This window comes from Streptomyces violens, assembly GCF_000717745.1.
Taxonomy (GTDB): Bacteria; Actinomycetota; Actinomycetes; order Streptomycetales; family Streptomycetaceae; genus Streptomyces; species Streptomyces violens.
Window position 1 is genome coordinate 57,495 of record NZ_JOBH01000007.1, and the last position, 114,565, is coordinate 172,059.

Consider the following 114,565-nt stretch of genomic DNA (forward strand, 5'->3'; position numbering starts at 1 on the left):
CGTGCGGGTCGGGCCCTCGAAGGTGATCTCGTGGTCGGTCCAGGTCTTGATCGGGTACGCCTGGAGGTACTTGGCGGGCAGGCTGTCCGTCCAGATCAGCCGGTAGAAGGCGGGCCAGTCGGTCTTGCCGACCCAGCCCTCGAAGTTGCCGGTGCGCGGAATGCCCAGCAGGGTCGGCCACTTGTCGGCGAAGACGTCCTTGTGGTGGTTCCGGACGAAGCGGATCAACCGGGAGTTGATGCCCCGGGAGGTGTCCGGGCCGTAGTCGACCTCGGTCGCCCAGTGGGACCACAGCGCGGAGCGCTCCAGGCCGTGCCCCCATTCCGTCGTCACCAGCCAGCCCTGGTCGCGCAGCTGGCGCTGGAGCCGGTCCGAGTTCCAGCCGGACTCGCGGAAGACGTCGATGTAGAGCATGTTCAGGGCCGGGTCGGTCTCGTCGCGGAGCTGCTGGAAGCGGGCGGCGATGTCGCCGGAGACCAGGTCGCGGCGGGCGTCGATGCGGTAGGACTGGTCGAGCCAGTCCCACTGCTCGTTGTTCTTGTCGACGAGTGTTTCTGAGAAGGCGTGGGCGACGGGGTAGGACTCGGTGGCGTTGACGTGGACGGCGAAGTCGCTGTTCCACTTCTTTCCGGAGCGGACCAGGGTGTTGAGGTCTTCGAGGCCGCCCGCGCGGGTGTTGTAGTTGCCGCCGTAGTCGGGGTGGGCGGAGTCGTGGCCCTCGGACTGGTAGCCCTTGAGGAGGGTGAACTGCCGCAGCCCGTCCGTCGCGAGGGAGATCCGCTTGACGTTGTCGAGGGTGGCGAGGAACGGATTGGTGGCCTGGCTGGCGAAGTTGAAGGGGATGTGCGGGACGACGCGCAGATGCTGTTCGTCGGCGCCGAGCGGCTTCACCATGATGTCGCGCAGCGCGATGGCGGCGTCCTGCCAGTCGACGCGGCCGTCGCCGTTGCGGTCGCGGGTGAGGATCACGGTGGCGTACGGCAGCGGTTCGGTGGCGTCGACGGGGGCGGTGGCCGCGCGGTGGGTCCACTGGCCGCACGCGAGCCGGGCTTCGGTGTAACCGTCGCGCCGTACGGTCTGCCGCCAGAGCCGGCCGTTCTCCCAGGTGGTGGCGCCGGACGGCTTGTCGTACACCGTGTTGGTCTCCAGCGCGGCGGCCAGCTTGTCGGTGGCGACCACGGCGTACGCGCAGCCCAGGGGCGCGGCGTCGGCGGGGGTGTCCGCGGTGACCTGGACGAGGGTGTCGCCGCTCTTGGCCTTGTCCAGCTCGATCCGGGCCGCGAGGAGCGTCGCGCCGGGCTGGTCGCTGCGGACGCTGAGCAGCGCGAGCGCGGGGATCTGCAGGGTGCCGACGCGCAGCGCGGCGGTGTCGGCGATCCTCGTGACGCGCCAGTGGACCTGCCACCCCTCGACCGCGATCTCCACGCCGATCTCGGTGCCGCCGTCGAAGGCGAGGGTGTACGAGATGCGGTCGGCGGACGGCCGCGCGGTCACCTTCGGGGTCCGTGCGGTGCCGTCGATGACGATCTCGGTGACCGGCTCCGTCTGGCCGTGCAGTACGGCGCCGGTGCCGGTGTCGGTGTATGCGAGGACGCGTGGGAAGGCGGTGTCCACGCGGACCCGGAGCTGCTCGGAGCGGAGCACGGCCTCGCCCGCCCGGGGTGCCGCGTGCGCGGGCGCGGCGCCGAGGGGCAGCGCGGTGCCGAGCGCGGCGAGGGCGGTGCCCGCGACGACGGTTCTGCGGCTGGGCCTGCGCCCGTCACCTGTCGGTTCGTTCACGCGCACTGTCCTCCTTCGCACCGGTACTGGCTGTCGCCGGACAGCGTGCTGCGCGTGCGACGGGTGCGCCCATGGACAAAGGAGGGACAGGTGTTGGACTAACGGGCGGTGCCACCCACCCATGACCACGAGGCGGTGCCTCCACACACGGCAAAGGGACGGTGCCGCCGCACTCGGCACCGCCCCGGCCCGTCGGCGTCCTCAGCCGGCGAGCTCGCCCGCGCTCTTCTTGATGTCCGCGGCGAAGGCGCTCACCTCGGTGTACACGCCGGGCTTGCCCGGCCGCGCGCAGCCCTCGCCCCAGCTCACGATGCCGACCTGGAGCCACTCGCCGGCGTCGTCCTTGCGGAACATCGGGCCGCCCGAGTCACCCTGGCAGGTGTCCACGCCGCCGGTGTCCAGCAGGCCGGCGCAGAGCTCCTCGCCGGGAGTCAGATCGGCGCCGTACGCCTTCTCGCAGGTGGCGTCGTCGATGAACGGCACCTCGGCCTTGAGCAGGTAGCGCTGCTGCTGGCCGCCCTCCTTGTCGGCGCCCCACCCGGCTATCGTGAAGTCGCCGCTGTTGAGCTTGTCGTCCTCGGCGATCTTCAGGGTGGGGAGGTTCTCGATCGGCTTGGCGAGCTTGATCAGCGCCCAGTCCTTGCCCTTGCCGTCGTAGCCCGGAGCCTGCAGGACCTCGGTGGACTTCACCTTCACGGCGGCGGAGTCCTGGAGGTCCACGACGCCGGCGGTGGCCGTGATCGAGGTGTTCGGGCCGCTGCCGTCCACGCAGTGGGCGGCGGTCAGCACGATGTCCTTGGCGTACAGCGCGCCGCCGCAGCCCATCGACAGCCGCACCATGAACGGGAATTCGCCCTGCTGGGCACGGGTGCCGCCGACGACCGTCGGGCGGTCGCCGCCGTCCCGGGCGGGGGTCGCGGCGCCGGCCGTGCCGGGCTGGAGGCTGACGGCGGCGAGGGCCACGGCTGCGACGGCGGTCGCTCTCTTGATGTGCTTCAGGTAGCTCAACGGGCTTCCTTTCGTGGGGGGTTGCACGTCAATGACGAGCTCATGCCAACACCGGACCCGGTGTCCACCGCCGCGTGGGACAAGAACCGGCAAAAGAACCGGTGGCAAAAACGGCAGCGCACGAAAAGGCGTCCGGACCCGGTGGGGGCGAGCCCGTAAAGCGCCCTGTGATTATGTGGAACGCGCGACAAGTGTGACAAGAGTGTCCAGCCGCTCAATTCCCTTGCGGCTGTGGGCAGTACGTCCCGTACCGTCCGGTCCGTCCCGCCCGTACAGTGGTCGGGTGGCAGTGGGAGGCACCCGTCCCGGCAGCGAGGTCGTGCACGGCTATCCGCATCTGGAGACGGTCCGGGCGGCCGTGACCGCGCTGTACAAACGGATGTCGTACGACACCGTGCGCACCTTCGCGACCGCCGTGCCGCCCGTCGACGCGGCGTTCGGCGACGAGGAGGACCTGCACCTGGGCGTGCAGCGGGTGGCCCGGGCGATGGTGGCGCATCTGCGGCTGCCGGACGCCCGCATGATCGTCTCCTTCCGCGGGATGCGGCACGCGGCGCACGTCGAACTGACCGCGGGGCCCGAGTACTTCATCGAGCTCAACGACCGCTTCCGCAACCACCGCCGGGACATCGCCGCCGCCCTGGCGCACGAGGTGATGCACATCTACCTGCACCGCCTCGGCCTGTCCTTCCCCGGCACGCACGCCAACGAGATCCTCACCGACACCGCGACCGCCTACCTCGGCGCGGGCTGGCTGCTGCTGGACGCCTACCGCGAGCACGGCACGTCCTCGCAGAAGCTGGGGTACCTCACGCCCGAGGAGTTCGGCTACGTCCTCGCCAAGCGGGCACTGTTCTTCGGCGAGGACCCGGCGCCGTGGTTCACCAGCCCGCAGGCGTACGACGCCTATCGCGCGGGGCGGCTGCGGGCGCTGCACGACATCCGGCAGCCACCGCTGGCCGCCGCGGGCCGGGCCGACCGGTGGCGGTACGCGAAGGACCGGCGCGCCGCGCGTGTGCCGCGCCGCTCCCCCGGCCCGCCGCCGGACGCCGGCTACGCCTTCGACGGCCCGGGCCCGCTCCGCGTCTCCTTCCCGTGCCCGGTCTGCCACCAGCGCATCCGGCTCCCGGTGCGCGGCCCGCTCCGGGCCCGCTGCGCGCTGTGCCGCACGGAGCTGGAGTGCGACACGTAAGGGCCGGTGTGCAACGGCTACAGCCAGTCGGTCTCGGGCGTGGCCGCCGCCAGCACCGCCGTCGCGTCCTCGGTGATCGGGTCGCCGTGCGGTACGCACACCACCTCGACCCGCTCCAGCGCGGCCAGCCGCCGGAACGAGGCGATGGCCTGCTCCCGGTCGACGTTGAACGGGCCGAGCACCGCCCGGCCCTCCCCGGTACCGATGATGTCCCCCGTGAAGAGCACTTGGGACTCCGGCAGGTGCAGGGCGACGCCGCCGGGGGTGTGGCCGTGCGTGGCGAGCACGTGCACCGGCTCTCCCCAGCCCTCCAGCGCATCGCCGTCGTGCAGTTCGGTGTCCACCGCGACGGGGCGCGGCGCCGGTATCCCGGCTTCCGCGAAGCCCGCCATGTTGCGCTCGAACAGGGGCTTCTCGGCGGCGGTCAGGACCGGTGGCGGCTCGGGTGCCTCGCCGCGGATGACCGGGGCGTCGGGCGCGCCCGCCAGGACGGTGGCGCCGGTGGCCGCCGCGAGGTCGGCGGCCGAGCCGGTGTGGTCGAGGTGCGAGTGGGTCAGCACGATCTGCCGGACGTCCTCGGGGCGCCCGCCGAGCGCGGCCAGCGCCGCCAGGACGGCCGGCGCGGAGCCCGGTAGGCCGGTGTCCACCAGGGCGTACCCGGCACGCGCCGGCCGGCCGCCGGGCGGCAGCCGTACGACGTACACATGGCCCACGGGGAAGGGCAGTTGCCATATCGCGGAGGTGAGCTGTCGGGGTCTCATGCGGCGAACCTACGGCGCCGGGCCGCCGGGGGCCGGTCCTTCCGCTGTGGGCTGAGCACCGGCCGCGGCGCGGGCGGCCCGCCCGTGCCGGTGGGCCTTCGAGCGCGCTCCAGCGCCTAGGCTCGGCCGTATGAGCCCTTCCATCGCGACGAACAAGAAGGTCGAACTCCCCGAACTGCTGGAGTTCGTCCGGCCCCGGCACCGCGCCATCCTGCTGACCCGCCGGTCCGACGGTACCCCGCAGGGCTCGCCGCTGACCTGCGGCGTGGACGACTCGGGCCGGATCGTGATCTCGACGTACCCGGAGCGCGCCAAGGTGCGCAACGCCCGCCGCGCGCCGTCCGTCAGCGTGATCGTCCTCTCCGACGAGTGGAACGGCCCGTGGGTGCAGGTCGACGGCGAGGCCGAGGTCATCGACGCGCCGGACTCGGTCGAGCCGCTGGTGGAGTACTTCCGCAACATCTCCGGCGAGCACCCGGACTGGGACGAGTACCGCGCGGCCATGATCAAGCAGGGCAAGTCCATCATCCGCATCACCCCCCGCCGCTGGGGCCCGATCGCCACGGGCGGCTTCCCGGCCCGGCTGGTGGAGGACGAGGGCTGAGGTCAGGCCTTCGGCGGGTAGAGCTTGAACGTGGTGGTGTCGATGGCAAAGGAGAACGGCTCGGGGAGCTCGATGGGCTCGCCGAATTCCGAGGTCGTCACGGTCCGGTAGCCATGGGCCTGGGGCTGCGAGTGCAGTGAACACATGCCGATGTTCGGATCGATCACCAAGTACAGCGGGATCTTGCTCGTGCCGTACCAGAAACGCTTCTTGATGTAGTCGACGTCCTTGTCGCTGGAGACGATCTCGACGACGAGCTCGACCCGGTCCGCGGGAAAGGGGTTCTTGTTGTCGGACATCGCATCGAGCGTGGTGACGGTGAGATCCGCCTTGGGCTCAAAGGAAGAGTTGGGAGAGATCAGAGCCTGGTCCGGGAGGGCCTCCCACCCTTGCAGCATGAACTGCACGGTGAGCTTCCCGACGATCAGGTTGTGGAACGGAGCCGCCGATGCCTGTATAACGATCTTTCCATCAATGAGCTCGATCTTGAGCTGATCGAGCTCGGGGAGATCTTCCAGAAAGCGCAGGAGGGCGTGCGGATCCTCGATGGGTGACATGGCCCCGGCAGTCTCGTGATGCGTCAGTGTCATCGCGGCGCCACCTTTCGGGCACAGCGTACGGAGCACGGCAGTCTCCGGTCCCACGATAGGCAATCACCTCCACGATCGAGTGAAGCGCGCCCAGGGCTCCGCCCCAAAACACAAGCGCGGCGCCTGCCCTCCGGTCGGGGAAGGGGCAGGCGCCGCATCTGTTCCGTACGCCGTTGTACGGGACACTCAGGGCCGTACGGCCGGCACGCCGATCACACGGCCAGTGCGCGGTCCGTCGGCTTGATCGGGGCGGGCAGCGAGGACGCGCCGGTCAGGAAGCGGTCCACGCCCTTGGCCGCGGAGCGGCCCTCGGCGATGGCCCAGACGATGAGGGACTGGCCGCGGCCCGCGTCACCGGCGACGTACACGCCGGGGACGTTGGTGGCGAACTCGGCGTCGCGGGCGATGTTGCCGCGCTCGTCCAGCTCCAGGCCGAACTGCTCGACGAGGCCGTTCTCCTTGTCGGTGCCGGTGAAGCCCATGGCGAGGGTGACGAGCTGAGCGGGGATCTTCCGCTCGGTGCCGGGCTTCTGCTCGAGCTTGCCGTCCTTGAACTCCACCTCGACCAGGTGCAGCCACTGGACGTTGCCGTCCTCGTCGCCCTCGAAGTGGGTGGTGTTGACGGAGTAGATCCGCTCACCGCCCTCCTCGTGCGCGGAGGTGACCTTGTAGAGCATCGGGAACGTCGGCCAGGGCTGGTTCTCGTTCCGCTCCTCGCCCGGCTTGGGCATGATCTCCAGCTGGGTCACGGAGGCCGCGCCCTGACGGTGGGCCGTGCCGACGCAGTCGGCGCCGGTGTCACCGCCGCCGATGACCACGACGTGCTTGCCCTCGGCGGAGATCGGGGACGTGGTGAGGTCGCCCTCCTGGACCTTGTTCGCGAGCGGGAGGTACTCCATCGCGAAGTGGATGCCCTTGAGGTCGCGGCCGGGCACCGGCAGGTCGCGGGAGGTCGTCGAGCCCGCGGCGATCACGACGGCGTCGTAGCGACGGCGCAGCTTCGCCGCGTCGATGTCACGGCCGATCTCCGTCTCGGTGCGGAACTTGGTGCCCTCCGCGCGCATCTGCTCGATGCGGCGGTTGATGTGCCGCTTCTCCATCTTGAACTCGGGGATGCCGTAGCGGAGGAGACCACCGATACGGTCCGCGCGCTCGTAGACGGCGACGGTGTGACCCGCGCGGGTCAGCTGCTGGGCCGCGGCGAGACCCGCCGGGCCCGAGCCGATGACGGCGACGGTCTTGCCGGACAGGCGCTCGGGCGGCTGCGGGGTGACGTCCCCGTTGTCCCACGCCTTGTCGATGATGGAGACCTCGACGTTCTTGATGGTCACCGGCGGCTGGTTGATGCCCAGCACACAGGCGGCCTCGCACGGCGCGGGGCAGAGGCGACCGGTGAACTCCGGGAAGTTGTTGGTCGCGTGCAGCCGCTCGCTGGCGGCCTCCCAGTCGTTGCGGTACGCGTAGTCGTTCCACTCGGGGATGAGGTTCCCCAGCGGACAGCCGTTGTGGCAGAACGGGATGCCGCAGTCCATGCAGCGCGACGCCTGCTTGCTGATGATCGGCAGCAGGGAGCCGGGCCGGTAGACCTCGTTCCAGTCCTTGACGCGCTCCTCGACGGGACGGGTCTCGGCGACCTCGCGGTCGTGGTTCAGGAAGCCCTTGGGGTCAGCCATTGGTCGCCGCCTCCATCATCTTCTCGTGGGTCGCGGACTCGGAGAGTCCGGCCTGCTCAGCGGCGTCCTTGGCGGCGAGCACTGCCTTGTACGTGGGCGGGATGACCTTGCTGAAGCGCGCGGCCGCGGCATCCCAGTCGGCGAGGAGCTTCTCGGCCACGGTGGAGCCGGTCTCCTCCTGGTGGCGACGCACCACGTCGTGCAGCCACTGCTTGTCGGTCTCGTCCAGCGTGTCGTGCACCGCGGAGACGAGCTCCTTGTTGACGTTGGCCTTGTCCAGGTCGATGACGTAGGCGAAACCGCCGGACATGCCGGCCGCGAAGTTGCGGCCCGTCTCGCCGAGCACAACCGCGTTGCCGCCGGTCATGTACTCGCAGCCGTGGTCGCCCACGCCCTCGGAGACCACCGTGGCGCCGGAGTTGCGGACGCAGAAGCGCTCGCCGACCCGGCCGCGGAGGTAGAGCTCGCCGCCGGTGGCGCCGTAGGCGAGGGTGTTGCCCGCGATGGTGGAGTACTCGGCCAGGTGGTCCGCGCCGCGGTCCGGGCGGACGATGACGCGGCCGCCGGAGAGGCCCTTGCCGACGTAGTCGTTGGCGTCGCCCTCCAGGCGGAGGGTGACACCCTTCGGCAGGAACGCGCCGAAGGACTGGCCGGCCGAGCCGGTGAAGGTGATGTCGATGGTGTCGTCGGGCAGACCCGCGCCACCGAACTTCTTCGTCACCTCGTGGCCCAGCATGGTGCCGACCGTGCGGTTGATGTTGCGGATGGCGACCTGCGCCCGTACGGGCTGGGCCTCCTCCGCGGTGTCCGCGGCGAGCGCGTCGGCCGCCAGCTTGATGAGCTGGTTGTCCAGCGCCTTCTCCAGGCCGTGGTCCTGCACGGTGATCTGGTGGCGGACGGCGCCCTCGGGCAGCTCGGGCACGTGCAGCAGCGGGGCCAGGTCCAGGCCCTGCGCCTTCCAGTGCGTCACGGCCTGGGTGGTGTCCAGCAGCTCGGCGTGGCCGACGGCCTCCTCCAGCGTGCGGAAGCCCAGCTCGGCGAGGAGCTCACGGACCTCCTCGGCGATGAACTGGAAGAAGTTGACGATGTACTCGGCCTTGCCGCTGAACCGCTCGCGCAGCGTCGGGTTCTGCGTGGCGATGCCGACCGGGCAGGTGTCCAGGTGGCAGACGCGCATCATGACGCAGCCGGAGACCACCAGCGGGGCGGTCGCGAAGCCGTACTCCTCGGCGCCCAGCAGGGCGGCGATGACCACGTCGCGGCCGGTCTTCAGCTGGCCGTCGGTCTGCACGACGATGCGGTCGCGCAGGCCGTTGAGCAGCAGCGTCTGCTGGGTCTCGGCGAGGCCGAGCTCCCAGGGACCACCGGCGTGCTTCAGCGAGGTGAGCGGCGAGGCGCCCGTACCGCCGTCGTGGCCGGAGATCAGGACCACGTCCGCGTGCGCCTTGGAGACACCCGCGGCGACCGTGCCGACGCCGACCTCGGAGACCAGCTTCACGTGGATGCGGGCCTGCGGGTTGGCGTTCTTGAGGTCGTGGATCAGCTGAGCCAGGTCCTCGATGGAGTAGATGTCGTGGTGCGGCGGCGGGGAGATCAGGCCCACACCCGGCGTCGAGTGACGCGTCTTGGCGACCCACGGGTAGACCTTGTGGCCGGGCAGCTGACCGCCCTCACCGGGCTTGGCGCCCTGGGCCATCTTGATCTGGATGTCGTCGGAGTTGACGAGGTACTCGCTGGTCACACCGAAGCGGCCGGACGCGACCTGCTTGATGGAGGAGCGGCGCGCCGGGTCGTACAGGCGCTCCGGGTCCTCGCCGCCCTCACCGGTGTTGGACTTGCCGCCCAGCTGGTTCATGGCGATGGCGAGGGTCTCGTGCGCCTCCTGGGAGATGGAGCCGTACGACATGGCGCCGGTGGAGAACCGCTTGACGATCTCGCTGACCGGCTCGACCTCCTCGATCGGGATCGAGGGGCGGTCCGACTTGAAGCCGAACAGGCCGCGCAGCGTCATCAGGCGCTCGGACTGCTCGTTGACCCGCTCGGTGTACTTCTTGAAGATGTCGTACCGGCCCGAGCGCGCGGAGTGCTGCAGGCGGAAGACGGTCTCCGGGTCGAACAGGTGCGGCTCGCCCTCACGGCGCCACTGGTACTCGCCGCCGATGTCCAGCGCGCGGTGCGTGGCGGCGATGCCGGAGGCCGGGTACGCCTTGGCGTGCCGGGCCGCGACCTCCTTGGCGACGACGTCCAGGCCCGCGCCGCCGATCTTGGTGGCGGTGCCGTGGAAGTACTTGTCGACGAACGCCTCGTCCAGGCCGACGGCCTCGAATACCTGCGCGCCGCGGTAGGAGGCGACGGTGGAGATGCCCATCTTGGACATGACCTTCAGGACACCCTTGCCGAGCGCCTTGATCAGGTTCTTGATGGCGGTCTCGGCCTCGACGCCGGGCAGGAAGGTGCCGGCGCGGACCAGGTCCTCGACGGACTCCATGGCCAGGTACGGGTTGACCGCGGCGGCGCCGTAGCCGATCAGCAGCGCGACGTGGTGCACCTCGCGGACGTCACCGGCCTCGACGAGCAGACCCACCTGGGTGCGCTGCTTCGTACGGATGAGGTGGTGGTGGACGGCCGAGGTGAGCAGCAGCGAGGGGATCGGCGCGTGCTCGGCGTCGGAGTGCCGGTCGGACAGCACGATCAGGCGCGCGCCGTCCTCGATGGCGGCCTCGGCCTCGGCGCAGATCTCGTCGATCCGGGCCGCGAGAGACTCCCCGCCGCCGTGCACGCGGTACAGGCCGGAGAGGGTGACGGCCGTCATCCCCGGCATGTCGCCGTCGGCGTTGATGTGGATGAGCTTGGCCAGCTCATCGTTGTCGATCACCGGGAAGGGCAGGGTGACGCTGCGGCAGGAGGCCGCGGTCGGCTCCAGCAGGTTGCCCTGCGGGCCCAGCGAGGAGATCAGCGAGGTGACGAGCTCCTCGCGGATGGCGTCCAGCGGCGGGTTGGTGACCTGCGCGAAGAGCTGGGTGAAGTAGTCGAAGAGCAGCCGGGGACGCTCGGAGAGCGCGGCGATCGGCGAGTCCGTGCCCATCGAACCGATGGGCTCGGCACCGGCCTTGGCCATCGGCGCGAGGAGGACGCGCAGCTCCTCCTCGGTGTAGCCGAAGGTCTGCTGGCGGCGGGTGACCGAGGCGTGGGTGTGCACGATGTGCTCGCGCTCGGGGAGGTCCTCGAGCTCGATCTCGCCGGCCTCCAGCCACTCCGCGTACGGGTGCTCGGCGGCGAGGGCGCCCTTGATCTCGTCGTCCTCGACGATGCGGTGCTCGGCGGTGTCCACGAGGAACATCCGGCCGGGCTGCAGGCGGCCCTTGCGGACGACCTTGGCGGGGTCGATGTCCAGGACGCCGACCTCGGAGGAGAGCACGACGAGGCCGTCGTCGGTGACCCAGTAACGCCCGGGGCGCAGGCCGTTGCGGTCCAGGACCGCGCCGACCTGGGTGCCGTCGGTGAAGGTGACGCAGGCCGGGCCGTCCCAGGGCTCCATCATCGTGGAGTGGTACTGGTAGAAGGCGCGCCGGGCCGGGTCCATGGAGGGGCTGTTCTCCCACGCCTCCGGGACCATCATCAGCACGGAGTGCGGCAGCGAGCGGCCGCCGAGGTGGAGCAGCTCCAGGACCTCGTCGAAGGACGCGGAGTCGGAGGCGTCCGGCGTACAGACGGGGAAGAGACGGTCCAGCGTCTCGGTCGCGTCACCGAAGAGCTTGCTGGAGAGCTGGGACTCGCGGGCGCGCATCCAGTTGCGGTTGCCCTTGACCGTGTTGATCTCGCCGTTGTGCGCGACGAAGCGGTACGGGTGGGCCAGCGGCCAGCTCGGGAAGGTGTTGGTGGAGAAACGCGAGTGGACCAGCGCGATGGCGGTGGCGAAGCGGCGGTCGGACAGGTCCGGGAAGAACGGCTCCAGCTGCCCGGTGGTCAGCATGCCCTTGTACACGATCGTGCGCGCGGACAGCGACGGGAAGTACACGCCGGCCTCGCGCTCGGCGCGCTTGCGCAGCGCGAACGCCTTGCGGTCCAGCGCCAGTCCGGTGTTCTCACCGTCGGCGACGAACAGCTGGGAGAAGGCGGGCATGGTGGCGCGGGCGCCGTTGCCGAGGAGCTGCGGGGCAACGGGGACGACGCGCCAGCCGAGGACGTTCAGGCCCTCTTCGGACGCGATCGTCTCGATCTTCGAGACGGCGGCGGCCGCGTCCTCGGCGTCCGCGGGGAGGAAGGCGATGCCCGCGGCGTAGGCGCCGGCCTCGGGCAGCTCGAAGGTGACGTTTTCACGGAGGAACGCGTCGGGGATCTGGAGCAGGATGCCCGCACCGTCGCCGGAGTCGGGCTCGGAGCCGGTGGCGCCGCGGTGTTCGAGGTTCCGCAGGACGGTCAGCGCCTGTTCGACCAGTGCGTGGCTCGCCTCGCCGGTGAGGGTCGCGACGAAGCCGACGCCGCAGGCGTCGTGCTCGTTACGCGGGTCGTACATCCCCTGCTGGGCGGGGCGCCCGTCCATGGGCGACCAGGCGGCGCTGGTAGCGCTGCCGGTGGTCGCGGAGTGCGTGGACGCGGAACGCATCGGCTCTCCCAACGTCGTCGTGGCATGTGCAGTGCCGAGGGACGACGTTGGCCCTCCGCGAAATTTTGCGTGCAGGTTACAGGATGACCCCGATCTCGTGAATCGGATAGGGGCTTCCAGCATGCGGACACCGCGCAGTGCGGTGGATCAAGAACGCGACGGGACAGATCATCGTCCGACAGCGCGGGTCACCGGTAAGCGACGTTGCCTCCGGCGCCAGAGCCTTATGCCCGCTGTACCAAAACTGAAACCGCGAAGTAACAGGGTAATTATGCGTCTGCACGCATAGGGCGTCACCCTACGGCGGTTCCGAACAGTGCGCCCAGGACGTACGTCACACCTGCGGCGGCACCGCCGAGGGCCAGCTGGCGCAGTCCGCTGTACCACCAGGACCGCGCCGTCACCCGGGCGACAACCGCGCCGCACGCGAAAAGTCCCAGCAGCGCGAGCAGCACGGCGGGCCACAGCGCGGAGGCGCCCAGCAGGTACGGCAGGACCGGCAGCAGCGCGCCCAGCGCGAAGGAGCCGAAGGAGGACGCGGCGGCGACCAGCGGCGAGGGCAGGTCGGACGGGTCCACGCCGAGCTCCTCGCGGGCGTGGATCTCCAGCGCCTGCTCCGGGTCCTTGGAGAGCTGCGCGGCCACCTCACGGGCGAGCCCCGGCTCCACGCCGCGCGACTCGTACAGCGCGGCCAGCTCCGCCTGCTCGTCCTTGGGGTGTTTACGCAGCTCACGGCGCTCGATGTCCAGCTCGGCCTGGACCAGCTCGCGCTGCGAGGCAACCGAGGTGTACTCGCCTGCGGCCATCGAGAAGGCGCCCGCGGCCAGCCCGGCCAGGCCCGTGATGACGATCGTCTGCTGCGACACCGAGCCGCCGGCCACACCCGTCATCAGGGCGAGGTTCGACACCAGCCCGTCCATGGCGCCGAAGACCGCCGGCCGCAGCCAGCCGCCGTTCACGTCACGGTGCGTGTGGTTGTCACGGTGGGCGACATGCGTCGGAGCCGACGCGTCCATGACATCAATGACGGACATAGGGACCTCTCCCTCCCTCGCGAGGTGTGGGCCGATGAGCGGCACTTCCCCCTGCAACACCCTCGAAGTTAGGCGCCTCACACCCCTTCGCGCTAGCAAGGAAGGCCGTACTTACCGCGCTGACCTGCGGCTTTACCGAAGCCCCAGCCGTGAGATCTGGATCACGCCACCTCTTCCGCGACCCGCCGGATACGGCCATCACGACATCGCTCCGATCCGGCGTGATGTCCCCCCATTCGCGGCAAACCGGCCCTACCATCCCTCAGACGCGTACGCATCCGGACCGGCCGGCGGAAGGGCACGCACATGAGCACACCGCACGCTCCCTCGCCCGTCCCGGTCACCCCGGGTGACCGCCCCGCCGATCTGCGGGACCGGGGCCGCGGCGCGCTGCTGGGCCTCGCCGTGGGGGACGCGCTCGGCGCCCCCGCGGAGAACATGAAGCCCTCGCAGATCCGCCGCCGCTGGGGCCGCATCGAAGGCTTCGTCGCCGACGACCCGGCCGGCACCGACGACACCGAATACGCCATCTTCTCCGGCCTGCTGCTGGCCGAACACGGCTCGGCGCTCACCGTGACCCACGTCGAGGCCGCCTGGCACCAGTGGATCGCCGACCTGGACGAGGGCCCCTTCCGCGGCGCCGGGTTCAGCGAGCGCGGCACCCTGGAGAACCTCCGCCGGGGGCTCGCCGCACCGATTTCCGCCCAGCACCGGCATGCCTGGAGCGACGGACTGGCGATGCGGGCCGCGCCCTTCGGCGTACACGCGGCGGGCCGGCCCGCCGAGGCCGCCCGGCTGGTCGCGGTGGACGGCACGGTCAGCCACGACGGCGAGGGCATCTACGGCGGACAGGCCGTCGCCGCCGGGGTCGCGGCCGCGATGGTCGCCGGGACCACCGACGCGGTCATCGCCGCCGCGCTCTCCGTCGTCCCCGAGGACTCCTGGACGGCGCGCTCGCTGCGCCGCGCGGTCGCCGCCGCCCAGCGCTCCCGGCTGGACCCCGGCATCACCCGCCTCGGCACCGAACGCGCCGTACGGTCCGCCGTCGTCATCGGCGGCTATCCCTGGACCGACCTGGCGCCCGAAGCGGTCGGGCTGGCCTTCGGCGCGTTCGCCGCCGCGGCCGGCGACTTCCCCGCCTCGGTCCTCACTGCCGTCAACATGGGCCGCGACGCCGACACCACAGCGGCGGTCGCCGGCGCCCTGGCCGGCGCGCTGGGCGGCGTGGGCGCCGTACCCGGCGCATGGGCCCGCGTCATCACCCCGGTACGCGGCAGCTGCCTCCCCTCCATGGCGGGCTACCACGTCCTGGACATCGCGGACCTGCTGACACCCGCGGGCCGGGAGACGTCATGACCACCTCCGGCCCGGGCGGCGGCGCTGCCGGAGATGCCCCTGGCCCGCCGCGGGCGACTGCCGCACCGTCGGGGCCGCTCGCGCAGTTCCCCGCGCCCCTGATCGCCGCCACCGCCTCCCCCATCCCCGCTGCGGGCGGTTGTGCCGCCGAACGCGAGGGGGTACCTCCCTGCTCCGCAGGAGCTCGGGGGAGGGCGGGCGCAGCGGCACCCCAGTCGGCGGGCAGCCGTACGTCCCACCCGCACCCCCCACCCACCGGCACCCGAATCGAGGGCCTGCTCCTAGGACTCGCCGCAGGCGACGCCGCCGGCTGGCCGGCGAGCCGGCACCGTGCAGCCCGCATGCCCGAATGGACCCGCCGCCTCACCCGTGAGCTCGACACCTTCGCCGAGCAGAACGCCACCACCACGCTCCCCGTCCCGATCGCCCTCAACCAGCCCCCCGAACCGCTCCGCCTCGGCCCCTCCGACGACGCCGAATGGGCCGCCTTCACCGCCGGCTCCGTGCTCACCGCGGCCGGCGCGTTCCTCTCCGACCTGGGCCGGGACCGCCGGATGCGGGCCGCCCTCGACCTCGCCTGGAACGCGCTGGCCTGCGAGGTCGCGGCCGCCGCCGACCGCGCCCCGGAGGTCGAGTCGGCCGTACTGCCCCTGCGCGCCCGGATCTCCGTACGCGCCGGCCTCGGCAACCTCGCCGCCGGGCTCCGCCCGCCCGCCACCGGCCACGACAACCCGCACTTCTTCGACGACGCGGCCTGCGTACGCGCCGCCGTACTGGCCGTCGTCCACCCTGGCGACCCGGAAGCCGCCGCCGGGCTCGCCGAGTTCGACGCCCGGTACACCCAGGACGGCGACGGCGTGCACGGCGCCCGCGCGATGGCCGCCGCGGTCGCCGCCGCACTCGGCGGCGCGCCCGTCGCCGCCTGCGTCGAAGCCGCCCTCGCCCAGCTTCCCGAGGGCACCGAGATCCGCCGCAACGCCCTGCACGCCGTGCGGCTGGCCGAGGCCACCGCCGACGGCCACCCCGGCGCCGCCTTCGCCCTCGTCCCCACCCTGGAACACGAGATCGTCGACCACGTCTACAGCTACGGCATCGCCGCCGCCGAGACCGTGCCGGTCGCCCTCGCGCTGGCTCTCGCGGGCGGCGGCCGGACCGCCGAGGCGGTGCCCGCCGCCGCCTGCCTCTCCCGCGTCGCCGACTCCGCGCCCGCCCTGGCCGGCGCGCTGACCGGCGCCCTCGGGGGCGCCGCCGCGCTGCCCGCCGCCTGGCGCGACACCTGCCGCACGCTCTCCGGCTGCGCACTCCCCCGGCTGGCCGGCACCGACCTGGTCGAACTGGCCGAACAGCTCGCCGGCACCGAACTGACCACCCCTCAGACGCCGTTGACCACCCCGCAGACACCCCTGATCACTCCACAGACGCCCCTGATCACCCCGCAGACACCTCTGGCGAAAGGGCCGGCCGAGCCATGACCGACACCGCGGCACCACCCACCACCACGGCGATTCCCACTGGCCCTTCCCTCGCCGACCGAACGGCCGGCGCCCTCGCCGGGGCCGCGGTCGGCGACGCGCTCGGCGGGCCCGTCGAGGGCTGGAGCCCGGAGCAGATCCGGGAGCGGCACGGCGGCCCGGTCCGCGGCATCGTCGGCCCCTGGTACGAGGACTGGCGCACCGCCCGCCCCCTCGCGCCGTACCACAAGGGCGACGGCCACGTCACCGACGACACCCTCATGACGCACGCGCTGATCAGGGTGTACGAGCAGGTCCGCGACCACCTCGACGCGTACTCCGTGGCCGAGCACCTGGTCCCCGACCTGATGACCCACCCCCGCTGGATCCCCGAGCTGGAGGCCGAGGCGCTGCCCCTGCAGCGCGTCTTCCTCGCCGAGAAGTGGCTCGTCACCCGCCTCCACTACGGGCACGCCGACCCCCGCGAGGCCGGCGTCGGCAACATCGTCAACTGCGGTGCCGCGATGTACATGGCACCGGTCGGCCTGGTCAACGCCGGTGACCCGCGCGGCGCTTACGCCGAGGCGCTGGACGTCGCGGGCGCGCACCAGTCCTCGTACGGGCGGGAGGCGGCCGGCGTCCTCGCCGCGGCGGTGGCCGCGGCCTGCACGCCCGGCGCCACGCCCGCCTCCGTGGTCGAGGCGGCCCTCGCCCTCGCCAAGGACGGCACCCGCACGGCCATCGAGGCGGTATGCGAAGTGGCAGTGAAGTACGAGGAGTTCGAGCCCGCGTTGCCGCAACTGCGGGGCGCGGTCTCCCCGTTCGACACCGTGGGGCCCGAATACCGTCGCCCCTCCCTCGGCGCCCGGCGGCCCTCCCGGCTGCACTCCATCGAGGAACTCCCCGTCGCCCTCGGCCTGTTGCTGGTCGGCAACGGCGACTACCGCGAGACGGTACTCGGCGCCGTCAACTACGGCCGCGACTGCGACTCCATCGCCACCATGAGCGGCGCCCTGGTCGGCGCGCTCGGCCACCCCGTGCCCACCGAGTGGACCACGGCCGTCTCCGAAGCGAGCCGACTGGACCTCCGGGCCCCGGCTGCCGCGCTGACCACCGTGGCCCGCGAGATCCACCACCGCGATCTGGCGCGCCGCCGTACCCACGAGGCCGCTTTCGCCGCCCTCACGGAGCTCCGATGACATATCCGCCGGCGCCGCTGCGAGTGACCTGGGTCCAGCCGGAGGACCTGCTCGGCCACGAGCTGCGGCAGGCCGCCGAGGACGGCCGCGACGCCACCGTGATCCGCCGCCGCTGGCACACCGCGGGCGGCGCCGACGCGCCGGAACGGGCCGGCGCCTCCACCGCTCCGGCGTCCCCCCGGCTCCGGGCCCTCGCCACCGCCCTCCTGGACGACCTGGCCGCACTGCCCTCCCCGCTGGCCGCCGACGAGCCCACGGACCTGGCGGCCATCCGGGCCGCGGCGCCCGGGCCCACGCCCGTACCCACCGTCCCCGGCCTCCTCCCCCGCCTCGAAGCCGCCTGGCTGGGCCGCGCCGCCGGCTGTCTGCTCGGCAAGCCGGTCGAGAAGCTGCCGCTGGCGGGCATCCGCGAGATCGCCCGGTCGACCGCGAACTGGCCGCTGCACACCTGGTTCACCGAGGCCGGGCTGGACCCCGCGACCGCCGCCCGGTACCCGTGGAACCGCCGCAGCCGCGCCACCTCGCTCGCCGAGAACATCGACGGCATGCCCGAGGACGACGACCTGAACCACCCCGTCCTCGGCCTGCTCCTCCTCCGGCGCCACGGCCATGCCTTCACCACCGCCGACCTCGCCCGGCTGTGGCTGGAGGAGCTCCCGGCCGGCCGGACGTTCACCGCCGAGCGCGTCGCGTACCGCAACCTCCTCGACGGCATCGAACCGCCGGACACCGCCCGCTTCCGCAACCCCTTCCGCGAGTGGATCGGCGCCCTGATCAGGGCCGACATCCACGGCTGGACGCACCCGGGCGACCCGGCCGGGGCCGCCGAGGCCGCCTGGCGCGACGCGGTACTGAGCCACACCGCCAACGGCGTGTACGGGGCGATGTTCGTCGCCGCCGCGCTGGCCGCGGCCGCGAGCGGCACGGCCGACGTGCACCAGTGCCTTGCGGCCGGGCTCGCCGTCGTCCCGCCCCGCGCCCGGCTGGCCCGGGCCGTGCGCTTCGGCATCGCGGTGGCCCGGGAGGCGCCCGACCGTACGCCGGCCGGCTTCGAGACCGTGGTGGACCGGCTGCACGCCTCGTACGGACGGCACCACTGGGTGCACGTCCTGCCCAACGCCGCCCTGCTCGCCGCCGCCCTCACCCACGCCGACGGGGACTTCACCGGCTCGGTCTGCCGCGCCGTCTCCGGCGGCTGGGACACGGACTCCAACGGCGCGACGGCCGGCTCCCTGACCGGCCTGCTGGCCGGTTCCCCGGCAGCGCTCCCCACCCGCTGGACGGCCCCGCTGGCCAACCGCCTGGCCACCGGCATCGGCGGCCTGGACGGCATCGGCTTCGACGAGCTGGCCCGCGAGACGGCAGTCTTGGCGGTCACCGGGGAGGCACAGGCGGTGAGCCCGGTGGCGGCTCAGCAGTGACCACGTACGACAGCGGGCCGTGGTCCCCAGGAGGAGCCACGGCCCGCAGCCGACACGTGCGTCAGGATTTCTTCTTCCCGGCTCCGGCGGGCTTGTCCCCCGGCGCCTGCGGCTCGTCCGCAGTCTTGCCGGCCGGGGAGTCCTCGGCGTCCTCCGGGTCGGCGTCCTCCGGGTCGGTGTCCTCCGGGTCGGCCGCCGCGGGCTCCACCACAGCCTCCCGGCCAGGGGATCGCTTCGCCGAGATCACCATGTACACCAGCGCCAGGACCAGGACGATCAGCGCCGTCCACACGTTCAGCCGCAGGCCCAGGATGTGGTGCGCCTCGTCGACCCGCATGTACTCGATCCACGCCCGGCCCGCGCAGTACGAGGCGACGTACAGCGCGAACGCCCGGCCGTGGCCCAGCTCGAACCGCCGGTCCGCCCAGATGACCAGGATCGCGACGCCGATGCACCACAGCGACTCGTACAGGAACGTGGGGTGGTACGTGCCGCCCACGCGCCCGATCGTCGGGTCGGAGGTGATCTGCAGCGCCCACGGCACGTCCGTCTTCCTGCCGTACAGCTCCTGGTTGAACCAGTTGCCCCAGCGGCCCATCGCCTGCGCCAGCGCGATGCCCGGCGCGACCGCGTCCGCGTACGCGGGAAGCGGGATGCCCCGGCGGCGGCAGCCGATCCAGGCACCCACCGCGCCCAGCGCGATCGCGCCCCAGATGCCGAGGCCGCCCTCCCAGACGTAGAACGCCTTGATCGGGTCGCCGCCCGCGCCGAAGTACGGCTCATACGTCGTGATGACGTGGTAGAGCCGCCCTCCGACCAGGCCGAACGGCACCGCCCACACGGCGATGTCGGCGACCGTCCCGCTCCGGCCACCGCGCTGGATCCAGCGCCTGTTGCCGAGCCAGACGGCGATGAAGACGCCGATGATGATGCAGAATGCGTAGCCGCGCAGCGGGATCGGGCCGAGATGCACGACGCCGGTCGACGGGCTGGGAATGAATGCGAGGTCCATGGCAGCCCTGACGCTACCGCGCCGGGCGGGCCGGGCGGCAACCCACCCCGCAACGGCTCAGTAACGACCCCTCGGACGGCACTTCTCCGCCGTGCTTCTCTCCCTTACTTCTCCGCCCTACTTCTTCTTGTTCGCGTCCAGCACCATCTGCTTCAGCTTCTGCGGGGTGATCTGCGCGCTCTGGTCCGCGAAGATGTTCTTCCCGTTGAGGATGACGCTCGGGGTGCCCTGCAGGCCGGCGTTCTGGAACGCCTCCTGCGACTTCTGCACGAAGCCGTTGTACTTCCCGTCCTGCACGCAGGAGCGGAAGTCCTGGGTCACCAGGCCCGGGACCTTCCCCGCCAGCTGGATCAGATACTTCTTGCTCGCATAGCGGTCCTGCTGCTCGGGGGGCTGGTTGGTGAACAGCACGTCGTGGTACTCGCGGAACTTGCCGGCGTTCTGCGCGCACAGTGCCGCATTGGCGGCGTTCAGCGATCCCTTCCCGCCCATGTTGCCGTCGATGAGCAGGGCGAGGTGGTAGTCGGTGCGGAGCTGACCGCTGTCCTCGAGCTCATGGAGGGTCGAGCGGAAGCCCGTCTCGAACTGCTTGCAGGCGGGGCAGCGGAAGTCCTCCCACACCTGCAGCGTGGACGGGGCGCTCTTCTTGCCGACGGTGACCATCGGCTTGTCCCCGCCCGTCGCTCCCTTCGGCGCGGCGACCGGCGCGCTCTTGTCCTCGCCCGTCGACGACGCCCAGAGGGCGATGCCGGCGGCCACCGCCAGGACGACGACCACCGCCCCGGCGACCTTCGCCTGCCTGCCGCGCCGGGCGCGGGCCTTTTCCTTCTCGCGCTGTGCCTGCAGCCGCTCGCGGGCGCTGCCATCGGCTCGGGATTTCTGGCTCACACCCGTGAAAAACGAGGCGGAGGGACGCGACTGCGCCCCTCCGCCCCGGTTTTCGTCCTATCGAGGGACCCGCCCGGCGTGAGCTTTACGCACGCCGGGCGCGGGTGTTACGCCCGTACGCCCTTGGCCAGCTCCCCGGCCAGCTCCCGTACGCCCGCGAGCCCGGCCTCCAGGTCGCCCTCGTGCGCCAGCAGCCGCTTCACGAACGCGGAGCCGACGATGACCCCGTCCGCGAACTGCGCGACCTCCGCCGCCTGCTCGGCGTTGGAGACGCCGAGGCCCACGCAGACCGGCAGATCGGTGGTGGCACGGGTGCGCGCGACCAGGTCCTGGGCCTCCCGGCCGACGGACTCGCGGGTGCCGGTGACGCCCATCAGCGACGCCGCGTACACGAAGCCCGTACCCGCCGCGGTGATCTTCGCGAGCCGCTCGTCCCGGCTGCTCGGCGCGACCACGAAGACCGTGGCCAGGCCGTGCTCCTCGGCGGCCTTCCGCCACACCTCGGACTCCTCGACCGGCAGGTCCGGCAGGATGCAGCCGGCGCCGCCCGCGGCGGCCAGGTCGGCGGCGAACCGCTCCACGCCGTACGCGTCGACCGGGTTCCAGTACGTCATGCACAGCACCGGCGCGCCGGTGGCGGCGTGCGCCTCGCCGACCGTGCGGATCACGTCGACGATCTTGACTCCGCCGCGCAGCGCGATGTCGTCGGCGGTCTGGATGACCGGGCCGTCCAGCACCGGGTCGCTGTGCGGCAGCCCGACCTCGACGACGTCGCAGCCGCCCTCGATCATCGCGGTGACGGCGCGCACCCCGCCGTCCACGGTCGGGAAGCCGGCCGGGAGGTACCCGACCAGGGCCGCGCGGCCCTCGGCCTTGGCGCCGGCCAGTACAGAGCTCAGCAGCTCGACGTTGCCCGCCATCACTTGGTCCCTTCCTGGTGCGCGCCGAGCGCGGTGTCCGTGGCGTCGGTGTCGTCCGCCTCGACCGCGTCGTCGGCGGGCGCGTCGTACAGCCCGAAGTACCGCGCTGCCGTGTCCATGTCCTTGTCGCCGCGCCCGGACAGGTTGACCAGGATCAGCCCGTCCTTGCCCAGCTCGCGGCCCACCTCCAGCGCACCGGCGAGCGCGTGCGCGCTCTCGATGGCGGGGATGATGCCCTCGGTCTGCGAGAGCAGCCGCAGCGCCTGCATGGCCGCGTCGTCGGTGACGGCGCGGTACTCGGCGCGCCCGACGTCCTTGAGGTAGGAGTGCTCGGGGCCGATGCCCGGGTAGTCCAGGCCCGCGGAGATCGAGTACGGCTCGGTGATCTGGCCGTCCTCGTCCTGGAGGACGTAGGAGCGGGAGCCGTGCAGGATGCCCGGGGTGCCCTCGGTGAGGGTGGCCGCGTGCTCGCCGGTCTCCACGCCGTGGCCGCCCGGCTCGCAGCCGATGAGGCGGACGTCCTCGTCGGGCAGGAAGGCGTGGAAGAGGCCGATGGCGTTGGAGCCGCCGCCGACGCAGGCCACGGCCGCGTCGGGCAGCCGCCCGGCGCGCTCCAGGAGCTGCCGGCGCGCCTCCACACCGATGACGCGGTGGAAGTCGCGCACGAGGGCGGGGAAGGGGTGCGGGCCGGCGACCGTGCCGAAGAGGTAGTGGGTCCGGTCGACGTTGGCGACCCAGTCGCGGAACGCCTCGTTGATCGCGTCCTTCAGCGTGCGGCTGCCGGACTTCACGGCGATGACCTCGGCGCCGAGCATCCGCATGCGGGCGACGTTGAGCGCCTGCCGCTCGGTGTCGATCTCGCCCATGTAGATGGTGCATTCGAGGCCGAAGAGGGCGCAGGCGGTCGCGGTGGCGACGCCGTGCTGGCCCGCGCCGGTCTCGGCGATGACGCGGGTCTTGCCCATGCGCTTGGTGAGCAGCGCCTGGCCCAGCACGTTGTTGATCTTGTGCGAGCCGGTGTGGTTCAGGTCCTCGCGCTTGAGGAAGATCCGCGCGCCGCCCGCGTGCTCGGCGAACCGCGGCACCTCGGTGAGGGCGCTCGGCCGGCCGGTGTAGTTGACCATCAGGTCGTTGAGCTCGGCGGCGAAGGCGGGGTCCGCCTTGGCCTTCTCGTACTCCTCGGCGACCTCGTCGACCGCGGCGACCAGCGCCTCGGGGATGAACTTGCCGCCGAAGGCACCGAAGTACCCCTGGGCGCTGGGGATCCGGCCCTCGGGGTCGGGAATGAAGAAGTCAGACGACATCCGACGTACTCCTCGTTCGGGGCGCACGCATACGCCCCGGAAGTCTCGATATCTCGAAATACGGGCATCAAGCTACGTGCCGCGCGCCTCGGGCCCGGGTGTCACACTCCGCCGGAGCACCCGCGGGGGTGCCCGGTCAGGCGTGCGAGCCCGCGCGCGGCGCGGCCGTACGGCGCCATCGGCGCCCGTTGATCTGTCCCGGCTCCGAGCCGATGTGGTAGCGGACGCGTCGTCCGTGGATACGGCGCGCGGGCGCCCGGCAGCCGCGCGGCCTGCACCCGCGCCCCAGCGCCGCGTGCGGCAGGCGCGCGGCGCTCACCGTCCCCGGGCGCAGGCCCGGGGAAGGCGACTGGGTGCGGGCGGCGGTCATGGGGGTCAGTCCCGTCCGTGCCGGATGGCGGGGTGCGAGCCGGCCGCGACGAGGTCGGCGACGGCCGTCTTCGGGTCCTTGCCGGTGACCAGCGACTCGCCGACGAGGACGGCGTCCGCGCCCTCGTTGGCGTACGCGATCAGGTCGTGCGGCCCGCGGACGCCCGACTCGGCGATCTTGACGATGTGGTCCGGGATCTCGGGGGCGACCCGGCCGAAGTTGCCGCGGTCGACCTTGAGGGTCTTCAGGTCGCGGGTGTTCACGCCGATGATCTTCGCTCCGGCGGCCACCGCGCGCTCGACCTCTTCCTCGTCGTGCGCCTCGACCAGCGGGGTCAGCCCGATCGACTCGGCCCGCTCGATGAGCGAGACCAGCGCCTCCTGCTCCAGCGCGGCCACGATCAGCAGCGCCAGGTCGGCGCCGTACGCGCGGGCCTCCCAGAGCTGGTACGCGCTGACGATGAAGTCCTTGCGCAGGATCGGGATGTCGACCTTGGCCCGGACGGCCTCGAGGTCGGCCAGCGAGCCGCCGAAGCGGCGCTGCTCGGTGAGGACGGAAATGACGGCCGCGCCGCCCGCTTCGTAGTCGGCGGCGAGCCCGGCCGGGTCGGCGATGGCGGCCAGCGCGCCCTTGGACGGACTGGAGCGCTTGACCTCGCAGATCACCCGCACGCTGTCGCCCTTGAGGGCCGCGACGCCGTCCTTGGCGGGGGCGGCCTTCTGTGCCCGCTCCTTCAGCTCGTCGAGGCTGACGCGCGCCTGTCGCTCGGCGAGGTCGGCGCGGACTCCGTCGATGATCTCGTCGAGCACACTCACGCGAGCGGCCTCCTTCTTGAGCGGTGGAGGAAAACTGTCACCTTCGAGGACGCGGTGCGCTCCCAGCAGGCACTCCGATGGTATCCGGCCAGGAGCGGTAGCCCCGCATTCGCCTGTCGGCGGTCCCACAACATGGACACGTACCGGCCGCGCGAGCGCTCCCCCGGAGGCGCGGAAATGGCGCGGATCATGGGGCGAGGACCGATCCGGCGGGCAGATTGCGGACCGCCGTGAAAAGCAGCACGGCACCGCCGAGCAGCCACCAGTGGACGGGTCTCGGCCGCGGCCCCGCGGCCGGCAGCCCGCGGCCGGCCCGCACCAGCCAGACCGCCCAGAACACCGCGAACGCGGCGTAGCCGAGCACCGCCAGGGCGTTGGCGCCCAGCGCCGCGCCCAGGTCGCCGTGGACCACCGCGTACGCGCTGCGGAGCCCGCCGCAGGCCGGGCAGTACAGGCCGGTGAACCGCAGCAGGGGGCAGACGGGGTAGTGCCCCGCCTCGTTGGGGTCGACGGCGCCGACGTACGCGAAGGCCGCCAGGACCGCCGCCAGGGCGCCCAGCGGGGGCGCGAGGCGGCGCGCCGCGCCGGCGCGGGCAGCGGGGGCCGGGGGCGGGTGCTGCGGGGTGCGCGCCACGGGTTCCGTCACGGTCCCGATTGTTCCCCCCTACGCGCGAAGGCGCAGCTTTCCCGCCGCCGCACGGGCCGTTCCGCGCCATGAGCGCGGGGCGTGCGGGCGGCCGGGAAGCCGCGCCTTCGTCGGGCGTGGACCGGAGTCCGGGTCAGCTCTGCTGCGGCGCGGGGCTGCCCTTGGTGCGCTTGGGCTCGGAGCCCAGGCCCGCCATGCGCATCAGGCCGCCGACGACCGCACCGGCGAAGATGAGAACGATGCCGGCCCAGAAGCCGGGCACGTTGGCGAGCACCGTGAAGACGCCCGCGACGCAGAAGCCGATGAACGAAATGATGACGCCGGTCCAGGCAGCCGGGGTGTGTCCGTGGCCGTGGCCATTGCTCGACATGAGTGCTCCTCGTTGCTTTCTCGCGCCTGGGTCGGGGCGCGGCGTTCGCTCGGAATCATTGTCCCTGATGCGCGGCGCGTACCCACCATCGGGTCGGTGCGGACCGGTGACGGCCATCCCCCGGGGAGTCCCTACGCGGTGGGGTCCTCGCCCCGGTCCAGCGACTTCCAGATCTCCTCCGGGCGGTCCAGGTCCGGCTGCTTGGCGGCGCGGCGCGGGCCGCGGGGGCCGTTGCCCGCGCGCTCGTAGCGCCCGGACATCGCGGGCCAGCGCCGCCCGTACGCCAGCGCCAGCAGCCCGGCGATCAGCAGCAGCGCGCCGCCGCCCGCGGCCACCCACGGCCAGACGGTGTGCGCGACGTGCTGCACGCCGGCGCCGCTCATGCCGGTGGCGGTGGCGGCCTTGGCCTCCAGCGCGGAGGTGTCGGCGTTGCCCAGGGCGGCGCCGACGACGATGCCGGCGCCGCTCAGCGCGAGCAGCGCGGAGACGGCGAGGCGGCCCGCGCCGCGCACGGCGAAGACGGCGACCAGCGCGGCGAGCCCGACGATGGCGAGCGCGCCGGGCACGCCGGTGACGTCCTGGCCCGTCGCCTTCTGCGGCAGCTCGCCCTGGGCGACCACGGCGGTGGCGGTGGCCCAGGTACGGCCGGAGGAGAGCAGGGCAAGGGCGGCGCCGAGCGCTCCCAGGAGGAGCGCGAAAGCCAGTGCGCTGCGCGCGGGCTGGGCCGGCTTGGTCGCTGCGGCGTCGGTGCGGGGCGGGGGTACGGCACTCACGTACCCACTATCGCGTACGTGGCCGGGTGCTCGTCGGCTCGGGGGTACCGACGGCCTTCGGCCGCGGTGTCCTCAATCGCCGGACGGGCTTGATTTTGCCGGACCAGGCGTCATTCTGCGGGCGTCAGGTCCTCAGGATTCTGCGGGCGTCAGCTGCTCAGATTGTTCGCCGTGTTCACGGCCCTCAGTACCGCCGCCGCCTTGTTGCGGCATTCGGCGTCCTCCGCTTCCGGGTCGGAGTCGGCGACGATGCCCGCGCCGGCCTGGACGTATGCCGTGCCGTCGCGGAGCAGGGCCGTGCGGATGGCGATCGCGGTGTCGGAGTCGCCGGCGAAGTCCAGGTAGCCCACGCAGCCCCCGTAGACGCCGCGCCGGCTCGGCTCCAGCTCCTCGATGATCTGCAGGGCGCGCGGCTTCGGGGCGCCGGAGAGCGTGCCGGCGGGGAAGCAGGCGGTCAGCACGTCGAAGGCGGTGCGGCCCTCGGCGACCTTGCCGGTGACCGTGGACACGATGTGCATGACGTGGCTGTAGCGCTCGATGGACATGAAGTCCACGACCTCGACGCTGCCGGGTTCGCAGACCCGGCCCAGGTCGTTGCGGCCCAGGTCGACGAGCATCAGGTGCTCGGCGCGCTCCTTGGGGTCGGCGATCAGCTCGTCGGCGAGGGCCTGGTCGAGCTGCGGGGTGCCGCCGCGCGGCCGGGTGCCGGCGATCGGGTGCACCATGGCCTGCCCGTCCTCGACCTTGACCAGCGCCTCCGGGCTGGAGCCGACCACATCGAAGGGCAGGCCGTCGCCGCCCTCGAAGCGGAAGAGGTACATGTACGGGCTGGGGTTCGTGGCCCGCAGCACCCGGTAGACGTCCAGCGCGGAGGCCGTGCACGGCGTCTCGAAGCGCTGCGAGGGCACGACCTGGAACGCCTCACCGGCCCGGATGCGCTCCTTGATGTCCTCGACGGCGTCCTTGAAGGCGTCGCCGCCCCACTTGGCGGTGTACTCGGGCAGCTCGGAGGCGGGGAGGGAGGCGGCGTTCGAGGGGGCCGGGCGGCTCAGGTCGTACGCCATGGTGTCCAGCCGGGCCACCGCGTCCGCGTACGCCTCGTCGACGCCGGTGTCCAGGTCGTTGTGGTTGATCGCGTTGGCGATCAGCAGGACCGTGCCGTCCCAGTGATCCAGTACCGCCAGGTCCGAGGTGAGCAGCATGGTCAGCTCGGGGAGCCGCAGCTCGTCCTCGGTGGAGTCGCCGATCTTCTCCAGGCGGCGGACGATGTCGTAGCCGAGGTAGCCGACCATGCCGCCGGTGAAGGGCGGCAGGCCCTGGCCCTCGATGAGGTCGCGCGGGGTGTGCAGCGTCTGGATGGTCTCGCGCAGGGCGGCGAGCGGGTCGCCGCCGGTGGGCACGCCGACCGGCGGGGTGCCGAGCCAGTGGGCCTGCCCGTCGCGGGCGGTCAGGGTCGCGGCGCTGCGGACGCCGATGAAGGAGTACCGGGACCAGCTGCGGCCGTTCTCCGCGGACTCCAGGAGGAAGGTGCCGGGGCGCTCGGCCGCGAGCTTGCGGTACAGGCCCACCGGGGTGTCGCCGTCGGCGAGGAGCCGACGGGTGACCGGGATGACCCGGCGGTCCTTCGCGAGGGTGCGGAAGTTTTCGAGGTCCGGAGTCGCGGTGCCGGTGGTTCCCGTGGTCATGGCAGCGGATCCTAGTAGCGATCAGTGGCGGGCGCGGGCTCCGTCCGCGTACTGATCGCTCCGGTCGGACGCTGTCTCGGGGCGCGGTCAGCCCTCGGCGAGCAGCACGTCCTCGTCGAAGCAGGTCCGGGCGCCGGTGTGGCAGGCCGCGCCGACCTGGTCGACCTTGACCAGCACGGTGTCCGCGTCACAGTCCAGCGCGACGGACTTCACGTGCTGGACGTGCCCGGACGTGTCGCCCTTGACCCAGTACTCCTGGCGGCTGCGGCTCCAGTACGTGCAGCGCCCGGTGGTCAGCGTGCGGTGCAGCGCCTCGTCGTCCATCCACCCGAGCATCAGCACCTCACCGGTGTCGTACTGCTGCGCGATGGCCGGGACCAGGCCGTCGGGGGTGCGCTTGAGCCGGGCGGCGATGGCCGGATCCAGGGAGGTACCGGCCGGGGACGGGGAGGCGGGGCTGCTGCTCATGCCCTCCATTGTGCCGTGCGGCATCATGCGGACATGAACGACCAGTACCCGCCCCCGGACGACGACCGAGTGGCCAAGGTGGCCACGATCGTGCTGTGCGCGGTCTTCGCGGCGGCCGTTCTGGTGCTGACGGTGATCCTCGTACACGGGTGACGCGGGGTGCGGAAGGGACCGTGCGGCGTCATGGCACGGGCGGCGGGTCCGGCCGTAGGGTGAGGCCATGTCGACCCATGCCAAGCGTGAACGACTTCTCCTCGCCGACCTGTTGGAGAGCGCCGGGCCCGATGCGCCGACGCTGTGCGAGGGCTGGACCGCCCGCGACCTGGCCGCCCATGTGGTGGTCCGCGAGCGGCGCGCGGACGCGGCCGGCGGCCTGGTGATCAAGCCGCTGGCCTCCCGGCTGGAGCGGGTGCAGGCCGAGTTCGCCGCCAAGCCGTACGACGAGCTGATCCGGCTGATCAGGACCGGACCGCCGCGGCTGTCGCCGTACTCCCTCAAGCAGATAGACGAGGCGGCGAACACGGTGGAGTTCTTCGTGCACACGGAGGACGTGCGGCGGGCCCAGCCGGACTGGACGCCGCGCGAGATGAGCTCCGTCCTCGCCGACGCCCTGTGGTCCCGCATCGAGCGGATGGCCCGGGTGCTGGGGCGGAAGGCCCCGGTGGGCGTGGTGCTGCGGCGCCCGGACGGGCAGACCGCGGTGGCGCACCGCGGCACGCCGGTCGTCACGGTCACCGGCGAGCCGGGCGAGCTGACGCTGTTCCTGTACGGGCGGCAGGGCACCGCCGATGTCGAGCTGGACGGCGACAAGGACGCGGTGGCCCGGCTGACGGAGGCCAAGCTGGGGCTGTAGCCCCGGCCGGATTCGGATCGGACAGAGGCGGTCAGGCCGGTCGGGCGTCCGGCCCGACCGCCTCGGTTTCGTACAGACCGTTCTCCTCGGTTTCGTAGAGGCCCGTCTCCTCCAGCGTGCGCAGCCGTCGGTAGTCCGTCTCGATCTGCCGCGGGTCGCGGTGGACGAGGTAACAGAAGCCGGGCGAGGTGAGCGAGTCGACGGTGGGCGCGAGGTGATCGCCGGCCTCGACGGAGAGATGGTGCCCCGCGTACGAGGGCAGCGCGCGGACCTCGTCGAAGCGGTCCAGGGAGACCAGCCGGCCGCCGCGCGGGGAGATCAGGGAGACATAGCGCAGCGGGACGCGCGGCTGGGCCGGGCGGTCCGTGAGCGCCATGAAGGCGGCCGGGTCGGCGCAGGCCAGCGCGGTCAGCGCGAGGTGGTCGGTGCCGAAGCAGCGGCTGACCACGTCGGGCAGGATGCTGCCGGCGGGCCGGGCGCCGGCTTCGATCAGCACCGGTCCCTCGTCGGTGAGCATGATCTCGGAGTGCGCCGGTCCGTTGCGGATGCCGAGGGCGTCCAGGGCGCCGAGGAGGTACGGGCGGAGCGCGGCGGTGGCCGGCTCGCGTGCGGAGACCGGCTCCTCGTAGTCGTAGACCGGGGCGCCGCCGCGGCCCGGGCGCTTGTGGTAGCGCCAGATCTCGGCGATGTGGTGGCGGCCCGCGACGCTGACGGTGTTGGCGAAGTACTCGGTGCCGGCCAGGTGTTCCTGGACGACGACGGTGCGGTTGCGGGCGCCGGTGAAGTTCACCGAGCGCAGGATGTGGTCGAAGGCGGTGCACAGCTCGACCGGACCCGCGCAGAAGAAGACGTTGTCGGTGCCGGCGCTGTCGGCGGGCTTGACCACCACGGGCCAGCGGCCGTGCGAGCGGGCCCAGGCCAGGGCGGTGTCGAAGCGGTGGGTGCGCAGGGTGTCGGGCGCGCGCAGCCCGTGTGCCCGGACGGCCCTGGCCATCTCGTACTTGTCGCGGCGCACGCGGCGGCCGTCGATGACGTTGCCGGGCAGGCCGAGCCGGGCGGAGAGCGCGTCGGCGAGGTCCACGCCGGTCTCGTTGCCGGGGATGACGCGGGCCGGCCTGTACGGGAGTACCGCGGTGATCAGGGCGTCCAGGTCGCCCCGGTACGTGAACCGGTCGGCGACCGCCTCGTGCGGGAAGTGCGTGCGCAGCAGGCGGTCGGCGATGCCGGGCGCGCTGTCGATGTGGACCGTTCTGATGCCGTGCGCGGCCAGCGCCGCGGGCAGGAAGCGGCCGCTGGAGTAGGCGTCAACTACCAGGCAGTACATGGATTTTCTTGCCTTCCTGGGCCACGGCGGCCGGGGGTGCGCCCCGGCGGGCGAGCAGCCCGAGCCCGATGAGGACGGTGATGACGGCGATGCCGACGGCGGAGGGCACCGAGAACGTCAGCCGGGTGTCGGCGAGTTGGAGGAGGAGGGTCAGGGCGGGCGCGAGGGCGCAGATCATGGAGGCGGTCACCGGGGTCACCCGGCGCACGCCGATCTGCACGAGGACGGCCGGTATGCCGACGCCGATGACGGCGACCACCGCGCCGGGCAGCAGTGCCTCGCCCAGCCGGGCGGTGTCCCCGGTGGCGGCGAGCAGCCAGCCGGCCGCGGCGACCAGGCCGAAGCGCAGGCCCATGACGGTGGGCACGTCGACGCCCGCGGCGCCCAGCCGGGCGGAGAAGACGACGTTGGCGGCGCCGCCCGCGCCGGAGGCGACCGCGGCGCACACGCCGAGCGCCATGATCCCGGCGGCCCGGTCGCCGACGCCGCTGCGGCCGTCCAGGGAGGCCCAGACCAGCCCGGCGAGGGCGAGGACGATGCCGAGCGCGGCGAGGAGTTCGCCGGGCAGCACACGGTCCTTGCGCCACCACAGGTACTGGAGCAGCACGGTGCAGGCCGGGCCGATGGCGATGGAGACGACGTTGGCGACGGCCGGTTCCATGAGCTTGAGCGCGTACAGCAGGGACAGCCAGGTCACCGCGGTGGTGACGTTGAGGACGAGCAGGTCGGCGGCGTGCGCCCGGGCCACGGCGAGGACCCGGGCCGGGCGCGTCCGCAGCAGCGTCAGGCCGCAGAAGAAGACGCCGGTGAGGGTGAAGGCGACCGCGGCGACGCTGCCGGGGTCGAGGTGCTGGAGCCGCTGCGCGGCGAACACGTCCACCAGCGCGGAGAACAGGGCGAAGACGAACAGTGCGGCCACGGCGCTCCCTAGCGGGTGTCCGGCGGGCCGCCGGTCCCACTGTCCGGTGGGCCGCCGGTGCGGGCGTCCGACGGGCCTGCGCGCCGCGGCCGTGGCCCGAAGAGCGCCCGGCCCACCCGTACCAGCGTCGCGCCCTCCGCCACCGCGGCCTCGAAGTCGGCGCTCATGCCCATGCTGAGCTGGGTCAGGCCGTGCGCGGCGGCGAGCGAGCGGAGCAGCCGGAAGTGCGGGCGCGGGTCGCGGCCGTACGGCGGCAGGCACATCAGGCCGACGACGGGCAGTCCGCACACGTCCCGGCACTCCTTGAGGAAGGCGTCGGCGGCCTCCAGCGGTACGCCGCTCTTGTGCGGCTCGTCGGCGGTGTTGACCTGGACGAAGCAGTCGGGCCTGCGCCCGGTGCGGGCCATGGCGGCGGCGAGGGCCGCGGCCAGCCGCGGGCGGTCCACGCTGTGCAGGACGTCGAAGCCGGTGACGGCCGCCGCGGCCTTCTTGGTCTGCAGCGGGCCGACGAGGTGCAGCCGGACGTCCGGGTGACGGGCGCGCAGCGGCGGCCACTTGGCGCGGGCCTCCTGGACCCGGCTCTCCGCGAAGTCGCGCTGCCCCGCGTCGAGCGCGGCGGCGACGAGCTCGCGCGGGTGGTACTTGCTGACCGCGACGAGCTTCACGGAGCCGGGCTCGCGGCCGGCGCGCCGGCAGGCTTCGTCGAGGCGGCGGGTGAGCACGTCGAGACGTGCCGCGGGGTCCGGGGCCGGTCCCGGGTCGGGTCGGTGGCTGTCCGGGAGGCTGCCGTCGGGTGCGGTGCGGTCGGGTGCTGTGCGGTCGGGTGCTGTGCGGTCGGGTGCTGTGCGGTCGGGCGCGTTGCGGTCGTCGGTCATGGCGGTCACTCCGCCCCTTCCGCCGCGTAGGGCGCGTCGTCGGTGGCGTACTGCGCGTACCGGCCGTCCCAGACGCTGAAGTACTTCCAGGCGGAGTCGAACAGCACGGTGATCACGACGGCGTCCGGGGGCAGCGTGCGGGCGAGCCGCCGCGCGGCGAAGACATTGCCGCCGGCGGTGGGCCCGACGCACAGCCCCTCCTTCTCGATCAGCTCCTTCATGGCCGTCCAGCCGTCGTCCCCGCTGATCAGCTCGACCTCGTCGACCAGTTCCTCGCGCAGATTGGCGGGCACCTTGCCGGGGCCGAGGCCCATCAGGTTGTGCGTGTGGTGGGTGAAGGGCAGGCCGTGCCGCTTGGCGTACAGGGCAGCCGAGCGGTCGACCTCGACGGCGGTGGTGCGCAGCCCCGAGTGGGCGGCCTTGAGGACGTCCGCGATACCGGTGAAGGTGCCGCCGGTGCCGATGGAGCAGACGAACCGGTCGGGGACGAGGCCCAGCGCATCGAGCGCGGTGACGATCTCGGTGCCGCAGGAGCGCCAGGCGCGCCAGTTCAGCTCGTTGGCGGACTGGTCCAGGTAGTGGCTGCCGGGGTGCGCGGCGACGTACCGGCGGGCGGTCTCCTCGCCTTCGAGGAGGAAGCCCTCGGGGTCGGTCTCGACGACGGTGCCCCCGAAGGAGGCGATCTGCCGGCGGCGTTCCTCGGTCATGCCGGCCGGCATGACGATGACGACGCGGTAGCCGCGGTCCCGGCCGACCCGGGCGAGCGCCGCGCCGCCGTTTCCGGTGGAACATTCGACCAGGGTCATTCCCGGAGCGATCGTGCCCGCCCGTTCCAGTTCGTCGAGCATGAAGGCGAAGACCCGGTCCTTGTGACTTCCGGTGGGATTACGGAACTCGCACTTGGCGAATATCCGCGCGGCCCCCGGCTCGGCAGTACTGCGTAGTTCGTACAATTCCGTGTGCCCGATTTCGGCACCGTGCATTGATGCACTCACGTGCGGTTCCCCCGAACCCGTACTGGACAGCATGGTGAAAGAAGTGAAGAAGAAATGTCCGACCGCGTCAGGTCATGATGAGCCGCGTCGGGACATGACGATCCGGACCGCGTCAGGACATGACGACGGCGCGCCCGGTCCGTTCGTCGACGGTGATCCGGATGACGGACTTGACCGTGATGCCGAAGCGCTCGGCGACCTTTTCCCGGCCGCCGTTCTCGGGCTTCTCCACCGCCACGACGACCTCGCCGACCCGGGCGCCGGCCGCCTGCACGGCCTCGATCAGGGCGATCAGGGTGCCGCCCGTGCTGATCGTGTCGTCCACGATGGTCAGCCGGTCGCCCGGCTCGATGCCGTTGACGTAGAGCGTGCCCTGGAAGTACTCGCTGTCGATGGGCACCGACACGGACCGCCCGCCGAGGTCGTAGGTGTACCAGCGGGCGACCGCCAGCGGCAGCCCCGCGGCGAGCGAGAGCGCCCCGCCGAGAATGGCGCCCTTGTCCTCCTCGACAAGAATCTTGTCGGCGTCGAAGTCGCCCAGCGCGAGCATTCGGCCGGTGGCTTCCGCGAGGACTTCCGGGCGCAGCGCGGGCGATTGGTCCGTGAATTCGTTCACGGTGGTCAGATGGCGTCCCGACTTGACAGTGGGCGCACCCGCGTAGACCTCTTCGAGCAGCATGACGATGTTCTCCCCCGTTGTTTCCCCCGATTGCCGGCCGCATACTGCCGGACGGCAAGTGAGGCATTGGTACCGCGCTGCCCCGCCGATAAGCAATGGCATGCCGGAATTGTGCGTGGAAACCGCCGGTCGCGCAGCGCTCGGATATTCCGTACGCGCCGCGCGGCCGCCCGCCACCAGGCAGGGCCGCGCTTGTCGCCGTACGGCAATATCACGTCGTACTGGCCAAAAACCGCCCCCGCGCTGCCGTGGCCGCAGGGGCGGGCCTAGCCGTCCGCAGCGCCGGGCGCCAGGTGGCGTACGAGAATGCGCTGCAGTTCGCGGGCCGCGCGGGGCGGTGAGACGTCCGCGCGGTGCGCGACGGAGATGTTGCGGTGCAGGCCCGGCGCGGCGAACGGGGTGGCGCGCAGCCCGGCCCGCGCGGCGACCATGCTGGGCACGACGGCGCTGCCGAGCCCCGCCCGTACGAAGCCGAGGACCGCGTCCATCTCGCCGCCCTCGACGGTGAAGACCGGCTCGAAGCCGGCCGCGCGGCACGCGGCCACGGTGAATTCCCGCAGGTCGTAGCCGCGCCGGAACATCACCAGCGGGTGGTCGCGCAGATCGTCCACGCGGAGGTACTTGCGGCGCACGGGCGGCGGCGCATCCGGTGCCGAGACCACGACCAGCTCCTCGCGCAGCAGCTCGGCGGTGGTCAGCGCGGGGGCCTGCACCGGCAGCGGGGTGATGACCAGGGCGAGATCCAGATCGCCCGCGGCCAGTACCCGCACCAGGTCCTGCGAGCCGCTCTCGCGGACCTGGAGGTCGACGCCCGGGTAGCGGTCGTGGAAGACGCGCAGCACGTCGGGCACGACCGAGGCGCACAGGCTGGGCGGGGCGCCGAGCCGCAGCCGGCCGCGGCGCAGCCCGGCGACCTCCTGGACCTCGCGGCGGGCGGTGTCCGCGTCGGCGAGGATGCGGCGCGCGAACGGCAGCAGCGTCTCGCCCGCGTCGGTGAGCGTGATGTGGCCGCGCGCCCGGTGGAACAGCTCGGCGCCCAGCTCCCGCTCCAGCGACCGGATCTGCTGGGAGAGCGAGGGCTGGGCGACGTGTTCCTGCTCGGCGGCGCGCGTGAAGTGCCGGGTGTCGGCGACGGCCGCGAAATACCGGAGCTGCTGGAGCTGCATGCGGCCACGATAGTGCGTCGATAGGCACTCGCTATGGAGATGAGCTCTACCATGTCTTGGACTGATGGCTTATCGCGTCCATACCGTCGTGCCCATGGCAGTGGACACCCGGACGGACCGACGGCCGTCCTCCTACGCGGGCATCCTGTGGCACTCGACCGTCGGCAAGAAGACCGCGATGGCCGTCAGCGGCATCGTGATGCTGCTGTACTTGGTCGCCCACATGCTGGGCAACCTCAAGATCTTCTTCGGAGCCGCCGAGTTCGACGGTTACGCCCACTGGCTGCGCACCATCGGCGAGCCCTTCCTGCACCACGAGTGGTTCCTGTGGATCGCCCGCGTCGTGCTGCTCGCCGCGGTCGTCGTGCACGCGGTCGCCGCGTACCAGCTCAGCCGCCGCGACATCGCCGCACGTCCGCAGAAGTACGTGCACAAGAAGCCGCGCGCCAGCTACGCCACCCGCACCATGCGCTGGGGCGGCATCATCCTCGGCCTCTTCATCGTCTGGCACATCCTGGATCTGACGACGCTGACGGTGAACCCGCGCGCCGAAGCCGGCCACCCGTACGCCAATGTCGTCGCCACCTTCTCCACCTGGTACGGCAACGTCATCTACATCGTCGCGATGCTCGCGCTCGGCCTGCACATCCGGCACGGCTTCTGGAGCGCGGCCCAGACCCTCGGCGCCAACCGGCCGGGGCGCGACCGCACCCTCAAGGCCATCGCCAACCTCCTGGCCCTGGTCCTCACCCTCGGCTTCATCGCCGTCCCCGTCTCCGTGATGACCGGAGTTGTGAGCTGACATGAGCACCTACACGGACTACGCGACCGGCGAGCCCGTCGCCGACACCAAGGCCCCGGACGGCCCGATCAACGAGCGCTGGGACCGCCGCCGCTTCGAGGCGAAGCTGGTCAACCCCGCCAACCGGCGCAAGCACACCGTCATCGTCGTCGGCACCGGGCTGGCCGGCGGCGCGGCCGGCGCCACCCTGGCCGAACAGGGCTACCACGTCGTCCAGTTCTGCTACCAGGACTCGCCGCGCCGCGCCCACTCCATCGCCGCCCAGGGCGGCATCAACGCGGCCAAGAACTACCGCAACGACGGCGACTCCATCCACCGCCTCTTCTACGACACGGTCAAGGGCGGCGACTTCCGGGCCCGCGAATCCAACGTCCACCGCCTGGCCCAGATCTCCGTGGAGATCATCGACCAGTGCGTGGCCCAGGGCGTGCCCTTCGCCCGCGAGTACGGCGGCCTGCTCGACACCCGCTCCTTCGGCGGCGTCCAGGTCTCCCGCACCTTCTACGCCCGCGGTCAGACGGGCCAGCAGCTGCTGCTCGGCGCGTACCAGGCGCTGTCCCGGCAGATCGCGGCCGGCACGGTCGAGATGCACCCGCGCACCGAGATGCTGGACCTGATCGTCGTCGACGGACGGGCCCGCGGCATCGTCGCGCGCGACCTGCTCACCGGCCGTATCGACACCTACTTCGCGGACGCGGTCGTGCTGGCGAGCGGCGGCTACGGCAACGTCTTCTACCTCTCGACCAACGCCAAGAACTCCAACGCCACCGCGATCTGGCGGGCGCACCGGCGCGGCGCGTACTTCGCCAACCCCTGCTTCACCCAGATCCACCCCACCTGCATCCCGCGCTCCGGCGACCACCAGTCCAAGCTGACGCTGATGAGCGAGTCGCTGCGCAACGACGGCCGCATCTGGGTGCCCAAGGCGAAGGGCGACACCCGCCCGCCGGCCGAGATCCCCGAGGACGAGCGCGACTACTACCTGGAGCGCATCTACCCGGCGTTCGGCAACCTCGTCCCGCGCGACATCGCCTCCCGCGCCGCGAAGAACGTCTGCGACGAGGGCCGCGGCGTCGGCCCCGGCGGCCAGGGCGTCTACCTGGACTTCGCGGACGCCATCGCCCGGATGGGCCGCAAGGCGGTCGAGGAGAAGTACGGCAACCTCTTCGACATGTACGCGCGCATCACGGCGGAGGACCCGTACACGACGCCCATGCGCATCTACCCGGCCATCCACTACACGATGGGCGGCCTCTGGGTCGACTACGACCTGCAGACCACCGTTCCCGGCCTCTTCGCCATCGGCGAGGCCAACTTCTCCGACCACGGCGCGAACCGCCTCGGCGCCTCCGCCCTCATGCAGGGCCTGTCCGACGGCTACTTCGTCCTCCCCGCCACCATCAACGACTACCTGGCCCGGCACCCCCACGACGAGGTACCCGACGACCACCCGGCCGTCGTCGAAGCGGTCACCTCGGTCACCGACCGCCTGTACCGCCTCCTCTCCAACAACGGCGACCGCACCCCGGACTCCTTCCACCGCGAGCTGGGCGAGCTGCTCTGGGAGGAGTGCGGCATGGCCCGCACGGAGACCGGCCTGCGCAAGGCCCTGGACCGCATCCCCGAACTCCGCGCGGAGTTCTGGCGCCGCATCAAGGTCCCGGGCTCCGGCCAGGACCTCAACCAGTCCCTGGAAAAGGCCAACCGCATCGCCGACTACTTCGAACTCGCCGAGCTGATGTGCCTGGACGCCCTCCACCGCAGCGAGTCCTGCGGCGGCCACTTCCGCGAGGAGAGCCAGACCGAGGGCGGCGAGGCGGAACGCCGGGACGAGGAGTTCTCCTATGCGGCGGCGTGGGAGTTCACCGGTACCGGCGAGGCGCCCGTGCTGCACAAGGAGCAGCTCGACTTCGAGTACGTCCACCCCACTCAGCGGAGCTACGCGTGAACCTCACCCTGCGCATCTGGCGCCAGTCCGGCCCCGATTCCGCGGGCCGTATGACCGAGTACGACGTGCGGGACATCTCGCCCGAGATGTCTTTCCTGGAAATGCTCGACACGCTCAACGAAGAGCTGATCCTGCGCGGTGAGGAGCCGGTCGCCTTCGACCACGACTGCCGCGAGGGGATCTGCGGCGCGTGCGGCATGGTCATCAACGGCGAGGCGCACGGCCCGGAGCGGACCACCACCTGCCAGCTGCACATGCGGCACTTCGACGACGGCGACACGATCGACATCGAGCCGTGGCGCGCCTCGGCGTTCCCCGTCGTCAAGGACCTGGTCGTGGACCGTACGGCGTTCGACCGGATCATCGGGTCCGGCGGCTACATCACGGCCCCGACGGGCAGCGCGCCCGAGGCGCACGCCACGCCGGTGCCGAAGCCGGCCGCCGACACCGCCTTCGAGCACGCGGAGTGCATCGGCTGCGGCGCCTGCGTCGCGGCCTGCCCGAACGGTTCGGCGATGCTCTTCACCTCCGCCAAGGTCGTCCACCTCAACTCCCTGCCGCAGGGCGCCCCGGAGCGCGAGTCCCGGGTCCTGGACATGGTCGGGCAGATGGACGACGAGGGCTTCGGCGGCTGCACGAACACCGGCGAGTGCGCGACGGCCTGCCCGAAGGGCATCCCGCTGTTCAGCATCACCAAGATGAACCGCGAGTTCGTCCGGGCGGCCCGCAAGGCCTGAGCCCGGACCCACCGACCGGCGCCGCGGCGGCAACCGACGCTCCGCAGCCGCGCCGCCCCGGCGGGCCGTGCGGTGGCCCGCCGCTCTCACACCGCGGCGGTCCCGATGAGACCCTCCCGTGTCACGAGGCGGGCGAGCGCTTCCTCGCCCCTCGCGTCCGTGCCATCGGGCCGCCGCGGCAGCACCATGTAGCGGCTCTCCGCGCTGGAGTCCCAGACGGTGACCGTGACGCCGTCGGGCAGTTCGAGCCCGAACTCCGCCAGGACGGACCGTGGATCGCGCACCACCCGCGACCGGTACGCCTCGCTCTTGTACCAGGACGGGGACGGCCCCAGCAGCCCGATCGGATAGCACGAACACAGCGTGCAGACGAGGACGTTGTGCTCCGTCTCCGTGTTCTCGACGACCTTGAGGCGCTGCTCCTGAAGCCCGCCGGCCATCGACAGGCCGAGCTCGGGCAGCGCCGTATTGGCGTCCGCCAGCAGTCGCTCCTTGAAGCCCGGGTCCGTCCAGGCGCGGGCCACCACCCGCGCGCCGTTGACCGGCGACGCGCCGTTCAGCAGCTTGGTCAGGATCGCGTCGAGCTGGTCGTCGCCGACCACCCCGGCCGCCACCAGCCGCTCCTCCAGGCGGCGCACCCGCACCGCCACCGTGCTGCTCGCATGTTCCCCGCTCACGCCCGCTCCTCCGCTGCCCGCTCCAGATACGACTCCCAGAGGTCCACCGTGACCTCGTGCGTGCCCTCGCCCCACAGCTCCCGGGCCGGGAAGGCGACGGTGTACACGGTCTCCACGCGCGGCTCGGTGATCCCGGCGGCGCGGTCGTCGGCGAGGGGCCACTGCCCTTGCGCATCCACGATCCGCCCGACATGCCCGCGGATGTAGCGCGGTACGCGGGTGTGCCCGACGGGGTCCACGGGCCTGACCCGCACCGCGTCCCCGGCCGTGAAGCTACTCATCGCCGAGCACCTTCCGCTCCGCGACCAGCGTCTCGATGGCGTGCAGCCACCGCTCGTAGTACGAAGCCGCCAGATACTCGGCGGGCGCCATCCGCTCCACGGCGTCCCGGAACTCGTCCAGCGTGTAGACCCCACCGCGCACCAGCGCCATGTTCAGCGCATACACCCGCGCTTCCCAGTCCGCGTGGAACGCCGGCTCCCCCGTCTCGATCTCCAGCGCGCCGAACCCGGTCTGCCCGCCCACGTCGTTGACTCGACTCATGGGGGCGAGACTACGGCGGTGAGACGGCGCTGACCAGGAGAAATACCGGCCGCGTCAGCGGACCGGGTGCCCCGCCTCGCGCAGCGTGTTCTTGACCTCGCCGATGCGCAGGTCGCCGAAGTGGAAGACGGAGGCGGCGAGGACGGCGTCGGCGCCGGCGTCGATGGCCGGGGGGAAGTCGGTGAGCTTGCCGGCGCCGCCGGAGGCGATGACCGGGATGGTGACGTGCTTGCGGACGGCGGCGATCATCTCGGTGTCGTAGCCGTCCTTGGTGCCGTCGGCGTCCATGGAGTTCAGCAGGATCTCGCCGGCGCCGAGCTCGGCGGCGCGGTGGGCCCACTCGACGGCGTCGATGCCGGTGCCGCGGCGGCCGCCGTGGGTGGTGACCTCGAAGGACCCGGATTCCGTCCGGCGCGCGTCGACGGAGAGGACCAGGACCTGGCGGCCGAAGCGCTCGGCGATCTCGCGGATCAGCTCGGGGCGGGCGATCGCGGCGGTGTTCACGCCGACCTTGTCCGCGCCCGCGCGCAGCAGCTTGTCGACGTCCTCGGGGGTGCGGACGCCGCCGCCGACGGTGAGCGGGATGAAGACCTGCTCGGCGGTGCGGCGGACCACGTCGTAGGTGGTCTCGCGGTTGCCGGAGGAGGCGGTGATATCGAGGAAGGTCAGCTCGTCGGCGCCCTCCTCGCCGTAGATCTTGGCCATCTCGACGGGGTCGCCGGCGTCGCGGAGGTTCTGGAAGTTCACGCCCTTGACGACCCGGCCGTTGTCGACGTCCAGGCAGGGGATGACTCGGACCGCCAGGGTCATGTCTGTTCAGACCTCTCTGAAAGCTTCTAGTTCTACTTGGACCAGGATGCGGGGGTCGACGAAGCCCGAGACCACGACGACGGTGGTGGCGGGGCGGACCGCGCCGAAGAGCTCCTGGTGGGCGCGGGCCGCCTCGTCGATGTCGCGGGGGTGGGCGAGGTAGACGCGGGTGCGGACGACCGCTGCCACGTCCAGGCCGAACTCCGTGAGGGCGTCGAGCGCCCGGTTGAAGGCGACCCGCGTCTGCTCGTACGGATCGCCCTCGCCGTACAGGACCGTGCCGTCGAACGGCGTCGTGCCGGCGACCTGGACACGGTCGCCGGCCGCGACGGCGCGCGCCGTCCCGAACGCCTCTTCCCAGGGTCCTTCACCAGGCACGCGCCGTACGTCGGTCATCGGTCCCTCTCCCTGCTAGCGGGTGGCCTCCAGGGCCTCTTCCAGGGTGAACGCCTTGGCGTACAGCGCCTTGCCGACGATCGCGCCCTCCACACCTTCCGGGACCAGCGTCGCGATGGCGCGCAGGTCGTCGAGGGAAGAGACGCCGCCGGAGGCGACGACGGGCCGGTCGGTCGCGGCGCAGACGTTCTTCAGCAGCTCCAGGTTCGGGCCCTGCAGCGTGCCGTCCTTGTTGATGTCGGTGACGACGTACCGGGCGCAGCCCTCGGCGTCCAGCCGGGCCAGCGTCTCGTACAGGTCGCCGCCGTCGCGGGTCCAGCCGCGGCCGCGCAGCGTCGTGCCGCGCACGTCCAGGCCCACCGCGATCTTGTCACCGTGCTCGGCGATGATCTTGGCGACCCACTCGGGGTTCTCCAGCGCCGCGGTGCCGATGTTGACGCGCGCGCAGCCGGTGGCCAGCGCCGCCGCCAGCGAGTCGTCGTCGCGGATGCCGCCGGACAGCTCGACCTTGATGTCCATGGAGCGGGCGACCTCGGCGATCTGCGCGCGGTTGTCGCCGGTGCCGAAGGCGGCGTCCAGGTCGACCAGGTGCAGCCACTCGGCGCCGGACTGCTGCCAGGCCAGAGCGGCCTGGAGCGGGTCGCCGTAGGAGGTCTCGGAGCCGGACTCGCCGTGGACGAGGCGGACGGCCTGGCCGTCGCGGACGTCGACGGCGGGCAGCAGTTCAAGCTTGTTCACAGCGTTCTCCGCGTTCACAGCGTGTCGATCCAATTGCTCAGGAGCTGGGCGCCGGCGTCGCCGGACTTCTCGGGGTGGAACTGGGTGGCCCACAGCGGCCCGTTCTCCACGGCGGCCACGAAGGGCTCGCCGTGCGTGGCCCAGGTGACCCGCGGCGCGCGCATGGCGGGGTTGCTGACCTCCAGCTCCCACTCGTGCACCGCGTAGGAGTGCACGAAGTAGTACCGGGCGTCGGCGTCCAGGCCCGCGAAGAGCTGGGAGTCCTGCGGCGCGTCCACGGTGTTCCAGCCCATGTGCGGCACGATGTCGGCCTTGAGCGGGCCGACCGTGCCGGGCCACTCGTCCAGGCCTTCGGTCTCCTCGCCGTGCTCGATGCCGCGCCCGAAGAGGATCTGCATGCCGACGCAGATGCCCATGACCGGGCGTCCGCCGGCGAGGCGGCGGCCGACGACCCAGTCGCCGCGCGCCTCGCGCAGGCCCTTCATGCAGGACGCGAAGGCGCCGACGCCGGGGACCAGCAGCCCGTCGGCGTTCATGGCGGTGTCGTAGTCGCGGGTCACCTCGACATCGGCGCCGACGTGGGCCAGCGCCCGCTCGGCGGACCGGATGTTGCCGAAGCCGTAGTCGAAGACGACCACGTTCTTACGGTTCTTACGCTGCGTACTCAATTCCAGACCTCCAGCCGCAGGATGCCCGCGGCGAGACACAGCACCGAGCCGATGGCCAGCACCGCGATCAGGCTCTTGGACATCTGCTGCTTCCAGAAGGAGAAGACCCCGCCGAGCAGGAAGAGGCCCACCAGGATGAAGACCGTCGAGAGACCGTTCACAGGGCGCCCTTCGTGGAGGGCAGGATGCCGGCCGCGCGCGGGTCCCGCTCGGAGGCGTACCGCAGCGCCCGGGCCAGCGCCTTGAACTGGCACTCGACGATGTGGTGCGCGTTGCGCCCGTACGGCACGTGGACGTGCAGCGCGATCTGCGCCTGCGCGACGAAGGACTCCAGGATGTGCCGGGTCATCGTCGTGTCGTACGTGCCGATCATCGGCGCGATGTTCTCGGGCTCGGTGTGGATCAGGTACGGGCGGCCCGAGAGGTCCACGGTCACCTGGGCGAGCGACTCGTCCAGCGGGACGGTGCAGTTGCCGAAGCGGTAGATGCCCACCTTGTCGCCGAGCGCCTGCTTGAAGGCGGCACCCAGCGCGAGCGCGGTGTCCTCGATGGTGTGGTGGGTGTCGATGTGCAGGTCGCCGTCGGTCTTCACGGTGAGGTCGAACAGACCGTGCCGGCCGAGCTGGTCGAGCATGTGGTCGTAGAAGCCCACGCCGGTCGAGACGTCGACCTGTCCGGTGCCGTCGAGGTCGATCTCGACGAGCACCGAGGTCTCCTTGGTCTTGCGCTCGACGCGCCCTACCCGGCTCATGCGCCTGTCTCCTTCATGATCGCGCGCACCGCATCGAGGAACGCGTCGTTCTCGGCCGGGGTGCCGGCGGATACCCGCAGCCAGCCCGGCACTCCGTTGTCACGGACCAGGACGCCCTGGTCGAGGATGGCCTGCCACGCGGCGTGCTGGTCGTCGAACCGTCCGAACTGCACGAAGTTGGCGTCGGAGTCGACGACCTCGCAGCCGATCGCGCGCAGCTCGTCGACGATGCGGTCCCGCTCGGTCTTGAGCTGCTCGACGTACTTCAGCAGCGTCTCGGTGTGCTCCAGGGCCGCGAGCGCAGTGGCCTGGGTGACCGAGGAGAGGTGGTACGGCAGGCGTACCAGCTGTACGGCGTCGACCACGGCCGGGTCGGCGGCGAGGTACCCCAGGCGCAGCCCGGCCGCGCCGAACGCCTTGGACATCGTCCGGGAGACGACCAGGTTCGGTCGGCCCTCGATCAGCGGGAGCAGCGAGGGGCGGTGGCTGAACTCGCCGTACGCCTCGTCGATGACCACGAGCGAGGGCTTGGCCGCCTGGGCGGCCTCGTACAGCGCCAGCACCGTTTCCGCTGCCACGGCCGTGCCGGTCGGGTTGTTCGGCGAGCAGATGAAGACCACGTCCGGCTTGCGCTCGGCGATGGCCTTCTTGGCGGCCTCGACGTCGATGGTGAAGTCGTCGTTGCGCGGGCCGGAGATCCACTCCGTGCCCGTGCCGCGCGAGATCAGGCCGTGCATCGAGTACGACGGCTCGAAGCCGATGGCGCTGCGGCCGGGGCCGCCGAAGGTCTGCAGCAGCTGCTGGATGACCTCGTTGGAACCGTTGGCGGCCCAGACCTGGTCCTTGGTGACCTCGTGGCCGCCGGTGCGGGAGAGGTACCGGGCCAGCTCGGTGCGCAGCTCGACCGCGTCCCGGTCCGGGTAGCGGTTCAGGTCGCGCGCCGCCTCGGTGACCCGCTCGGCGATCCGCTGCACGAGCGGCTCGGGCAGCGGGTACGGGTTCTCGTTGGTGTTCAGGCGTACGGGCACGTCCAGCTGGGGGGCGCCGTACGGGGACTTGCCGCGCAGCTCGTCCCGGATGGGGAGATCGTCGATCCTGGTCACTTGCCCTGCGGGACCTTCCAGTCGAACCTTGCCTTGATCGCCGCGCCGTGCGCCGGGAGGTCCTCGGCCTCGGCGAGGGTCACCACGTGGTGGGCGACCTCGGCCAGTGCGTCGCGGGTGTAGTCCACGACATGGATGCCGCGCAGGAAGGACTGCACGGAGAGCCCCGAGGAGTGGCACGCACAGCCGCCCGTGGGCAGCACGTGGTTCGAGCCCGCGCAGTAGTCGCCGAGCGAGACGGGCGCGTACGGGCCGACGAAGATCGCGCCGGCGTTGCGGACCCGCGCGGCCACGGCCGAGGCGTCGGCGGTCTGGATCTCCAGGTGCTCGGCACCATAGGCGTCCACCACCTTCAGGCCCTCGTCCAGGCCGTCGACCAGCACGATCGCGGACTGCCGGCCGGCCAGCGCCGGGATGATCCGGTCCTCGACGTGCCGGGTCGCGCGGACCTGCGGCTCCAGTTCCTTCTCGACCTTCTCGGCCAGCTCCTCCGAGGCGGTGACCAGGACGGCCGCGGCCATCGGGTCGTGCTCGGCCTGGCTGATCAGGTCGGCCGCGACGTGCGCCGGCTCGGCCGTGTCGTCCGCGAGGATCGCGATCTCGGTGGGGCCGGCCTCGGAGTCGATGCCGATCCGGCCCTTGAGCAGGCGCTTCGCGGCGGCGACGTAGATGTTGCCGGGGCCCGTGACGAGGTTCACCGGCAGGCAGTCCTCGGTGCCGTACGCGAACATCGCGACGGCCTGGGCGCCACCGGCCGCATACACCTCGTCCACGCCCAGCAGGGCGCACGTGGCCAGGATGGTCGGGTGCGGCAGGCCGCCGAAGTCGGCCTGCGGCGGCGAGGCGACGGCCAGCGACTCGACGCCGGCCTCCTGCGCGGGCACCACGTTCATCACCACGGACGAGGGGTAGACCGAGCGGCCACCGGGCACATACAACCCGACGCGCTCGACCGGTACCCACCGCTCGGTGACGGTGCCACCGGGCACGACCTTCGTCGTCACATCCGTACGCCGCTGCTCACGGTGGACCGTGCGGGCCCGCTTGATGGACTCCTCCAGGGCGGCCCGGACCGCCGGGTCCAGCTCCGCCAGCGCGGTCCGCAGTGCCTCGGCGGGCACCCGGACCCGCTCGATCTCGACCCGGTCGAACCGATGGGCGTACTCGATCAGCGCAGCCGTGCCACGATGGCGCACGTCCTCGCAGATGGGCCGCACCTTCTCCAGGGCGGCTTCCACGTCGAACTCGGCACGGGGCAGCAGGTCGCGCAGGGCGCCGCCCTCGGGAAGGGCGGCACCGCGCAGATCGATTCGGGAGATCACCCCTCCAGTGTCTCAGACGCGCTGCCGGTGCCCGCTGCCCGTATCAATCGGTGATACGTAGTGCCCGGGGTGATCCTGACCACTGGCGTTCACCCGGTCACTCAGCGGGAATGGGGTTCGTGGGGTGGCACGCCGGTACGTGTGAGGCGCCCGGTACGCAGGAGAGACGGCAGCGCCCGGGACGGCGCCGCCGGGAACGAGAGGGGGAGGCCGCGGTGAGTGACCCCACCGACGGCGACGCGCCGCCGGAGCTGGATCTGACCTCGGCGGAATGGAGCCTGTGGCAGGCGTTCCGCAACGGCAGCACATGCGATCTGCGCACCGACGACCCGGCGCGCAACGATCCGCACGCCCGCCACGAGTGGGGCCCCGAGCGCACCGTACGCGCCCGGATCATCGCCCTCCTCCTGCTGAACGGCCCGCCGGCCCAGCCCGGCCGGGTCTCCGCGCTGAAGCTCACCGGCGCGTACATCACCGACTCCCTCGACGTCGCGGGCGGCACAATCGAGCCATTTGTGGAGCTGCGCGACTGCCGCTTCGAGAGCGAGGTCGTCCTCCCCGAGAGCCGCTTCACGACGCTGCGCATGGTCAACTGCGCCATCCCCCGGCTGGAGGCCGCCCGTCTGCACACCGAGGGTGACCTGCACCTGCCGCGCTGCATCGTCCAGCGCGGCATCCGGCTCACCGACGCGCAGATCGGTACGGACCTGATGCTCAACCAGGCCGTGGTGCACAAGGACCGGCGTGGCCGGTCGATCACCGCGGACGGGCTGAACGTCGCCCAGGACCTGCAGGCCGAGATGCTGGAGTCCTACGGGGAGCTGTCGCTGCGCGGCGCGACGATCGGCGTGTCGCTGAGCCTGCGCGGCAGCCGGCTGAGCAATCCGTACGGCCGCCGGGCCCTGAACGCCCCGCAGCTCACCGTGGAGCGCACGCTCTACCTCACCGCCGCCGGTCTCTCCGGCTCGGTCTCCAGCTCAGCCACGCCCCCGTACGGCATCACCACGACCCCGGCGCGCGGCACCCGTATGCAGCGCTTCGAGTGCGAGGGCGGCATGCGGCTGGACGACGGGCGCTTCGGCGACGCCGTCGACCTGGACCAGGCGCGCTTCATCCTGGAGTCCGACCAGGAACTGTCGATGCGCCGCATCCAGACGCCCGAGCTGCGCTTCCTGGGCGAGCGCCCGCAGCGCGGGCGGGTCATCCTCTCCGGCGCCCGGGTCGTGAACCTCGTCGACAAATCGACGAGCTGGCCCGGTCTGGGCGGTCTGTGGATGGCCGGTTTCGCCTACGAGACGCTGATTCCCCGCGGCCACTTCCCGCTCTCGCTGCGCCTGCAGTGGGTGGCGGCCGCCACGCCGGAGTACGCGCCCGAGCCGTACGAGATGCTCGCCGCGGCGCTCCGCCGCAGCGGCGAGGACTCCGACGCCCGCGAGGTCCTCCTCGCCAAGCAGCGCAGACGCCGCGAAACGCTGCCGCTCGCCGCGAAGTCCTGGGGCTTCCTCCAGGACTGGACGGTGGCCTACGGATACCGCCCGGGCCGCGCCGCCGTGTGGATGGCCGTTCTGTGGGCGGTGGGCACGGTCTTCTTCTCGCAGAACCCGCCGCACGCCCTCAAGCCTGGCGAGACCCCGCTGTGGAATCCGTATCTGTACACGCTCGACCTGCTGCTGCCGGTCATCAACCTCAACCAGGACAGTTACTGGCGGCCCGAGGGCGGCTCCCAGTGGGCCGCCGCGGTCATGATCCTGGCGGGCTGGGTGCTGGCCACCACGGTCGCCGCCGGTGCCTCGCGACTGCTGCGCCGCCAGTAGCGCGCTGGGGCCGGGAAACACTCCTGTGACGCCCGGCCCCTCCGGGGGCGCCGCCGACCATTTAGGCTTACGGGCTGTGACCTCCGTGCGCCTACCGCTCTTCCCGCTGAACACGGTGCTGTTCCCGGGCCTCGTGCTTCCGCTGAACATCTTCGAAGCGCGGTACCGAGCTCTGATGCGGGACCTGCTCGACCTCCCGGAGGACGAGCGCCGCTTCGGAGTCGTCGCGATCCGCGACGGCCGCGAGGTCGCCGCCACCGCCCCCGGGATGCCCGACAGCACCGCCCTCCCCGACAAGGGCGCGGCGGCCGGCTTCGGCGACGACCCGATGCGCGCCTTCCATCCCGTCGGCTGCGTCGCGGACGCGGCGACCATCCAGGAGAAGGGCACCGCCGCGGGCCCGGCCCCCGAGGGCAGCGACGAGAACACCTCCTACGAGGTGCTGACCACCGGCACCACCCGCTTCCGGCTGCTCTCCGTCGACGCCTCCGGGCCCTATCTCACCGGCGAGATCGAGCCGCTGGAGGAGGAAGAGGGGGACGGCGCGGGGGCCCTCGCCGTCGGCGTGGAGCGGGCGTTCCGCATGTACCAGAAGAAGCTGGCCTGGGCGAACGAGCGGACGGTGACCAGCTCCCAGGAGCTCCCGGACGACCCCGCCGTCCTGTCCTACCTGGTGGCCGCCGCGACCGTCCTGGACGTGCCGCGCAAGCAGCAGCTCCTGGAGGCCACGGACGTCGCGTCCCGTCTCGCCCAGGAGCTGAAAATGCTGCGCCAGGAGACCGCGGTGATCGGTAAGCTCCCGTCGCTGCCGGCCGTGGACCTCACCCGGCAGCCGACCAGCCCGAACTGACACGAGCCCGCACTGACACCGAGGACGGGACGTTGGCGAAGAAGTCCAAGAACGGCAAGCAGGGCGGTACCCCCGCGACGGTCGCCCTGACTCAGGCAGGCGTCCCGTTCACCACGCACGCCTACGAACACGACCCCGCCACCTCCTCGTACGGCGAGGAGGCGGCCCAGGCCCTCGGGGTCTCCCCCGACCAGGTCTTCAAGACGCTGCTGGCGGACGTGGACGGCGCGCTGACCGTGGCCGTCGTGCCCGTCTCCGGCTCGCTGGACCTCAAGGCCCTCGCGGCCGCGGTCGGCGGCAAGCGCGCCGCCATGGCCGACCCCGCGCTCGCCGAGCGCACCACGGGCTATGTACGCGGCGGCATCTCCCCCCTCGGCCAGCGCAAGAAGCTCCGCACGGTACTGGACTCCGCTGCAGAACCCCTGCCCACGATCTGCGTCTCGGCGGGCCGCCGCGGCCTGGAGGTCGAACTGTCCCCCAAGGACCTGGCGCGGCTCACCGACGCGGACTTCGCGCCGATCGGCCGGGCCTGACCGACGAGCCCCCTTTACGCCGCCGGACACCGCGACTAGTACCAGCAGGGACCCCACTCACGGAGGAGGTCCCGTGTCCAAGAAGACCCGCAAGCGCAAGTGGCGCATCAAGAAGGGCCGCGCCAACCACGGCCGCCGCCCGGCGTAGCCCCGCACCCACGACCACGCGCCGCGGCCCCAGGACAGCAGTCCCCGGCGCTCCGGGGACGTCAGTCCCTCGGCGGCTGCGGCGCGTGCCAGTCCGGTTCGAACGGTTCGGGGTCGCGCGGGCCGAACATTCCCGTCAGCAGCAGCTGGGCCAGCGCCGCGCCGATCGGCCAGGCCAGCAGCGCGCCCTTGGCCTGCAGCCGCAGCGGCGCGTCGAAGGCCACGCCCTTGCCCACCGCCTTGGCCTGCGCCACCACGTCCTGCTCCGGGCCGAGCTGCATCCCCAGCCGCCAGGCGAGCACCGAGCCCAGCAGCCCGCCGATCACCAGCGCCACGACCAGCGGCACGCCGCCGCGCCGCCGCCACAGGAAGACCACCGCCGCGCTCAGTACGCCCAGCGCCAGCCCGAGGAGCATGAACGTGCCGTCGGCGCCGATCGACTCCTCGCCCTCGGCGTTCTTCAGGTAGACGGCCCGGCCGTCCGAGATCAGCGGCACATGCGGCGCCAGCCACGCCCACAGCACCCCGAGCAGCGCCCCGCACACCGTCGTGACCAGCACGATCAGCAGGGCTTCCCGCAGCTCGCTGCGGAGACCGGGGCCGTCGTCCCCGTCCAGGGGGCGGGCGCCGGGCCCGCCGTACTCCTGCGGGGACGTCGGCACGGAGTCCTCCTCGGTCGCGGGCCGGGCCCACGGGGCGCGGGTGTCCCCCGGCTGCTGGTTCAACGGACGGTCGGGCGGGGTCAGCGGTGCACTCACCCCGCCATCGTGCCAGGTCCCGGCCGCGCCACCGGCGGCAGGACGCTTCTCCGGCCCGGTCCGCCCGCCCTGTCCGGTCACCGCACGGCCGCCCGGCGGTACGCCCATGTCGCCACGGCCAGCGAGAGCACGCCGACCCCGGCGCACACGCCCAGGTCGGCGCAGATCAGCAGCCAGTCGGGGTGTGCCTCGAAGCTGTGTGCCAGCGCCTCCACGCCGTACGTGGAGGGCAGCAGGTCGCGCGCGTAGCCGATGACGGCGGGCAGCCGGCCGGCCGGGAGCACGCCCAGCAGCAGCGCCGCCGACATGCCGAGCTGGCCGAGGAGCGTGGCCAGTTCCTGGCGGGGTGCGAGCAGCCCGAGCGCGGCGCCCAGACCCGACAGCGCCGCACCGGAGAGCGGGATGACCGCGACCAGTACCCAGAGGTTCGTCAGCGGCAGCTGGAAGAGGACGCTGCCGGCCACCGCGGTGACCACCGCGCCGGGGACGGTGAAGGAGGCGTACGCGGCCGCCGCGCCCAGCACCACGGCCGCCGGCGGCACCGGCAGCGTGGCGTAGTGGTCCAGGCCGCCGCCGGCCCGCAGCTGTCCGAAGTACTGCGCGAGCAGGTTCAGCGCCACGAACGCCACGACGAGCACGCTGGACCCGGACACCACGGCCCGCGCCTCCTCGGGCCCGTCCGCGACACCGCGCATCAGGACCATGATCCCGACGGACTGGAAAGTGGCGACGAACAGCAGCGGGATGCGGGCGACCCGGGCCCGGGAGAGCTGCGCGCGGTACACGGCGGCCAGCGCAGGCCACAGCCGCGCGCGCGGCGCCAGCTCGGCCGCCGCCGGTACGTCGGAAGCCCCGGCACCGGCCCGCCCGCCGGTCACCGCCTCCGCAGAAACCACACTCACGCCGCGCCGCTCCTCTTCCGTTCCGGCCGGGCCGCTCTCACGCCTTCACCAAGCCTTCCTCAGTCCGCCCGCCGAGGGCGAGGTAGACATCCTCCAGGCTGGGCGTGGCGAGCGTGAAATCGTCCAGGGCGGCGAAGGCGGGCCCGCCGGTGACCGCGGCCACCGCGGCCCGGGCCTCGTCCGGTGCCAGTCGCAGTGTCCAGCGCCGCCCACTCTTGCGCGCGTGCTCGCCGAGCCGGGCGACCTCGGGCACGTCCAGCGGGGCGCGGTCGCGCCAGACCAGCTCGACGCGTACTTCCTCGCCGACCATTTCCTTCAGGCCGCCGGGCGTGTCGCAGGCGATGACCCGGCCGCGGTCGATCACCGCGACCCGGTCCAGTACGGTCTCCGCCTCGAGGACGTTGTGGGTGACGAGCAGGACGGTGGCGCCGCGCTCGGCGCGCCGCCGGTCCACGGCCGACCACACCGCGCGCCGCGCGAGGGGGTCCATGCCGGTCGTCGGCTCGTCCAGGACGAGCAGCGGGCGCTCGCCGACCAGCACGGTGGCGAAGCAGGCCAGCCGCCGCTGCCCGCCGGACAGCTTCTTCAGCGGGCTGCCGGCGATCTTCCCGAGCCCCAGTTCGTCGAGGACGGCGTCCCGCTCGGCGCGCGCGGTGCGGGTGTCCAGGCCGCGCAGCCGGCCGGTGGTCTCCACGGCCAGCGCCACGGTCATCTCGTCCAGCGCGGTGGACTCCTGGCCGAGGTAGGCCAGCAGCCGGGCGGCCCGCTCGGGGTGGCGCACGATGTCGTGGCCGAGCACGGTGACGCTGCCGGAGTCCGGCCGCAGCAGCCCCGTGAGCTGCCGTACCAGGGTGGACTTGCCGGCGCCGTTGGGGCCCAGCAGGCCGAAGATCTCGCCGCCCCGGATGTCCAGGGCGATCCCGTCGCTGGCGCGTACGGCGGGCACGTCGGCAGCGCCTCGCCGCCCGCGCACCGCGGGATACGTTTTGACCAGATCCCGCAGGGCCACGACGGTCCCGCCGTCCACGGCCTGCTGCGTGCCCGCTGTTGTGCCCGTCCTCACGAGGAACGAGGGTACGCGCCCGCCGGCGGCCCGCCGCCCGCGGGGCGTCCGGCGGCCGCGCGGTCAGTCGGCCGCAGGCGCGTGCTCGGCGGCCGTGCGCAGGTCCACCTCGCGCCAGAACCCGGCCCGGATGGCGTACCGGTCGTGCTCGTCGATCTGGTCGTCCTTGTGCGCGAGCAGCCCGAACCGGGCGGCGTAGCGCAGCAGCTCGCCGTCGATGCGGTGCGGGATGCGCGGGTACTCCGTGGAGAGCTGCTGGAGGTGGGCGGTGTCGCTGAGGCGTTCGGTCCAGCGGCGGGCGAAGACCTGGCCGACCTCGAAGGGGTCGCCGCCGACCGCGGTGATGTCCTCCTCGCGGTCGGCCCAGCGCTGTTCGGCGCTGGTGAGCTGGGCGAGGGTGGGAAGCGAGGCGGTCTCCGGCGGCTCGCCGACCGGCCCGCCGGCCCGCTCCACCCAGCCCTTGTCGGAGGACCAGCGGAGCGTCGCGGCGGCGGGCACGGGGGTCCCCGCGGGCGGTGTCGTGTGGTTCTTGCCGAGGCCCGCGAGGTCCTTGGGGGTGGGCACGCCCTTGCCGGCGGCCGCGGCGGCGCCCGCCTCCTCGCGGTCCTCCGTACAGGTGCCGTCCGTCGTGGTGGGACCGGCCGGTGCCGCGCCGTCGGATCCGTCGGCGCGCGGGACGTGCGCGGGCCGGGCCGTGCCGTTGCGTTCGCGGTGGTGGTGCGGGTGGTCGCCGTCCTGGGCGGCCGCCGAGGCGGCAGCGGCAGCGGCGACCGCCGACTCCGGCAGCGGCGCCGAGAGGATCGCGGCGATTTCCGTACGCGGCACGGAGGAGGGCGCGCAGACGCCGCTGATGTCCTTGGCGCGCACCGCGCGGGTGATCCACGCGCGGTCCAGCACCCGGCGCTCGTCGGCCTCGGCGACCAGGTCCTCGGACTGGTTGTAGTCCCCGTCGGCGGCCTGGACGGCCCAGAGGTGTACGGCCACGCCGTGCTCCTTGGCCGACATCAGGCCGGGCAGCAGGTCGCCGTCGCCGGTGACCAGAACGATGTCGGAGCAGGCGCGGTTCCTGGCCAGTTCGGTGAGCTCGGCGTGCATCGCCGCGTCCACGCCCTTCTGCGCCCAGCGGCCGTCGCTGCGGGTCAGCGCGCCCAGCCGTACCGTGACCCGGGGCATCACCCGCAGCCTGCGGTGTTCGGGCTGGGGGACCCGGTCGGGGGCGCCGTCGAACCAGTAGATGCGCAGCAGCTGCCGCTCGGTGTCGGCCTCGGCGCGCTCGCGCAGACCCTGGATGAGGGCGGCGTGATCAACCGTGATCCGGGACCGGGCGGGCTCTCCGGCCAGCAGGCTCGCGGCGGCGCCCAGCAAGTACCCGGCGTCCACCAGGACGACGCAGCGGTCCACGTTCCACCCTCTTCCCTAAAGGTCCTGCGGTCCGGTCGCCCCCCGGCTCGGCCTGTCGGCTGAGGTGTCTTCGGCTCTCGCCGAGTCTGCTTTCTTCGAGTCTGCCCGACCGGGCGGGGGTTATCTGCCGGAACTCGATCATCGGCGTGGCGCATTACGCCGCCGCTGCCGTGATCCCGCCGCCGACACTCCGCCTCACCCAAGAGAATTGCCCGGAATGCAGCCTTTTGCCCGGCGTGTAACTCTGGCTTCGGCCCCGATCCCAGGATCCCCCTCAGGAGGCACGATCATGGCCAAGAACAAGAAGAACCGGGACCGCAGTGAGAAGTCCGCCGGGCAGGCGGAGCGCGGACAGCAGCAGGCACAGCAGTCGGCGATGGAAGCACAGTCGAAGTCGGCCGTCTCAGCGAACCCGGGCGACGTCGCCCGCAAGCACCGTGAGCGCCGCTTCGGCCACAACTGACCGGCGCCGCACCGTACGGCGAGGGGCGCGCCCGGGAGATCCCGGGCGCGCCCCTCGTGTCGTGTGCGGACGGCGTCAGCCCGCCAGGCAGGACGCGCCGAGCAGTACCTTCAGATCGCCGAAGAGCGACGGGTCGGCGGTGACGCGGTGCTTGTCCAGCCGCAGCACGGTCGTCTTCCGGGTGCCCTGCAGCTTGATCCGCACCTCCGTGGAGCCGCGGTGCTGGTTCAGCACGTCGCCCAGCTTCTCGACCAGCGGCGGGGTGACCTTGAGCGTCGGGATGGTGATCGTCAGCGGCGCGTTCGTGCCCGCGTCCGAGAGGTCGGGGATCATCATCTCCATGGCGACCAGCCGCGGGATGTCCTCGCGCTTGTCGAGCCGGCCCTTGACGAAGACGATCGCGTCCTCGACGAGCTGGGTGGAGACGAGCTGGTACGTCGCCGGGAAGAACATGCAGTCGATGGAGCCCGCCAGGTCCTCGACCGTGGCGATCGCCCAGGCGTTGCCCTGCTTGGTCATCTTGCGCTGCAGGCCGGAGATGATGCCACCGATGGTGACGATCGAGCCGTCCGAGTAATCACCGCCGGTGAGCTGCGCGATCGCGGCGTCCGCCTTGTCGGACAGTACGTGCTCAAGACCGAACAGCGGATGGTCCGAGACGTACAGACCCAGCATCTCCCGCTCCTGCGCGAGCAGATAGGTCTTGTCCCACTCGACGTCGGAGAACTCCACGTCCAGGCCGAAGCCGGGGCCGCTGTCGTCGGCCGCGTCACCCATCCCGCCGAAGAGGTCGAACTGCCCCTCGGCCTCCTTGCGCTTCACCTGCACGACGTTGTCGATCATCGTCTCGTAGTGCGCCATCAGGCCCTTGCGGGTGTGGCCCATCTCGTCGAACGCGCCGGCCTTGATCAGCGACTCGGTGGTGCGCTTGTTGCAGACCACCGCCTCGACCTTGTCCAGGTAGTCCGGGAAGGAGGAGAACTTCCCCTTGGACTTCCGGCTGCGGATGATCGCCTCGACGACGTTCGTACCGACGTTACGGACCGCCGAGAGGCCGAAGAGGATCACGTCGTCGCCCTGCGCCGCGAAGTTCGCCTCGGACTCGTTGACGTTCGGCGGGAGCACCTTGATGCCCATCTTGCGGCACTCGTTCAGATAGACCGCCGACTTGTCCTTGTCGTCGCGCACCGAGGTGAGCAGCGCGGACATGTACTCCGCCGGGTAGTTCGCCTTCAGATACGCGGTCCAGTACGTGACCAGGCCGTACGCGGAGGAGTGCGCCTTGTTGAACGCATAGCCGGCGAACGGGACCAGCACGTCCCACAGCGCCTGGATGGCCTGGTCGGAGAAGCCGTTCTTCCGGGCGCCCGCCTGGAAGAGGACGAAGTTCTTCTCCAGCTCCTCGGGCTTCTTCTTGCCCATCACTCGGCGGAGGACGTCCGCCTCACCGAGGGAGTACCCGGCGACGATCTGGGCGGCCTTCTGGACCTGCTCCTGGTAGACGATCAGGCCGTAGGTGAGGCCCAGGACCTCCTTGAGCGGCTCCTCCAGCTCCGGGTGGATCGGCGTGATCTCCTGGCGGCCGTTCTTCCGCTCCGCGTAGTTCGTGTGCGAGTTCATGCCCATCGGGCCCGGCCGGTACAGGGCCGAGACCGCGGAAATGTCCTCGAAGTTGTCGGGCTGCATCTGGCGCAGCAGCGAACGCATCGGGCCGCCGTCGAACTGGAAGACGCCGAGCGTGTCACCCCGGCAGAGCAGCTCATAGGTCTTGGGGTCGTCCAGCGGGATCTCCAGGAGGTCCAGCTTGACGCCCTTGTTCGCCTCCACCATCTTCCGGGCGTCGTCCATGATGGTGAGGTTGCGCAGGCCCAGGAAGTCCATCTTCAGCAGGCCGAGCGACTCGCACTGCGGGTAGTCCCACTGCGTGATCGTCACGCCGTCGGTGTGCCGCGTCCAGAGCGGGGCGTGGTCCACGATCGGCTCGCTGGACATGATCACGCCGGCCGCGTGCACACCCATCTGCCGGACCAGGCCCTCCACACCCTTGGCGGTGTCGATGACCTTCTTCACGTCCGGTTCGTTCTCGTACATCGACCGGATCTCGCCCGCCTCGCTGTAGCGCGGGTGCTCCGGGTTGGTGATGCCGTCCAGGTCGATGCCCTTGCCGAGGACGTCGGCGGGCATGGCCTTGGTGAGCCGGTCACCCATCGCGTACGGGTAGCCCAGCACGCGGGCCGAGTCCTTGATCGCGTTCTTGGCCTTGATCTTGCCGTACGTGCCGATCATGGCGACCTTGTCCGCGCCGTACTTCTCGGTCACGTACCGGATCACTTCGACGCGCCGACGCTCGTCGAAGTCGATGTCGACATCGGGCATGGAGACACGCTCGGGGTTCAGGAACCGCTCGAAGATCAGCCCGTGCTCGATCGGGTCGAGGTCGGTGATCCCCATGGCGTACGCCACGATCGAACCGGCCGCCGAGCCACGCCCCGGTCCCACGGCAATCCCGTTGTTCTTCGCCCACATGATGAAGTCCGCGACGACCAGGAAGTATCCCGGGAACCCCATCTGCAGGATGATGTCCATCTCGTACTCGGCCTGCCGCTGCCGGTCCTCGGGGACGCCGCCCGGGAAGCGGCGCGCCATGCCCCGGCGGACCTCCTCCTTGAACCAGGTGACCTCGGTGTAGCCCTCCGGGATGTCGAACTTCGGCATCAGGTCGCGCTTCTCGAACATCCCGGTGGTGTCGATCATGTCGGCGATCAGCCGGGTGTTGTCGCAGCCCTCCTGCCAGGCGTCGGAGGAGTCGATGGCGTACATCTCCTCCGTCGACTTCAGGTAGTAACCGGTCCCGTCGAAGCGGAAGCGGTCGGGATCCGACAGGTTCTTACCGGTCTGGATGCACAGCAGGGCGTCGTGCGCGCTCGCCTCGTGCGAGTAGGTGTAGTGCGAGTCATTGGTGACCAGCGGGGGGATCCCCAGCTCCTTGCCGATCTTCAGCAGATCCTCGCGGACCCGGCGCTCGATCTCGATGCCGTGGTCCATCAGCTCCAGGAAGTACCGGTCCTTGCCGAAGATGTCCTGGTACTCGGCCGCCGCCTTCTTGGCCTCCTCGTACTGACCGAGGCGCAGCCGGGTCTGCAGCTCACCGGACGGGCAGCCGGTGGACGCGATCAGGCCCTCGGACCACTGCGAGATGGTCTCCTTGTCCATGCGCGGCCACTTCTGCAGCCAGCCCTCCTTGTACGCGTCGGAGGAGAGCCGGAAGAGATTGTGCAGACCGGTCTTGTTCGCCGCCCAGATCGTCTTGTGGGTGTAACCACCCGAACCGGACACGTCGTCGCGCTTCTGGTGCGGCTGGCCCCACTGGATCTTGCGCTTGTGCTTGCGGGAGGCCGGGGCGACATACGCCTCGATGCCGATGATCGGCGTCACACCGGCCTTCTGCGCACTGTGGAAGAAGTCGTACGCGCCGTGGAGGTTGCCGTGGTCGGACATGGCGACGTGCGTCATGCCCATCTCATTGGCGGCATTGAACATGTCCTTGAGCCGCGCGGCACCGTCCAGCAGCGAGTACTGGGTGTGAACGTGCAGGTGCGTGAACGGCGGCTTGGCCACGGCGAAGGACCTCCGGAAAACGGTCGGCGGGAGAGGGGTGGACGGTCAGGAAGTCTACGACTCCCCACTGACAATCCGAGCTTCCTCCGGGCACGCGCAGGTAGCCTCGCGCGTTGTCAGTCTCAGAACATCCGTCCGGAAATATACGGCCTTGCCAAGGCCACCAGGAGGCACCCAGCGATGTCGAACCAGCACGTCCCGGCCAAGGACGCAGCAGCGCGCGGCGAGGAGATACTCGCCGTTTTCGACACCGCCTTCGGGGAGCTGCTGGCCGCCGACCCCGCGGCCTTCCGGGTGAAGTTCCGCAAGATGGCCGCCTCCGCCTTCGCGTTCTACCGCGGCACGGCCTGCCTGTTCTACAAGGACCTGGAGGCGGGCAAGGACACCGGCCCGTATCTGGACGAGCGGACCGGCCGGGTGTGGATCCACGGCGATCTGCACGCGGAGAACTTCGGCACGTACATGGACGCCACCGGCCGGCTGATCTTCAACGTCAACGACTTCGACGAGGCGTACGTCGGCCCCTTCACCTGGGACCTCAAGCGCTTCGCCGCCTCCGTGGCGCTGATCGGGTATGCCAAGGCGCTCAGTGACGAGCAGATCACCGACCTGGTGCGGACGTATGCCGTCGCCTATCGGGAGCGCATCCACGCGCTGGCCACGGGGGCCAAGAACGACGAGGTGCAGCCCTTCACGCTGGACACGGCGCAGGGGCCGCTGCTGGACGCGCTGCGCGACGCCCGCTCGCGCACCCGGTTCGCGCTGCTGGACTCGATGACGGAGATCCGCGACTTCGAGCGCCGGTTCGCGCCGGGCGGCGGTGCCATCGAGCTGGACGCGGCGACGCGGTACAAGGTCCTCGCGGCGTTCGACGGCTATCTGGAGACGCTGCCGGAGTCCAGCCTGTCCCGGCCGGACTCCTACCGCGTCAAGGACGTGGTCGGCCGTCGCGGCATCGGCATCGGCTCGGCGGGCCTGCCCTCGTACAACATCCTGCTGGAGGGGAACAGCGACGCGCTGGAGAACGACGTCGTCATCTACATGAAGCAGGCGCAGACCCCGGCGGTCTCCCGCCACGTCACGGACCCCGAGGTGCGCGCGTACTTCCAGCACGAGGGGCACCGCACGGTGATCTCCCAGCGCGCCCTGCAGGCGCACGCCGACCCGTGGCTGGGCTGGACGGAGATCGAAGAGGACGGGAGCCGGCACGGCCAGCTCGTCGCCGAGGTCTCGCCGTACGCCGTCGACCTGGACTGGTCCGACATCGACGAGGTCGAGGAGATCGCGGCGGTGGTGGCCGACCTGGGCCGCGCGACGGCCGCGATGCACGCGGCGGCGGACGACGAGAGCGGCCACTCCCTGGTGCCGTTCTCGACGGAGCGCGCGATCGACGCGGCCATCGCCGCCGACGAGGAGGGCTTCGCCGAGCTGCTGGTGGACTTCGCGCACGGCTACGGCTCCCGGGCCCGCCGCGACCACCAGATATTCGTGGACCTCTTCCGCAACGGCCGCATTCCGGGGGTGTGATCCCACGGCGATCCCCGGGTGCCCGGACCGGGCCCCGATGCGGCCCGGATGCGCCCCCGATGCGGCCCGGATTCACAGAAACCCCTTAAGCGGCGCTTATCCCGGCCCATGGCAGACTCGATTTCGATGGACATCTCGGCGGCACACCTGCGGGCACTGCGCGCGGCGCTCTTCACGGCGCTCTGCGTGACGCTGTCCGCTGCCTCCCATGTGCTGCTGTCCCGGATGCCGCTGCCGCTGACCACGGTGGCCGCGCTCGCCGTCGCCGTGTTCGTGCTCGCGTACGCGCTGGCCGGCCGGGAGCGCCGCTTCGGGCCGATCGCCGCGCTGCTCGTGCCGCTGGAGCTGGCCGCCGACACGGTCTTCAGCGCCGGCCAGCACGCCTGTTACGGCGCGGCCGGCGGCCCCGTCGCCGGTCCGCTGCGCTCGCTGGGCGTGGACCTGCTGTGCCGCGGCGGCGACGTCGGCGCACCGCTGGCCCCGGCCGCCGGGCACCAGCCGGCCCCCGCCGGCACCTGGCTGCTGCTGCTCGCCGCGCATGTCGCGGTCGGGCTGCTGGCCGCCGCCTGGCTGCGCCGCGGCGAGGCGGCGCTCGCCCAGCTGCTGGGCGCGCTGGCCGTCTTCGCGCTGCGGCCGCTGCTGGTCGCGGTCGCGGTGCTCACCGCGGGCCGCGCCCCGCGCCGCCCGGCCGTCCGCCCCGCGCCGGCCGCCGGCCCCTCCCTCAGTACCCCTCTGCTCGTGCACTGCGTAGTACGCCGGGGACCGCCGGTCTGCTCCCTCGCGGCTTGATCCGCGAGTCACCGGTCCCCTTCCGTACCCCGTGCGGGGCGCACACCGCCCCGGCACAGAGCAGACCCCAGGAGCGACACGATCATGAGCAACCGCAACAGCCAGGCGAACAAGCAGGCAGCGCGCGAGCGGCTGCGCGCCGAGCGCGAGCGGCAGGCCAAGAAGGACAAGCTGCGCCGTCAGCTGACGGTCGGCGGCGCCATCGTCGTCGTGCTGGCCATCGCCGGCGGCATCGGCCTGGCCGTCGCCAACTCCGGCGGCGGCGACGGCAGCCCGGAGGACACCTGGGCGAAGGCCAAGGACGCCAAGCTGGTCAAGCCGGCCAACACCTCCGGCGCCGACGGCACGACCGTCACGATCGGCAAGAAGGACGCCAAGAACACCCTCGCGCTGTACGAGGACCCGCGCTGCCCCGGCTGCGCCAACTTCGAGCAGAACGTCGGCAAGACGGTCGAGAAGGACATCGCGGACGGCAAGTACAAGGCCACCTTCCACCTCGGCACCTTCCTGGACGACAACCTCCAGGGCACCGGCTCCAAGAACGCGGTGAGCGCGCTGGGCGCCGCGCTGAACAAGAGCCCCGAGGCGTTCCTCCACCTCAAGGAGGCGCTGTACTCGAAGGAGTACCACCCGGAGGAGACCGGCCCGGACAAGTTCGCCGACGACTCCTACCTGATCAAGGTCGCGGACACGGTGCCCGAGCTGAAGGGCGACAAGGCGTTCCAGAAGGCCCTGAAGGACGGCACGTACGACCGCTGGGCGCTGACGATGTCGGACGCGTTCAACAAGGCGAAGGACGTGCGGAGCACGCCCACGATCAAGCTGAACGACAAGCTCCTCTCGGCCGACGGCCAGAGCGCACCGTCCACGGTCGATGTGTTCAACTCCCTTGTGGACAAGGGCCTCAAGAAGTAACGGACGCGTCCGCCACGGCCGGCGGGCGTACGGGCGGCAGCCGTCCCGTACGCCCGCCGGCCGTTGCCGAATCTTGACCCCGCGCCGGCCGGCCCCCGTGGCAGACTCCCCGCCATGGAGGGGACCGCATGAGCAACCGCAACAGCCAGGCCGCCAAGTCCGCAGCCCGGGAGCGCATACGCGCCGAACGGGAGCGGGAGAAGAAGCGCGCGAGGCTCCGCCGTCAGCTCGTCGTGGCCGGCGGTGTACTCGGCGTCCTGGTGATCGCCGGTGGCATCGGCTACGGCGTCATGAAGGCCAACGAGCCCACCGGCTGGGAGGCCGCCAAGGAGGCGAAGCTGGTCGAACCCGCGCACACGCAGGGCAAGAACGGCACCGAGATCCTCATCGGCGACAAGAAGGCCAAGGACACCCTGGAGGTGTTCGAGGACATCCGCTGCCCGGCGTGCGCGTCCTTCGAGCAGTCCACCGGCGAGGTCCTCCAGAAGGACATCGAGGACGGCCGGTACAAGGTCCGCTTCACGATGTACGCGTTCATCGACGACATGGGCGGCGGCGAGGGCTCCAAGAACGCGCTGAGCGCGCTGGGCGCCGCGCTCGACAAGAGCCCCGAGGCGTTCCTCCAGTACAAGGAGGCGCTGTACTCGGTGAAGAATCACCCCGAGGAGAGCGTGGACACCTACGCCAAGGACTCCGCGCTGCTGAAGGTCGCCGAGCAGGTGCCGGAGCTCAAGGGCGACGAGGAGTTCCAGCAGGCGGTCGAGAAGGGCACGTACGACCGCTGGGCGATGGAGATGGCCGGGCTGTTCGGCCGCAAGGGCGTCAAGGGCACCCCGACCTTCATGCACGGGGACAAGAAGCTGGAGATGGCGCAGATCCCGCAGCAGCAGATGACGCAGGCGCAGTACAACAAGCTCGCGCAGGCCAACTTCAAGAAGATGATCGACGCGGAGTTCGGCCCGGCGAAGAAGTGACGGCGCGGCTGCGGTGAACGGGGTACGGCTTCACGGATTCGATCGATTCCGTACCCCTCAGAACACTTACCTGCCAGTAGGGTGATCGGCCGTGACCGATCATGACCAGATCTCGCGCCGTACTGCCGTCACGGCCGTAGCCACGACCGCCGCCCTGCTGCCCTTCGGCGCCGCCGCCACCGCGCGCGCCGCCGAGCCCGCCGCCGCGGCCCCCTTCCAGCACGGCGTCGCCTCCGGCGACCCACTGCCCGACGGCGTCCTGCTGTGGACCCGGGTGACCCCGGCCGCCGACGCGCTGCCCGGTTCGGGCAAGGGCCCGGCCACCGAGGTGAGCTGGCAGGTGGCCGCCGACAAGGGCTTCGCCAAGGTGGTCGCGCGGGGAACCGCGACCACCTCGGCGGCCACCGACCACACCGTCAAGGCGGACGTACGGGGCCTCGCGCCCGCCACCACCTACTGGTTCCGCTTCACCGCGCTCGGCGTCCACTCCCCCGTGGGCCGCACCCGCACCGCGCCCGCCGCGGGCACCGCAGCGCCCAACGTCCGCTTCGGCGTGGTCTCCTGCGCCAACTGGGAGGCCGGGTACTTCTCGCCGTACCGCCACCTCGCGGCCCGCACCGGCCTGGACGCGGTGCTGCACCTCGGCGACTACCTCTACGAGTACAAGACGGGCGAGTACCCGGCGCTGAAGTACGTGGTGCGCCCGCACTCCCCCGGCCACGAGATCGTCTCGCTGGCCGATTACCGGATCCGGCACGGTGTCCACAAGACCGACCCCGACGCGCAGGCCATGCACGCCACGCACCCGGTGATCGCGATGTGGGACGACCACGAGTTCGCCGACAATGCCTGGCAGGGCGGCGCGTACAACCACACGGCGGGCACCGAGGGCGACTGGGCGGCGCGGATGGCCGCGGCGAAGCAGGCGTACTTCGAGTGGATGCCGGTACGCCCCTCCACCGCCGGCACCACCTACCGCCGCCTGCAGTTCGGCACACTCGCCGATCTGCACCTGCTGGACCTGCGCAGCTTCCGCGACGAGCAGGTGCCGGTCGGCAGCGGCGAGGCCGACGACCCGGGCCGCACGCTCACGGGGCGGGCCCAGCTGGACTGGCTGAAGGCGGGGCTGGAACGCTCGGCGGCGGCCTGGCGGCTGGTCGGCACCTCCGTGATGGTCTCGCAGGTGGCCTTCGGGTCCGTGCCCGCGCACCTGATGGGGCCGCTCGCCGAGGTGCTCGGCATGCCGAAGGAGGGGCTGGCCATAAACACCGACCAGTGGGACGGCTACACCGACGACCGGCGCGAGCTGCTGACGCACCTCAGCGACCGGTCCATCGGCAACACCGTCTTCCTGACCGGCGACATCCACATGGCGTGGGCCAACGACGTGCCGCTCAAGGCCGCGACCTACCCGTCGCAGGACCCGGTGGCCACCGAGTTCGTCGTCACCTCGGTCACCTCCGACAACCTCGACGACATCCTGCATGTCGCCCCGCACACGGTCTCGCTGCCCGCCGCCGCGGCGATCCGCGCCACCAACCGCCATGTGAAATGGCTGGACATGGACAGCCACGGCTACGGCGTCCTGGACGTCACCGCCGAGCGGACGCAGATGGACTACTTCGCCGTCTCCGACAAGGCCGACAAGAACGCCACGGCCTCGCACGTGCGCTCGTACCGCACGCTCAGCGGCACCCAGCGCGTGGAGCGGGCCGACGGGCCGGTGGTCTGAGAGGCCGTCCGGAGCCGCCGGGCCCGCGCCCGGCGGCCACAGGTCGGCGGCCACAGGTCAGCGTCTACAGGCTCGCCAGGAAGCCCAGCCCCACCTTCCAGGCGCTCTCGGCGGCCTCCTTGTCGTGGTCGGGCAGCCCGTCGTCGGTGAAGAGGTGCCCGGCCCCGGCGTAGCGGTAGACCTCCACGTCGGCGCCGGCCCGCTGCATGCGGAGGTACCAGGCGTTCAGCCAGTCGTGCGGCTCGAAGGGGTCGGGGTCGGCGACGTGCAGCTGGACCGGCAGCTCGTCCACGGAGGCGTCGTCGGCGATGTCGGACGTGCCGTGCATCAACAGCAGGCCGCGCGCCTTCTCGTCGCCCAGCGCCAGATTCTGTGCGACGGAGCCGCCGAAGGACAGGCCGGCGTAGACCAGCCCGCGGTCGGAGTACGGGGCCGCGGCGACCACCGCGCGCCGCAGCAGCTCGTCCTTGCCGATCTCGTCCTTGATCGCGATGCCGTCCTCGATGGTGTCGGCGGTGCGCCCGTCGAACAGGTCGGGAACGATCACTTCATGGCCTGCAGCGCGCAGTCGCTCGGCGGCCGCCTGTACAGCCGGCCGCAGCCCGTACACAGAATGGAACAAAATGACGGTTTGAGTCGCCGCAGAGCCGGTCACTGGATTCACTTCCCTGTCGATGGATCGCACTCCTTCCATCGTGCCAGTTACGGTCGACAGGAAGCGGACCCCGACCAGGAGGAATCACGTGTCCATGGAGGACGTACTGCGTCCGCTGATCGTCGTGGGCGGCTCGGTCGCCCTCACGCTCGCCCTGGGGTGGGCGGCCGATCTGGCGATGCGCCGGGCCGATGCCGCGCGCCCGGACACCCCGCTGTGGGGGCTGCTGCGGCGCTGCCGGATACCGCTCCAAGTGGTGCTCCTGACGGCGCTGTTGCGCGGGACGTTCGACCGCACCAGACTCGCGGTCATCGACGCGCACAGCGCCGGCATCGGGCAGCTGCTCTCCCTCGTCCTGATCGCCGCCACCGCCTGGCTGGCGATAAGGGTCTCGGCGGCGATCGTGGAGTCCTCGTACTCGCGGTACGCGGCGGGCGCCCGGGACGCCGCACGGGTCCGCCGGGTCCGTACGCAGGTCACACTGATCCAGCGGGTGGTCACCGCGGTGGTCGCGGTGGTCGCCGTCGCCGCGATGCTGCTGACCTTCCCGGAGATGCGTGCGGTCGGCACCTCGATGCTGGCCTCGGCCGGTGTGCTGGGCATCGTCGCCGGTGTCGCGGCGCAGTCCACGCTCGGCAACCTCTTCGCGGGCCTGCAGATCGCCTTCGGCGACATGGTGCGGATCGGCGACACGGTCGTGGTGGACGGCGAGTGGGGCACGGTCGAGGAGATCACCCTGACCTTCCTGACCGTACGGACCTGGGACGAGCGCCGGATCACCATGCCGGTCTCGTACTTCACCAGCAATCCGTTCGAGAACTGGTCGCGCGGCGGCGCGCAGATGACCGGCACGGTCTTCTTCCAGCTCGACCACAGTGCGCCGGTCGAGGAGATGCGCGAGAAGCTCGCGGAGATCCTGAAGAACTCCGACGACTGGGACGGCCGGGCGCAGACCCTGGTGGTCACCGACACCACGCCCACCACGATCGAGGTGCGGGCGCTGGTGACCGCCCGGGACGCGGACGCGATCTGGACGGTGCGCTGCGAGGTGCGCGAGCAGATGATCACGTGGCTGCGGGACGCGCACCCGTACGCGCTCCCGCGCATCGCGACGGCGCCGGCCCCCGCCCTGGAGTCCGCTGACGGGCAGGCCCGGCCCTCCTTTGAGAAGTAGCGTTTCAGCAGGCGATCAGGAAGACGTGCTGCGCATACTCCGTACGTCCAGGTGACGCAGCACCCGGTCGACCACCTCCGGGTCCGAGCCGGGCTCGGAGCGCGCCGAGAGCACTTCGTGGCGCGCGGCCGAGAGCAGCTCGCTCTGGATGCGCTGGACCTTCTTCACGCGCGCGATGCGCTTGTCGTAGCCCTCTCGCCGTTCGTCGTCCACGATGTCCGGCGAGATGCGGGCGCCCATCTCGTACGTGCTCCGGGACAGCCGCTCCACGACCTCGTCGGACAGCTCCTCCTCAGCCAGCACCTCCTTCAGCCGCTGCCGGGACGCCTTGACCACCCGGATCGCCAGCTCGCGCTCCAGCGCGTCCTCGGCGTCCGTGTCGGCCCGCACCCCCAGCTTCTTGACCAGGAAGGGCAGCGTCAGGCCCTGCACGAGGAGGGTGGCCAGCACCACGGAGAAGGCGATGAAGAGGATCTCGTCGCGGGCCGGGAACGGCCCGCCGCCGTCCACCTCGAACGGGATGGCCAGCGCCAGCGCCACCGAGGCCACCCCGCGCATCCCCGACCACCACATCACGATGGTCTCCCGCCAGCTGGTGGGAATCTCCTCCGCGATGCGGTGCCGGTGCATCCGCTTGGCCAGCCACGCGGCGGGCAGCAGCCACAGCAGCCGGAGGCCCACCACGACGGCGACCACGGCCGCGCCGGCGCCCAGCAGCTGCTGCCAGTGCCCGGCGGCGGTGCCGAAGATGTTGTGCAGCTCCAGGCCGATCAGGCCGAACGCGACGCCGGTGACCAGGGTGTCGACGACCTCCCAGAAGGTGTGCCCGGCGAGCCGGCCCATCACGTCGTCGGCGTCGGCGGCGTAGTGCGCGAGGAAGAGCGCCGCGGTGAGCACGGAGAGCACGCCGGAGCCGTGGAACTCCTCGGCGAGCACGTACGCCACGAACGGCACCAGCAGCGACAGCCCGACCTGGAGGGTGGCGTCGTCGACCACGTCCATCAGCTTGTTGGCCAGCCAGCCGAGCACCACGCCGACCACTATCGCCACCACGGCGGAGAGCACCAGCGCGCCGACCGCGGCCGGCGCGGAGAACGTGCCGGAGACCGCGGCGGCCAGCGCCACGTGGTACAGCACGATCGCGGTGACGTCGTTGAAGAGGCCCTCGCCCTCCAGGATCGACACCAGCCGGCGGGGCAGCCCGAGCTTGCCGGCGACCGCGGTCGCGGCGACCGGGTCGGGCGGCGCGACCAGCGCGCCCAGGACGACGGCGGCGGCCACCGGCAGGCCGGGGACGACGCTGTGCGCGACGGCGGCGACGGCCGCGGTGGTCGCGAAGACCAGCGCCACCGCGAGCAGGAAGATCGGCCTGATGTTGGCGGTGAACTGGCGCCAGGACGTGCGCTGCACCGCCGCGTACAGCAGCGGTGGCAGCAGCAGCGGGAGGATGTACTCCGGCGGCACCTGGACGTTCGGTACGAACGGCAGCAGGGCCAGCACCGCCCCCGCGATCGTCATCAGCACCGGTGACGGCAGTCCCAGCCGGTCACCGAGCGGGACCATGACCACGGCCCCCAGCAGCAGGACGAACATCAGGGCCAGCTGGTCCACGGCAGGCACGCTCCGGAGCTTCGAAATCAGTCGATCACTGATCAAGCCTGCCATGAAGCGCGGGAAACGCCCGCCGACAGGTCCTTCGGTGGCGGCCGGCCGAGCCGGTCCGAGGTGTCACGCCCTCTCGCGGACCGGCCCCCGGGTCAGGCGCTCTCGGCGCGCACCCGGTCCAGAGCGCGCTGCAGGTCCTCCGGGTAGTCGCTCTCGAACTCCACCCAGCGGCCGTCCGAGGGGTGCTCGAAGCCGAGGCGCACGGCGTGCAGCCACTGCCGGGTGAGGCCGAGGCGCTTGGCGAGCGTGGGGTCGGCGCCGTAGGTGAGGTCGCCGACGCAGGGGTGGCGGTGCGCGGACATGTGCACGCGGATCTGGTGCGTGCGGCCGGTCTCCAGCTTGATGTCCAGCAGGCTGGCCGCGCGGAACGCCTCGACGAGGTCGTAGTGCGTGACGGACGGCTTGCCGTCGGCGGTCACGGCCCACTTGTAGTCGTGCTGCGGGTGGCGGCCGATCGGGGCGTCGATCGTGCCGCTGAGCGGGTCGGGGTGGCCCTGGACGAGGGCGTTGTACCGCTTCTCCGGGACGCGCTCCTTGAACTGCCGCTTCAGGGACGTGTACGCGCGCTCGGACTTGGCCACGACCATCAGGCCCGACGTGCCGACGTCCAGGCGGTGCACCACGCCCTGGCGCTCGGCGGCGCCGGAGGTGGAGATGCGGTACCCGGCGGCTGCCAGGCCGCCGATGACGGTCGTGCCGGTCCAGCCGGGGCTGGGGTGCGCGGCGACGCCGACCGGCTTCATGATCACCACGACGTCGTCGTCGTCATGGATGATCTCCATGCCCTCGACGGGCTCGGCGACGATCTCCACGGGGGCCGGGGCCTGCGGCATCTCGACTTCCAGCCAGGCGCCGCCGTGCACCCGCTCGGACTTCATCACCTCGGACCCGTCGACCCGGACCTTTCCGGCGGCGGCGAGCTCGGCCGCCTTCGTACGGGAAAAGCCGAACATGCGGGCCAGCGCGGCGTCGACGCGCTCGCCCTCCAGGCCGTCCGGTACGGGCAGGGTGCGGATCTCGGGAATCGTGCTCACCCCACGAGTATGGCAGTCCCCGCGGACACTTCCGCCGGCCCCGTCCCCGCCTGTGGAAAACCCCCGCGGGGCCCGGGATTCAGTCCTTGTGGACGGTGCCGTCCGGGTCCAGGCCGCGGAAGGAGAGCAGCACGATCAGGATGCCGCCGCAGACGATCCCGGAGTCGGCGAGGTTGAAGACCGCGAAGTGCGCGGGGGCGATGAAGTCGACCACCGCGCCCTGGAAGACGCCGGGCGAGCGGAAGATCCGGTCGGTGAGGTTGCCGAAGGCGCCGCCGAGCAGCAGGCCGAGCGCGAGGGCCCAGGGCAGGCTGTAGAGCTTGCGGGCGATCCGGAAGATCACCACGATCACCGCGGCGGCGATCAGCGTCAGGAAGACGGTCAGCGCCTCGCCCATGCTGAAGGCGGCGCCGCGGTTGCGGATCACCTCGAACTGCAGCAGCGTGCCGATCACCTGGACCGGCTCGTGGTGCTCCAGCTTGGCGACCACCAGCAGCTTGCTGCCGAGGTCCAGGAGGTACACGATCAGCGCGACGAGCAGCAGCGCGCCGATCCGCCGCGGCCCGCGCGGCGCGGCCGTGGCGCCCGTCGCGCCCGTCTCAGGGGTTCCCTGCTCGGCGTCCCCGCCGTCCCCCTGCCCGGGCTCCGGTTCGTTGCCCGGCGTACCGGTGATGCGCTCCGCCTCTGCCACGTGTGAGTCCCTCAGCCCGTTCCGAGTCCGCGGCCAGGCCCCCGCCTGGCTGAGGTCGAGGGTACGGCACCGGGGACAGCCGCAGGTGAGTACGGGTACGGGTATGCGTATCCGTACGGCACGGGGCCGGGGCAGCACTGCCCCGGCCCCGCCCGCTCCTACCGGCGCTCGGTCTTCTGCTTGCACTCCACGCAGAGCGTGGCCCGGGGGAACGCCTGCATACGGGCCTTGCCGATCGGCTTGCCGCAGTTCTCGCAGAGCCCGTACGTGCCCGCGTCCAGCCGCTCCAGCGCCCGTTCGGTCTGGTGCAGCATCTCGCGCGCGTTGGAGGCCAGCGCCATCTCGTGCTCGCGGGTGATGTTCTTCGAGCCGGTGTCGGCCTCGTCACCCGTGCTGTCGCTGGAGTCCCGCATCAGGCCCGCGATGGCGTCCTCGGAGGACCGGATCTCCTCGCGCAGCCGGTTCTCCTCCTCCCGCAGCATCGAACGGGCCTCGTCGGCCTCGGCCTCCGACCACGGCTCCTCGCCCGGCCGTACGGGCAGCTCGGCGGCGGTCGCCGGGCCGGTACGCGCCTTGGGCAGGGCCGTCGCGGCGGCCGTCTGCTCACTGTCGTCCACCGCAGCGGCCGGTGCCCCGCCCGGAGTCTTCTTCGCCACCACCGTCTTGGCTCCCGTCTTCTCAGCGGGCACCGCCTCTTCCGGCGGTGCAGCCTTCCTGGCCGTGCTCTTGCCGGCGGCCGTCCCGGCCGTCGTCCCCTCGGCCTCGGTGTCCCCGGCGGACGCCTTCTTCGCCGTGGTCCGCCCGGCCGGGGCTTTCTTGGCCGGCGCCTTCTTGGCCGCGGCCTTCTTGCCCGGGGTCTTCTTGTGCGCGCTCTCCTCGGGGGGCGGATTCCCGGTCGCGGTCCTGTCCGTCCCGGTGTCGTCGGCCTCTGCGGGAGCGTGCCCCGTCGCGGCTTCCTCGGCCGCGGCGTCCTCGGGTGCGTCCTCCCCCACCGGCGCGTTCCCGGTCGCCGTCTTCTTCGCCGCGGCCTTCTTCGCCGCCTTACCGGCCGGCGCCTTCTTCGCGGAGGTCTGCTGTGCCGCGTCCGCCCCGAGAGGCGCGCCGCCGGCCCGCGTCGCCTCGTCCGGCCGGCCCGTCACGGGGTCGGGGGCCGGGTCCGTCGCCGGGTCCCCGGCCGCGGCTCCGTCCGGCGGCGCGCCCCGTCCGTGCGCCGCCGTGCTGTCGTGCGCGGCGGTCTCTTTCGCCACCATGGCCGCGATCCCTTCACGTATGTGATCTTGCTCGCGAATCGTGACCGGAACGATAAATCGACTCACAGCACGCGGCAACGGGACGCACCGCCCTCCACCGTCCGGTCTCCCCGCACGGGAGCCCGGTCTGCATCCGTTGTGCCCCGCTCCCCGCCCGGTAATCCGGCAGCGATCCGGCAGCCCATCAGGGGCGCGGCGGCTCCTTCGTACGCCTGCCGCATTCCGTCGCGTTGCGTATCGCCATTCGGGTCAAGCTTCCCGCCGCCGGTACCTCAGTCGGCGCAGCCCGGAAAACCGGTCGGCCGTCCCGTCCCGCGCCCCGTACACTGGGGCCAGCGAAAGGCGTGGATGGGACGAGTAGCGCCGTACGCAGCCAAGAGCGACCCGGGGACGGTGGGAGCCCGGGGGTGTGCGCGACGTGAAGATCATCCCGGAGCCGCCGGAAGAACGCCCCAGGAGTCCCCTGGGTGTCACTAGACCCGGCATCGCGACCCCAATGAGGGGGCCGAGGAGTTCCTTCTCGGCCAAGGAGGGTGGTACCGCGGGAGCAGCAGCTCTCGTCCCTCCGGTCGGAGAACGCAAGCGGTGTCCGCCGGAGGAAGCCCCCGATGAGTCCCACACCCCAGTACAACCAGGTGCCCGCGCAGGTGGACCTGCCCGCTCTTGAGCACGCCGTGCTCGACTTCTGGCAGGAACAGAAGGTCTTCGCGCGCACTCTCGAGCAGTCCGAGGGACGCCCGGAGTGGGTGTTCTACGAGGGCCCGCCCACGGCGAACGGCATGCCCGGCGCGCACCACATCGAGGCCCGCGTCTTCAAGGACGTCTTCCCCCGCTTCCGGACCATGCAGGGCTACCACGTCGGCCGCAAGGCCGGCTGGGACTGCCACGGCCTCCCGGTCGAGCTGGCCGTGGAGAAGGAGCTGGGGTTCAACGGCAAGAAGGACATCGAGGCGTACGGCATCGCCGAGTTCAACGCCAAGTGCCGCGAGTCGGTGACCCGCCACACGGACGCCTTCGCCGAGCTCACCACCCGTATGGGCTACTGGACCGACCTCGACGCCCCGTACCGCACGATGGACTCCGACTACATCGAGTCGGTGTGGTGGTCGCTGAAGGAGATCTTCAAGAAGGGCCTGCTGGTCCAGGACCACCGCGTCGCCCCCTGGTGCCCGCGCTGCGGCACCGGCCTCTCGGACCACGAGCTGGCCCAGGGGTACGAGACGGTCGTCGACCCCTCTGTCTACGTCCGCCTCCCGCTGACCTCCGGCCCGCTGGCCGGCGAGGCGGCGCTGCTGATCTGGACGACCACGCCCTGGACGCTGGTCTCCAACACCGCGGTCGCCGCGCACCCGGACGTCACGTACGTCGTCGCCACCGACGGCAACGAGAAGCTGGTCGTCGCCGAGCAGCTCGTCGAGAAGGCGCTGGGCGAGGGCTGGACGGCCACCGGGCAGACCTTCACCGGCCGCGAGATGGAGCGCTGGGCGTACGAGCGCCCGTTCGGCCTGGTCGAGCTCGAAGGCGCCAACTTCGTCGTCAACGCCGACTACGTCACCACCGAGGACGGCACGGGCCTGGTCCACCAGGCGCCCGCCTTCGGTGAGGACGACCTCAAGACCTGCAAGGGCTACGGCCTGCCGGTCGTGAACCCGGTCCGCCCCGACGGCACCTTCGAGGAGGACCTCGCCCTGGTCGGCGGGCAGTTCTTCAAGAAGGCCGACGAGGCGCTGGTCGCCGACCTGGACGCGCGCGGCCTGCTGTTCCGTCATGTCGCGTACGAGCACAGCTACCCGCACTGCTGGCGCTGCCACACGGCGCTGCTGTACTACGCCCAGCCGTCCTGGTACATCCGCACCACGGCCGTCAAGGACGCGCTGCTGCGGGAGAACGAGAACACCAACTGGTACCCGGAGTCGGTCAAGCACGGCCGCTTCGGCGACTGGCTGAACAACAACATCGACTGGGCGCTGTCCCGGAACCGCTACTGGGGCACCCCGCTGCCCATCTGGCGCTGCGAGGAGAACCACCTCACCTGCGTCGGCTCGCTCGCCGAGCTGACGGAGCTGACGGGCACGGACCAGACCGGCCTGGACCCGCACCGCCCCTTCATCGACGACATCACCTTCACCTGCTCCCACGAGGGGTGCTCGGCGGAGGCCGTGCGCGTCCCCGAGGTCATCGACGCCTGGTACGACTCGGGTTCGATGCCGTTCGCGCAGTGGGGCTACCCGTACCGCAACAAGGACCTCTTCGAGAAGCGGTACCCGGCGCAGTTCATCTCCGAGGCCATCGACCAGACCCGCGGCTGGTTCTACACGCTGATGGCGGTCGGCACGCTCGTCTTCGACAAGTCCTCGTACGAGAACGTCGTCTGCCTGGGCCACATCCTCGCCGAGGACGGCCGGAAGATGTCCAAGCACCTGGGCAACATCCTCCAGCCGATCCCGCTGATGGACCAGCACGGCGCGGACGCGGTGCGCTGGTTCATGGCCGCCGGCGGCTCCCCGTGGGCCGCGCGCCGCGTCGGTCACGGCACGATCCAGGAGGTCGTCCGCAAGACGCTCCTGACGTACTGGAACACCGTCGCGTTCCAGGCGCTGTACGCGCGCACGACCGGCTGGGCGCCGAGCGCGTCCGACCCGGCGCCGGCCGACCGCCCGGTCCTGGACCGCTGGCTGCTCGGCGAGCTGAACTCGCTGGTCGAGGAGGTCACCACGGCGCTGGAGTCGTACGACACCCAGCGCGCGGGCAAGGCGCTCTCCGCCTTCGTCGACGACCTCTCGAACTGGTACGTACGCCGCTCCCGCCGCCGCTTCTGGCAGGGCGAGCCGGCGGCCCTGCGCACCCTCCACGAGGTCATCGAGACGGTCACCCGTCTCATGGCCCCGCTGACCCCCTTCATCACCGAGCGGGTCTGGCAGGACCTGGTCGTCCCGGTCACCCCGGACGCGCCGGACTCCGTCCACCTGTCCTCCTGGCCGGTGGCGGACACCTCGGCGATCGACCCGACGCTCTCCGCGCAGATGGTCCTGGTCCGCCGGCTGGTCGAGCTGGGCCGCGCCACGCGTGCCGAGTCCGGCGTGAAGACCCGCCAGCCGCTGTCCCGCGCGCTGGTCGCCGCGGCCGGCTTCGAGACGCTCGACGACGAGCTGCGCACCCAGATCACCGAGGAGCTGAACGTCAGCTCCCTGGCCTCGCTCTCCGAGGTCGGCGGCTCGCTGGTCGACACCACGGCCAAGGCCAACTTCCGTGCACTGGGCAAGCGGTTCGGCAAGGGCGTCCAGGCGGTCGCCAAGGCCATCGCCGACGCGGACGCGGCGGCCCTGTCGCTGGCGCTGCGCGAGGGCACGGCCTCGGTCGAGGTCGACGGCGAGACGGTCACCCTGGCGCCGGACGAGGTGATCATCACCGAGACCCCGCGCGAGGGCTGGTCGGTGGCCTCCGACTCGGGCGCGACCGTCGCCCTGGACCTGGAGATCACCCCGGAGCTGCGCCGCGCGGGCCTCGCCCGCGACGCGATCCGCCTGATCCAGGAGGCCCGCAAGAACAGCGGCCTGGACGTCGCGGACCGGATCGCCCTCCGCTGGACCTCGGACGACGAAGAGGTCCGCACGGCCCTGACCGACCACGCGGCCCTGATCTCCGACGAGGTCCTGGCAACGGACTTCTCTGCGGGTGACGCGGACGACACATACGGCGAGCCGTTCACGGACGAGGCACTGTCGCTGACGTTCCGGCTGCGCAAGGCATAACCCCCACGGGCCGCCCCGGCCCGTACGAACGACACACCGAGGCCCCCGGTTCGAGCGAACCGGGGGCCTCGGCACATCAGGGGCGCGGGGAACTGCGCGAGCAACCAAACGGCGCCGCAGCCCGCCGTCAGCCTGACCGCCAACGGCGAACATCGGCCCACGCCGAAGGCGAAAGGGCCGGGCCCCCGGGGAAAATCCCCAGGGGCCCGGCCCTGATTGCCGACTGTGCCCACCGCGCCGGCGCGCGCCCGATCGGACGCCCGACGCGACAGCGTCCTAGTTGTCGTCCTCGTCGATGAGGAAGCCACGCATCGGCGACGGAGCCTGCTGCATCTGCTGCTGGCCCTGCGGCCGGACCGGCGCCATCGGCTGGGTCATGGCGGGCGACATCTGCTGCTGACCGCCGTACGACGGGGCGTTGCTGCCGTTCGAGCCGCCGTGGCCGCCCATGGACTGGTTGCCGCCCATGGTGTGGCTGGAGCCGCCGCCCATGGAGCCGGCACCGGCCGACGCCATCGACGGGGACGCCGGCAGCGAAGCGGCAGCCGGGGTCCGCGGCGGGGCGAGCGACTCGTCGGACTGGTTCTCCAGCTGGCGCAGCTGGCTCTCCAGGTACGACTTCAGTCGCGTGCGGTACTCGCGCTCGAAGCCGCGCAGGTCCTCGACCTTGCGCTCCAGCGTGGCGCGGGCGGACTCCAGGGAGCCCATCGCGACACGGTGCTTCTCCTGCGCGTCCCGCTCCAGCGCGTCGGCCTTGGCGCGGGCGTCCCGCTCCAGGCCCTCGGCGCGGCTGCGCGCCTCGCCGACGATCTTGTTGGCCTCGGAACGGGCCTCCGCGATCGCCTGGTCGGCGGTCTGCTGCGCCAGCGACAGCACGCGCGCGGCGCTGTCACCGCCCGGGCCGCCCTGGCCGCCCGGCTGCGGGAGCTGCGGGCCGCCCTGCGGACCACCCATCGGGCCGCCCATGGGACCGCCGGGGCCCATCTGGCCGCCGTGCGGGCCCTGCGGACCGGGACCGTGGCCACCGGGACCTGCGGGCAGCTGCGGTGCACCGCCGGGCAGCTGGGGCGGGCCACCCATCCCCTGCTGCTGGCCGGGCGGGACCGGCTGCGGACCCGATATGGCGGCGGGCACAGGGGCACCGGGCCGCTGCTGCTGCGGCGGACCGTCCTGCTGCTCCTGCTGCTTGCGCATCCCCTGCTGCTGCTGACTCTGGGCGGCAGCACGAGTGGCGGCGGCCAGCTTGGCGCGCAGGTCCTCGTTCTCCCGGAGCAGACGCGTCAGCTCCGCTTCGACCTCATCGAGGAAGGCATCGACCTCGTCCTCGTCATAGCCTTCTCGGAGGCGGACGGTCGTGAACTGCTTGTTCCGCACGTCCTCGGGGGTCAACGGCATCTCTTCTTCACCTCAACGTAGTCGTCGGCAATCGGCAAGACCGTATCGTTCACAGCCGGCTCACGACGGTGATCAGGATGTAGACGATGATCATCAGTACGAAGAAGGACAGGTCGAGCGCCACGCCCCCGAGACGCAGCGGCGGTATGACACGCCGCAGAAGCTTGAGTGGCGGATCAGTGACAGTGTAAGTGGCCTCCAGTACGACCACCATCGCCTTGCCGGGTTGCCATGAACGGGCGAACTGGAACACGTAGTCCATCACCAGCCGGAAGATCAACACAATGAGGAAGCAGTACAGCGCGATATAGATCACCTGCAGTGCGATGCCCATCTCGCGCTTCCCTCTCCCCTTGCCTGTGTCGGCCCTACGGCCTCGGTGTGCCCGGTGTTGCGTCTCAGCTCTGGTTGAAGAACCCGCCCTCTGCGATACGGGCCTTGTCCTCCGCCGTGACATCGACGTTAGCAGGAGACAGCAGGAACACCTTCTGTGTCACCCGCTCGATGCTCCCGTGCAAACCGAACACCAACCCGGCCGCAAAGTCGACAAGTCGCTTCGCGTCCGTGTCGTCCATCTCCGTCAGATTCATGATCACCGGAGTGCCCTCACGGAAGTGTTCCCCGATGGTACGGGCTTCGTTGTAGGTCCGGGGGTGCAGTGTGGTGATGCGGTACGGCTCCCGCTCGGACACAACCTTGGGCATGATCACCGGTGCGTTCTTCTCCAGATTCGGACGTTCGGGTGTGATGGACGCCACGGGGGCGATTCGGGCGGGTCGTCCGTTTTCCGTACCGACTGGCGGGGACTCGCGCTGCGCCGGCGGCGATACGACTCGTGCCGGTTCGTCCCGTTCGGGGCGTGCTTCGGTGGGCGGCTGGTGCTGCTGCCGCCTCTCCGGCTCGGGCTCCGGGTCGAGTTCGGGCTCGAAGTCGTCGTCGGGGTCGAAGCCCCGGCCGTCGTACCCATCGTCCTCCACGAGGCCGAGGTAGACCGCCATCTTGCGCATCGCGCCGGCCATTCTCTGCGTCCTCCGCTCTGTGGTGGATCGGCTCCGTCACCGGTCGCCTTGGATCCACTCGGCCTGCCCGTCTTTTGACGGTAATGACCATATTTTGTGCTGTGGTCCGACTTGCTTCGCGACGTTACCCGAGCCGTGGTCGGACTCCGAGTACCGCAGTGCCCACGCGGACATGTGTCGCACCGGCGGCCACCGCGTCCTCGAGATCCGAACTCATTCCTGCCGACACCATTTTCGCAGCAGGATGACCCGCGCGCAGGCCGGATGCGATTTCCGCCAGCCGGTCGAAAGCCGCCCGCGGCCGGCCCGCGTACTGCCCTGCCAGCGGAGCGACCGTCATCAGGCCGCCCAGCCGCAGCCCTTCGGCCGCCGCCACCGCGTCGGCCAGCGCCGCCACCCCGTCCGGACCGACGCCGCCGCGGTCGCCCCTCTGGCTCCCGCCCGCCCGCCCGGCGTCCCCCGACTCGGCGTCAAGTGCCACCTGGATCAGGCAGTCCAGCTCGCGCCCGGCACGTACGGCCTCCTTGGAGAGCGCGGTGACGAGCTTGACCCGGTCCACGGACTGCACGATATCCGCGTAACTGGCCACAGACCGGACTTTATTTGTCTGCAATTGGCCGACGAAATGCCAAGTAAGCGGCAAATCCGAGCAAGCGGCCGCCTTGGGCGCCGCGTCCTGGTCGCGGTTCTCCGCGACGTGCCGGATGCCCAATTCCGAAAGGATACGGACATCACTCGCCGGGTAGGTCTTTGTGACCACAATCAGGGTCACATCATCACGATTGCGACCGGCTTTGGCACAAGCGGCGGAGATACGATCCTCCACCCGGGCCAGGTTCTCGGCCAGTTCCGTTCTACGGTCCGTCACAGCTCAGCCGTCCAGCCATACATAACTCGCGAGCCGCCCCGTTGTGCGGTCGCGCCGGTACGAGAAATGGTCCGCCGATTCCAGCGTGCAGATGTGGGAATGTTCACGCACCCGCACGCCGCACCGGGCGAGTTGGGCGGCCACCCCGGCCACCACGTCCACCGCCGGGGTCCCCCAGGAGGTGGTCGCGTACGCCTCGGGCACCGCGGCGGCGACCTCGGCGCGCATCGCCTCCGGCACCTCGTAACAGCGCCCGCAGACCGCGGGGCCGGTGTACGCGACGATCCGCTCGGGGTCGGCCCCGAGGGCGGACATCGCCTCGACCGTGGCCGGTACGACCCCGGCCACCAGCCCGGGCCGTCCGGCGTGCGCGGCTCCCGCCACCCCGGCGACCGGGTCGGCGAGGAGGACGGGGGTGCAGTCGGCGGTGAGGACGGCGAGGGCGAGGCCCCGACGGGCCGTCACCACCGCGTCCACGCAGGGAACCTCGGTTCCGTCCCGCCACGGCCCGTCCACGACCGCCACGTCGCGCCCGTGCACCTGGTTCATCCAGACCACATCGGCCGGGTCCAGTCCGAGGGACTTGGCCGTCAGCTCGCGATTGGTCCGTACCGCCTGTGGGTCGTCGCCCACGGCGCCGCCGAGGTTGAGCTCGGCATACGGAGCGGCGCTCACCCCACCCCACCGGTCGGTGAAGGCGAAGCGCGCGCCGCTCGCATCGTTCGTCAGCACATCGTGCTGCTGCCCTATCACTGCGTGTCTTCGGCTACTTCAGGAAGTCCGGGACGTCCAGCTCCTCGGCCGTGGTGTCCGTGTACGGACGGGCCGGGGGGACCTGGGGGGCGACCGGGGGCGGTGCCGGGGCCTCGCTGACCGGCGCCGGCTCGACCGGGGCCGGCTCCTCGTCCCGCACCGGGACGGCGCCGAGGCCGCCGAAGGCCGGGCGGGGCTCCGGGGGCGCGGCCGGACGGCTCACCGGCGCGGCCGGCTCCTCGCGCTTGCCGGAGGAGGACGAGCTGATGACGTTCTCGCGGCGGGCCGGCGGCTGACCGCCGTCGAAGCCCGCGGCGATGACGGTCACGCGGACCTCGTCGCCGAGCGCGTCGTCGATGACCGCACCGAAGATGATGTTGGCTTCCGGGTGGGCCGCCTCGCTGACCAGCTGGGCCGCCTCGTTGATCTCGAAGAGACCGAGGTCGGAGCCGCCGGAGATGGAGAGCAGCACGCCGCGGGCGCCGTCGATGGACGCCTCCAGCAGCGGCGAGGAGATGGCCATTTCGGCGGCCGCCACCGCGCGGTCGTCGCCGCGTGCGGAGCCGATGCCCATGAGGGCCGAGCCGGCCTCGGACATCACGGACTTCACGTCGGCGAAGTCGAGGTTGATCAGGCCCGGGGTGGTGATCAGGTCGGTGATGCCCTGGACACCGGAGAGCAGCACCTGGTCGGCGGACTTGAACGCGTCAAGAACGCTCACCTGGCGGTCCGAGATGGACAGCAGCCGGTCGTTGGGGATCACGATGAGGGTGTCGACCTCTTCGCGCAGCTGCGCGATGCCGTCCTCGGCCTGGTTGGCGCGGCGGCGGCCCTCGAAGGTGAACGGCCGGGTGACCACACCGATCGTCAGGGCGCCCAGCGAGCGCGCGATGTTGGCGACCACGGGCGCGCCGCCCGTGCCGGTGCCGCCGCCCTCACCCGCGGTCACGAAGACCATGTCGGCCCCCTTGAGGACCTCCTCGATCTCCTCGCGGTGGTCTTCGGCCGCCTTGCGGCCCACGTCCGGGTTTGCGCCGGCGCCGAGGCCACGCGTCATCTCACGGCCGACGTCGAGCTTGACGTCGGCGTCGCTCATCAGCAACGCCTGCGCATCGGTGTTGATCGCGATGAACTCGACGCCCTTGAGCCCGACCTCGATCATCCGGTTGATGGCGTTCACGCCACCGCCGCCGATGCCGACGACCTTGATGACTGCGAGGTAGTTCTGCGGTGCTGCCACGTCGAAGGCCTCTCGCCTCGAGTTACGTGTCGGTGCCTCACATGTGCTGTGGACAACGACTGATGCCGATGGGACGGTCCGTATTGCCGACCCGAACCCTAACGTTGAAGTTTAGGGTTACCAGTGCCTGTGTTCCCTGGGTTCTTTGGAACGAGACACTAAGTCGACAAGCGGCGCACGTTCAACGAACACGCCGAACCTCCCGTTTTTCTTTTCACCCTATGTGATCACCCGTAGTGGTAGCCATCCAGGGTGCTGGCCTGCGCGTACGTACGTCAACTCCCGGACGCGGCAGGCGCACTGGGGACGCTGACGTCGAAGTGGTGCGCATCACGCGCCGCTTTCAGCAGCGCGCGGAGTACCTTGGCCTTTTCCGTGCCGTGTTCCTCACTGCCCCACTCGACCCGGCGTCCGCCGGTCAGCTCCAGGGTGATCGAGTCGTACGAACGTACGCGGATGACGCGCACGTCCTTGCCGACCGTATCGGGAAGCGCGGTGGCGACCTTCACCGCCGCGCGGTTCAGAGCAGGGATACCGAAACGGCGCAGGCTCGGCGAATCGGCCGCGTCCATTTCCAGCCGGGGTACATCGCGCGGCGCGATACCGACGGTGGCGAAGCGCACGCCCCGGTCGTCCACTTCTCGGAACTTTCCGCCCTTTTGGACGACCAGGACGGGCTGCCGCTCCGTCACGTTCAGGGAGATGGTGTCCGGCCACGAGCGCTCCACTTCGACCGACTTGATGCGGCGCAGCCGGTCGGTCAGCCGTGCGGCGATACCGTCGGTGTCCACGGAGGCCAGCGGGTCCCCCAGGGGCACGTCCGCCGCGGCCTCGACCTCACGCACCGTCAGGACATCGGTACCGCGCACCTGTACCTGCTCCGCGCGGAGCCAGTCCGACCCGTACAGCACCCAGGTACCAAAGCCGACCAGCAGCGCTATGAGGACGGTGGCCACGATGAGCGTGCGGCGCCGGGGGCGGCCGGGGCGGCGCTCCCCGGCCCACGGCGGCCGCAGCCGCCGCAGTACGGAGAGGCGCCGCTCCCCGGCCTCCTCGGAGTCGGCGGGCGGGCCGGCCGACGCTCGATGCTGCTCGCCACGACGGGCGGTCGTCGGTCCGGCCACGGTTTCTCCCCTTCCCCCCGGCCGGTTCAGCCCCGGCGGGAGGCGATCGCTTCGTAGACCATGCCGACGAGGAGCTCGTCGGCGTCTCTGCGGCCGAACTCGGCGGCCGCGCGGGACATCTCGTACAGCCGGTGCGGGTCCGAGAGCACCGGCAGGACGTTGCCCTGCACCCACTCGGGGGACAGCTGCGCGTCGTCGACCAGCAGGCCGCCGCCGGCGTTGACCACCGGCTGGGCGTTCAGCCGCTGCTCGCCGTTGCCGATGGGCAGCGGGACGTACGCGGCGGGCAGCCCGACGGCGGACAGCTCGGCGACGGTCATCGCGCCCGCGCGGCAGAGCATCATGTCGGCCGCGGCGTACGCGAGGTCCATCCGGTCCACGTACGGTACCGGGACGTACGGCGGCATCCCGGGCATGTTGTCGACCTGCGGCAGTTCGTTCTTCGGGCCGACCGCGTGCAGCACCTGGATGCCCGCACGCTGGAAGCTCGGCACCGCGGCCTGGATGACCTCGTTCAGCCGGCGCGCGCCCTGCGAGCCGCCGGAGACCAGCAGCGTCGGCAGGTTCGGGTCCAGGCCGAAGGCGGCGCGCGCCTCGGCGCGTACCGCCGCCCGGTCCAGGGTCGCGATCGTGCGGCGCAGCGGGATGCCGACGTAACGGGCGTCACGCAGCTTGCTGTCGGGGGTGCTGACGGCGACGAACTTGGCGTACCGCGAGCCGATCTTGTTGGCCAGACCCGGCCGGGCGTTGGCCTCGTGCACGATGATCGGCACGCCGAGCCGCTTGGCGGCCAGATAGCCGGGCAGCGCCACGTAACCGCCGAAGCCGACGATGCAGTCCGCCTTCGTGCGCTCCAGGATCTGCTCGGCGGCCTTGATCGTGCCGCGCAGCCGCCCGGGGACGGTGATCAGCTCGGGGGTGGGCTTGCGCGGCAGCGGAACGGCCGGGATCAGCCCCAGTTCGTAACCGCGCTCCGGTACCAGCCGGGTCTCCAGTCCGCGCTCCGTGCCCAGTGCCGTGATCCCCACGGTCGGGTCCTGCCTGCGCAGGGCGTCCGCGAGGGCGAGCGCGGGCTCGATGTGGCCGGCGGTCCCCCCACCGGCGAGTACGACATGCACCGAAATTCACCGCTCTCCGGACGGCAGCTTCTTGACGCGCCGTCTCATCGTCTTCCGTCTCACCCCAGCCGGCATTCTCACGAATACCGGCTGCCGCATGGCCAGCGCCGCCCGCGCCGCGGGCTCGTCACGCGCGAAGGCGATCAGGAGTCCGACGGCGAACATCGTCGGCAGCAGGGCGGAGCCTCCGTAGGAGAACAGCGGGAGCGGGACACCGGCGATCGGCAGCAGGCCGAGCACCGCACCGATATTGACCACGGCCTGGGCCGTGATCCAGGTGGTCACACCTCCCGCGGCGTACCGTACGAAGGGATCCTCCGTGCGTCCGGCCACGCGGATACCCGCATAGCCTAGAGCCGCGAACAGGGCGAGTACCGACAGCGTCCCCGCCAGTCCCAGTTCCTCCCCGGTGATGGCGAAGATGAAGTCGGTGTGCGGTTCAGGGAGTTCACCCCATTTTTCCATACTCGCGCCGAGACCGGATCCGAAGAATCCGCCGGACGCGAGCGCGTATATCCCGTGCACGGCCTGCCAGCACTGGTCGCCCGGGCCCGGGTCGGTCGCGCCGATGCACGCGAGCCGGGACATCCGGTTGGCGCTCGTCTTGATGAGCAGCGCGCCGATGACGCCGGCCGCGGCCAGCACCCCGACGAACAGCCGGGTGGGCGCCCCCGCCAGCCACAGCAGCCCGAAGAGGATGGCCGTGAGAATGATCGCGGTGCCCATGTCCCCGCCGAGCATGATGAGCCCGAGGAGCAGGAAAGCGGCCGGAATCAGCGGTACGAGCAGATGCTTCCACTGCGTCAGCAGCCGTCGCTCCTGCTTGCGTGCCAGCAGGTCGGCGCCCCACAGGACCAGCGCCAGTTTGCCGAACTCGCTGGGCTGGAGCTGGAAGGGTCCGCCGAGCGAGATCCAGTTCTGGTTGCCGTTGACCGCGACGCCTATCCCCGGCACCTGGACCAGGCACATCAGGAAGACCGAGCCGGCGATCAGCGGGTACGCCAGCGCCCGGTGCGCCCGGACCGGCAGCTTGGTCGCCAGCACCATCAGCCCGCCGCCGAGCGCGGCGGCGAGGAGCTGCTTGCGGAAGAAGTAGGTGGGGGACAGCCCGGACTGCAGCGCCTTGATCTGCGAGGCGGAGTAGACCATGACGAGCCCGAGCACCATGATCAGCAGGCTGCCACCCAGGACGATGTAGTACGCCGTCAGCGGCCGGTCCCAGGCCCGCTTCAGCCGGGTGTACAGGCCCCGCGGCCCGGCCTGGCCGATGGGGCCCGCGGGCCGCGGCAGCCGGGGAAGCGGCGGCGTCCGCCGCGCCGGGCGCGGCGGTGCCTCCTTCGCCGGTCGGGCCGTCATCCTCGTCCCCTCCACAGATGCGCTGCGCCGCACGTCCACGACGCGGGCGGGGACGTACGGGTCTACTGGTCCTGCGCGGCCAGCTCACGGACCGCGTCGGCGAAGGCGTCGCCCCGCTTGTTGTAGTTCAGGTACATGTCCATCGAGGCGCAGGCCGGTGCCAACAGGACCGTATCGCCCGGCCGGGCCAGCCGCGTGGCCTCCCGTACCGCCTCGGACATCGCCCCAGTGTCGGTCCGGTCGAGGTCGACGACCGGCACATCCGGGGCGTGTCGCGCGAGCGCTTCGGCGATCAGCGCACGGTCCCGGCCGATGAGGACGGCGCCGCGCAGCCGCGCCGCCGACTTCTGTACCAGCTCGTCGAAGGTGGCCCCCTTGGCGAGCCCGCCGGCGATCCACACGATGTGCTCGTAGGCGGCCAACGACGCTTCGGTGGCATGGGTGTTGGTGGCCTTGGAGTCGTCCACGTAGGACACCCCGTCGACGTCCGCGACGTGCTGGATGCGGTGCGCGTCCGGGTGGAAGTTCCGCAGACCGTCCCGTACGGAGGCGGGCTGCACACCGAACGCGCGTGCGAGCGCCGCCGCCGCGAGGGCGTTGGCGATGTTGTGCGGCGCGGGCGGATTGACGTCCGAGACCTCGGCCAGCTCCTGGGCCTGCTTCTGCCGGTTCTCGACGAACGCGCGGTCGACGAGGATGCCCTCGACGACGCCCACCTGGCCGGGTCCCGGCGTGCCGAGGGTGAAGCCGATCGCCCGGCAGCCCTCCTCGACGTCCGCCTCGCGGACCAGGTCCTCGGTGGCCTTGTCGGCCACGTTGTAGACGCAGGCGACCGTGTTGCCCTCGTAGATCCGGCCCTTGTCGGCGGCGTACGCCTCCATGGAGCCGTGCCAGTCGAGGTGGTCGGGGGCGAGGTTCAGCACGGCCGCGGAGTGGGCGCGCAGCGAGGGCGCCCAGTGCAGCTGGTAGCTGGAGAGCTCGACGGCGAGCACGTCGTACTCGCCGGAGAGCACCACGTCGATGATGGGCGTCCCGATGTTGCCGACGGCCGCGGTGCGCAGCCCCTCGGCGGCCAGGATCGACGCCAGCATCTGCGTGGTGGTCGTCTTGCCGTTCGTACCGGTGATGGCGAGCCAGGGGGCCGCGTCGGGGCCGCGGAGCCGCCAGGCGACCTCCACGTCCCCGATGACATCCACGCCCGCCTCGGCCGCGGCCGCGAAGAGCGGGCTGCTCGGCTTCCAGCCGGGCGAGGTGACGACGAGCTCGGTGCCCTCGGGCAGCGTCTCGCCGTCCCCGAGGCGTACGGCAATACCGTCCGCCTCCAGCTCCGCCGCGGTCGCCCGCTGCTTCTCGCCGTCCCCGCCGTCCACGACCGTGACGGTCGCGCCGAGCCCGGCCAGGGCGCGGGCGGCGCTGATGCCGCTCACGCCCAGGCCGGCGACGGTGATCCGCTGCCCGGTGAAGTCCTGCGCGCTCACTTGGCGGCCTGCCAGCCGCCGTAGAAGATGCCGAGGCCGACGATCACGCACATGCCCTGGATGATCCAGAACCGGACCACGACAAGGACTTCCGACCACCCCTTGAGTTCGAAGTGGTGCTGGAGTGGCGCCATCCGGAAGACGCGCTTGCCGGTGAGCCGGAAGGAGCCGACCTGGATGACCACCGACATGGTGATCAGGACGAAGAGGCCGCCGAGGATGGCCAGCAGCAGCTCCGTACGGGAGCAGATCGCCAGGCCCGCGAGCGCGCCGCCGAGGGCGAGCGAGCCGGTGTCCCCCATGAAGATCTTGGCGGGCGAGGTGTTCCACCACAGGAAGCCGAAGCAGGCACCCATCAGGGCGGAGGCCACGACCGCGAGGTCGAGCGGGTCACGCACTTCGTAGCAGCCGGGGCCCGCGGTGATCTGGTTCGCGCAGGACTCCTGGTACTGCCAGATGCCGATGAAGGTGTACGCGCCGAAGACCATCACCGAGGCGCCGGTGGCCAGGCCGTCCAGGCCGTCGGTGAGGTTCACGCCGTTGGACATCGCCAGGATCATGAACAGCGCCCAGATCACGAAGATCACGGGGCCGATCTGCCAGCCGAAGTCCTGGGTGAAGGAGAGCCGGTCCGAGGCCGGGGTCTGCCCGCGCAGATCCGCGAACTGCAGGGACAGCACGGCGAAGGCGATGCCGACGATCAGCTGGCCCGCCATCTTGGCCTTGGCCCGCAGGCCCAGCGACCGCTGCTTGACGATCTTGATGTAGTCGTCGAGGAAGCCGACCAGGCCCATGCCGGCCATCAGGAACAGCACCAGCACACCGGAGAAGGTGGGGTCGCTGCTCGTGATCACCTTGGTCAGCGCGTACGCGATGATCGTGGCCAGGATGAACGCGATGCCGCCCATGGTGGGCGTACCGCGCTTGCTGTGGTGGTCCCGCGGTCCGTCGTCGCGGATGAACTGCCCGTAACCCTTTTTGGCCAGCAGCTTGATCAGCAGCGGCGTGCCGATCAGGGTCAGGAAGAGCCCGATCATTCCGGAGAAGAGGATCTGCTTCATCGTGTTCATCGGGTGGCGGCCCCGCCCTGCGCACCGTTGCCTGCCGCATCGTCCAGCAATGCGGCCGCGACCCGCTCCAGCCCCTCCGACCTGGACGCCTTCACCAGCACCACGTCTCCCGGCTGCAGTTCACTGCGCAGCAGGTCGACCGCCGCCCGTGCGTCGGACACGTGCACCGACTCCTCACCCCACGAACCCTCGTTATAAGCGCCCATTTGCAGCCAGGCCGCTTCCCTGCCCCCGACTGCCACGAGCTTGCTGACGTTGAGCCGGACGGCGAGCCGTCCGACCGCGTCGTGCTCGGCGAGTGACTCCTCGCCGAGCTCGGCCATCTGACCGAGCACCGCCCACGTACGCCGCCCCTTGCCCATCGACACGAGTGCGCGCAGCGCAGCCCGCATCGACTCGGGGTTCGCGTTGTAGGCGTCGTTGACGACCGTCACGCCGTCCGCGCGCTCGGTGACCTCCATGCGCCAGCGGGAGAGCGTGCCTGCCTCGGAGAGCGCGGACGCGATCTCGTCTGCGGGCATGCCCGACTCATGGGCGACGGCGGCCGCGGCGAGCGCGTTCGACACGTGGTGCTCACCGTACAGCCGCAGGGTCACGGCGCTGCACCCGGAGGGTGTGTGAAGCGTGAAGGCGGGGCGACCGTCGTCGGTGAGCCGGACATCCTCGGCACGCACGTCGGCTTCGGCGGACTCGCCGAAGAAGACCACACGGGCCTTGGTACGCGACGCCATCGCACGTACGTACGAGTCGTCGGCGTTGAGGATCGCGATGCCGCCCTCGCTCGCGTCGGGCAGCGACTCGACCAGCTCGCCCTTGGCCTCGGCGATCTTCTCGCGGCCGCCGAACTCGCCGATGTGCGCGCTGCCGACGTTGAGGACGAGCCCGATGCGGGGCGGGGTCAGCTCTGTGAGGTAGCGGATGTGGCCGACACCGCGCGCGCCCATCTCCAGGACGAGGTGGCGAGTGCCGGACTCGGCCCGCAGCGCGGTCAGCGGCAGGCCGATCTCGTTGTTGAGGTTGCCCTCGGGCCACACCGTCGGGCCGCTGCGCTGCAGCAGCTGCGCGATGAGGTCCTTGGTGCTGGTCTTGCCGGCCGAACCGGTCAGCGCGACGACGTCCGCGCCGGTACGGCGGACGACCTCGCGGGCCAGCGCGCCCAGCGCGGACACGACGTCGTCGACCACGATCGCGGGCACGCCGACGGGGCGCGTGGCCAGTACGGCCGCCGCGCCGGACTGCACGGCCTGCTCGGCGTAGTCGTGCCCGTCGACCCGCTCACCGGCGAACGCGGCGAACAGCGCGCCGTCGGTCACGGCCCGCGAGTCGATCACGACAGGGCCGGCGACCTGGACCGAGCCGTCCGGTATGTCGTGCTGCCGCCCGCCGACGATGCCGGCGATCTCGGCGAGGGACAGGGAGATCACAGGTCACCTCCGGCCGGGGGCTGGAGATGCCGAGATGGGGGTTGTGCGCGCATGGCGGTGTGTCATCCCTGGTGATCGTGCTGCTGCTGCAACTTCAGTGAGCTCTCGATGGCCTCGCGCAGCACCTGGCGGTCGTCGAAGGGGCGAACCACTCCGGCGATGTCCTGGCCCTGCTCATGGCCCTTGCCGGCGATGATGACAGTGTCGCCGGGCTCCGCGCGGGCGACCGCGGCGGCGATGGCAGCGGCCCGGTCCTCCTCGACCAGTACCGTGCCGCGCTCGTGCGACGGCACGTCGGCGGCGCCCGCGAGCATGGTGGCGAGGATCGCGAGCGGATCCTCGGAACGGGGGTTGTCGCTGGTCAGCACCGCGGTGTCGGCGAGCCGGGCGATCGCGGCACCCATCGGCATGCGCTTGCTGCGGTCCCGGTCGCCGCCGCAGCCCAGTACGGCGTGCAGCTTGCCCTCGGTGACCTTGCGCAGCGCGCGCAGGACCGATTCGACAGCGTCCGTCTTGTGCGCGTAGTCGACCACCGCGAGGTAGTCCTGGCCCGCGTCCACCCGCTCCAGCCGGCCCGGGACGCCCGGCACGGCGGCCACGCCGTCGGCGGCGGTCTGCGGGTCGACGCCGGCCACCACGAGGGCCGTGATGGCGGCGAGCGCGTTGGCGACGTTGAAGGGGCCGGCGAGCGGCGACGCGGCGCGTACGGTCACGCCGTCCGGGCCGTGCACGGTGAACGTCGAGCCCAGCGTGCCGACCTCGACGTCGGCGGCGCGCCAGTGCGCGTCCGGGTGGCCCTCGGCGGAGAACGAGGTGACCGGCACCTCGGACTCGCCCTCGATGAGCCGGCGGCCGTACTCGTCGTCGAAATTCACCACGCCGAGCCGGGACCGGGCCTTGGTGAAGAGCTGGGCCTTGGCCTGGAAGTAGTCCTCCATGCCCGTGTGGAACTCCATGTGTTCCGGGCTGAGGTTGTTGAAGACCGCCACGTCGAACACACAGCCGTCCACCCGGCCAAGTACCAGGGCGTGGCTGGAGACCTCCATGGCGACCGACCGGACGCCACGCTCGCGCATCACCGCGAAGAGCGCCTGCAGGTCGGTGGCTTCGGGCGTGGTCCGCTCGGACTTCAGCCGCTCGTCGCCGATGCGGGACTCGACGGTACCGATCAGACCGGTCAGGCCCCCGCCGGCCTTCTCGGCCGCGGCCCGGAGTCCGCCGTCGATGAGGTACGCGGTGGTCGTCTTGCCCGACGTGCCCGTGATGCCGATCTGCAGCAGCTCCGCGCCCGGGTCGCCGTAGATCGACACCGCCAGCGCGCCCATCCGGGCCCGCGGGTTGTCGACCGTGAGGACCGGCAGGCCCGTCGCGGCGGCCCGTTCGGTGCCACCGGGGTCGGTCAGGATCGCGGCGGCGCCCAGCTCGACGGCCTGCGCGGCGAAGTCGGCGCCGTGGAAGCGGGCGCCGGGCAGCGCAGCGTAGATGTCACCGGGGCGTACCGCGCGGGAGTCGTGCGTGATGCCGGTGACCGCGGCCTCCGCCGCCGGCACGGCCGTGCCCAGCTGGTGTGCCAGATCCGCGAGCGGGATGGCGCGTACGCGCTCGGGGCGGGGCGGGCCGGGGTGTTTGCCGGGGCCGTCCTGCTGGGCATTGGGGGACTGATCAGCATGTGACACGGCGGTGAGCGTACCGGGCCCATGGGCCTCGGGGCGAAGCGAGGGACGCGGCGGTGGGCGGTTCCCCGCGTCGGAAGTGATGGTCATCACGAATCACCTCATTCACCCGGCTTGAAGCTGACCGGGAGTCGTGGTGCCTCGGCACCGGTCGGCGGCACCTGGAGCGACTTCAGTGCGAACTGCATGACCTGCTTGTAGATCGGCCCGCAGACCTGGCCGCCGAAGTAGCTTCCGCTGGTCGGATTCTGTACGGCGCAGTAGACGGTGATGCGGGGCTTGTCGGCGGGCGCGAAGCCCGCGAAGGAGGCCGTGTAGCCGTGGTACCGCCCGGTCTTCGGATCCACCCGGTTGGAGGTGCCGGTCTTGCCGCCGACCCGGTAGCCGGGGATCTTCGCGGCGGTGCCGGTGCCCTCCTGGTCGTCGACCACGGATTCGAGCATCCGGGCGAGCGTCTTCGCGGTCTTCGGGCTCACCACGCGGGTCTTCTCGGGCTTCGGCGCGGCGACGTACCGGCCGTCGGGGCCCTTCGTGCCGCGGACGAGGGTGGGCGCGATCCGCTCGCCGCCGTTGGCGATCGTGGAGTACACGGACGCCGCCTGCACCGCGTTGAGCGAGAGGCCCTGCCCGAAGGGGATCGTGTACTGCTGCGAGGTGCTCCAGTCCGCCGGCTTGGCCAGAATTCCCGGGGTCTCGCCCGGAAAGCCCAGCCCGGTCGGCTGCCCGATGCCGAACTTCCGCAGGTAGGAGTAGAGCACCTCGTTGGCCTCGCGCTGGGTCTTGCCCAGCTGTTCGACCGACAGGATGGTGCCGATGTTGCTGGACTTGGCGAGCACGCCGTTCAGCGTCAGGTGCCAGGTGGGGTGGTCGATGTCGTCGGCGAAGAGCCGGTCGCCGCGGTGCAGCCGGTTCGGCACGGTGACGTGCGTGGACGGCGTCGCGGCGCCCTCCTCCAGCACGGCCGCCAGCGACATCAGCTTGCTGGTCGAACCTGGCTCGAAAGCGTCGCTCAGCGCGGCGTTGCCGAGCGCGTCGGCGTCCGAGCGGGTGATGTCGTTGGGGTCGAAGGCGGGGGCGTTGGCCAGCGCCAGGATCTCGCCCGTCTTGGTGTCCTGGACGACGACATAGCCGCGGTCCGCCTTGGACTTCTCGACCTGCTTGGTGATGGCCTCCTGGGCCGCCCACTGGATGTCCCGGTCCAGGGTCAGCTCGACGTCCGTACCGGGCACCGCGGGGTGCTCCTGGGTGTCGGCGGTGGGCACCCGACGGCCCCCGGACTGGGCGTAGACGAGCTTGCCGGGCTTGCCCGCGAGCTTCTTGTCCAGGCTCGCTTCGAGGCCGCCCGCGCCCTTGCCCTCGGAGTTCATGAACCCGAGCACCCCGGAGGCCAGCTCCTTGTTCGGGTACACCCGCTTGCTGTGCTCGTCGGCGAAGATGCCGAGCAGGACGTTGGGCCGCGGGTCGCTCTTGGGCGCGGCCTGCGCCTTGGCGTCCAGCGCGCTCCGCAGGTCCTTGATCTGCTTCCAGACCTGGGGGCTCTGGCGGCGCGAGAGCAGGACGTAGCGGGAGTCGGACTTGGAGAGCTTTTCGGCCAGTTCTTTCTGGTCCTCGCCGAGGATCGGCGCCAGCAGCGCCGCCGCCTTCTCGGGCGCGTCGTCGATCTTGATCTTGTCGGGCGCCAGCAGGCTCGGATCGGCGGTGATGTCGTACGCGTCCACGGTGGTGGCCAGGTCCACGCCGTCCCGGTCGGTGATCGCGCCGCGCTCGGCGGCGAGCGTGACCGGTACGTACCGGTTGACGTTGGCCTTGGCCGCGTACGCGTCGGCGTTCACCGCCTGCACCTGGAACAGCCGCACCGCGAAGACCAGCATGACCAGCGTCAGCGCGACGGCCACCAGACGGAGCCGGGGGCGGGGGTTGCCGAGGCGGAGGGGGGCGGGCGTGGGGGTACGGGGGCGGGGCGGGCGCTTCTGTGCGGCGGAGGGCCGCTTGGGAGCCGCGGACGGGCGCTTCGGGGCCGCGGACGGGCGCTTCGGCGCGGCGGCCGGGCGCTGCGTGGAGGAACGATTCGCGGAGGGGGCGCGCTTCGGGTCGCGGCGGGCGTCCGCTGGCCTCTTGGCGGCGGACGGGCGCGGCGAGCGGCCCTGGGGCGACGCGCCGCCCTGGGAGGGGCGCGGCACGCGGCGCCCGGGGGTGCCGGGGCGGGCGGGGCCGCGCCGGGCCCTCGGGTCGCGCCGGTTCTCGGGGTCCCTGGGGTCCCTCGGTTCGCTCACTGCTCCCCCTCCGTCTCCGTCCGGTCTGCGGGCGATGCGTCCGCGAGCGCGGCGTCGTGCGTCACGAGGTCACCCGCCGGCGGCCGTCGGGGAGGGCTGCGGGGAGGCGGTACCGGACGGGCTGCCGGACGGCGTGTGCGTCCCGGAGAGGCCCGGCGGGCGGCTCTGCGGCGCCTGCATCACCGCGGGCTGTCCCGTGGCCTCGCTGGGCGCGCCGCGCACCGTGCCGTCCGGGCCCAGGAAGGCCGGGTTGCCGCCGGGCACCATACCGAGGCCACGGGCCCGCTTCTCCAGGGAGCCGGGCGCCGAGTAGCCGTCCACCTCCTGCTGGAGCGCCTGCTGTTCGTCCGTCAGTTCCGTGGTCTGCTTCTCCAGCCTGCTCAGCTCGAAGGAGCCCTGGTTGAGCGCGGAGTTCAGCAGCAGCAGCGTGATCAGGCCGGATCCGAGCAGCACCACGACCAGCAGCACGAACGGCGTGCGCGCCGCCGTGCTCGTACCGGAGGGGACCAGTGCGGCGAGCCGCCCGCCCCCCGTACCGCGAAGCCGCCCGGAGCCCGTCACGCGTTGTCCTCCCGGATGCGTTCGGCGCCGCGCAGCCGTGCGGGCGCCGCCCTGCGGTTCTCCGCGATCTCCGCCTCCGTGGGCAGCTCGGCGCCACGGGTGAGCAGCTTCAGACGCGGCTGGTACTGCTCCGGTACGACCGGCAGTCCGGGCGGTGCCGTGTTGGCGGCGCCCGCCGCGAACACCTGCTTGACCAGCCGGTCTTCGAGCGAGTGGTACGAGAGGACGGCGATCCGGCCGCCGACGGCCAGCGCCTGCACGGCGTTCGGCACGGCGCGTTCGAGGACCGACAGCTCGCCGTTGACCTCGATGCGCAGCGCCTGGAACGTGCGCTTCGCGGGGTTGCCGCCCGTGCGCTTGGCGGCCTGCGGCAGCGCGTCCCGGATCAGCTCGACCAGCCGCGCGCTGTTCGTGAACGGCTCCTTCTCGCGCTCCCGCACGATCGCCGAGACGATCCGCTTGGCCTGCTTCTCCTCGCCGTAGGCCCGCAGGATCCGTACGAGCTCGCCCGGCGCGTAGCTGTTGAGGACCTCGGCCGCGCTCATCCCCGTCGTCTGGTCCATCCGCATGTCCAGCGGGGCGTCCTGGGCGTACGCGAAGCCGCGGTCGGCCTCGTCGAGCTGCATCGAGGAGACGCCCAGGTCGAACAGCACGCCTTGGACGCGCGGCACGGACAGCCGCTCCAGGACGTCCGGCAGCTCGTCGTACACGGCGTGCACGAGGGTCGCGCGGTCCCCGTAGGGCGCCAGCCGCTCCCCCGCGAGCTTCAGGGCGGACGGGTCGCGGTCCAGGCCGATCAGGCGCGCGGCGGGGAACGTCGACAGCAGCGCCTCGCTGTGTCCCCCCAGACCGAGCGTGCAGTCGACGACGACCGCACCGGGCTCGGCGAGCGCCGGGGCGAGCATGTCCAGACAGCGCTGGAGCATGACGGGGACGTGGCGGGTATTGCTGCTGCTCATGCGCCTTCCGATGAGGAGGGCGGCGGATACCGCCCCCTCGGGGAAGGTGCCCACCTGCCGTTGGCCGACGGAGGCCGCACGTACTGTTTGGTCCCCGCCCGCTCTGAAGGGGAAGCGGCCGTCCGCCGACGGGGAAGTGACGTCGGATGGCCGGTGGAGCGGGAGGAGACCGAACCGCACGTGCGGTTCCCCGCGCGCGGGATTCGGGATCCAAGGAGAGTCTCACGCCTCCCACTTCGCGTCACTTTAGTCCACTCATCCCTTCGGTCAACCAACCGGTGGCGCGCGTCCTCGCGCGGCCGCCGGACCTCTCCGGGCCGCGCCCTCCCGGGCGTTGTGGATCATTGATTCCACTCGTACGGGGGAACGTCGCCCGTTCCTGTGGGTTACCTCACAAGCAGGCTCGTTGACCCGCTATGCCCGGCCTCACAAGCGGTGCTCCGGCACCGCAGCGATTACTTTTATGGCTATGTCGATATCCGCGTCGCAGGCACAGTCCCCGTCCGATGACAACGCAGCCGCACCCTCTGGCGGCTCTGTCACCGATCGCATCGTCGAGGCCAACGCCCGATACGCCACGGCCTACACCGATGCCGAAGCCGGCATGGATGCCCGTCCGGCTCAGAAGGTCACCGTGGTGACCTGCATGGACGCCCGGCTCAACCTCCCCGAGGCGCTCGGCCTCAAGGTCGGCGACCTGCACACCCTCCGCAACGCGGGCGGCGTGATCACCGATGACGTCATCCGCTCACTGACCATCAGCCAGCGTGCGCTCGGCACCCGTTCGGTGGTGCTCATCCATCACTCGGGCTGCGGCATGCAGACCCTGACCGAGGACTTCCGCAACGAGCTGGCCGACGAGGTCGGCGAGCGCCCGAACTGGGCGGTGGAGTCCTTCAAGGACGTGGATGCCGATGTACGCCAGTCGATGCAGCGCGTCCGTACGTCGCCGTTCCTGCTCCACACGGACGACGTGCGCGGATTCGTCTTCGACGTGAAGACCGGTCTGCTGCGCGAGGTCGACCCGCAGAACTGACGCGAAAAACCCCGCAACCTCCCCTGTTCGCCGGTACGTCGACGACGTGCCGGCGAACGTTCTTTCCGGCCGCCGCCCCTCCCGGTGACCGGTGCGCACCTTTCCGAGTTATCCACAGCCCATGACGCGAAGCCGCGCGGGCGGCAAGAATGCGTACGTGACGTTGTTTCCGGCCCGGCCGGGGGCGGCGCGCTATCGGGGTGGGCCGGACCGGGAAAGAGGCGTCGGCCCTGAAATGGGGAACCCCCGCTTTTCGTGAGCGCGGGGCAGGGCCGAGGAGGGCCGGGTGACGACCTATGACGAGCGAGCGAGCCTCAGCGACCTGAGTGCCACAGCCGAGCGCATCCGCCGGTCGGTGGAGGGCGTGATCGAGGGCAAGCCCGAGGTCGTACGCCTGGCGCTGACCGTGCTGCTCGCCGAGGGCCACCTCCTCATCGAGGACGTGCCGGGCGTCGGCAAGACCATGCTCGCCAAGGCGCTCGCCCGGTCCGTCGACTGCTCCGTGCGGCGCATCCAGTTCACTCCCGACCTGCTGCCCTCGGACATCACCGGCGTGAGCGTCTTCGACCAGCGGCAGCGCGACTTCGAGTTCAAGCCGGGCGCGATCTTCGCCCAGATCGTCATCGGCGACGAGATCAACCGCGCCTCCCCCAAGACCCAGTCCGCGCTCCTGGAGTCCATGGAGGAGCGCCAGGTCACCATGGACGGGCAGACGTATGCGCTGCCGAGCCCCTTCATGGTGGTCGCCACCCAGAATCCCCTGGAGATGGAGGGCACGTATCCCCTCCCCGAGGCCCAGCGCGACCGCTTCATGGCGCGGGTCTCGATCGGCTATCCGAGCGCCGAGGCCGAGCTGCAGATGCTGGACGTGCACGGCGGGAGGTCGCCGCTGGACGACATCCAGCCGGTCGCGCACGCCCACGAGATCGTGAAGCTGGTCGAGGCGGTGCGCACGGTCCACGTCGCCGACCCGGTGCGCAGATACGCGGTCGAGCTGGTCGCCGCCACGCGCAACCACCCCGATCTGCGGCTCGGCGCCTCCCCGCGCGCGACGCTCCATCTGCTGCGGGCCGCCAAGGCCGCGGCGGCCCTCGCCGGCCGGGAGTACGTCCTCCCGGACGACCTCCAGTCGCTGGCCGGCGCGGTCCTCGCGCACCGCCTGCTGCCCACCGCCCAGGCCCAGCTGAACCGCCGCTCGGCCGAGCAGGTGGTCCTGGAGATCCTGCACCACACCCCGGTCCCCGATCCCTCGGCGCAGTGGCCGCCGGCCTCCCGGAGCTACTGATGCGGGGCGGGGGCGGGCACAGCGAGGCACCGGAGGCGGCCGGCCGGGAGTTGAGCGAGCCCGGGGCACCGGGGAGCGGCGGGTTTCCGGCCGCGGTCCTGCCGGAGGCCGGCGGGCTGCGGGCTGCGCTCGGCGGGCTGACCACGCGCGGGCGGTCCTTCCTGGCGGCCGGCGTCGCCGCCGCGGTCTGCTCGTACGTCCTGGGCCAGGCCGACCTGCTCCGGGTCGGGCTGCTGCTGGCCTCGCTCCCCCTCGTGTGCGTGGCCGTGCTGTACCGCACCCGCTATCGGGTCGCGGGCAGCCGCAGCCTCTCCCCCGCGCGGGTGTCCGCCGCGGCCGAGACCCGGGTCCGGCTGCGCGTCGAGAACGTCTCGCGGCTGCCCACCGGTGTGCTGATGCTCCAGGACCGCGTGCCGTACGTCCTCGGGCCGCGGCCACGCTTCGTCCTGGACCGGGTCGAGGCGGGCGGCCGCCGCGACGTGTCCTACCGCGTCCGCTCGGACCTGCGCGGCCGCTACCCCCTCGGACCGCTGCAGCTGCGGCTGTCCGACCCGTTCGGCATGTGCGAGCTGACCCGCTCCTTCAGCACGCACGACACCCTGACGGTGGTCCCCCGGGTCGAGCCGCTGCCCCCGGTCCGGCTGGTCGGCGAGGCGGCGGGGTACGGCGACGGGCGCCACCGGGCCCTCGCGCTGGCCGGCGACGACGACGTGCTCCCGCGCGGGTACCGCCACGGCGACGATCTGCGCCGGGTGCACTGGCGCTCCACCGCGCGGTACGGCGAGCTGATGGTCCGCCGCGAGGAGCAGCCCCAGCAGGCCCGCTGCACGATCCTGCTGGACACCCGGAGCGCGGCGCACCAGGGCTCGGGGCCCGACTCCCCGTTCGAATGGGCGGTCGCCGGTGCCGCGTCCGTCGCGCTGCATCTGCTGGAGCGCGGCTTTTCGGTACGCCTGCTGACCGACACCGGCAGCTCCGTGCCGGGCCCGGACGGCGCCGGCGGCTTCTCCGGCGGCGGCGCCTCGGCGGACGCGGCGGGCCTGCTCCTGGACACGCTGGCCGTCGTCGACCACTCCGAGGAGCCCGGCCTCTCCCGGGCGCACGACGTCCTGCGCGGGGGCAACGAAGGTCTGCTGATCGCGTTCTTCGGCGAGCTGGACGAGGAGCAGACCGCGCTGGCGGCCCGCATGCGCCGCCGCAGCGGCTCCGCCGTGGCCTTCGTCCTGGACGGCGACGCCTGGAGCAGTACCGCGGCGCCCTCGCAGTCCGGTGCGGCGCCCGCCCCGCTCCCCCTGGCCGACCGCCTGCGGCTGCTCGACGACGCCGGCTGGACGGCCCTCGCGGTGCGGCCGGGGGACTCCCTGCCCGACCTGTGGCGGCTCGCCGACACCGCGCGCACCCGGCGGGCGGCCGCGCGCGGCGGGGTGCCGCCCGGCGGTACCGCCTCCGGGCGAGCGGGGGCGGAGCGATGAGCGGCCGGGCGAGGCTCGCGGTGTGCGCGCTGGTGGCGACGCTGGGCGCCGCCTGCGCGCTGCTGCCGCTGGTGGAGCCGATCGGCTGGATGTTCCAGGCGGCGCTCCTGCTCGGGCTGGTGACGACGGTCGGCGCGCTGGCCCGCCGGGTCCCGCTGGCCCGCCCCCTGACCGTTGCCGCGCAGGCCCTGACCGGGCTCGTACTGCTCACGCTGATGTTCGCCCGCGGCCAGGCCGTCGCCGGGCTGCTGCCGGGCCCCGACGCCTTCCGGGAGTTCGGCCAGCTCCTCCAGGAGGGCGCCGACGACGTCGGGCGGTATGCAATCCCGGCCCCGGTCACCACGGGCATCCGGCTGCTGCTGGTCGGCGGCGTGCTGCTGATCGGCCTGATCGTGGACGCGCTCGCGGTGACGTACCGCAGCGCGGCCCCGGCCGGCCTGCCGCTGCTCGCGCTGTACTCCGTCGCCGCCGGGCTGTCCAAGGGCGGCGCGGGCTGGCTGTGGTTCCTGGTCGCCGCGGCCGGCTATCTGTTACTGCTGCTCGCCGAGGGCCGGGACCGGCTGTCCCGGTGGGGGCGGGTGTTCGGCGGCGGCCCGACGACGGCGGGCCGTCCGTACGCATCCGGGGGCGCCGGGTTCGCCGCTGCCGGCGGGCCCGCGCCGGCCCCGGTGCGCACGGGCCGCCGGATCGGCGCGCTGGCCCTGGGCATCGCCCTGGTCGTCCCGGCCGCGCTGCCCACGCTCGGCGGCGGGCTGCTGGACATGAGCGGCCGCGGGCGCGCCGGGGCCGACGGCGGCACGATCTCCGCGGTGAACCCCCTGGTCTCCCTGCAGAACAGCCTCAACCAGCCCGAGGACCAGGAGGTGCTGAACTACCGCACGACCACCCCCGACACCCGCGACCTGTATCTGCGAATCGTCGCGCTCGACCAGTTCGACGGGGCGGCCTGGAAGCCGTCGCAGCGCACGGTCGTGGACGTGCCGGACCGGCTGCCCGATCCCCCGGGCCTCGCGCCCGACGTGGACACCACCGCGGTGAACACCTCGGTCTCCACCGCCAAGTGGTACGCCCAGAACTGGCTGCCGATGCCCTATCCCGCGTCCCGGGTCGGCATCCCGGGCCGCTGGCGCTTCGAGCCCGAGGGCCGCACCCTCGTCGGCGACCGGGGACAGAACACCCGCGGGGTCCGTTACCAGGTCGAGAGCCTGATCGTGCGCCCGACGGCCCGGCAGCTCGCCGAGGCACCGCCGCCGCGCCGCGCCCTGCGGCGCGAGTACACCCGGGTGCCGGGCTCGCTGCCCCCGGTGGTCCAGCGGACGGCACAGCAGGTGACGCGGGGCGCCCGCTCGGCGTACGGCAAGGCGGTCCGGCTCCAGGACTGGTTCGCGCTGAACGGCGGCTTCACGTACAACACCGAGGTCCGGGCGGGCAGCGGCACGCAGGCGATCGCGCGCTTCCTCAAGCAGAAGGAGGGCTTCTGCGTCCACTTCTCCTTCTCGATGGCGGCGATGGCCCGCACGCTCGGCATCCCGGCCCGGGTGGCGGTCGGCTTCACGCCGGGCGGCAAGCGCGCCGACGGCTCGTACTCGGTCGGTCTGAAGGACGCGCACGCCTGGCCCGAGCTGTACTTCGAGGGCATCGGCTGGACGCGCTTCGAGCCGACGCCGAGCCGGGGCAGCGTGCCGGACTACACGATCTCCTCGGACGCGCCGGACGAGGACGACCCCGGCCGGGCCGAGCCGCTGCCCGGCCGCACCGCGGCGCCGCGGCCCGAGCCGTCGGCGGACGGCGGGAGCTGTCCGCCGGACCAGCGGCGGGTCGCCGAGTGCGGGGCGCTGCCCTCGCAGTCCGGCGGCGGCGCGGCCGATGACGGGCCGGCGCCGGGGACGGTCGCGGCGGGCGTGCTCGTCGCCCTGCTGGTCCTGCTGCTGCCGGCGGTCCCGCTGCTCTGGCGGATACGGACCCGCGCCCGCCGCCTCGGCGGCGCCCGGGGCAGGGCGGCGCGCGCCCGGCCCCGGGGCCCGGCAGCGGGCGCCCTCGGTCCCTGGCGGGAGCTGGTGGATTCGGGCTGGGACTACGGCATCGTCCCGGACGACGCGCTGACCCCGCGCAAGGCGGCCGCGCGGATCGTACGGGTCGGCGAGCTGACGGGGCCGGCCGCGGAGGCGGCCCACCGGGTGGCCGGCTCGGTGGAGCAGGCGCTCTACGCCCCGCGCCCGCAGGCCGTGCCCGGCCTGGCCGACGATGTGCAGCGGGTGCGCGCCGGGCTGCACGACGCGGCCTCCTGGCGTCAGCGGCTGAGTGCCGTACTGGCCCCGCGCTCCGCCGTCCGCCTGCTGTGGACCGCCTCGGCCCGCGTCTCGGCCGCCCTCGACCGGCTCCGTACGGCGCTACCGGGCCGGTCGGCGGCCCGCTGATCCCGGGGCCGGCCGGGCGCCCGGGCGGTCGCCGAAGGGCTGACGGGTACTGACGGGTGCCCCGACATGAGTGAGTGGTGTGGGCCGGACCCGGAAAACCGGGTCCGGCCCACACCACTCTCGGATCTCAGATGCCTCAGGCGTCGAAAGGGTCCGGGCGACGTAGGGGCGGGGCGCTCGGGACGCTCAGTGCCCCTGTTCGTCCCTGCGGCGCTGCCAGCGTTCTTCGATGCGCTCCATCATCGAGCGCCGTTGCCGGGATCCACGGCGGGACTGTCCGCCTCGGGCGGCCCCCGCTCCGGCCTGCTGCTCGCCCGGCTTGGGGGCCTTGCGCCAGCTGGTGACGGCCAGGACCGCGCAGCCGAGCATCACGAGGAAGCCCACCACGCTGATCCAGATCTGCTGCGCGACCATTCCGGCCATGAGGAGCGCGATACCTACCAGGAAGCCCGCGACCGCTTGGTAGACCCGTCGCCGGGTGTACGTACGCAGCCCGCTTCCCTCAAGCGCTGTCGCGAACTTGGGATCTTCGGCGTACAGCGCTCGCTCCATTTGCTCGAGCATGCGCTGCTCGTGCTCCGAGAGCGGCACGGAGTCCTCCTACTCGTCGGTCGCGGGGGGCGACCGGGTGCGACCCTTTCAGGATAGGCAGGGAATCGCCCCCGTGAAACCCGCCCCTCTACGCCAATTCACTGTCCGCGCCACCATGGTGGCCGATGGTGATGCACCCTGCATTCCCCATCCGCCCTCCCGCCATGCCGGACGTTGTACCTCCGATCATACGGGGCGAAGCGGCTGATCGGGGGCCCTGTGGCCGACTGCACCCGGCAGTCGGTGTTCGCCTCGCGGCGCGCGCCCGGCCGATGCAGGGGCCAGGGCCCGTCAGCCGCGCTCGGCGAGGACGTGCAGCTGGGTGGCGACGGAGTGGAAAGCGGGGAGCTCGGCGGCCGCTGCCTCGAGCTTCAGCAGGGCGTCCATGGCCCCGGGCTCGGTGTCGACGAGCACGCCGGGGACCAGGTCGGCGAAGACCCGCACTCCGTGCACCGCGCCGACCGCGAGGCCGGTACGGGTCACCAGCTCGGTGAGCTGCTCGGCAGTGAAGCGGCGGGGCACCGGGTCGCCGTCGCCCCAGCGGCCCGCGGGGTCGCTCAGGGCGCGCTGCGCCTCGGTGAAGTGGCCGGCGAGGGCGCGCGCCAGCACGGCGCCGCCCAGGCCCGCGGCGAGCAGGCTCAGCGTGCCGGCGGGGCGCAGCGCGGCTACGGCGTTGCGGACGCCCTCGGCCGGGTCGTCGACGTACTCCAGTACGCCGTGGCAGAGCACCGCGTCGTAGCCGCTGCGCTCGACGACCTCGAAGAGGCCGTGCGCGTCGCCCTGGACGGCGCGCACCCGGTCGGCCACGCCTTCCTCGGCCGCCCGGCGCTCCAGGGCGAACAGCGCGTTGGGGCTGGGGTCGACCACGGTGACGCGGTGGCCGAGCCGGGCGACGGGCACGGCGAAGTTGCCGGTGCCGCCGCCGGTGTCCAGGACGTCCAGGGCGTCACGCCCGGCGGCCTTGGCCCGGCGCTCCAGGGCGTCCTTCAGGACCTCCCAGACCACGGCGGTACGAAGGGATGCGCGCGGGCGCAGCGGGTCAGACACGGCGGGTGGCTCCTCGCGGGGGCATGTACTGATAGGCGCCTCCCACCCTATGGGGTCGCGCACCCTCCGCGACGCCCGCGCACCACCGAACCGCGCCCGGCGGCCGCTCCGGGCCTTTCCCGGACGGTTTGCGGCCGCCCGGGAAAGGCCCGGAGCGGGGCGCGCTTCCCGGGAATTACCTTCCGTCCAAGCGACGGAACACGGGCGGAAAGGGACGGGGCCGGGAATGGCAAAACGGGGAATACGCCCCCGCATTTCACGGCGACCGCTCGCCCGGGAACGGCGAGCTTCCCGGTTCACCCCCTTCCGGCTGCACGCGCTTTCGGCCACGCCGTTTTCGGCCGCGCCGCTTCCGGCCACGCGCGCGTCCGTCCGGCCGCGCGCCGCCCCAGGGGACCCGCCGCCCCCGTCTACCCGGCGCGCGTCCGCGGTGGCGGGAGCAGTGGTTGCAGGGCCAGCAGGCGTTCGACGAGGCGGAGGAAGTGGGCGGCGGCGCGCAGGAGGTCATCGGCCTCCCGGGGGCCGGCCGCCCCGGGTATGCCCGCTTCGGCGCGGGCCCGGCGCTCGGCGCCGGCGGCGAACAGGGCGCTCCACTCCGATAATTCGGGCGCGACCTCGGGCAGCACCTCCCAGGCGCTGCGGATGCGCTGCCGGCGGCGGAGCGTCGGCTCGGGCCGGCCCCGTACGGCCAGCACCGCGGCAGCGGCGCGCAGGGCGGCGAGGTGAGCCGTCGCGAAGCGTTCGTTGGGGGCTTCCAGGGACGCCGCCTCTTCCAGGCCGCGCTGGGCCTTGGCCAGCAGGTCGAGGGCGGCCGGCGGGGCGGCCGTCCGGCGCAGGACGGGGTGGACATCGCTCGGGGGACCGTACGCAGCGGAACCTGCCCCAGTGGGACGAGTTGCCATGACGAACCTCCTGTCGTCGCATAACGGCTCGGAACCGCACAACCCATCGTGAGGCACACCACTGACAATCGCCCTGACCTGCACTTTCACCCTGTAGTCGAGATCACGCCACGCTCCCCCGCGGCCGACTTGCGCCCACCCGGGCACCATGCGGCATACTTTTTGCACTGACTGGTCAGTTCAAGAGGGAGGGAACGTGGACAGCACCCCGCACGGGGCGGCGGTCAAGGCCCAGGGCCTCGGGGTCAAGGGACCTCGCGGCTGGGCGTTCCAGGACGTCGACATCACGGCCGAGCCCGGCGCGCTGATCGCGATCGAGGGGCCGTCCGGCTCGGGCCGCACATGTCTGCTGCTCGCGCTCACCGGACGCATGAAGACGGCCGCGGGAAAGGCCCGGGTGGGCGGCCTTTCGCTGCCCAAGAAGAAGGCCGCCGTACGGGCGGTCACGGCACTGGCCCACGTGCCCGGCGTCGCCGAGCTCGACCCGGCCTTCACGGTCGCCGAGCACCTGCACGAGCGCGCCCTGCTGCAGCGCCGCTTCGGCAGCCCGGTACGCGCCCTGCTGCGCCCGCGCCGGGAGCGCCGTGCCGAGGCCCGGGGCCGGATCGACGCCGCGCTGGAGGCCGCCGGGCTCGACCCGGAGACGCTGCCCAAGGGCGTACGGACGTCCGTACGGGACCTGGAGCGGCTGGAGGCGCTGCGGCTGTCCGTCGCGCTGGCGCTCATCGGTGCGCCGCGGCTGCTGGCCGTCGACGACACCGACATGAAGCTGTCGGACGAGGAGCGCGTACAGGCGTGGGCGCTGCTGCGCGGGCTGGCCGCCGCCGGGACGACGGTACTGGCGGTGTGCAGCCAGGCCCCCGAGGACGCGCTCGTGGTCTCCACGGCGCGGCGCCCGGAGAAGCCGCGGCCCGAGCCGGAGGCCGAAACGGCCCCGGAAGCGGAAGCGGGACCGACCGCGGAACCGGAGTCCGAAGCGGGCACCGAGAAGAACATCAAGAACGAGGAGGGGGCGGCGGATGCGCTCGCCGAAGCTGGCCGCGCTTGAGCTGAAGCGGTTCGGCAGGGGGAAGCTGCCGCGCGCGGCGCTGGTGGCCCTCCTGCTGCTCCCGCTGCTCTACGGTGCGCTCTACCTGTGGTCCTTCTGGGACCCGTACTCGCGCCTGGACAAGATCCCGGTCGCGCTGGTCAACGCCGACCGGGGCGCCTCGGCGAAGGGCGAGCAGATCAACGCCGGCGACGAGCTCGTCAAGGGCCTGAAGGACAGCGACACCTTCGACTGGCACCCCGTGAGCGCCGCCGACGCGGCCAAGGGGGTCGAGTCGGGCACGTACTACCTGTCGCTGACCGTCCCCAAGGACTTCAGCAACTCGATCGCGTCCAGCTCCGGCGACCACCCGGAGGCCGGCGAGCTGAAGGTCCGTACGAACGACGCCAACAACTACATCGTCGGGCAGATCTCCAAGACGGTCTTCTCCGAGGTGCGCGCCGCGGCGTCCGCGAAGTCCTCGCGCGGCTTCCTGGACAAGATCTTCGTGTCGTTCTCCGACCTGCACGACGCCACCAAGAAGGCGGCCGACGGTGCCTCCGAACTGAAGGGCGGCATCGGTGAGGCCAAGAAGGGCACCGGTGACCTGAAGGACGGCCTGGACAGCGCCAAGAAGGGCAGCGGCGACCTGGCCGACGGGATCGACACCGCCAAGAAGGGCAGCCACGACCTGGCGAACGGTCTGAAGGACCTCGACTCCGGGGCGGGCAAGCTCGACACGGGGGCCGGCCAGGTCTCCAAGGGCGCGGGCCAGGTGGCCGACGGCACCCAGAAGCTCGCCGACAAGGTGAACGAGGCCAACAAGGCGGTGGGTCCCTTCGTGCACGCGCACGGCAAGGAGATCGGCGACGCCGCGCGTCTGGTGGCCGACGGCTCGCAGGCCATCCGGGACAACCTCGACAAGCTCCCGAAGGCCGCCTCGGACGGGGCCACGGCCTCCCGGTCGCTGGCCAACCAGGTCGCGGCCTTCTACAAGCTGCGCTGCGAGAACGCCCTGACCGACCGCGACCCGTCCTGCACCGAACTCAAGGACATGCGGGACAAGTCCGATGCGGCGGCCGACAAGGCCGAGGAGGTCAGCGGCCTGGTCCGGAACGAGAAGAACCTGGCGCAGCTGGGCAAGGACCTGGACCAGGTGCACCGGCTCGCGAGCGCGCTGGCCGAACACGGCCCCACGCTCGGCCAGGACCTGGACACGGCCGTCCAGCAGATCAACGACCTCAACAAGGGCGCGCACGCGGTGGCCACGGGTGCCGACAAGCTGGCCACCGGAGCGGGCGACCTGCACGAGGGGACCGGCACCGCCAAGAAGGGCGGCACCGACCTGGACAGCGGTCTGGGCAGGCTGCAGACCGGCGCCGGCGATCTGGACGAGGGCGTGGGCAAGCTGAAGAACGGCGCCGAGACCCTGAACGGCGGCATGTTCAAGCTGTCCGACGGCTCGGCGAAGCTGGCCGGCGGGCTGCACGACGGCGTCAAGCAGATCCCGGACTACGACAAGGACCAGCGGGACGCCCGTACGGGTGTGATGTCCGACCCGGTGCAGCTCGCCTCGGGCTCGGCGCACAAGGCGCCCAACTACGGGACGGGCTTCGCCCCGTACTTCATCCCGCTGTCCCTGTGGGTCGGCGCGATGGTCGCCTACATGCTGATCCAGCCGCTGAACCGGAGGGCGCTGGCGGCCGGCGCGAGCGCCCTGCGGACCGCGGTGTCCGGCTGGCTCCCGGTGTTCGCCATCGGGGTGCTGCAGATCGCCGCCCTGATGTCCGTGCTGCACTTCGGGCTGGGCCTGGAGATGATGAACGCGGCGGGCACGATCGGGTTCCTGGTACTGGCCACGGCCTGCTTCGCGGCCATCGTGCAGTGGCTGAACGCGCAATTCGGCGCCGCGGGCCGGATCCTGGTGCTGGCGCTGCTGATGCTCCAGCTGACCTCGGCGGGCGGCACGTACCCGGTGCAGACCAGTCCCGGCTTCTTCAACGCGCTGCACCCGTACCTGCCGATGACGTACATCGTGGAGGGGCTGCGCCGCCTCATCACGGGCGGTGACCTGACACCAGTGTGGCAGGGCGGCCTCGTGCTCGCGGCCTTCACCGTGGGCGCGCTCGCGCTCACCACGTGGACCGCGCGCGGCCGGCAGGTCGTACGGATGAAGGACCTGCACCCGGAGCTCAGCTTGTGAGCAGGCACACCGCAGGGGGCACAATCGCCTCCATGGACAGCTCCAACACGCGTCGTGAGGCCACCCGGCGCAAGCTCTTCGAGGCCGCGGTGACACTCATCGCCGAACAGGGTTTCTCCTCCACCACGGTGGACGAGATCGCCGAGCGGGCGGGTGTCGCGAAGGGCACGGTCTACTACAACTTCGCGAGCAAGAACGTGCTCTTCGAAGAGCTGCTCCGGCACGGCGTGGAGATGCTGGCCGCCTCGCTCCAGAACGCCGCCGACGAGGTGGCGGAGCGGGGCGGCTCCCGGGTCGACGCGCTGGACGCGATGATCCACGCGGGGCTGTACTTCATCTCGCAGTACCCGGCGCTCACCCAGCTCTACGTGGCCGAGCTGTGGCGTACGAACCGGACGTGGAACTCCACGCTGATGATGGTGCGGGAACGGGCCGTCTCCGTGGTCGCCGACGTCATCCGGGACGCGGTGGCCGGCGGCGAGCTGAGCGAGGAGATCGACATTCCGCTGACGGCTTCCGCGCTGTTCGGAATGGTGCTGGTGGCGGCGCTGGACTGGCAGTCCTTCCAGCCGGACCGGTCGATCGACGACGTGCACGCGGCGCTCTCCCGGCTCCTGCAGGGGCGGGTGAGCGGCCATCAGCACGCGGGCGGCGCCGGTGCCGAGGCCGGAACCTGCCCCTCCTGAGGATGAGCACCCAGCCCTGAGTACACGTACTCAGAAGGCGAGATGAGTAGGTACGCGGATGGGCCGCGACCTGCGCAGACGGGAAAGTGGAGGCCACGGAGGGGAAGCCGGCGCCGGCACCGCCGACACGGGGCGGCGGAACGGTGCGGCATCCCCGACGTGGCAGGGGGAGCCCGGGGGAACGGGGCTCCACGGGGGAGCCACGGGGGAACGGGGCTCCACGCTCCACGGGGGAGCACGGGGGAAACACGGGGGAAGCCGAGGCAACTCGGTGGAACGGGGGAAGCCGGGGAAACCCGGTGGCACGGGGGAAGTACGGGGGACGCGCTGTCCTGGTCGGATCGAAGGGGGAACGATCCGCGCCAGGGCAGCGCGTTTTTTCCTGCCTCGGCCCCAGGTCGGAGGCCGCCCCGCGGCGTTGTCAGTGGTCGCCGATAAAGTCTCGTACATGGCACGGATTGCGGTGATCGGCGCCGGGACGGGCGCGATGGCGGCCGCTGCCCGGCTGGCCGTCGCGGGCCACCAGGTGGCGGTGTGGGAGCGCGGCGAGACCTACGGCGGCTCGCTGCGGCGGTTCGAGCGCGCCGGTTTCGGCTTCGACACCGGACCCGGGCTGCTGCACCTCCCGGCCGTGCAGCGCGACCTGTTCGTCAAGACCGGCCGCGAGCCGCTGGAAAAGCTCGTCGACCTGGTCCAGGTCGACCCGGCGAGCCGCCATGTCTTCCCCGACGGCACCGACGTCGCCCTGCCGAACGCCTCGCGGGCCGGCGTCACCGAGGCGCTGGACCGGGCGCTCGGCGCGGGCGCGGGCGAGCGCTGGAGCGCGCTGCTGGGCCGCGCCCGGGATGCCTGGGACCGGACTCGACGACCGCTGCTGGAGGAGCCGCTGTGGCCCGACTGGCAGGTGCTGGGCCGCGAGCCGTATCCGGCCGTCGGCCGCAAGGGCCTGCTCAAGCGGCGCCCGGCGCGCACCCTCGCCGAGGTCGCGGCCCTGGAGCTCAAGGACCCGCGGCTGGTCGCCCTGCTGGAGAGCCATGCGCTGGCGTACGGCTTCGACCCGCGCACCGCCCCCGCGAGCGCCACGGTCCTGCCGTACATGGAGCAGACCTTCGGCTCGTGGTACGTCGGCGGCGGGCTGCGCGCGCTGGCCACGGCGCTGTACGAGCGCTGCCTGGCCAGGAAGGTGGAGTTCACCTTCGGGGCCGAGGTGCGGCGGCTGGTCGTCAAGGACGGCCGGGCGGCCGGGCTGGAGCTGGCCGACGGGCGGGTGGCGGACGCCGACGTGGTGGTCGCGGGTGTCGATCCGTGGACGCTGGCCGGGCTGACCGGCGACTCCCCCGGCGCGGCCGGGCAGGTCCGCGGCGCGGACGACGTGCTGCCGCCGGCGACGCCGCCGAGCGGGCGGTTCAGCGTGCTGCTGGCGCTGCGCGGTGCCCGGGAGGCGGGCGCGGCGCACCGTACGGTCGTGCACGCCGCGGACCGGGAGGCGGAGCTGACCGGCGTCTTCGGGGGCGGCGGGCTGCCGCAGGCGCCCACGGTGACGGTGCTGCGCCCGGACGATCCGGCGCAGCGGCCCGACGAGGCCCACGAGGCGGTGACGCTGACGGTGACGGTCCCGGCGCATACGGAGGACGGCTCGGGGGGCGTCGACTGGGCGGCGGACGGGGTGGCCGAGGCGTTCGCCGACCGGGTGGTCACGGCGGCCGCCGCCGCGGTGCCGGACCTGGCGGACCGCGTCCTGTGGCGGGAGATACGGACGCCGGCGGACACCTCCGCCGACACGGGCGCGCGGGGTGGCGCGGTGCCCGGCCCCGCGCTGGCCGGCCTGGACGGACAGGCCCTGCACCCGGCCAACCGCACGCGGATACCGGGCCTCTACACGGCCGGCGGCTGGTCCCACCCGGGCGGCGGCCTGGCCCATGCGGGCATGTCCGGCGCACTGGTGGCCGGCCTCGTCGTCAACGGCGACGACTGGCGCGGCTCGCAGTAGCGGGACCACCCCGGGCGCGCCCTCAGTACCGGTACTGCTGCTCGTCGTGCCCCTGCTGCGGATAGCCGTAGCCCTGGTGCTCCGGCTGGTACTCGGGCTGGTGCGGGGGCTGTTCGGGCGGGAGGTCGCCGCCCGCGCGCTGCTGGGGGACCCAGACGCCGCCGGGCGGGGTCTCCGGCCCCGCGCCGTAGTGCTGGCCGTCGTAGCCCCCGCCGTACTGCTGCTGGGCGTGACCGTAGGGGTCCTGCCCGCCATAGGGGTCGTACGGACCGGCCTGCGCGTAGGGGTCGTACGGCGCGGCGTACGGATCCTGGCCCGCGTACGGATCGCCATAGCCGGCCTGGCCGCCGCCGTAACCGCCATAGGGATCGGCGGCGTAGCCCTCGTGGGCGGCGGCGGGCTCGTAGTAGCCGCCGTACGGGTCCTGCGGTTCCTGTCCGGGCCGGGCGTCGGTGCTGTAGATGCCGTACTGGCCGGTCTCGTCGGGCAGCGGCTGCGGGGCGTAGACCGGCGTGACCCGGGTGGCGTCGCCGCCGTACGGGTCGGCGTAGCCGTCCGGGCGGGCGTCGTAGGCGTCCGTGTACGAGGCCGCGACGGCGTCGGGCGAGTAGCCGGCGGGACCGGCGTACCCGGCCTCGTTGCCGTAGTCGTCGGCGTCGTGACGGCCCTCGGCGCCGTGGCCGTCACCGGCCTCCTGCGGGCCGTGCCGGTCGTCGTCCGGGAACGGGGCGGCCGCCGGTGCGAAGGCCGCGCCGGCGGTCTCCCGGGCCGATTCGGCGGCGGCCTTCCGGCCGCCCGAGCGCCGTCGGCCGCTCACCCGGGGCCGGCCGGCCTCGAGCGCCCAGCCCATCGTGAAGCCACGCCGGAAGGAGAGCGTGACGTAGGTCTGGCCCACCGCGAAGGCGATTGCGCCGATCGCGATGACCACGATGGACGGCAGGATCACGCCGATGACGACGCCGAGGAAGCCGAAGAAGGCCAGCAGCCGCCAGCGGAGCCGGGCCTTGTACTGCAGCAGGACCTCGCCCAGCAGCCAGAGCGCCACGACGCCGAAGGCGAGGTAGAGGATCGTCCAGCCCATGTACGCCCCTGTTTCCGCCGCTGTGGGCCACCGTGGTCAGGTCTGCTGGTGCAGACCCAGATTCTCGTAGATTTCCAGCGTCGCCGTGGAGTGGTTCAGGGTAATGAAGTGCAACCCCGGAATGCCCTCGGCGGTCAATCGTGCACACAGCTCCGTGGCGTACTCGATACCAATGGAGCGTACCGCCGCGGGATCGTCCTTGACGGCCAGGATGCGTTCCGCCAGCTCGGGCGGGAAAGCCGCATTGCTGAGCTGCGCGAACCGCTCGATCTGCCGGACGTTCGTGACCGGCATGATCTCCGGGATGATCGGCGTTTCGCAACCGGCGGCGGCCACCCTGTCACGAAGGCGCAGATAGTCCTCCGCGTAGAAGAACATCTGGGTGATCGCGAAGTCGGCGCCCGCACGGCACTTGTCCACGAAGTGCCGGATGTCGGTGTCCCAGTCGGTGGAGCGCGGGTGCATCTCGGGGAAGGCGGCGACGCCCACGCAGAAGTCGCCGGACTCCTTGATCAGCCGGACCAGGTCGGCGGCGTACGCGATGCCCTCGGGGTGGCGCACCCACTCGCCCAGCGGGTCGCCGGGCGGGTCGCCGCGCAGCGCGAGCATGTTGCGGATGCCGGCGTCGGCGTACTGGCCGATGATGTTCCGCAGGTCGGCGATGGAGTGGTTGACCGCGGTCAGGTGGGCGACCGGGGTGAGCGTGGTGTCCGTGGCGATCCGCTCGGTCGCCCGGACGGTGCCCTCACGGGAGGTGCCGCCGGCGCCGTAGGTCACCGACACGAAGGTCGGGGCGACGGCCTCGATGCGGCGAATGGCCTTCCACAGGGTCCGCTCGCCCTTCTCGGTCTTCGGGGCGGCGAACTCGAACGAATAGGACCGCTTGCCGGAAGCGAGCAGTTCGCGCACCGTACGCGCGCGGTCAGTCCTGGTGGAAGCTGTACCTAGGGCCATACCGGCAGGTTAACCACCGGCCAGGCAGGCCCCCAACCACGTACGGCTCTATGCCCCGGTTTGCCGGTTTCCTGTTCACCAGTCGGACACTTCACGTCAGACCGCTGCTCATCGGCCCGGGGCGCCGCGCCCCTCTGTACGCGGAGCATCACACGGCGTACGTTCCCGTACGCCACCGCGTCACGCTTCGTACGCGCGGATCCGCTTCGCCAGCTCGGCCGCCGCCGCGCCCGGATCCGCGGCCTCGGTGAGCGCGCGCACCACCACGACCCGGCGGGCGCCCGCCGCCAGCACCTCGTCCAGATTGCCCGCGTCGATCCCGCCGATCGCGAACCAGGGGCGCTCGGGGCGCTGCGCCGCTGCGTACCGCACGAGGTCCAGGCCCGGGGCGAGCCGGCCCGGCTTGGTCGGGGTGGGCCAGCAGGGGCCCGTGCAGAAGTAGTCCACGCCCGGCTCGGCGAGGGCGGCGTCCACCTCGGCCTCGGCGTGCGTGGACCGGCCTATCAGGACGTCGTCGCCGAGGATGGCGCGCGCCGCGGGGACCGGCAGGTCGCCCTGTCCGAGATGGAGCACGTCGGAGCCGATGGCGTGCGCGACGTCCGCCCGGTCGTTGACCGCGAGGAGCTTGCCGTGCCGGCGGCAGGCGTCCGCGAAGACCTCCAGGTGCGCCAGCTCCTCGCCGGCCTCCATGCCCTTGTCGCGGAGCTGCACGATGTCCACGCCCGAGGAGAGCACCGCGTCCAGGAACTGCGGCAGGTCGCCCTGCTCCTTGCGGGCTCCCGTGCACAGGTAGAGGCGGGCGTCGGACAGGGCCTGTCGTGCGGTGCTCATCGGGTCTTCCCCCCAGACGGGGCGTACGGACCGGGCCGGCCGGTCCGTACGCCCTTCGGTTGCGGCGGTGGTGGCGGGTGTGTCAGACGGCGAGCGCCTGTGCCCGGCGCTTCACCTCCGTGCCGCGATTCTCGCGCAGCGCCTGCGCGGGCGTCCCCGGCAGGGTCTCATCCGCGGTGAACAGCCACTCCAGCATCTCTTCGTCGGTGAAGCCGTCGTCCCTGAGGAGCGTGAGCGTCCCCACCAGGCCCTTGACGACCTTGCCTTCCTTGATGAACTCGGCCGGCACCTGGAGGGCCCTGTTCTCACCGCGGCGCACCGCGATCAGCTGGCCCTCCTTGACCAGCTGCCGGACTCGGGTCACCTCGACACCGAATTCCTCGGCGATGTCGGGGAGGGTGAGCCAGGCGGAAACCAGTCCATCGATCTTTGCGTCAATCTCGGTCACCCCCCAAGCGTGCCATCCCCCACTGACAGTCGGTAGCCGGGCATCGCCATCAGTGCACACCACCGGCCACAGCGGGCGGCCGCGCAGCCGCTAATGCACCTGCGCCGCAGCCGATTTCAGCGGTACCGAGGCGTCCGCCGCGGCCGTCCGGTCCAGCAGCGCGCCGCGCTCGATGAGCTTGCGGCCCTGCGCCAGGTCGCGCGGCCGCCCCACGGCCAGCAGCGCCACCAGCGCGCCCTCCCGCAGCCACAGCACCGTCCAGGCCGCGCTCGCGGGGTCGCCGCGCCAGATCAGCTCGTCGGCGACGCCGTGGTACCCGGCGCACTGCACGAACCGGCCGAACTGCTCCGACCAGAAGTAGGGCACGGGGTCGTACACCGTGCCCTCCACCTCGCACCGGGCGATGTTCGAGGCGACCGTGCGCGGCCCCTGGAGGGCGTTGTCCCAGTGGTGCACGAGGAGCCGGCGGCCGTAGCGCGTGGACGGGAAGGAGGCGCAGTCGCCGACCGCGTACACATCGGGCACCGAGGTGCGCAGCCGCTCGTCGGCCCGTACGGAGCGGTCCTCGCACAGCTCGACACCGGAGCCGGCCAGCCAGTCCGTGGCGCAGCGCGAGCCGATGCCGATCACCACGGCGTCCGCGGGCAGCGACGTGCCGTCGGCGAGCAGGACGGCGCCCTCTTGCACGGCGGCGACTCTGGTACCGGTACGGAGCGTGGCGCCCGCGGCGGCGTACCAGCGGGCCATGTGGGCGGCGACCTCTTCGGGCAGCGCGCCGGCCAGCGGGCGGTCGGCGGCCTCCACCACGGTGACCTCGCAGCCGGTCTCGCGGGCCGCGGTGGTGAACTCCGCGCCGATCCAGCCCGCGCCCACCACCACGATGCGCTGCTGCGCGGCCAGCACCGGGCGCAGCCGCTCGGCGTCGTCCAGGGTGCGCAGCACGTGCACACCCGGTACGCCCTCGCTGCCCGGGAGGGTCATCGCCTCCGCCCCCGTGGCGATGACCAGCCGGTCGTAGGGCACCGGGCCGGCGTCGGTCAGTACCTCATGGGCGTCGGCGGCGAGTCCGGTGACACTCCTGCCGAGCTCCAGCTCGATCCCGAGGGAGGCGAAGTCGACGTCGAAGGCCGAGCCGTCCGCCTTGCCGAGCAGCACCGCCTTGGAGAGCGGCGGCCGGTCGTAGGGCGGGTGCGGTTCGGCGCCGAGCAGGGTGATCGTGCCGCGCCAGCCCTGTTCGCGCAGGGCAACGGCGGTCTGCACGCCCGCCATCCCCGCGCCGGCGATGACGACGCGGCGCGAGCGGTCGGGGGTCCGCGAGTACTTGCTCTGCTGGCTCACCTGATCACTCTAGGACGCGCCCCTTCGGGGGGCTCAGCACCTCGCGACGAGATCTCTGACACAGGGTCACGCTCCGGCCGCGCAGAGCACCCTTACGGCGCGTCGGGCGCCCGTACTACTCTGACGGCACTTGTACTCGCGGGAGCCCGGACGCACCGGGCTGAGAGGGAGGCTGCGGCGGCCTCCGACCGTACGAACCTGATCCGGGTCATGCCGGCGAAGGGAGGGGCTGGACACCTATGCATCCACCTGCACAAACACCTTCGGGGACGGCTGCCGGGCGACCCGACGTGGTGATCGTCGGGGGCGGTCTCATGGGGCTCGTGACGGCCTGGCGGGCGGCCCAGCGGGGCCTTGCCACCACCGTCGTGGACCCGGAGCCGGGCGGCGGCGCGGCGCGCGTCGCGGCCGGCATGCTGGCCGCCGTCACCGAGCTGCACTACGGCGAGGAAACGCTCCTGGGGCTGAATCTCGACTCCGCGGCGCGCTATCCGGCGTTCGCCGCCGAGCTGGCCGAGGCGAGCGGCCAGGACCTGGGACACCGGCGGTGCGGCACGCTCGCCGTGGCCCTGGACGCCGACGACCGCGCCCATCTGCGGGAGCTGCACGCGCTGCAGCGCCGCTGCGGCCTGGACTCGGAGTGGCTGACCGGCCGCGAGTGCCGGAAGCTCGAACCGATGCTCGCGCCGGGCGTGCGCGGCGGGCTCCGGGTGGACGGCGACCACCAGATCGACCCGCGGCGGCTCGCCACGGCCCTGCTGACGGCCTGTGAGCGGGCCGGGGTGGCGTTCGTACGGGACCGGGCCGAGCGGCTGACGGTGACCGGGGACCGGGCCACCGGCATCGAGCTGGCGGACGGCACGGCGCTGCCGGCCGGGCAGGTCGTGCTGGCGGCGGGCAGCTTCAGCGGGCGGCTGGCCGGGGTGCCCGAGCACGTACGGCCGCCGGTCCGGCCGGTCAAGGGCCAGGTGCTGCGGCTGCGGGTTCCCGCCGCGTACGGCCCGTTCCTGTCCCGCACCGTGCGCGCCGTGGTGCGCGGCGGCCCGCTCTATCTGGTGCCGCGCGAGAACGGTGACATGGTCGTCGGCGCCACCAGTGAGGAGCTGGGCTGGGACACCACGGTGACCGCGGGCGGCGTCTACGAGTTGCTGCGCGACGCGCACGAGCTGGTGCCGGGCATCACCGAGCTGCCGCTGACCGAGACGATCGCCGGGCTGCGCCCCGGGTCGCCCGACAACGCGCCGCTGCTGGGCCCGACCGCCCTGCCCGGCCTCCTGCTGGCCACCGGCCACTTCCGCAACGGTGTGCTGCTCACCCCCGTCACCGGCGACGTCATGGCCCACGCGCTGACCACCGGCGCGCTGCCCGAAGAGGCGCGGCCCTTCACGCCGCTGCGCTTCGGGCCCGCAGCCGCCTCTCCCCCCGTACAGGCGCCGCAGCGCGCCGCACTCCAGGAGCAGACCGCATGACCGCCTCGAAGGCACCCGGCCCCACCGCCCCCCTTGCCGCGCCCGTCACCGTCTCCGTGAACGGCGAGCCGCGCGAGATCCCCGGCGGGCTGCCGCTCGACCGGCTGGTGGCCACGCTGACCACCGCCTCCAGCGGGGTCGCCGCCGCCGTCAACGAAGAGGTCGTCCCGCGCAGCCAGTGGGCGGCGACGCCGCTCGGCAACGGGGACCGCGTCGAAGTTCTCACCGCAGTCCAGGGAGGCTGATCCGTACAGATGGCCGATACGTACACCATCGAGGAGACCGCCGCCCCCGAGGCGGCGACAAGCGCGGCACCCGAAGCCGACCCGCTCGTCATCGCCGGTACCGCCTTCCGGTCCCGGCTGATCATGGGGACCGGCGGCGCGCCGAGCCTGGACATCATGGAGCGCGCCCTGCTGGCCTCCGGTACGGAGCTGACCACCGTGGCGATGCGGCGGCTGGACCCGACCGTGCAGGGCTCGGTGCTCTCCGTACTGAACAGACACGGCATACGTACGCTGCCGAACACCGCGGGCTGCTACACGGCCGGCGAGGCGGTGCTGACCGCCCGGCTGGCCCGGGAGGCGCTCGGCACGGACTGGGTGAAGCTGGAGGTCGTCGCCGACGAGCGGACCCTGCTGCCGGACCCGGTGGAGCTGCTGGACGCGGCCGAGACGCTGGTCGACGACGGGTTCACGGTCCTGCCGTACACCAACGACGACCCGGTGCTCGCGCGGAAGCTGGAGGACGTGGGCTGCGCGGCGATCATGCCGCTGGGCTCCCCCATCGGCTCCGGGCTCGGCATCCGCAACCCGCACAACTTCCAGTTGATCACCGAGCGGGCCGGGGTGCCGGTCATCCTCGACGCCGGCGCGGGCACGGCCTCGGACGCCGCGCTGGCCATGGAGCTGGGCTGCGCCGCCGTGATGCTGGCCTCGGCCGTCACCAGGGCGCAGGAGCCGATCCTGATGGCGCACGCCATGCGGCACGCGGTCGAGGCGGGCCGGCTGGCGTACCGGGCGGGCCGCATCCCGCGCCGCCACTTCGCCGAGGCGTCCTCGCCGGCCGCCGGAATGGCCGAGCTGGATCCGGAGCGGCCCGCCTTCTGAGGCAGCACGGGCAGGGGCGCCGGAAGGCCCGCCACCGGCGCCCCGACCTGTGCCGCACGCCCCTCCGCCCGTTACCGTTCGGCTGCAGTCCGGCCCGTACGGTACGGAGGGCATGAGGGCGGTGGACAGCTGCTCGTAGACTCGTCTGCCGTGGATACCACCCTTCAGGACCCCCTGGTCGGACAGCTGCTCGACGGCCGCTACCGCGTCCAGGCGCGCATCGCCACCGGCGGGATGGCGACGGTCTACCGCGCCGTCGACACCCGGCTGGACCGCGTGCTCGCCCTGAAGGTGATGCACCCCTCATTGGCCGCCGACGCCTCCTTCGTCGAGCGCTTCATCCGGGAGGCGAAGTCGGTGGCCCGGCTGTCGCACCCGAACGTGGTCGGCGTGTTCGACCAGGGCACCGACGGCACATACGTGTACCTCGCCATGGAGTACGTCGCGGGCTGCACCCTCCGGGACGTGCTGCGCGAGCGCGGCGCCCTGCAGCCGCGCGCCGCGCTGGACATCCTGGAGCCGATCCTGGCGGCGCTGGGCTCGGCGCACCGGGCGGGCATGGTGCACCGCGACATGAAGCCGGAGAACGTACTGATCGGGGACGACGGCCGGGTCAAGGTCGCCGACTTCGGCCTGGTCCGCGCGGTCGATACCAACACCACAGCCACCACCGGCACGGTGCTGGGCACCGTCTCCTACCTGGCGCCCGAGCAGATCGAGGACGGCAGCGCGGACACCCGTGCGGACGTCTACGCCTGTGGCGTGGCGCTCTACGAGATGCTCACGGGCAGCAAGCCGCACGGCGGCGGCACCCCCGCCCAGGTGCTCTACCAGCACCTCCACGAGGACGTGCCGGCGCCGTCCGCGCTCGTCCCGGGGCTGCCGCCCGAGCTGGACGACCTGGTCGTCGAGGCCACCGCGCGCAACCCCGAGGTGCGTCCGCAGGACGCCGTCACGCTGCTCGCGCTGGCCCGCAATGCGCGCGCTGCGCTTACGGACGAGCAGCTGGACGCGGTGCCGCCGCAGGCGAAGGCCGCGACCGGGCCGGCCGGTGCCGAGGACCGTACGAGCGTGATCCAGCGCGCGGCCGCGGTACAGCTCTCGCTGCCCGAGACGGCCGACGTGGTCGACGCCGCCGACGACACGGCGGGCCACACCGCCCGCCTGGAGGTGCCGCCGGCCGCGGACGGGACGACGGGCCGGCTGCCCACGGGGGCAGCGGGCGGGGCACGGCGCGCGGAGACCGCTCGGGCACCGCGCCGCAGGACGCTCTTCGTCGTCCTCGCGCTGCTGGCCGCGCTGCTCGCGGGGACCGGCGTCTGGTACATCACCACCGGCCAGTTCACGACCGTGCCCACGGTGCTGGACATGACACAGGCCAAGGCCGAGCGGACGCTGCACGGCGCGGGCCTGGACGTGAAGGTGCGGCG

Annotated in this window: 102 protein-coding genes and 1 riboswitch (2 of these 103 only partly in view); of the genes, 33 read left to right on the top strand and 69 right to left on the bottom strand. The window is 72.0% G+C overall.

Translation table 11 applies throughout. The annotated features are described in order from the left end of the window. On the bottom strand, nt 1-1,779 hold the 5' portion of the coding sequence (locus IF04_RS0114895) for an endo-alpha-N-acetylgalactosaminidase family protein (protein WP_030256314.1). It extends 1,302 nt beyond the left edge of the window; 1,779 of the gene's 3,081 nt are visible here — the first part of the coding sequence; its start codon is at nt 1,777-1,779; the stop codon falls past the left edge of the window. Between the two features lie 201 nt (nt 1,780-1,980). Beyond that, nucleotides 1,981-2,787 carry a S1 family peptidase gene (locus tag IF04_RS0114900; protein ID WP_030256318.1) on the bottom strand — a complete coding sequence of 269 codons (807 nt, stop codon included), beginning with the start codon at nt 2,785-2,787 and terminating at the stop codon, nt 1,981-1,983. Nucleotides 2,788-3,076: 289 nt separating this feature from the next. On the opposite strand from IF04_RS0114900, the gene IF04_RS0114905 reads away from it, so the two are divergent. Further along, nucleotides 3,077-3,979 (top strand): hypothetical protein, encoded by a 903-nt coding sequence (locus IF04_RS0114905; RefSeq protein ID WP_030256320.1) that lies wholly within the window; start codon nt 3,077-3,079, stop codon nt 3,977-3,979. A 17-nt stretch (nt 3,980-3,996) separates the two neighbouring features. Here the strand turns inward: IF04_RS0114905 and IF04_RS0114910 are convergent, their stop codons facing one another. After that, nucleotides 3,997-4,740, bottom strand: coding sequence for an MBL fold metallo-hydrolase (locus IF04_RS0114910; protein WP_037959558.1), 744 nt, complete (start codon nt 4,738-4,740; stop codon nt 3,997-3,999). Between the two features lie 130 nt (nt 4,741-4,870). Between IF04_RS0114910 and IF04_RS0114915 the strand changes: the two genes are divergently transcribed. Beyond that, nucleotides 4,871-5,344 carry a PPOX class F420-dependent oxidoreductase gene (locus IF04_RS0114915; RefSeq protein WP_030256327.1) on the top strand — a complete coding sequence of 158 codons (474 nt, stop codon included), beginning with the start codon at nt 4,871-4,873 and terminating at the stop codon, nt 5,342-5,344. Between the two features lie 2 nt (nt 5,345-5,346). Here the strand turns inward: IF04_RS0114915 and IF04_RS36610 are convergent, their stop codons facing one another. The 4 genes from IF04_RS36610 to IF04_RS0114935 form a co-directional block, all read right to left on the bottom strand. After that, on the bottom strand, nt 5,347-5,934 hold the full coding sequence (locus tag IF04_RS36610; RefSeq protein WP_051831258.1) for a Uma2 family endonuclease: 588 nt from the start codon (nt 5,932-5,934) through the stop codon (nt 5,347-5,349). A gap of 212 nt (nt 5,935-6,146) precedes the next feature. Next, nucleotides 6,147-7,607, bottom strand: coding sequence for a glutamate synthase subunit beta (locus IF04_RS0114925; protein WP_030256333.1), 1,461 nt, complete (start codon nt 7,605-7,607; stop codon nt 6,147-6,149). After that, nucleotides 7,600-12,213, bottom strand: a complete 4,614-nt coding sequence (gene gltB, locus IF04_RS0114930) for a glutamate synthase large subunit (RefSeq protein ID WP_051831259.1) — start codon at nt 12,211-12,213, stop codon at nt 7,600-7,602. Before gltB ends, IF04_RS0114925 begins: the two co-directional genes overlap by 8 nt. Before the next feature lie 293 nt (nt 12,214-12,506). Then, on the bottom strand, nt 12,507-13,247 hold the full coding sequence (locus IF04_RS0114935; protein WP_425428418.1) for a VIT1/CCC1 transporter family protein: 741 nt from the start codon (nt 13,245-13,247) through the stop codon (nt 12,507-12,509). Between the two features lie 306 nt (nt 13,248-13,553). On the opposite strand from IF04_RS0114935, the gene IF04_RS0114940 reads away from it, so the two are divergent. The 4 genes from IF04_RS0114940 to IF04_RS0114955 are packed head-to-tail and all read left to right on the top strand — an operon-like array spanning nt 13,554 to nt 18,674. After that, complete coding sequence (locus IF04_RS0114940; RefSeq protein WP_030256342.1) at nt 13,554-14,603, top strand: ADP-ribosylglycohydrolase family protein; 1,050 nt, start codon at nt 13,554-13,556, stop codon at nt 14,601-14,603. Continuing rightward, on the top strand, nt 14,600-16,075 hold the full coding sequence (locus tag IF04_RS0114945; RefSeq protein ID WP_425428419.1) for an ADP-ribosylglycohydrolase family protein: 1,476 nt from the start codon (nt 14,600-14,602) through the stop codon (nt 16,073-16,075). The genes IF04_RS0114940 and IF04_RS0114945 overlap by 4 nt, the downstream gene beginning before the upstream one ends. Beyond that, on the top strand, nt 16,072-17,253 hold the full coding sequence (locus tag IF04_RS0114950; RefSeq protein ID WP_030256349.1) for an ADP-ribosylglycohydrolase family protein: 1,182 nt from the start codon (nt 16,072-16,074) through the stop codon (nt 17,251-17,253). The genes IF04_RS0114945 and IF04_RS0114950 overlap by 4 nt, the downstream gene beginning before the upstream one ends. Beyond that, on the top strand, nt 17,250-18,674 hold the full coding sequence (locus IF04_RS0114955) for an ADP-ribosylglycohydrolase family protein (protein WP_037959560.1): 1,425 nt from the start codon (nt 17,250-17,252) through the stop codon (nt 18,672-18,674). The genes IF04_RS0114950 and IF04_RS0114955 overlap by 4 nt, the downstream gene beginning before the upstream one ends. A 61-nt stretch (nt 18,675-18,735) precedes the next feature. Here IF04_RS0114955 and lgt read toward each other — a convergent pair whose 3' ends face one another. From lgt to hisI, 11 genes are all read right to left on the bottom strand, one after another. After that, entirely contained in the window at nt 18,736-19,686 is a 951-nt protein-coding gene (gene lgt / locus IF04_RS0114960; protein ID WP_030256356.1) for a prolipoprotein diacylglyceryl transferase, read from the bottom strand. A gap of 117 nt (nt 19,687-19,803) precedes the next feature. Further along, nucleotides 19,804-20,574: a DsbA family protein gene (locus IF04_RS0114965; RefSeq protein ID WP_030256359.1), complete on the bottom strand. Its 771-nt coding sequence runs from the start codon at nt 20,572-20,574 to the stop codon at nt 19,804-19,806. 107 nt (nt 20,575-20,681) lie between these two features. Further along, nucleotides 20,682-21,494, bottom strand: coding sequence for a tryptophan synthase subunit alpha (trpA, locus tag IF04_RS0114970; protein WP_030256362.1), 813 nt, complete (start codon nt 21,492-21,494; stop codon nt 20,682-20,684). Then, nucleotides 21,494-22,798, bottom strand: a complete 1,305-nt coding sequence (gene trpB, locus IF04_RS0114975; RefSeq protein ID WP_030256365.1) for a tryptophan synthase subunit beta — start codon at nt 22,796-22,798, stop codon at nt 21,494-21,496. Before trpB ends, trpA begins: the two co-directional genes overlap by 1 nt. A 136-nt stretch (nt 22,799-22,934) precedes the next feature. Then, nucleotides 22,935-23,168 (bottom strand): tryptophan biosynthesis modulator TrpM, encoded by a 234-nt coding sequence (gene trpM / locus IF04_RS39765; protein ID WP_078600333.1) that lies wholly within the window; start codon nt 23,166-23,168, stop codon nt 22,935-22,937. A gap of 5 nt (nt 23,169-23,173) precedes the next feature. Then, a complete protein-coding gene (gene trpC / locus IF04_RS0114980; protein ID WP_030256369.1) occupies nt 23,174-23,983 on the bottom strand; it encodes an indole-3-glycerol phosphate synthase TrpC in 810 nt (269 codons plus the stop codon). Between the two features lie 187 nt (nt 23,984-24,170). Next, entirely contained in the window at nt 24,171-24,629 is a 459-nt protein-coding gene (locus IF04_RS0114985; protein ID WP_078600335.1) for a DUF2752 domain-containing protein, read from the bottom strand. A 133-nt stretch (nt 24,630-24,762) separates the two neighbouring features. Further along, a complete protein-coding gene (locus tag IF04_RS0114990) occupies nt 24,763-24,999 on the bottom strand; it encodes an HGxxPAAW family protein (protein ID WP_030256377.1) in 237 nt (78 codons plus the stop codon). Nucleotides 25,000-25,130: 131 nt separating this feature from the next. Continuing rightward, nucleotides 25,131-25,772 carry a TIGR02234 family membrane protein gene (locus tag IF04_RS0114995; RefSeq protein WP_030256381.1) on the bottom strand — a complete coding sequence of 214 codons (642 nt, stop codon included), beginning with the start codon at nt 25,770-25,772 and terminating at the stop codon, nt 25,131-25,133. A gap of 149 nt (nt 25,773-25,921) precedes the next feature. Beyond that, nucleotides 25,922-27,457 (bottom strand): anthranilate synthase component I, encoded by a 1,536-nt coding sequence (locus IF04_RS0115000; protein ID WP_030256384.1) that lies wholly within the window; start codon nt 27,455-27,457, stop codon nt 25,922-25,924. An 87-nt stretch (nt 27,458-27,544) separates the two neighbouring features. Then, complete coding sequence (gene hisI, locus IF04_RS0115005; RefSeq protein ID WP_030256386.1) at nt 27,545-27,925, bottom strand: phosphoribosyl-AMP cyclohydrolase; 381 nt, start codon at nt 27,923-27,925, stop codon at nt 27,545-27,547. Between the two features lie 220 nt (nt 27,926-28,145). Here hisI and IF04_RS0115015 point away from each other — a divergent pair, with 220 nt between their 5' ends. Next, the gene (locus IF04_RS0115015) at nt 28,146-28,778 is read left to right on the top strand and encodes a TIGR03085 family metal-binding protein (protein WP_030256388.1); all 633 of its coding nucleotides are present in this window, start codon (nt 28,146-28,148) and stop codon (nt 28,776-28,778) included. A 31-nt stretch (nt 28,779-28,809) separates the two neighbouring features. Here IF04_RS0115015 and IF04_RS0115020 read toward each other — a convergent pair whose 3' ends face one another. From IF04_RS0115020 to IF04_RS0115045, 6 genes are all read right to left on the bottom strand, one after another. After that, nucleotides 28,810-30,102, bottom strand: a complete 1,293-nt coding sequence (locus IF04_RS0115020) for an ATP-grasp domain-containing protein (protein ID WP_030256391.1) — start codon at nt 30,100-30,102, stop codon at nt 28,810-28,812. Beyond that, nucleotides 30,083-31,021: an EamA family transporter gene (locus tag IF04_RS0115025; RefSeq protein WP_051831260.1), complete on the bottom strand. Its 939-nt coding sequence runs from the start codon at nt 31,019-31,021 to the stop codon at nt 30,083-30,085. The genes IF04_RS0115020 and IF04_RS0115025 overlap by 20 nt, the downstream gene beginning before the upstream one ends. A gap of 8 nt (nt 31,022-31,029) precedes the next feature. Beyond that, nucleotides 31,030-31,896: a YggS family pyridoxal phosphate-dependent enzyme gene (locus IF04_RS35700; RefSeq protein WP_078600361.1), complete on the bottom strand. Its 867-nt coding sequence runs from the start codon at nt 31,894-31,896 to the stop codon at nt 31,030-31,032. A gap of 5 nt (nt 31,897-31,901) precedes the next feature. Continuing rightward, a complete protein-coding gene (locus tag IF04_RS0115035; RefSeq protein WP_078600337.1) occupies nt 31,902-32,891 on the bottom strand; it encodes a PLP-dependent cysteine synthase family protein in 990 nt (329 codons plus the stop codon). 112 nt (nt 32,892-33,003) lie between these two features. Beyond that, complete coding sequence (locus IF04_RS0115040) at nt 33,004-33,570, bottom strand: phosphoribosyltransferase family protein (protein WP_030256403.1); 567 nt, start codon at nt 33,568-33,570, stop codon at nt 33,004-33,006. A gap of 266 nt (nt 33,571-33,836) precedes the next feature. Next, a complete protein-coding gene (locus tag IF04_RS0115045; protein WP_030256406.1) occupies nt 33,837-34,736 on the bottom strand; it encodes a LysR family transcriptional regulator in 900 nt (299 codons plus the stop codon). Nucleotides 34,737-34,830: 94 nt separating this feature from the next. Between IF04_RS0115045 and IF04_RS0115050 the strand changes: the two genes are divergently transcribed. The 3 genes from IF04_RS0115050 to IF04_RS0115060 are packed head-to-tail and all read left to right on the top strand — an operon-like array spanning nt 34,831 to nt 38,223. Beyond that, nucleotides 34,831-35,538 (top strand): succinate dehydrogenase, encoded by a 708-nt coding sequence (locus IF04_RS0115050; RefSeq protein WP_030256409.1) that lies wholly within the window; start codon nt 34,831-34,833, stop codon nt 35,536-35,538. Between the two features lies 1 nt (nt 35,539). Next, complete coding sequence (locus tag IF04_RS0115055; protein ID WP_030256411.1) at nt 35,540-37,486, top strand: fumarate reductase/succinate dehydrogenase flavoprotein subunit; 1,947 nt, start codon at nt 35,540-35,542, stop codon at nt 37,484-37,486. Beyond that, nucleotides 37,483-38,223, top strand: coding sequence for a succinate dehydrogenase/fumarate reductase iron-sulfur subunit (locus IF04_RS0115060; protein ID WP_030256414.1), 741 nt, complete (start codon nt 37,483-37,485; stop codon nt 38,221-38,223). The genes IF04_RS0115055 and IF04_RS0115060 overlap by 4 nt, the downstream gene beginning before the upstream one ends. 86 nt (nt 38,224-38,309) lie before the next feature. Here IF04_RS0115060 and IF04_RS0115065 read toward each other — a convergent pair whose 3' ends face one another. Genes IF04_RS0115065 through hisD form a run of 11 tightly spaced genes read right to left on the bottom strand, consistent with a single transcriptional unit; the run spans nt 38,310 to nt 45,231 of the window. Continuing rightward, nucleotides 38,310-38,900 (bottom strand): nitrile hydratase subunit alpha, encoded by a 591-nt coding sequence (locus tag IF04_RS0115065; protein ID WP_030256418.1) that lies wholly within the window; start codon nt 38,898-38,900, stop codon nt 38,310-38,312. Further along, the gene (locus IF04_RS40255) at nt 38,897-39,181 is read right to left on the bottom strand and encodes an SH3-like domain-containing protein (RefSeq protein ID WP_030256422.1); all 285 of its coding nucleotides are present in this window, start codon (nt 39,179-39,181) and stop codon (nt 38,897-38,899) included. The genes IF04_RS0115065 and IF04_RS40255 overlap by 4 nt, the downstream gene beginning before the upstream one ends. Then, complete coding sequence (locus tag IF04_RS40260; protein WP_030256425.1) at nt 39,174-39,443, bottom strand: SH3-like domain-containing protein; 270 nt, start codon at nt 39,441-39,443, stop codon at nt 39,174-39,176. The genes IF04_RS40255 and IF04_RS40260 overlap by 8 nt, the downstream gene beginning before the upstream one ends. Nucleotides 39,444-39,497: 54 nt before the next feature. After that, nucleotides 39,498-40,253 carry an imidazole glycerol phosphate synthase subunit HisF gene (gene hisF, locus IF04_RS0115080; RefSeq protein WP_030256429.1) on the bottom strand — a complete coding sequence of 252 codons (756 nt, stop codon included), beginning with the start codon at nt 40,251-40,253 and terminating at the stop codon, nt 39,498-39,500. Between the two features lie 6 nt (nt 40,254-40,259). Continuing rightward, complete coding sequence (locus tag IF04_RS0115085) at nt 40,260-40,649, bottom strand: Rid family hydrolase (protein WP_030256432.1); 390 nt, start codon at nt 40,647-40,649, stop codon at nt 40,260-40,262. 15 nt (nt 40,650-40,664) lie between these two features. Then, the gene (gene priA / locus IF04_RS0115090) at nt 40,665-41,387 is read right to left on the bottom strand and encodes a bifunctional 1-(5-phosphoribosyl)-5-((5-phosphoribosylamino)methylideneamino)imidazole-4-carboxamide isomerase/phosphoribosylanthranilate isomerase PriA (protein WP_030256435.1); all 723 of its coding nucleotides are present in this window, start codon (nt 41,385-41,387) and stop codon (nt 40,665-40,667) included. 14 nt (nt 41,388-41,401) lie between these two features. Beyond that, the gene (hisH, locus tag IF04_RS0115095) at nt 41,402-42,061 is read right to left on the bottom strand and encodes an imidazole glycerol phosphate synthase subunit HisH (RefSeq protein ID WP_030256439.1); all 660 of its coding nucleotides are present in this window, start codon (nt 42,059-42,061) and stop codon (nt 41,402-41,404) included. Then, nucleotides 42,052-42,216, bottom strand: a complete 165-nt coding sequence (locus IF04_RS39080; protein ID WP_030256440.1) for a hypothetical protein — start codon at nt 42,214-42,216, stop codon at nt 42,052-42,054. Before IF04_RS39080 ends, hisH begins: the two co-directional genes overlap by 10 nt. Next, nucleotides 42,213-42,806 carry an imidazoleglycerol-phosphate dehydratase HisB gene (gene hisB, locus IF04_RS0115105; protein WP_030256442.1) on the bottom strand — a complete coding sequence of 198 codons (594 nt, stop codon included), beginning with the start codon at nt 42,804-42,806 and terminating at the stop codon, nt 42,213-42,215. The genes IF04_RS39080 and hisB overlap by 4 nt, the downstream gene beginning before the upstream one ends. Further along, nucleotides 42,803-43,909 carry a histidinol-phosphate transaminase gene (locus tag IF04_RS0115110; RefSeq protein WP_030256444.1) on the bottom strand — a complete coding sequence of 369 codons (1,107 nt, stop codon included), beginning with the start codon at nt 43,907-43,909 and terminating at the stop codon, nt 42,803-42,805. Before IF04_RS0115110 ends, hisB begins: the two co-directional genes overlap by 4 nt. Continuing rightward, nucleotides 43,906-45,231, bottom strand: a complete 1,326-nt coding sequence (gene hisD, locus IF04_RS0115115) for a histidinol dehydrogenase (RefSeq protein WP_030256446.1) — start codon at nt 45,229-45,231, stop codon at nt 43,906-43,908. The genes IF04_RS0115110 and hisD overlap by 4 nt, the downstream gene beginning before the upstream one ends. A gap of 215 nt (nt 45,232-45,446) precedes the next feature. Between hisD and IF04_RS0115120 the strand changes: the two genes are divergently transcribed. From IF04_RS0115120 to ybaK, 3 genes are all read left to right on the top strand, one after another. Further along, nucleotides 45,447-47,045 (top strand): hypothetical protein, encoded by a 1,599-nt coding sequence (locus IF04_RS0115120; protein ID WP_030256448.1) that lies wholly within the window; start codon nt 45,447-45,449, stop codon nt 47,043-47,045. A 76-nt stretch (nt 47,046-47,121) separates the two neighbouring features. Continuing rightward, a complete protein-coding gene (locus IF04_RS0115125) occupies nt 47,122-47,895 on the top strand; it encodes an LON peptidase substrate-binding domain-containing protein (RefSeq protein WP_030256450.1) in 774 nt (257 codons plus the stop codon). 32 nt (nt 47,896-47,927) lie between these two features. Next, entirely contained in the window at nt 47,928-48,428 is a 501-nt protein-coding gene (gene ybaK / locus IF04_RS0115130; protein ID WP_030256452.1) for a Cys-tRNA(Pro) deacylase, read from the top strand. A gap of 209 nt (nt 48,429-48,637) precedes the next feature. On the opposite strand, the gene IF04_RS35705 is transcribed toward ybaK, so the two are convergent. From IF04_RS35705 to IF04_RS0115150, 4 genes are all read right to left on the bottom strand, one after another. After that, the gene (locus IF04_RS35705) at nt 48,638-49,333 is read right to left on the bottom strand and encodes a DUF2567 domain-containing protein (protein WP_037959628.1); all 696 of its coding nucleotides are present in this window, start codon (nt 49,331-49,333) and stop codon (nt 48,638-48,640) included. A gap of 77 nt (nt 49,334-49,410) precedes the next feature. Beyond that, the gene (locus IF04_RS0115140; RefSeq protein WP_211259814.1) at nt 49,411-50,229 is read right to left on the bottom strand and encodes an ABC transporter permease; all 819 of its coding nucleotides are present in this window, start codon (nt 50,227-50,229) and stop codon (nt 49,411-49,413) included. 43 nt (nt 50,230-50,272) lie between these two features. Then, on the bottom strand, nt 50,273-51,298 hold the full coding sequence (locus IF04_RS0115145; protein ID WP_051831262.1) for an ABC transporter ATP-binding protein: 1,026 nt from the start codon (nt 51,296-51,298) through the stop codon (nt 50,273-50,275). 63 nt (nt 51,299-51,361) lie between these two features. Next, nucleotides 51,362-52,699 carry an NYN domain-containing protein gene (locus IF04_RS0115150; RefSeq protein WP_030256465.1) on the bottom strand — a complete coding sequence of 446 codons (1,338 nt, stop codon included), beginning with the start codon at nt 52,697-52,699 and terminating at the stop codon, nt 51,362-51,364. A 289-nt stretch (nt 52,700-52,988) separates the two neighbouring features. Here IF04_RS0115150 and IF04_RS39085 point away from each other — a divergent pair, with 289 nt between their 5' ends. Next, nucleotides 52,989-53,162: a hypothetical protein gene (locus IF04_RS39085; RefSeq protein WP_169746134.1), complete on the top strand. Its 174-nt coding sequence runs from the start codon at nt 52,989-52,991 to the stop codon at nt 53,160-53,162. Between the two features lie 75 nt (nt 53,163-53,237). Here IF04_RS39085 and dnaE read toward each other — a convergent pair whose 3' ends face one another. Further along, nucleotides 53,238-56,780: a DNA polymerase III subunit alpha gene (gene dnaE, locus IF04_RS0115160; RefSeq protein WP_030256469.1), complete on the bottom strand. Its 3,543-nt coding sequence runs from the start codon at nt 56,778-56,780 to the stop codon at nt 53,238-53,240. Nucleotides 56,781-56,960: 180 nt separating this feature from the next. Here dnaE and IF04_RS0115165 point away from each other — a divergent pair, with 180 nt between their 5' ends. From IF04_RS0115165 to IF04_RS0115185, 5 genes are all read left to right on the top strand, one after another. Beyond that, nucleotides 56,961-58,307 carry a DUF2252 domain-containing protein gene (locus IF04_RS0115165; protein WP_030256472.1) on the top strand — a complete coding sequence of 449 codons (1,347 nt, stop codon included), beginning with the start codon at nt 56,961-56,963 and terminating at the stop codon, nt 58,305-58,307. Nucleotides 58,308-58,433: 126 nt separating this feature from the next. Next, nucleotides 58,434-59,096: a hypothetical protein gene (locus IF04_RS0115170; protein ID WP_030256475.1), complete on the top strand. Its 663-nt coding sequence runs from the start codon at nt 58,434-58,436 to the stop codon at nt 59,094-59,096. A gap of 84 nt (nt 59,097-59,180) precedes the next feature. After that, on the top strand, nt 59,181-60,011 hold the full coding sequence (locus tag IF04_RS0115175) for a thioredoxin domain-containing protein (RefSeq protein WP_030256478.1): 831 nt from the start codon (nt 59,181-59,183) through the stop codon (nt 60,009-60,011). A gap of 128 nt (nt 60,012-60,139) precedes the next feature. Beyond that, nucleotides 60,140-60,985: a thioredoxin domain-containing protein gene (locus IF04_RS0115180; RefSeq protein WP_030256482.1), complete on the top strand. Its 846-nt coding sequence runs from the start codon at nt 60,140-60,142 to the stop codon at nt 60,983-60,985. 91 nt (nt 60,986-61,076) lie between these two features. Next, complete coding sequence (locus tag IF04_RS0115185; RefSeq protein WP_030256486.1) at nt 61,077-62,717, top strand: alkaline phosphatase D family protein; 1,641 nt, start codon at nt 61,077-61,079, stop codon at nt 62,715-62,717. A 64-nt stretch (nt 62,718-62,781) separates the two neighbouring features. On the opposite strand, the gene IF04_RS0115190 is transcribed toward IF04_RS0115185, so the two are convergent. Continuing rightward, a complete protein-coding gene (locus IF04_RS0115190) occupies nt 62,782-63,372 on the bottom strand; it encodes a dienelactone hydrolase family protein (protein WP_030256489.1) in 591 nt (196 codons plus the stop codon). Between the two features lie 94 nt (nt 63,373-63,466). Between IF04_RS0115190 and IF04_RS0115195 the strand changes: the two genes are divergently transcribed. Then, a complete protein-coding gene (locus tag IF04_RS0115195) occupies nt 63,467-64,546 on the top strand; it encodes a mechanosensitive ion channel family protein (protein ID WP_051831278.1) in 1,080 nt (359 codons plus the stop codon). A 15-nt stretch (nt 64,547-64,561) separates the two neighbouring features. Here the strand turns inward: IF04_RS0115195 and IF04_RS0115200 are convergent, their stop codons facing one another. From IF04_RS0115200 to IF04_RS0115215, 4 genes are all read right to left on the bottom strand, one after another. Next, the gene (locus tag IF04_RS0115200) at nt 64,562-66,139 is read right to left on the bottom strand and encodes a Na+/H+ antiporter (protein WP_425428423.1); all 1,578 of its coding nucleotides are present in this window, start codon (nt 66,137-66,139) and stop codon (nt 64,562-64,564) included. Between the two features lie 164 nt (nt 66,140-66,303). Next, entirely contained in the window at nt 66,304-67,245 is a 942-nt protein-coding gene (locus IF04_RS0115205; protein ID WP_030256500.1) for an RluA family pseudouridine synthase, read from the bottom strand. Nucleotides 67,246-67,324: 79 nt separating this feature from the next. After that, nucleotides 67,325-67,936: a signal peptidase II gene (gene lspA / locus IF04_RS0115210; protein WP_030256503.1), complete on the bottom strand. Its 612-nt coding sequence runs from the start codon at nt 67,934-67,936 to the stop codon at nt 67,325-67,327. Nucleotides 67,937-68,094: 158 nt separating this feature from the next. Then, a complete protein-coding gene (locus IF04_RS0115215) occupies nt 68,095-69,186 on the bottom strand; it encodes a TraR/DksA C4-type zinc finger protein (RefSeq protein WP_030256506.1) in 1,092 nt (363 codons plus the stop codon). 608 nt (nt 69,187-69,794) lie between these two features. Between IF04_RS0115215 and ileS the strand changes: the two genes are divergently transcribed. Continuing rightward, complete coding sequence (gene ileS, locus IF04_RS0115220) at nt 69,795-72,938, top strand: isoleucine--tRNA ligase (RefSeq protein WP_030256510.1); 3,144 nt, start codon at nt 69,795-69,797, stop codon at nt 72,936-72,938. A 276-nt stretch (nt 72,939-73,214) separates the two neighbouring features. On the opposite strand, the gene IF04_RS0115225 is transcribed toward ileS, so the two are convergent. From IF04_RS0115225 to rsmH, 16 genes are all read right to left on the bottom strand, one after another. Further along, nucleotides 73,215-74,333, bottom strand: coding sequence for a DivIVA domain-containing protein (locus IF04_RS0115225; protein WP_030256514.1), 1,119 nt, complete (start codon nt 74,331-74,333; stop codon nt 73,215-73,217). Between the two features lie 49 nt (nt 74,334-74,382). Then, the gene (locus tag IF04_RS0115230) at nt 74,383-74,667 is read right to left on the bottom strand and encodes a YggT family protein (protein WP_030256516.1); all 285 of its coding nucleotides are present in this window, start codon (nt 74,665-74,667) and stop codon (nt 74,383-74,385) included. A 64-nt stretch (nt 74,668-74,731) separates the two neighbouring features. Next, nucleotides 74,732-75,352, bottom strand: coding sequence for a cell division protein SepF (locus IF04_RS0115235; protein WP_030256518.1), 621 nt, complete (start codon nt 75,350-75,352; stop codon nt 74,732-74,734). Nucleotides 75,353-75,476: 124 nt separating this feature from the next. Further along, nucleotides 75,477-76,220 carry a YggS family pyridoxal phosphate-dependent enzyme gene (locus tag IF04_RS0115240; protein WP_030256520.1) on the bottom strand — a complete coding sequence of 248 codons (744 nt, stop codon included), beginning with the start codon at nt 76,218-76,220 and terminating at the stop codon, nt 75,477-75,479. A 3-nt stretch (nt 76,221-76,223) separates the two neighbouring features. Beyond that, nucleotides 76,224-76,973: a peptidoglycan editing factor PgeF gene (pgeF, locus tag IF04_RS0115245; RefSeq protein WP_030256523.1), complete on the bottom strand. Its 750-nt coding sequence runs from the start codon at nt 76,971-76,973 to the stop codon at nt 76,224-76,226. 13 nt (nt 76,974-76,986) lie between these two features. After that, nucleotides 76,987-78,213, bottom strand: a complete 1,227-nt coding sequence (gene ftsZ, locus IF04_RS0115250) for a cell division protein FtsZ (protein WP_030256526.1) — start codon at nt 78,211-78,213, stop codon at nt 76,987-76,989. Nucleotides 78,214-78,488: 275 nt separating this feature from the next. Further along, nucleotides 78,489-79,337: a cell division protein FtsQ/DivIB gene (locus IF04_RS0115255; protein ID WP_030256528.1), complete on the bottom strand. Its 849-nt coding sequence runs from the start codon at nt 79,335-79,337 to the stop codon at nt 78,489-78,491. A gap of 26 nt (nt 79,338-79,363) precedes the next feature. Beyond that, nucleotides 79,364-80,455: an undecaprenyldiphospho-muramoylpentapeptide beta-N-acetylglucosaminyltransferase gene (murG, locus tag IF04_RS0115260; protein ID WP_030256530.1), complete on the bottom strand. Its 1,092-nt coding sequence runs from the start codon at nt 80,453-80,455 to the stop codon at nt 79,364-79,366. Nucleotides 80,456-80,461: 6 nt separating this feature from the next. Next, a complete protein-coding gene (gene ftsW, locus IF04_RS0115265; RefSeq protein WP_030256532.1) occupies nt 80,462-81,811 on the bottom strand; it encodes a putative lipid II flippase FtsW in 1,350 nt (449 codons plus the stop codon). A gap of 62 nt (nt 81,812-81,873) precedes the next feature. Then, nucleotides 81,874-83,289 (bottom strand): UDP-N-acetylmuramoyl-L-alanine--D-glutamate ligase, encoded by a 1,416-nt coding sequence (murD, locus tag IF04_RS0115270; protein WP_030256536.1) that lies wholly within the window; start codon nt 83,287-83,289, stop codon nt 81,874-81,876. Further along, a complete protein-coding gene (gene mraY / locus IF04_RS0115275) occupies nt 83,286-84,350 on the bottom strand; it encodes a phospho-N-acetylmuramoyl-pentapeptide-transferase (RefSeq protein ID WP_030256539.1) in 1,065 nt (354 codons plus the stop codon). The genes murD and mraY overlap by 4 nt, the downstream gene beginning before the upstream one ends. Before the next feature lie 5 nt (nt 84,351-84,355). Continuing rightward, entirely contained in the window at nt 84,356-85,783 is a 1,428-nt protein-coding gene (locus IF04_RS0115280) for a UDP-N-acetylmuramoyl-tripeptide--D-alanyl-D-alanine ligase (RefSeq protein ID WP_030256542.1), read from the bottom strand. 62 nt (nt 85,784-85,845) lie between these two features. After that, complete coding sequence (locus tag IF04_RS0115285; RefSeq protein WP_030256545.1) at nt 85,846-87,549, bottom strand: UDP-N-acetylmuramoyl-L-alanyl-D-glutamate--2,6-diaminopimelate ligase; 1,704 nt, start codon at nt 87,547-87,549, stop codon at nt 85,846-85,848. An 8-nt stretch (nt 87,550-87,557) separates the two neighbouring features. Then, the gene (locus IF04_RS0115290) at nt 87,558-89,729 is read right to left on the bottom strand and encodes a peptidoglycan D,D-transpeptidase FtsI family protein (RefSeq protein ID WP_425428420.1); all 2,172 of its coding nucleotides are present in this window, start codon (nt 89,727-89,729) and stop codon (nt 87,558-87,560) included. A gap of 69 nt (nt 89,730-89,798) precedes the next feature. Further along, nucleotides 89,799-90,290 (bottom strand): cell division protein FtsL, encoded by a 492-nt coding sequence (gene ftsL, locus IF04_RS0115300; protein WP_051831264.1) that lies wholly within the window; start codon nt 90,288-90,290, stop codon nt 89,799-89,801. Then, nucleotides 90,287-91,249, bottom strand: a complete 963-nt coding sequence (gene rsmH, locus IF04_RS0115305; protein ID WP_078600339.1) for a 16S rRNA (cytosine(1402)-N(4))-methyltransferase RsmH — start codon at nt 91,247-91,249, stop codon at nt 90,287-90,289. Before rsmH ends, ftsL begins: the two co-directional genes overlap by 4 nt. A gap of 469 nt (nt 91,250-91,718) precedes the next feature. Here rsmH and IF04_RS0115310 point away from each other — a divergent pair, with 469 nt between their 5' ends. From IF04_RS0115310 to IF04_RS0115325, 4 genes are all read left to right on the top strand, one after another. Continuing rightward, the gene (locus IF04_RS0115310) at nt 91,719-92,285 is read left to right on the top strand and encodes a beta-class carbonic anhydrase (protein ID WP_030256556.1); all 567 of its coding nucleotides are present in this window, start codon (nt 91,719-91,721) and stop codon (nt 92,283-92,285) included. A 286-nt stretch (nt 92,286-92,571) separates the two neighbouring features. Beyond that, complete coding sequence (locus IF04_RS0115315) at nt 92,572-93,570, top strand: AAA family ATPase (protein ID WP_030256559.1); 999 nt, start codon at nt 92,572-92,574, stop codon at nt 93,568-93,570. Further along, the gene (locus IF04_RS0115320) at nt 93,570-95,042 is read left to right on the top strand and encodes a DUF58 domain-containing protein (protein ID WP_078600341.1); all 1,473 of its coding nucleotides are present in this window, start codon (nt 93,570-93,572) and stop codon (nt 95,040-95,042) included. Before IF04_RS0115315 ends, IF04_RS0115320 begins: the two co-directional genes overlap by 1 nt. Next, entirely contained in the window at nt 95,039-97,459 is a 2,421-nt protein-coding gene (locus IF04_RS0115325; protein WP_030256563.1) for a transglutaminase TgpA family protein, read from the top strand. Before IF04_RS0115320 ends, IF04_RS0115325 begins: the two co-directional genes overlap by 4 nt. Nucleotides 97,460-97,645: 186 nt before the next feature. Here IF04_RS0115325 and IF04_RS0115330 read toward each other — a convergent pair whose 3' ends face one another. The 3 genes from IF04_RS0115330 to IF04_RS0115340 form a co-directional block, all read right to left on the bottom strand. Further along, nucleotides 97,646-98,050: a DUF3040 domain-containing protein gene (locus IF04_RS0115330; RefSeq protein WP_030256565.1), complete on the bottom strand. Its 405-nt coding sequence runs from the start codon at nt 98,048-98,050 to the stop codon at nt 97,646-97,648. 291 nt (nt 98,051-98,341) lie between these two features. Continuing rightward, nucleotides 98,342-99,097, bottom strand: coding sequence for a methyltransferase (locus IF04_RS0115335; RefSeq protein ID WP_030256568.1), 756 nt, complete (start codon nt 99,095-99,097; stop codon nt 98,342-98,344). A gap of 410 nt (nt 99,098-99,507) precedes the next feature. Continuing rightward, nucleotides 99,508-99,999, bottom strand: a complete 492-nt coding sequence (locus tag IF04_RS0115340) for an SAV_6107 family HEPN domain-containing protein (protein ID WP_030256571.1) — start codon at nt 99,997-99,999, stop codon at nt 99,508-99,510. Nucleotides 100,000-100,195: 196 nt separating this feature from the next. Here IF04_RS0115340 and IF04_RS0115345 point away from each other — a divergent pair, with 196 nt between their 5' ends. The 4 genes from IF04_RS0115345 (at nt 100,196) to IF04_RS0115360 (ending at nt 105,905) form a co-directional block, all read left to right on the top strand. Further along, complete coding sequence (locus tag IF04_RS0115345; protein WP_030256576.1) at nt 100,196-101,047, top strand: ATP-binding cassette domain-containing protein; 852 nt, start codon at nt 100,196-100,198, stop codon at nt 101,045-101,047. Beyond that, nucleotides 101,019-103,229 carry a YhgE/Pip domain-containing protein gene (locus IF04_RS0115350; protein WP_030256578.1) on the top strand — a complete coding sequence of 737 codons (2,211 nt, stop codon included), beginning with the start codon at nt 101,019-101,021 and terminating at the stop codon, nt 103,227-103,229. The genes IF04_RS0115345 and IF04_RS0115350 overlap by 29 nt, the downstream gene beginning before the upstream one ends. Nucleotides 103,230-103,261: 32 nt before the next feature. Beyond that, on the top strand, nt 103,262-103,915 hold the full coding sequence (locus IF04_RS0115355) for a TetR/AcrR family transcriptional regulator (protein ID WP_037959638.1): 654 nt from the start codon (nt 103,262-103,264) through the stop codon (nt 103,913-103,915). Nucleotides 103,916-104,363: 448 nt separating this feature from the next. Further along, the gene (locus IF04_RS0115360) at nt 104,364-105,905 is read left to right on the top strand and encodes a phytoene desaturase family protein (protein WP_030256582.1); all 1,542 of its coding nucleotides are present in this window, start codon (nt 104,364-104,366) and stop codon (nt 105,903-105,905) included. A 22-nt stretch (nt 105,906-105,927) separates the two neighbouring features. Here the strand turns inward: IF04_RS0115360 and IF04_RS0115365 are convergent, their stop codons facing one another. From IF04_RS0115365 to IF04_RS0115385, 5 genes are all read right to left on the bottom strand, one after another. Then, nucleotides 105,928-106,986 (bottom strand): hypothetical protein, encoded by a 1,059-nt coding sequence (locus tag IF04_RS0115365; protein WP_030256585.1) that lies wholly within the window; start codon nt 106,984-106,986, stop codon nt 105,928-105,930. 36 nt (nt 106,987-107,022) lie between these two features. Beyond that, nucleotides 107,023-107,940 carry a methylenetetrahydrofolate reductase [NAD(P)H] gene (gene metF / locus IF04_RS0115370; protein ID WP_030256589.1) on the bottom strand — a complete coding sequence of 306 codons (918 nt, stop codon included), beginning with the start codon at nt 107,938-107,940 and terminating at the stop codon, nt 107,023-107,025. 180 nt (nt 107,941-108,120) lie between these two features. Beyond that, nucleotides 108,121-108,771, bottom strand: coding sequence for a thiamine phosphate synthase (gene thiE / locus IF04_RS0115375; protein WP_030256592.1), 651 nt, complete (start codon nt 108,769-108,771; stop codon nt 108,121-108,123). A gap of 82 nt (nt 108,772-108,853) precedes the next feature. Then, nucleotides 108,854-109,219, bottom strand: coding sequence for an Rv2175c family DNA-binding protein (locus IF04_RS0115380; RefSeq protein WP_030256595.1), 366 nt, complete (start codon nt 109,217-109,219; stop codon nt 108,854-108,856). Between the two features lie 90 nt (nt 109,220-109,309). Further along, on the bottom strand, nt 109,310-110,488 hold the full coding sequence (locus tag IF04_RS0115385) for an NAD(P)/FAD-dependent oxidoreductase (protein WP_051831281.1): 1,179 nt from the start codon (nt 110,486-110,488) through the stop codon (nt 109,310-109,312). 197 nt (nt 110,489-110,685) lie between these two features. Next, nucleotides 110,686-110,799, top strand: a riboswitch (TPP riboswitch). Between IF04_RS0115385 and thiO the strand changes: the two genes are divergently transcribed. From thiO to pknB, 4 genes are all read left to right on the top strand, one after another. Next, a complete protein-coding gene (gene thiO, locus IF04_RS0115390) occupies nt 110,797-112,026 on the top strand; it encodes a glycine oxidase ThiO (protein WP_030256600.1) in 1,230 nt (409 codons plus the stop codon). It overlaps the preceding riboswitch by 3 nt. Continuing rightward, a complete protein-coding gene (thiS, locus tag IF04_RS0115395) occupies nt 112,023-112,271 on the top strand; it encodes a sulfur carrier protein ThiS (protein WP_051831266.1) in 249 nt (82 codons plus the stop codon). The genes thiO and thiS overlap by 4 nt, the downstream gene beginning before the upstream one ends. Nucleotides 112,272-112,280: 9 nt before the next feature. Beyond that, nucleotides 112,281-113,135 (top strand): thiazole synthase, encoded by an 855-nt coding sequence (locus IF04_RS0115400; RefSeq protein WP_078600343.1) that lies wholly within the window; start codon nt 112,281-112,283, stop codon nt 113,133-113,135. Between the two features lie 150 nt (nt 113,136-113,285). Then, nucleotides 113,286-114,565: the 5' portion of a Stk1 family PASTA domain-containing Ser/Thr kinase gene (gene pknB, locus IF04_RS0115405; RefSeq protein ID WP_030256607.1), read on the top strand. It continues 712 nt past the right edge of the window; only the first 1,280 of its 1,992 coding nucleotides appear in the window; it begins with the start codon at nt 113,286-113,288; the stop codon falls past the right edge of the window.

What these genes read in the sequence shown, in the direction of transcription:
- IF04_RS0115200 (WP_425428423.1), bottom strand. Translation starts at nt 66,139, where the DNA reads ATGTTCGTCCTGCTGCTGGGGGCCGTGGTCATGGTCCCGCTCGGTGAC.
- IF04_RS0115350 (WP_030256578.1), top strand. Translation starts at nt 101,019, where the DNA reads ATGCGCTCGCCGAAGCTGGCCGCGCTTGAGCTGAAGCGGTTCGGCAGG.
- rsmH (WP_078600339.1), bottom strand. Translation starts at nt 91,249, where the DNA reads ATGAGCAGCAGCAATACCCGCCACGTCCCCGTCATGCTCCAGCGCTGT.
- IF04_RS0114940 (WP_030256342.1), top strand. Translation starts at nt 13,554, where the DNA reads ATGAGCACACCGCACGCTCCCTCGCCCGTCCCGGTCACCCCGGGTGAC.
- trpB (WP_030256365.1), bottom strand. Translation starts at nt 22,798, where the DNA reads ATGTCGTCTGACTTCTTCATTCCCGACCCCGAGGGCCGGATCCCCAGC.
- IF04_RS0115325 (WP_030256563.1), top strand. Translation starts at nt 95,039, where the DNA reads ATGAGCGGCCGGGCGAGGCTCGCGGTGTGCGCGCTGGTGGCGACGCTG.
- IF04_RS0115180 (WP_030256482.1), top strand. Translation starts at nt 60,140, where the DNA reads ATGAGCAACCGCAACAGCCAGGCCGCCAAGTCCGCAGCCCGGGAGCGC.
- IF04_RS0114925 (WP_030256333.1), bottom strand. Translation starts at nt 7,607, where the DNA reads ATGGCTGACCCCAAGGGCTTCCTGAACCACGACCGCGAGGTCGCCGAG.
- IF04_RS40260 (WP_030256425.1), bottom strand. Translation starts at nt 39,443, where the DNA reads ATGAGTCGAGTCAACGACGTGGGCGGGCAGACCGGGTTCGGCGCGCTG.
- IF04_RS0114915 (WP_030256327.1), top strand. Translation starts at nt 4,871, where the DNA reads ATGAGCCCTTCCATCGCGACGAACAAGAAGGTCGAACTCCCCGAACTG.
- gltB (WP_051831259.1), bottom strand. Translation starts at nt 12,213, where the DNA reads ATGCGTTCCGCGTCCACGCACTCCGCGACCACCGGCAGCGCTACCAGC.
- IF04_RS36610 (WP_051831258.1), bottom strand. Translation starts at nt 5,934, where the DNA reads ATGACACTGACGCATCACGAGACTGCCGGGGCCATGTCACCCATCGAG.
- IF04_RS0115320 (WP_078600341.1), top strand. Translation starts at nt 93,570, where the DNA reads ATGCGGGGCGGGGGCGGGCACAGCGAGGCACCGGAGGCGGCCGGCCGG.
- IF04_RS0115045 (WP_030256406.1), bottom strand. Translation starts at nt 34,736, where the DNA reads ATGCAGCTCCAGCAGCTCCGGTATTTCGCGGCCGTCGCCGACACCCGG.
- IF04_RS40255 (WP_030256422.1), bottom strand. Translation starts at nt 39,181, where the DNA reads ATGAGTAGCTTCACGGCCGGGGACGCGGTGCGGGTCAGGCCCGTGGAC.
- IF04_RS0115020 (WP_030256391.1), bottom strand. Translation starts at nt 30,102, where the DNA reads ATGTACTGCCTGGTAGTTGACGCCTACTCCAGCGGCCGCTTCCTGCCC.
- IF04_RS0115400 (WP_078600343.1), top strand. Translation starts at nt 112,281, where the DNA reads ATGGCCGATACGTACACCATCGAGGAGACCGCCGCCCCCGAGGCGGCG.
- ileS (WP_030256510.1), top strand. Translation starts at nt 69,795, where the DNA reads ATGAGTCCCACACCCCAGTACAACCAGGTGCCCGCGCAGGTGGACCTG.
- IF04_RS0115215 (WP_030256506.1), bottom strand. Translation starts at nt 69,186, where the DNA reads ATGGTGGCGAAAGAGACCGCCGCGCACGACAGCACGGCGGCGCACGGA.
- IF04_RS0114950 (WP_030256349.1), top strand. Translation starts at nt 16,072, where the DNA reads ATGACCGACACCGCGGCACCACCCACCACCACGGCGATTCCCACTGGC.
- IF04_RS0115050 (WP_030256409.1), top strand. Translation starts at nt 34,831, where the DNA reads ATGGCAGTGGACACCCGGACGGACCGACGGCCGTCCTCCTACGCGGGC.
- thiE (WP_030256592.1), bottom strand. Translation starts at nt 108,771, where the DNA reads ATGAGCACCGCACGACAGGCCCTGTCCGACGCCCGCCTCTACCTGTGC.
- ftsW (WP_030256532.1), bottom strand. Translation starts at nt 81,811, where the DNA reads ATGACGGCCCGACCGGCGAAGGAGGCACCGCCGCGCCCGGCGCGGCGG.
- IF04_RS0115165 (WP_030256472.1), top strand. Translation starts at nt 56,961, where the DNA reads ATGTCGAACCAGCACGTCCCGGCCAAGGACGCAGCAGCGCGCGGCGAG.
- IF04_RS0114945 (WP_425428419.1), top strand. Translation starts at nt 14,600, where the DNA reads ATGACCACCTCCGGCCCGGGCGGCGGCGCTGCCGGAGATGCCCCTGGC.
- IF04_RS0115085 (WP_030256432.1), bottom strand. Translation starts at nt 40,649, where the DNA reads ATGACCGACGTACGGCGCGTGCCTGGTGAAGGACCCTGGGAAGAGGCG.
- hisF (WP_030256429.1), bottom strand. Translation starts at nt 40,253, where the DNA reads ATGACCCTGGCGGTCCGAGTCATCCCCTGCCTGGACGTCGACAACGGC.
- IF04_RS0115360 (WP_030256582.1), top strand. Translation starts at nt 104,364, where the DNA reads ATGGCACGGATTGCGGTGATCGGCGCCGGGACGGGCGCGATGGCGGCC.
- IF04_RS0115235 (WP_030256518.1), bottom strand. Translation starts at nt 75,352, where the DNA reads ATGGCCGGCGCGATGCGCAAGATGGCGGTCTACCTCGGCCTCGTGGAG.
- mraY (WP_030256539.1), bottom strand. Translation starts at nt 84,350, where the DNA reads ATGAAGCAGATCCTCTTCTCCGGAATGATCGGGCTCTTCCTGACCCTG.
- IF04_RS0115175 (WP_030256478.1), top strand. Translation starts at nt 59,181, where the DNA reads ATGAGCAACCGCAACAGCCAGGCGAACAAGCAGGCAGCGCGCGAGCGG.
- IF04_RS0115355 (WP_037959638.1), top strand. Translation starts at nt 103,262, where the DNA reads ATGGACAGCTCCAACACGCGTCGTGAGGCCACCCGGCGCAAGCTCTTC.
- IF04_RS35700 (WP_078600361.1), bottom strand. Translation starts at nt 31,896, where the DNA reads ATGACCGACGACCGCAACGCGCCCGACCGCACAGCACCCGACCGCACA.
- IF04_RS0115055 (WP_030256411.1), top strand. Translation starts at nt 35,540, where the DNA reads ATGAGCACCTACACGGACTACGCGACCGGCGAGCCCGTCGCCGACACC.
- metF (WP_030256589.1), bottom strand. Translation starts at nt 107,940, where the DNA reads ATGGCCCTAGGTACAGCTTCCACCAGGACTGACCGCGCGCGTACGGTG.
- hisI (WP_030256386.1), bottom strand. Translation starts at nt 27,925, where the DNA reads ATGAGCAGCAGCCCCGCCTCCCCGTCCCCGGCCGGTACCTCCCTGGAT.
- thiO (WP_030256600.1), top strand. Translation starts at nt 110,797, where the DNA reads ATGCATCCACCTGCACAAACACCTTCGGGGACGGCTGCCGGGCGACCC.
- hisB (WP_030256442.1), bottom strand. Translation starts at nt 42,806, where the DNA reads ATGAGCCGGGTAGGGCGCGTCGAGCGCAAGACCAAGGAGACCTCGGTG.
- lgt (WP_030256356.1), bottom strand. Translation starts at nt 19,686, where the DNA reads ATGGACCTCGCATTCATTCCCAGCCCGTCGACCGGCGTCGTGCATCTC.
- IF04_RS0115000 (WP_030256384.1), bottom strand. Translation starts at nt 27,457, where the DNA reads ATGACCACGGGAACCACCGGCACCGCGACTCCGGACCTCGAAAACTTC.
- IF04_RS39085 (WP_169746134.1), top strand. Translation starts at nt 52,989, where the DNA reads ATGGCCAAGAACAAGAAGAACCGGGACCGCAGTGAGAAGTCCGCCGGG.
- IF04_RS0114990 (WP_030256377.1), bottom strand. Translation starts at nt 24,999, where the DNA reads ATGTCGAGCAATGGCCACGGCCACGGACACACCCCGGCTGCCTGGACC.
- IF04_RS0115040 (WP_030256403.1), bottom strand. Translation starts at nt 33,570, where the DNA reads ATGCTGCTCGAAGAGGTCTACGCGGGTGCGCCCACTGTCAAGTCGGGA.
- trpA (WP_030256362.1), bottom strand. Translation starts at nt 21,494, where the DNA reads ATGGCGGGCAACGTCGAGCTGCTGAGCTCTGTACTGGCCGGCGCCAAG.
- IF04_RS0115230 (WP_030256516.1), bottom strand. Translation starts at nt 74,667, where the DNA reads ATGGGCATCGCACTGCAGGTGATCTATATCGCGCTGTACTGCTTCCTC.
- IF04_RS0114955 (WP_037959560.1), top strand. Translation starts at nt 17,250, where the DNA reads ATGACATATCCGCCGGCGCCGCTGCGAGTGACCTGGGTCCAGCCGGAG.
- IF04_RS0115015 (WP_030256388.1), top strand. Translation starts at nt 28,146, where the DNA reads ATGTCGACCCATGCCAAGCGTGAACGACTTCTCCTCGCCGACCTGTTG.
- IF04_RS0115340 (WP_030256571.1), bottom strand. Translation starts at nt 99,999, where the DNA reads ATGGCAACTCGTCCCACTGGGGCAGGTTCCGCTGCGTACGGTCCCCCG.
- IF04_RS0115385 (WP_051831281.1), bottom strand. Translation starts at nt 110,488, where the DNA reads ATGGCGGGCGTGCAGACCGCCGTTGCCCTGCGCGAACAGGGCTGGCGC.
- IF04_RS0114935 (WP_425428418.1), bottom strand. Translation starts at nt 13,247, where the DNA reads ATGTCCGTCATTGATGTCATGGACGCGTCGGCTCCGACGCATGTCGCC.
- IF04_RS0115365 (WP_030256585.1), bottom strand. Translation starts at nt 106,986, where the DNA reads ATGGGCTGGACGATCCTCTACCTCGCCTTCGGCGTCGTGGCGCTCTGG.
- IF04_RS0114910 (WP_037959558.1), bottom strand. Translation starts at nt 4,740, where the DNA reads ATGAGACCCCGACAGCTCACCTCCGCGATATGGCAACTGCCCTTCCCC.
- IF04_RS0115310 (WP_030256556.1), top strand. Translation starts at nt 91,719, where the DNA reads ATGTCGATATCCGCGTCGCAGGCACAGTCCCCGTCCGATGACAACGCA.
- thiS (WP_051831266.1), top strand. Translation starts at nt 112,023, where the DNA reads ATGACCGCCTCGAAGGCACCCGGCCCCACCGCCCCCCTTGCCGCGCCC.
- IF04_RS0115170 (WP_030256475.1), top strand. Translation starts at nt 58,434, where the DNA reads ATGGACATCTCGGCGGCACACCTGCGGGCACTGCGCGCGGCGCTCTTC.
- IF04_RS0115195 (WP_051831278.1), top strand. Translation starts at nt 63,467, where the DNA reads ATGGAGGACGTACTGCGTCCGCTGATCGTCGTGGGCGGCTCGGTCGCC.
- IF04_RS0115225 (WP_030256514.1), bottom strand. Translation starts at nt 74,333, where the DNA reads ATGCCGTTGACCCCCGAGGACGTGCGGAACAAGCAGTTCACGACCGTC.
- trpM (WP_078600333.1), bottom strand. Translation starts at nt 23,168, where the DNA reads ATGACCGCCGCCCGCACCCAGTCGCCTTCCCCGGGCCTGCGCCCGGGG.